This is a genomic window from Microbaculum marinum (assembly GCF_037855135.1).
Taxonomy (GTDB): Bacteria; Pseudomonadota; Alphaproteobacteria; order Rhizobiales; family Tepidamorphaceae; genus Microbaculum; species Microbaculum marinum.
The window spans coordinates 523579-636293 of sequence record NZ_JAZHOF010000002.1 but is presented as its reverse complement, the minus strand read 5'-3'; the positions used below and the strand labels follow the sequence as shown (position 1 = coordinate 636293).

Here is a 112715-nt window from a genome sequence, read left to right as displayed (position 1 = left end):
CCCCCCCCCCCCCCCCCCGCCCCCCCTCCCCGACCCTCCCCCGCAAGGGGGGAGGGGGCGGATGCGGAAAGGTCCGGCCTTCCGCAACGGCGCGACGGCGGGCAGGCGCTCCGCCTCCCGGCAATAGCTCGGACAACCGACACCCGCCCCAAAGTCCCCCTCCCCCCTTGCGGGGGAGGGTCGGGGAGGGGGGTTGCGAGCCGCAGTCGAGCCGCCAAGAACTGCTGATTCGACACAACATCCCGGACTCGCCGACCACCGCGAAAGCCGGTGCCGCAATCGAACGGCCGCTGTCGCCACGCCGCTCATCGTTCCCGCGCCTGCGCATCCGTCATCAGCCGGATGAAGACATCCTCGAGGCTGGTCTCGCCAGGCGCGGCCTTGAGACCCCGCTCCTTCGCGGTCCCGACGACCTCCCTCATCAACGCCGCCGACACATCCCGACTCCGAGAAAAGCGCCCGGACCTCGCCGCGAACTCCCCCTCCCCCCTTGCGGGGGAGGGTCGGGGAGGGGGGTTGCGAGCCGTAGGCGAGCCGGCGATCGGCCGGCGCTCCGCCCGCCTGCCTTGGAACGGACAACCGACACTCGCCACAAGAGCTCCCTCCCCCCTTGCGGGGGTGGGTCGGGGAGGGGGGTTGCGAGCCGCAGGCGAGCCGCAACAAGCTGCTGCCTCCACACGACGATCCGCCCCCGCGGACCGCCGCGAAGGCCGGTGCCGCACACGCACCTCCGCTGTCGGCACACCCCTCATCGCCGACTGCTCTCCGCCCGCCCACCAGCCCTGGCTCGCACAACAGACAGTCGCCACTAAAGCCCCCTCCCCCCTTGCGGGGGAGGGTCGGGGAGGGGGGTTGCGAGCCGCAGGCGAGCCGGCGACAACTACGGCAAGGGCCGCTGGCCTACGCGCGACAACACCGCTGCCGACCGGGCCGCCGCTCATCGTTCGCGCGCCTGCGCGTCGGTCATCAGCCGGATGAAGACGTCCTCCAGGCTGGTCTCGCCGGGCTCGGCCTTGAGGCCGCGCTCCTTGGCGATCGCGCCGACGCACGACTCGAGCGCCGCGGCGTCCTCGCCGACGACGTGGATGTCGGTGCCGAACGGGGCGACCTGCTCGACGCTCGGCAGGCCGCGCAGCTCCTTCATCAGCCGGCCGGAGCCGTCGCCATGGACGATCCAGGTCTTCAGCCCGGAACCGGCCACGACCTCGGCGACGCTGCCGCGCGCCACGACGGTGCCGTAGGCGATGTAGACGATGCGGTGGCAGCGCTCGGCCTCGTCCATGTAGTGGGTCGAGACCAGCACCGTCAGGCCCTCGTCGGCGAGCGCGTGGATCTCGTCCCAGAACTCGCGGCGCGCCTTCGGGTCGACGCCGGCGGTCGGCTCGTCGAGCAGCAGCAGCTCGGGCTGGTGCATCACGCAGGCGGCCAGCGCCAGCCGCTGCTTCCAGCCGCCCGACAGGGTGCCGGCGAGCTGGTTGCGCCGGTCCGTCAGCCCGAGCCGGGCGAGCGTCTCGTCGACGACCCTGCGGCGCGGCCGGAGGTCGTAGAGGCGGGCGACGAAGTCGAGGTTCTCGCGGATCGTCAGGTCTTCGTAGAAGGAGAAGCGCTGGGTCATGTAGCCGGTCCGCGCCTTGATCTCGGCCGACTGCGAGCGGATGTCGAAGCCGAGCGCGGTGCCCTCCCCCTCGTCCGGCCTGAGCAGGCCGCAGATCAGCCGGATCGTCGTCGTCTTGCCCGATCCGTTCGGCCCGAGGAAGCCGACGATCTCGCCGCGCCCGACCTGCAGGTCGACATTGTCGACGACCGTCTTGTCGCCGAAGCGCTTGGTCAGGCCGCGCACCTCGATGACGTTGTCGCGGCGCGCCGACGGCATGCTCACGGCACACTCCTGGGGCACCGACGACACACTCCCGGCACTCTCATGGCACGAGCCTGACATCGACCGGCTGGCCGACCTTCAGCCCCGTCACGTCGTCCGGATGCGCCTCCACCATGTAGACGAGCTTCCGGCGGGCATGCACCGAATAGATCACCGGCGGGGTGAATTCGGCAGCCTGCGAGATGAAGGTGACGCGGGCGGTCCGGGTGCCGGCGCAGCCGTCGCAGTTCACGGAGACGGCATCGCCGATACTGATCCCGGCCAGCCGCTCCTCCGGCACGAAGAAGCGGATCTTCAGGTTTTCCGGGGGCAACAGCGAGACGACGGGCCGTCCGGCCGGCACGACCTCGCCCGGTTCGAAAAAGGTGTCCTGGACGCTGCCGGCCGCCGGTGCGGTGCCCGTCAGCCGCGAGATCCGCGCCTCGATGCGCATCACCGACGCGCTTGCGGCATCGACGGCGTCTTCGGCGGCCCGGATGGTGTCTGCTCTCGCTGGCAGACGGGCCACCTCGATCTGCGCCTCGATCGAATCGATTCGGGCCTGAATCACCTTGAATCGCTCCTCGGCGTCCTCGATGCGTGCGTCCGAAACGATGTTGGAGGCATGCAGGCTCTGGTTTCGCTGAAAGTCGTTGCGGGCGGTGGTGAGGCTTGCAAGCAGTTCGTCGCGCTGCGCCTGCAGCACGTCGATCTCCTCCTCGCGCTTGCCGGTACGCAGGTCGGCCAGTTGGGCCCTGGCCTGGGAGAGCCGCGCCGCGGCCTCCGTCCGTGCGGCCCGGGCGTCGGAATCGTCGATCCGGAATAGCACGGCGTCGGCATCGATCCGATCGCCGCGCACGACCTCCAGCGCGACGAGGCGGCCGGTTTCCTCGGCGCCCACGTCGAGGAAGTCGCCTTCCACGTAGCCCTGCAGCGCGTCGTCTCCCGCCTCCCAGAAGCATCCCGATGCCGTGAAGGCCGCAAGCAGCAGCACACCGATGCGGGGTGACATCAGGAGGGCTCCCCCTCCGCCATGATCGCCGTGACGGTATCCTGCAGGATGGACTTGACCGTCTCGATCTCGGTGGGCCCGTAGCCCGTCCAGCCGAGCCGTCGTTCTATGATTGCCCTCCCCATCCGGAAGATGACCAGTTGACCGAGCAGGGCGAAGGCCCGGGCGATCGTCTCGGGATCTTCTTCGGAGCGGCCGGTGGCGCGGGCGAGCAGCCCGGTGACGAGTATGTGGGCGCGGCCCATGAACCCGTCGTAGATGACGTCGAAGGTCGGCGAGGGATCCATCTGCTCGCGCAGGATGAACGGCGCCCAGCGTTGCGCTTCGGGATGGCCGAGCAACACCTCGGCGGCCTGACCGACCATCGCGTGCAGCATGACGCGGGCCTTCTCCGCATCCACCTCGCCGGACTGCAGCGCGGCCGAGATCGTGTCGACGAGGGGGCCGAGACGCCCTTTCACTTCGTCGACGATGTGCTGTGCGACCGCCCTGTGCAGGCCGTCCTTGCCGCCGAAATGATAGGGAATGGCCGCAAGATTGACGCCCGCTTCGCTGGCGATCCTCCGGGTGCTGGCGCCGTCGAAGCCATAGCGGCCGAAAGCATCCAGCGCCGCCCCGATCAACCTCCGGCGGGTTTCCTCGGAAGAAGCGCGCGGCGAACCCGTCTCCGCCGCGATTTCGCGGCCGCCGTGCCCGCCTGTCGTCTTCTTTGGCCTGTTCCCCTCGTCCGTCATGGGGCCGTCCATCCTCCAGCCGTTCGAATTCCTGCCTTCGTGATTATTCATTCAATCGAATGAATTAGTCAATCGAATGGATTCGATGAGATTGCTTGCGGGTCGAACCGCTTTCCCGACCGCCCCAGACGAGCTACGCGTTGCGTTGCCGCCGGCGAGTGCGGCACGGCAGCGGAGAAGGGAGCGAAGATGGCAGGACGGCTGGAAGGCAAGGTCGCGGTGATCACCGGCGCGGCGTCGGGCTTCGGCGAAGGCATTGCGCGGCGGTTTGCCGAAGAGGGCGCGAAGGTCGTCGTTGCCGACCTCAACGGCGAGCGGGCAGCTCAGGTGGCAACCGACATCGGCGCGCGGGCGAAGGCGATCGAGGTGGATGTCACCGACCGCTCCGACGTCAAGTCGATGATCGCGGCGGCGACGGACGACCTTGGCGGGCTCGACATCCTCGTCAACAATGCAGGCTTTACACATCGCAACCGCCCGTTGACGGACGTCGGAGAGGACGAGTTCGACAGGATCCTCGCCGTCAACGCCAAGGCGATCTATCTCGCGGCGCTGGAAGCCGTACCGCTGATGAGTGCCGATGGCCTCGGCGGCAAGGGGGGCGTGATCATCAACACGGCATCGACAGCGGGGCTGCGGCCGCGGCCGGGACTCACCTGGTACAACGCCTCGAAGGGCTGGGCGATCACCGCCACGAAGTCGATGGCGGTGGAACTCGCGCCGCAGAAGATCCGCGTGAACTGCCTCTGTCCCGTCGCCGGCGAGACCGGCATGCTGCACCTGTTCATGGGCGAAGACACTCCGGAAATGCGGGAGAAGTTCATCGCGAGCGTTCCGCTCGGCCGGCTCTCGACGCCGCTTGACATCGCCAACGCAGCCTTGTGGCTGGCGTCTGACGAAGCCGCACTCGTTACCGGCGTCGCGCTGGAAGTCGACGGCGGCCGCTGCATCTGATGGAATAGCGGGGATGCTGGGGATTCAGCGCCAATAGTCACTACGGGAATGTCGACGTCGTCCGCGCCACAGCCGCGGGCCGGACAAGTTTGAATGAGGTTCCATCCATGCAGATGCGCCGTTCGCTGTTTGCCGCAATCGCACTTGCCGGCCTTGTCGTCCTTCAGACCAGCCACGCCGAGGCGGCATGTTCGAACATAAGGCCGACGCGTCCCGGCGAGGTCTATCTATTCCGTGGGCTGGCGAACGTCTTCTCGCGCGGCATGGACCAGATGGCGCAGCACTTCACCGAACTGGGGATGGAGAACTGCGTCTACAACCACTCGACCTGGTCGGGTTTCGCCAACGACGTCCTCGAACGAAGCTATCAGAACGCTGTGTCATACCCGATCATCATCGTGGGCCACTCGCTCGGTGCCGGCGCCTCGCCGCTGATGGCGAACTACCTGGGAAAGAACGGCATCCCCGTCGCCTATGTCACGCTCTTCGATCCGGTGGAGCCGACCAGGGTCGGCGAGAACATCGCCGAGGTGGTGAACTACTATATCAAGGCGCCGCTCAAGAATAAGCTCGTCCAGCCGATGGCGGGCTTCACCGGAACCATCGCCAACATCGACATGTCCGGCCGCCGCGGCATCGACCATTTCACGATCGACAAGAACCCCGAGCTGCAGAACAACGTCTATACGCGCGCGCTTGCCCTGTCGGACACGGCCGCGGCCGAAACGAAGAAGAAGTAGTCCCCGCACCGAACAGAAGTCGCCGTCGCGGCAGTGCAGCCGTCCCGCCACGGCTCTGTCAGACGTCTCCCGCTTTACAAGCCACGGCGCGGGGTCTACCTAACCCGTCAAATGTCTCGGACAACGGGGCGCCGTTTCGATAGGGAGAACCACAATATGGCGGGTAAGCTCGACGGGATGGTCGCGATCGTCACCGGCGCCTCTTCGGGTGTCGGCACGGCGACCGCACGCAAACTGGCCGACGCCGGCGCGACCGTGGCGCTCGTTGCCCGCCGGATCGATCGCCTGGAGGCGCTCGCGGCCGAGATCCCCGGCAAGACCAGCGTCCACGGCACCGATCTCTACGACCCCGCCGCCGTGCAGGGGCTGATCGACGACGTCGTCGCTGCGCACGGCAGGATCGACATCCTGGTCAACAATGCAGGCTCGATGCTGTCGGGACCTCTCGCAGACGCCGACCCCGACGATCTGATCAGGATGACCGATCTCAATTTCGTGTCGCCGGTGCTGGCCACGCATGCGGTCGTCCCGGCCATGCGCAAGGCCGGAGCGGGTCATCTGGTCTATGTCAGTTCCCTTGGAATCCGGCTCAACACCCCCGGCAACGCCGTCTATGCCGCGACGAAATCGGCGCTGAAAACCTTCGCCGAGGTCGTGCGGAAGGAACTGATCCCGGACAACATCCGCGTGACCACCATAGTGCCCGGTTTCATCGAGACGGAGATCGTCGAGCATGTGCGCGACGCAACGATGAAGAAGAATTTCGAGGCCTTCATGGGTTCCATGACGCCCCTGAAGCCGGAAGACGTGGCGGAATCCATACTCTACGCGCTGGTTCAGCCACCGCATGTCAGCGCCAACGACATCGTCCTGCGGCCGACGAACCAGCCGAGCTAGGGCCAGCACCTCGGCTCAGGCGGCACCTCGGGTCAGGCGAGCCCGCCCTTCAGCACCTCAATGTGCCCCGGACCGATGCCGCAGCAGCCGCCGACGATCGTCGCGCCGCGGGCGACCCAGTCGCGGGCGAAGACGAGGTACAGCGGCGGTTCGAGCTCCGGCCGGACGGCCGAATCGTCGGTGTTCGACTCCGTGTCCTCGGCCATGGGCGGGTAGGCGTTGGCGTAGACCCCGACCGGGATGTCGGCTCCCGCAGCGCGTACCGTCCGGCAGGCAATCGACACCGCCTCGCCCATGACTTCCGGCTGGCTGCAGTTGAACAGCACCGCCGCCGCGCCGAGCCCGACCGCCGCGCCGACCGCGTCGGACACCTTCTCGTGGGACCGCAGCCGCGGATCGGCGAGATCAGGATCGTCGTCCCTGAGCGTGTACGAGACCCACAGCGGTCGCTCATCGTCTCGCAGGGCAGTCCGAACGGCTTCGACCTCGGCGATGGAGCCCATCGTCTCCGCCAGCCACAGATCGACAAACGGGGACTGGGCGCCGACCAGTACGTCCAGCAGGTGCGGGGCCCGGGCCGGATCGAACAGGTCCGGCCGATACGACCCGAACAGGGGTGGCAGGCAGCCGGCAACCCGTACCGCCCCCTCCCCCGCCGCCTCGGCTGCCTCGCGCGCCAACCGTCCGGCCAATGCCGCCAGCCGGCCGCCGTCGGTCTCGAACCGCTCCTCGCCGATGTGATAGGGGACAACCGCATAGGCGTTCGTCGTCACAACGCTCGCGCCGGCCGCAATGAAGGCATCATGCGCACGGCGCACATGGTCGGGGCCTTCCATAAGGGCCAGCGCCGACCACTCGGGGCGCCGAAATGGCGCGCCGCGCGCTTCGAGTTGCTGTCCCATGCCTCCGTCGAGAATGGTTATCTGCGCGGACATCTCTTTTCTCACAGCCGGTCTCGAAGGGCGAACCAGGTCATGGCGGCGGCGAGCGTCGGCGCGCGCAGCCACTTGCCCCCCGGAAACGGCGGACAGGGCAGATCGGCGAAGGCGTCAAGCCGTGCCGGTGCGTTTGTAATGGCGTCGGCGAGAACCTTGCCGGCCAGCGGCGCGATCGTCACGCCCTGCCCCGAGAACCCGGCGCCGACATAGACGCCGGTGCGCAGCTTGCGGATGTAGGGCAGCCGGTTGACGGTCACGGCGAGGGTGCCGCCCCAGGCGTGGTCGATGCGGACATCGCCGAGATCCGGATAGATGTTCAGCATGTGCCTTCGCACGAACGCCCGCACGTCGGAGGGCAGCTTGCGCGAATAGGTCTCGCCGCCGCCAAACAGCAGCCGGCCATCGGGCGTCGGCCGCCAGTAGTAGATCACGAAGCGCGAATCCGATGCCGCCTCGCCGCCCTTCAATATCCCGCCTGCCACGCCCGCGCCGATCGGCTCTGTGGTCAGGATGTAGTTGTTCATCGGCATCACGCGGGTCTCGGTGTCCGGTTCGATGCCATCCAGATAACCGTTGCCGGCAAGGATCACCGTGTCGGCGCTGACACGCCCGCGCGGGGTGACGAGCACCCGGGTATCGCTACCCTCCAGCGCGGTGACTTCGGTGCCCTCGTGGATCCGCGCCCCGGCGGCCGCCGCCGCGCGGGCGATGCCGAGCGCGTAGTTCAGAGGGTGCAGATGCCCGGCGCCGCCGTCGCGCATGCCGCCGAAATAGACATCGGTGCCAAGCGCGTCGGCGAGAGCGTCGCGCTCGATCCACTCGATCTCCTGGTAGCCGTAGTCGCGGCGCAGCTTCTCGACATACTTCTTCTCGTCAGCCACGTAGCGCGGCTTGTGGGCGACGCTGAAGATGCCGTGGCGCAGGTCGCAGTCGATGCCGTGCCGCTCTACGAGGTCGCGGAGAAGCTGCTTGGATTCCTCTGCGAGCGACCAGAGCTCCTTCGCCCGCGTGACGCCCAGATGCGCCTCGAGCCATTCGACGTCGCGGCGCTGGCCTGAATGGACCTGGCCGCCGTTGCGGCCGGATGCGCCCCAGCCGACCCTGTTCGCCTCGAGCAGCACGACGTCGACGCCGCGCTCGGCGAGATGCAGTGCCGCCGACAGTCCGGTGAAGCCCCCACCGACGACGGCGACGTCGGCCCTGATGTCACCGTCGAGCGGCGGAAACGGATCGAGCGTGTGGGCGGTCGCCGTGTACCAGGAGTCAGCTGGATAGGGTGCGCCCTGTCCCGCCATGTATCACTCGCGGATCAGGCGATCCGTCCCTGCTTCCGGAGTTCCGCGAGGGTGTCGTCCAGGGTCTTCTCGACGAGCTTGGCGAGCTGGTCGATCTCCTCGCGCGTGATCACCAGCGGCGGCGAGATCACAAGGGCGTCGCGCACCGCGCGCATGATCAGGCCGTTGGCGAAGGAGAAGTCGCGGGCGATGGTGCCGACGGCCCCGACAGGATCGAAGCGCTCGGTCCGGCCGGGCTTGGCGGGGACCAGTTCCAGAGCACCGAACAGTCCAACCATGCGGGCTTCCCCGACCAGCGGGTGATCGGCGAAGGAACGCCACTTCTCCTGCAGGTACGGGGCCGCCTCTTCGGCGCAGTGCTCGACCACGCGCTCCTCGCGCATGATGCGCAGATTCTCGAGCGCGGCCGCACAGGCGGCCGGGTGACCGGAATAGGTGTAGCCGTGGTAGAACTCGCCGCCCTTGTCGATCAGCACGTCGGCGACGCGGTCGGCGACCATGACGCCGCCGATCGGCAGATAGCCCGAGGACAGGCCCTTGGCGATCGGCATCAGGTCCGGCTTCAGACCGTACGTATCGGAGCCGAACCATTTGCCGGTGCGCCCGAAGCCGCAGATCACCTCGTCGACGACGAGCAGGATCTCGCGCTCGGAGCAGATGCGGGAGATCTCCGGCCAGTAGCTGTCCGGCGGGATCAGCACGCCGCCGGCGCCCATGATCGGTTCGGCGATGAAGGCCGCGACGTTCTCCTCGCCGAGTTCGTCGATCGCCCGTTCCAGCTCCTTGGCTGCCCAGACGCCGAAGTCCTCGCGGCTCATGTCGCCGCCGAAATCGAACCAGTGCGGCGGCGTGATGTGGTGGACGCCGGGCACCATCCCGGCCTGCTTGTGCATCCCGTCCATGCCGCCCAGCGCGGAAGCGGCCACGGTGGAGCCGTGATAGCCGTACTTGCGGCCGATGATGATCTGTTTCGCGGGCTTGTCCTGGAGCTGCCAGTAGTAGCGGACCATCCGGAAGACGGTATCGTTCGCCTCGGATCCGGAGTTGGTGAAGAAGACGTGGTTGAGCCCGTCCGGCGTGACCTCTGCAACCACCTCCGAGAGCCGCGCGGCCGGCGGGTGCGTCGTCTTGAAGAAGGTGTTGGAGTATTCGAGCTCCATCATCTGCGCATGCACGGCATCGGCCACCTCGCGCCGGCCGTGGCCGATCTGGGTGCACCAGAGCCCGGCCATGCCGTCGAGATAGCGGTTGCCGTCGGTGTCCCACAGCCAGACGCCGTGCGCCTTCGACATCACCCGGCTCTTTTCCGCGTTCAGCTGCCTGGTGTCGGTGAACGGATGCAGGTGGTGGGCGGCATCGAGACGCTGGAAATCGGCTGTCGAAACGTTGCGTGCGAGGTTCATCGAGGAATCTCCGGGTAAGGGCAGCTAGACGTTCAGCAGGAGGTATTCGCGTTCCCACGGGCTGATCACCCGCATGAACGTCTCGAACTCCTCCTGCTTGATGGCGGAATAGACGGAAACGAAGGTCTCGCCGAAGACCTCGCGCAGCGGCTCGCATTCCTGAAAGGCGGCGACCGCCTCAAGCAGCCCGCGCGGCAGGTCGTATGGGAGTTCACGGGCGCTGCCGGTTATCGCTTCGGTCGGCTGCAGGTTGTCCCTGATTCCCAGAAGCCCGGCGGCGAGCGACGCCGCGATCGCCAGATAGGGGTTGGCGTCCGACGAGGGGACGCGGTTCTCGACGCGGCGCGCCTGGGGCTTGGAGTGCGGGATCCGCAGGCCGACGGTGCGATTGTCGTAGCCCCACTGGATGTTGATTGGTGCGGCGGTGTAGCGGGCTAGCCGGCGGTAGGAGTTCACGTAAGGCGCCATCATGCACATGACGGCAGGCAGATACTCCTGCTGGCCGGCGATGAAGGAATAGAACTCCGGCGAAGGTTCGCCGTCCTTGTTCGAGAACACGTTCTCACCGGTCTTCGCGTCGACGATCGACTGATGGATGTGCATGGCGCTGCCGGGTTCCTGGGCGATCGGCTTGGCCATGAAGGTTGCGTAGATGTTGTGCTTCAGCGCCGCCTCGCGGATCGTGCGCTTGAACAGGAACACCTGGTCGGCCAGTTCGAGCGGCGCACCGTGGCGCAGGTTGATCTCTAGCTGGGCCGCGCCCTCCTCGTGGATCAGCGTGTCGATCTCGAGACCCTGCGCTTCCGAATAGTCGTAGATGTCGTCGAACAGCGGGTCGAACTCGTTGACGGCTGAGATCGAATAGGACTTGCGGCCCTTTTCGGCGCGGCCGGACCTTCCGATCGGCGGCTCCAGCGGATAGTCCGAATCGGTGTTCGGACGCACGAGATAGAACTCGATCTCGGGTGCGACGACCGGCACCCAGCCGCGATCCTCGTAAAGCTTCAGGACGCGTCGAAGGACCTGGCGCGGTGCCAGTTCGACCACGTCGCCGTCGCGGGTATATGCGTCGTGTACGACCTGCGCGGTCGGCTCGTCCTCCCACGGAACGATGCACAGCGTCGAGAAATCCGGGACGAAATGCAGGTCGCCGTCGGAGGGGTCGAGCTCCGTGATCTCCCGGAGATCGGGATAGTCGCCGCTGATGGTCTGGTAGAAGATCGATTCCGGCAGATTGAGCACGCGCCCCTCGAAGAACTTCGAGGCAGGCATCAGCTTGCCGCGCGCAACTCCGGACTGGTCCGGCACGATGCACTCGATGTCGTCGATCCGCCGCGTGGCCATCCACGCCTTCGCCTCGTCATAGGAGGCGACGCCGCGCGGCGCTTCCAGAGTGGTCTGTGCGACTTTCTTTCTCGGCATGATGCCCCGTCATGTCGACCGGCCCGCGACCGGGGGTGCCGCGCCGTGCCGTATCAATGCTTCGGATACGCGAGGATTTTGTGATCACAAATGCTCAAAGTCAATCCGCCGGCATGTTCTGCGGCAGGAAATTCACATCCCCGAGGCGGCCGGTCGGCCCGGCGACAGCCGGGAGTCGAAGACGCTGTTTCCGATGTGCCGCATCCCATCGAGGATATCGGCGCGAATGGCGTCGGCCAACGCGGCGTCGTCGCGGGCCAGGATCGCCGCCATCGCCTGCTCGTGGTAGTCGACCAGCCAGGTCGTTCCGACCCGACCGTAGACGATGCGCATGAACGGTCCGAACTGCAGCCACAGGCTCTCGATAAGGGGAACCAGTATTTCGGACGGTGACCCCCGGTAGATCGAGAAATGGAAGGCATGGTTGGCTGCGACGTAGCCTTCCACGTTGCCGGTGCGCAAATGCTCTTCGAGCTCGGCATCGATCTTGCCGAGGCGGCCGACATCGGCGCGCGTCAGGTGGGGCAGGGCCCGCCGGGCGGCCTCCGGCTCGAGTCGCTCGCGTGCGGTGATGAGTTCGTCGAACCGCTCGGGAGTCATCTCGGGCACGGAAATGCGCCGACTGGGGGTCATGACCAGGGCCCGCTCGGCCACCAGACGATTGACCGCTTCGCGGACCGGCATGGGGCTGACGCCGAGCTCGGCGGCGAGCCCCCTCAACGTGACCGCCCTCCCCGGCACGACGCGACCGCCGATCAAACGCGACCGCAGCTCCCGGTAGACGCGCTCGTGCATCGTTTCCCGAGCGCCCGCCCCGGACACCTCAGAGCTCAAGTTGACAGCTCTCCCAAAGCGTGATCACATTTGAACGGATCATTTCAGAAATGCCCCGCCGAAGCAACCGACTGCACCTCTTCAGCCGCAATGGCGCGTTCCATGGCAAATTGGCCTCCAACGGCAGAGCACTCGATCGTTGCAAACGATGACGAGGCCGCCGAATTTGCCGCGAAGAACCCGGACATCGAGATCGTCGAACTGCTGTTGCCGGACACCAACGGCGTGTTCCGCGGCAAATGGATGCCTACGAACCATCTCGAGGGGCTGTTCCGCAACGGCCTGGCGCTTGCGAAGTCGGTCTTCGCGCTCGACGCATGGGGCAGTGACGTCATCTCGACGGGGCTCTACCACGAGGTCGGCGATCGCGACGGGATCTGCCGGGCGGTGCCGGGCACCTTGCGCCGGGTGCCGTGGGCCGAGCGGCCAACCGCTCAGGTCCTGCTCAGGATGGAAGACGAGGACGGCACGCCGTACTTCGCCGATCCGAGAACGCTGCTGGGCAATTCGGTTGCAAGGCTTGCGGCGCGCGGCCTGAGGCCGGTCGTCGCGTTCGAGCTTGAGTTCTTCCTGTTCGAACTCGCCCAGGGCGGCGACCAGCCGTCTCCTGTGATCGAGGGCATCGGGCCGGATCGCACCAACATCTATTCGATGTCGGATCTCAGGGCGTACGGCGACCTGTTCGCCGAGATCGAGACCGCGGCGGAATCCCTCGGCGTCGAGACCGACACGATCATCTCCGAGGCCGCGCCCGGGCAGTTCGAAATCAATCTCATCCACGTCGGCGATCCGTTCGCCGCCGCCGACCAGGCGCTGATGCTGCGGCGGATCATCCGTCAGGTCGCGCGCAGGCACGGGCTGAACGCCTCGTTCATGGCAAAGCCGTTTCCGGCCCGGTCGGGCAACGGCATGCACGCCCACGTGAGCCTGGTCGACCAGGACGGCCGCAACGTCTTCGGCACCGGTCCCGACGGCGAAGCCCTGCTTCGTCGCTGCGTCGCCGGCCTGTTGTCAACGATGCACGCGGCGACGCTTCCCTTCGTCTCGACCTTCAACGGATTCCGCCGCCTCAGCGGCGCCTATTCGCCGTCGAAGGCGCTGTGGGCCGAAAACAACCGCTACGTCGCCGTCCGGCTTCCGCGCGGCGACGGGCCGGCGCGGCGTTTCGAACACCGCGTCGCCGGTGCCGACGCCAATCCGCATCTCGTCCTCGCTGCGATCCTGGCCGGCGCCGAACGCGGGCTCGCCGGAGACGTGCCGTTGCCGCTGCCCGTCGAGGGCGATGTCGGCCAGGTCCCGGGTCAGTCGCTGCCGCCGACGATGCGCCATGCCCTGGAAGCGTTCGAGGCCTCCGAATGGATCGCCGATACCTTCGGTGCGAAATGGCGCGACCTCTACGCGAAAGTCAAACGGCAGGAGCTCGAGGGCTTCGAGGCCTATGTCTCGCCGCTCGAATACGAGACCTACCTGTGACGGCCCCCGGATTGCCGGCGCGGCATACGGTTGCACAAGTTCCAAATCGGCGTTTTGATGCAGCGACGAAACCGCTCGAACCAGCCCGCGCGACCTACCAGCACTCAACGGGAGAACAGCATGATCCTGAAACCCCTCGCCTCCGCCCTGGTCCTGAGCGCCGCGATGTGCGTGGCAGCCTCTGCCCAGGACAACGTGGTGCACGTCTATAACTGGTCCGACTACATCGGCGAGGATGTCCTCAAGCAGTTCACGGACGAGACCGGCATCAAGGTCGTCTATGACGTTTTCGATTCAAACGACATCCTGGAAACGAAGCTGCTGGCGGGCGGAACCGGATACGACGTGGTGGTGCCGTCGGGGACCTTCCTGGCCCGGCAGATCCAGGCCGGCGTGTTCCAGCCGCTCGACAAGTCGAAGCTCCCGAACATCGAACACCAATGGAAGGATATCTCGGACCGGATCGCCAAGTTCGATCCCGGCAACGAGCATGCGGTGAACTACATGTGGGGCACCACCGGCATCGGCTACAATGTCGGCAAGATCGAGGAGCGCATGCCCGACGCCCCCGTCAATTCATGGGCGATGATCTTCGATCCGGATGTTGTGTCCAAGTTCAAGGACTGCGGCATCCACATGCTGGACGCTGCAGACGAAATGATCCCGGCGGCGCTGAACTATCTGGGCAAGGATCCCGATTCCCACGATACGGCCGACATCGAGGAGGCAGCCAAGCTGATCGAATCGATCCGCCCGAACATCCAGAAGTTCCATTCGTCGGAGTACATTGAAGCGCTCGCCAACGGAAACATCTGCCTGGCGGTCGGCTGGTCGGGCGACGTCCTGCAGGCCCGGGACCGGGCTGCCGAAGCCGACACCGGCGTCGAAATCGCCTATTCGATCCCGAAGGAAGGCGCGCTGATGTGGTTCGACAATCTCGCGATCCCGGCCGATGCTCCGCATCCCGATGCGGCCCATGCCTTCATCAACTTCATGATGAAGCCGGAGGTCGCCGCGGAGAACTCCAACTACATCTACTACGCCAACGGCAACAAGGACTCCCAGCCGCTGCTGGAGGAGGACGTGATCGGCGATACCGCGATCTATCCCGACGAGGAGACCGTCGGGCGCCTCTACACCACGACCCCGTTCGATCCAAGGACGCAGCGCGTCGTCACCCGCGCCTGGACGAGGATCAAGTCGGGCACCTGAACACACTCACGGGCCGGGCACACCCCGGCCCGTTTCATATCCGCACTGGAACGGAACTGCAGTCTTCGATCGTTCGGGACGGCGTGGCCTACCGGGATGGCATCGAAGGGGGGATTTGATGGCGTCAAAGGCAACCGGGCCAATCAAACGGAAGTTTGCGCCGTGGGAAGATCCATCGGCGCAGGCATTCATCCGGTTCGAGAATGTCACCAAGCGGTTCGGCGACTTCACGGCGGTCGACGATCTCAGTCTCGACATCTACGAGCGGGAATTCTTTTCGCTTCTGGGTCCCTCCGGCTGCGGCAAGACCACGCTCCTGAGGATGCTGGCCGGGTTCGAGACCCCGACCGAGGGGCGCATCCTGCTGGAAGGCCAGGACATTTCCGGCATTCCCCCGCATCGCCGTCCGGTCAACATGATGTTCCAGTCCTACGCCCTGTTTCCGCACATGAATGTCGAGGCGAACATCGCCTTCGGACTGAAACAGGACAGGATGCCGGCCGCCGACATCGCCTCGCGCGTCCAGGAAATGCTCAAGCTGACCAAGCTTGAAAGCTTCGCCAAACGCAAGCCGCACCAGTTGTCCGGCGGTCAGCGGCAGCGCGTCGCGCTGGCACGCTCGATCGCAAAGCGCCCGAAGGTGCTGCTGCTCGACGAGCCGCTCGGCGCGCTCGACAAGAAGCTCAGGGAGGAGACGCAGTTCGAGCTCATGGACCTGCAGCAGGACCTGGGGCTGACCTTCGTGATCGTCACCCACGATCAGGAGGAGGCGATGACGGTGTCGGACCGCATCGCCGTGATGGACCAGGGAAAGCTGGTTCAGGTGGCGACACCGGCGGTGATCTACGAATCTCCGAACTCGCGCTACGTCGCCGACTTCATTGGCGACGTGAATTTCCTGTCCGGCAAGATCAGCCAGCTCGGCGACAACGAGGTTACGCTTGCCAGCGGCGACGTCGCCTGCGCGATCGTGGCCGAGCGCGAGACGGACACCGGCGGAGAGATCGGCCGTGTCGGGGACGATGCCTGGCTGGCAATTCGTCCGGAGAAGATGCGCATCTCCCTCGACGCGCCCGACGAGAGTTCGATCAACTGCGCCTCCGGCGAGGTCTGGGACATCGGTTATCTCGGCGACCTGTCGGTCTACCACGTGCGGCTCGACAACGGGCACGTCATCAAGTCGACGGTCACCAACCAGACCCGCCTGGTCGAACGGCCGATCGGCTATGACGACAGGGTATGGCTGTCGTGGCCGCGCGATGCCGGCGTCGTTCTGACGAAGTAGGACGACAGGACCATGGCCGCTTCCGACAGAAAGTCGCCGATCGCCTCCAGAGGCCTTGTTGTCCTCGTTCCTTACCTGTGGCTCCTGTTCTTCTTCCTGGCGCCCTTCCTGATCGTGCTGAAAATCTCGCTGTCGACGACGGCGATCGCCATGCCGCCCTACCTGCCTGTCTTCGACCTGTCGGAGGGCCTGGCCGGGCTGTGGGCGGCCGTCAGGGAACTGTCGCTGGAGAACTATGCGTTCCTGTTCTCCGACTCGCTCTACATCAAGTCGTACCTGTCGAGCCTGCAGATCGCCGGCATATCGACCGTGCTGCTGCTGCTTATCGGCTACCCGATCGCCTACGGCATGGCCCGCACGCCCAAGGCCTGGCGTCCGACGCTCGTCATGCTGGTGATCCTGCCGTTCTGGACGAGCTTCCTGATCCGCGTCTATGCCTGGATCGGCATCCTGAGCCGCGAGGGGTTGCTCAACACGTTCCTGATCTCCACCGGAATGATCGACACGCCGCTGACCATCCTGTCGACCAACATCGCGGTCTATATAGGCATCGTCTATTCCTACCTGCCGTTCATGGTGCTGCCGCTGTACGCGTCGCTGGAGAAGATGGACGAGACGCTGCTGGAAGCCGCGTCAGATCTCGGCTGCCCGCCGCTGAAGACCTTCTGGGTGGTGACCGTCCCGCTGTCGATTCCCGGCATCGTCGCCGGCTGCTTCCTGGTGTTCATCCCCGCCGTCGGCGAGTTCGTCATCCCCGACCTGCTCGGCGGCTCGCAGACGCTGATGATCGGCAAGACGCTGTGGGCGGAGTTCTTCTCCAACCGCGACTGGCCGCTCGCCTCCTCGGTCGCCGTGGTGCTGCTGCTGATCCTGGTAATCCCGATCGTGTTCTTCCAGAACCTCCAGCAACGGCAGCAGGAGCGCGACACATGACAGCGATCCTGCAGTTTCTGTCGGGGGCATTCTCCGTCCCCGAAACGGTGAAGCAACCCGTCAAGACAGCGGAACCGCAAGCCGACCGGTGGCTCGACCACAGCGAGGATCTGCCCGCGGCGCGCGACGCGGACGCCTGGATCCGCGCCGACCTGATCCGCGCGGGGAGGCCCGCATGAGAAAGGGCCCAAGCCTCTTCAACATCGTCTCGGTGACGCTCGGCTTCGCGTTCCTCTACCTGCCGATCGTGCTGCTGGTGATCTACTCCTTCAACGCCGGCCGCAACGTCGCGATCTGGGCGGGCTGGTCGACCAAGTGGTACGCCGCCATGATCCAGAACCAGCAGCTGCTGGACGCGGCCTGGGTAACGCTTCGCGTCGGCCTACTGTCTGCGACCGTGGCCACGGTCCTTGGAACGCTGGCGGCGCTGGCGCTGGTGCGGCACGGCCGCTTCAAGGGCCGCACGCTGTTTTCGGGCATGGTCTACGCCCCGCTGGTCATGCCTGAGGTGATCACCGGCCTGTCGCTGCTGCTCCTGTTCGTCGCGATCAACTTCAGCCGCGGATTCTGGACGGTGACGATCGCCCACATCACCTTCTCGCTGTGCTTCGTCGCGGTGGTCGTGCAGTCCCGGCTGGTCACCTTCGACCGGTCGCTGGAGGAAGCGGCGATGGATCTCGGCTGCCCACCCTTCAAGACCTTCTTCCTCGTGACGCTGCCGCTGATCCTGCCCGCGATCGTTGCGGGCTGGATGCTTGCCTTCACGCTGTCGCTCGACGATCTGGTGATCGCGAGCTTCACCACCGGGCCCGGGGCGACGACCTTGCCGATGCGGATCTACTCCGCGGTCAGGCTCGGCGTGACGCCCGAGATCAACGCCGTGTCGACGGTGCTGATCGGCATCGTCACCGTCGGGGTCATCGCCGCTTCGCTGGTGACGAAGCGCCAGGAGGTCGAGCGCCAGAGAGCCGAACGGCTGGCGGCCGCCGCCCCATGAGGAGGTACGAGATCGCCGTCGTCGGTGCCGGGATGATCGGCTCGTCGGCCGCACTGGCACTCGCCGAAGCGGGCATGACCGTCGCGCTGATCGGGCCGGGCGAACCGGCGGACAAGTCGCGGCACACCGGCGCCTACGCCAGTCACTACGACGAGGGCAGGATTACCCGCGTCCTCGACACCGATCCGATCTGGGCGGACTGGGCGGCCAAGTCCATCGCCCGGTACGCGGAGATCGAGGAACGCTCGGGCATCGGGTTCCACACGCCCTGCGGAGCCGTCCGCATCGCGCCGACCGGTGCGGCGTCGCTCGCCAGGGCGCGGAAGACCTCCGAACGTTTCGATCTCGAACTACAGGAAATGAGCGGCGAGGATCTGACCCGGCGCTGCCCGGCGATCCGCCTGCCCGAGAACTTCACCGTCCTGTGGGAGCCAGCGCCGGCGGGATACGTCAATCCGCGGCGGATGGTCGCCGCGCTCAAGACGGTGGCCCGGCAGAGCGGCGCGGTGTTGATCGAGCAGGAAGCGACGTCGGTGCGGACGACCGGCGAGGGCGTTGAAGTTCTCACATCCGACGGCGAGGCGATCGGTTGTGACCGCGCTCTCGTGGCGGTCGGGCCGCACGCCCGCGACGCGCGCCTCCTGCCCCTGCTGCCGGACCTGAAGCCGTTCGGCCGGACCGTGGTCCAGATCGAGGTCGCGGCCGGCGATCCGGCGTTCCACGGGATGCCGAGCTTCATCGTCGCATTCGATTCCGATACCGCCAATTACGGCTTCTACGGCGTCCCGCCGGTGCCCTACCCGGGCGGGGGCTACTGGATAAAGGCCGGCACCGGCGGCATCGGCGACCAGCTCGATGGGTCAGACACGGTGCGGGACTGGTTCCATGCCGGCGGCTCCGCGGAAGAAGCCCGGCAGATCCGCGACACCATGTTCAGGATGTTTCCGAGCCTCGCCGATGCTCGCTGGCGCACAGAGCCCTGCGCCCTCGTCGAGACGGACACCGACCGACCGCTGATCGGCCGCGTCCCCGGCCACGAGGCGATCGGCATCGCCCTGGGGTGTTGCGGATTTGCGGCGAAGTCCTGCATCGCCGTCGGCAAGACGGCCGCCGACATGATTGCATCGGAAGACTGGGCGCAGAGCGCCGAGGCCGGGCCGCTGGCGCCGCGCTGGCGGGACTGAGCCTACGATCCGCAGGTACAGGTACTGGCGTGTGCCTTGCGGATTGCGTCCAGCGTACCGGCGAAGCCGTCCGATACGGCGCGCGCATTGGCGAGCGCGTGGTCCACGTACCACAGCCGTTCGAGCCCCGCGAAAGTTTCCGTCAGCGCCGCGCGACGCTCCTCGGTCAGAGCGTCGCCTGCCGCATCCAGTTTGTCATGGGCGGAAACGAAGATCTCCCGACCGTCCCCGGGAAGCCTGTCCGGGTCGAGCCTGTCGAGCAGCGCCGCGGCCGTGCTCCAGGCGTCGATTTCTCCACTTCCCTGCTCCATGTCCGGCTCGCCGTTCTGCGCGACCAGATGCTGGACTGACGGTTCCAGACCAGCGCGGATTTCGGTGATCTGGTCGACACGCTTCGTGAAACGGCCAAGGTATTCCTGCAGGATGCCGGTCCATTCGATGGCGCCGGTGCACAGGCCCGGATAGCGGTCCTGACCAAGATACACTGCGATGTCGTTGATCAGCCGCCCGGATACCCAGCGGACGTCCTGGGTATCGAAGTAGCTGTCCACGCCCTTCGAGCGGGCGATCTGCTCCGAGAACCGGACGGCCGATTCCTCGTCCCGACCGCCGCTCGGCCGATAGGTGAATACAGTGCGGCCCGAGAAGGTCGGATCGGAGTCCCGGGATGCGTCGACCGCCGCTCGCAGGGCGGCGAACTCGTTGTAGCGCACCTGACGCAGGGCGGCGTGATAGGCATCCGCGCAGCTTGCGATGGGCCAGAACGCCTCCGCGACCAGCGTCTCGCCGCTCGCTGGAACGCTGGCCCGGATACGTGCCTCGCCGCCCGTTCCGCGCGCACCCCGCTCGGTGCCGTCGGCAAGCTCGACGACCAGCGGCAGTTCGACGGTTTCGCCGGGTGTCAGCTCGTCTATGGTTGCCCGTATCGTGTTGCCATCCCGCTTCCAGGCGGTGGCCCCCTCCACGACGGGAACCGCACCCACCAGCTTGACCTCGACGCGGACCTTCGTGAGAGTGGCATCGCCCCTGTTCTCGAACAGGAGCGTGGTGGAGGCCCGGGTGCCCGGCGAGTAGGACGCCTGACCGGTGCCGGAGCCGGCCGGATCGGCCTGAACGAAAAGCGTCAGCCCCCAGTCTGCCGCATCGGCGGGTGCGGACAGGGCCAAACTCGACAGTGACGCGAAGATCGCAATGGCGGCGAAGCGGACGGCGGCGCGCGACATCACGCGCAAGCAGTTCAATGAAATACCCCGCATGGAGCCAACAAACCCGGACAACAGCAGACGCAAACGAATCGGCATCAGGATACACAACAGCTGCCATCGTAGCGACGGCGCGCTTGCTGCGCGTCCTATTGCTGCGGCGTCGTGGGCTGGCCGTCTCTCGGCCGCATTCCCGGCGATCTTCCGACGCCGCGCGTCAGCAGATCGTCGATGATCTGCTCCGGCGATTTCTGCTTGAGATCGTCTCTGGCCCGCTCGATCTCCTCGGCCGATGCCGATGCGCGGTTCAGCAGCCAGACCGGATCGGGATAGATCCGGGGTCGCGCTATCGGACCTTCGATGACGAACGGCACCGACAGCTGGTCGATGTCCCCGGTGTCGTTCCTGCCCGGCGCCGGCATCAGGTCGGCCGTACCGTGTCCGGCGACGGAGGCGGAGATCAGCCGGATCTCGCCGTCTGCGGCGACGTCGATGTTCGGGCCCTTCATGTTGAAATCGTCCGTCGCGGCGCTCCCGCCGGTGACGACGAACGAGGCATTCATCTGCCTGAATCGTGTTTCGGCGGCCGTCGAGGGCCAGCCTTCCACCTGTCCTGCCTTCAGCATCTCCAGCAGCGCCACGACGTCGATACCCTCGAAGGCACCGTCGGCAATCGACACGCGAGCGTCCCCCGAAAGGTCGGCGACAATTTCGCCGACCGTAGAGCCATTGCCGCTCAGGTTGATGCGGGCGGTCATGTCGCCGTCGATAGGATCGCCGCCGCTCAGCGCCTCGAGCAACGGACCGATATCCGTCTTGTCGAACTTGAGGGTGGATTTCACCCGCGCGCCTTGCGGCGAAGGCCGTGCCGTGACGGTGCCCTGCGCCGTGCCGCCGTACAGCATCGCTTCGCCGACCCCGATATCGAGGGTCCCGTTGCGCACGGTGATCGTCCCTGCGGTCCTCCCCAGCATCAGATCGCCGAATGCGACGCTTGCGGCCGAAATGCGCAGGTCCACCGCGAACGTCTCCAGGGCGGACAGATCGACGGGCTTCGTCAGGAACGCAGCCGGCCGCGATGCGGCGGCATCGTCGCCGGGGGGCGCCGCACGGTATTTGCCGAGGTCGAGCGCCTCGAAGGCGAGCGTCCCCTGAAAGGCCGTGGCCCTCTCCCCGAATCCGATGTTGATGCCGCCTTCGGCTTCGTTGTCGTCGAGATCCAGGACCATGTCGGTGAGTGCGATCGAGCCGGGCAGGAAATTCAGGGAACCCGACAGGTCCAGCCTGCCGAGGCCCGGGCCCGACCCGATATCCGAACCGATCCACCGCAACACGGCCCGCGCCGATGGCGCGCTCAAGAGGATTCGGCCCTCCAGTTGCGGATCCGAGATGTAGTGGGCATTGCCGTCGAAGCTTGCGGTCACCACGCCGGACTGCAGCCGCAATCTGGCGCGGGTGGTGCCGCGACGCAGGAAGTCGAGCGGCTTGTCGGCCTCAACGGCCAGGCCGGCGACCTCTCCGTTCCAGACGAGCGATCCGCTGGCTTCGAGCCTCGCGGCCAGTCGCGGCCAGTCGACGTTTGCGTTGATCGCGGAGATTTCCTCACGCGCGCCCCCGCGCCTGTCGACATAGGTGATCGCTCCGTCCTCGATCCTGAAGCTGCCGATGCGGACGTCCGCAATCGCCGGCGCGCCATCGGCGCGTTCCCCGACATTGGCGCCCACCTCCCCCTGACGCGACATCGTCCAGTTCGGGCGACCGCGCCGGTCCTCCGTCAGCGTGAGCCGCGGCCGTACCAGCGTGAAATCGCTGACTTCCAGCCGGCCGAGGAGCAAGGGCAGCACGTCCACCGAGCCGCGCAACACATCGATAACCGCGACGTCGGGCGGCTCCTCGTCCGCTGCTTGTCCCCCAGCCGAGGGCGCCGAAGCGGCCTCGCCTTCCAGGATACCGGGCGGCGGCCGCAGCACGACGTTGCGGATCTCGAACGCCGGCGTCGGCAGGAGGGAGATGGACGTCCGGCCCCGGATGTCGACCACGTACCCCGTCAGGGCCTGAAGCCGGCCGGTCACGGCGCTGCGAACGTCGTCTGGGGACACCGACCAGACCAGATAGGCGAACAGAATGCCTGCGCCGGCCGCGAAGGCCAGCAGAAGCAAGGCGAGCCGTCTCATGGCGCCGTCATGTGCCGAGCCACCTGCACCCCATCCTCGAGCGGTATCTCCCCAGGCCGTCACTATATTTCTGCTGCTTGACCGGTCAAACCGGTGCCTTTCGGTTGGCGAGGCCGGGGTCGCTGTGGCAATAAGCCGTCTGCCGTGCCCGTTTTCAGGGCCCGGTCAAAACGGAACCGCCAGGAGTCACCATGTCCGATCAGCCGTTGTGGTCCCCCACGGCCGAAACCGTCGCCAACTCGAACATGACCCGGTTCGCGCGTTTTGTCGAGGAACGTCATGGGCTTACGCTCGAAGGTTACGAGGCTCTCCACAACTTTTCGGTAGATCGGCGCGCCGATTTCTGGGCGGCGATCTGGGACTTCTGCGAAATCGTCGGCGAGAAGGGCGAGCGGGCGCTCACGGACGACGGGATGCCGGGGGCCAGGTTCTTTCCCGATGCCAGGCTGAACTTCGCCGAGAACCTTCTGAGGCGCTCCGACGAGGGCGAGGCGCTGGTGTTCCGGGGCGAGGACAAGGTGGCGCGGCGCATGAGCTGGAAGGAGCTCAACGAGCTCGTTTCTCGGCTGCAACAGGCTCTCAGGGACTACGGCGTGGTGGCCGGCGACCGGGTCGCCGCGATGATGCCCAACCTGCCGGAATCGATCGCCGCGATGCTGGCCACCGCCTCGCTTGGCGCAATCTGGTCGTCCTGCTCGCCCGACTTCGGCGAACGCGGGGTGCTCGACCGGTTCGGCCAGATCGAGCCCAAGGTGCTGATCGCCTGCGACGGATACTGGTATGCCGGCAAGCGCATCGAAGTGGCGGACAAGCTGGCTTCCGTGGTCGAGAAACTGCCGTCCCTGAACGCCGTGATCGTCGTGCCCTACCTCGAGATCGCCGAAGACGTCGCTGCGCGCGTGGACAAGGCGAAATCGCTGCCGGAGGTCATCGGCGGATACTCGACCGCGCCGGTGACGTTCGAGCGCATGCCGTTCGCCCACCCGCTCTACATCCTGTTCTCGTCAGGCACCACCGGCGTTCCCAAATGCATCGTCCACTCCGCCGGGGGCACCCTTCTCCAACACGTCAAGGAGCACGAGCTCCAGTCGGACGTGAAGCCGGGGGACCGCGTGTTCTATTTCACGACGCTCGGCTGGATGATGTGGAACTGGCTGGTCAGCGGACTGGCCGCGGAAGCGACGCTGCTGCTCTACGACGGCTCGCCGTTCCACCCGGACGGCAACGTCATCTTCGACTACGCCCAGGAGGAGCGCATGACCCTCTTCGGCACATCGGCGAAGTACATCGACGCGGTAAAGAAGGCCGGACTGCGTCCGCGCGATACCCATGACCTGTCCGCCGTTCGACTGATTGCATCGACCGGCTCTCCGCTTGCCGCGGAAAGTTTCGACTTCGTCTATGACGCGATCAAGCCGGACGTGCACCTGGCGTCGATCTCCGGCGGCACCGACATCGTGTCCTGCTTTGTCCTCGGCAATCCGCTGTCGCCGGTCTATCGAGGCGAGATCCAGGGCCCCGGTCTCGGAATGGCGGTCGACGTGTGGGACGACGATGGACGGACATGTCCCCCCGGCACCAAGGGAGAACTGGTCTGCACGGAGGCCTTCCCGTCGATGCCGATCATGTTCTGGAACGATCCGGACGGCGCGAAGTATCGGTCGGCCTACTTCGAGCGCTTTCCCGGCGTCTGGTGCCACGGCGATTTCGCCGAGTGGACCACGCACCAGGGCATCGTCATCCACGGACGCTCGGATGCGACCCTCAATCCGGGTGGCGTGCGAATCGGCACAGCGGAGATTTACGCTCAGGTCGAGCAGCTGCCTGAAATTGTCGAGGCGATTGCGATCGGCCAGGACCACGAAGGCGACGTTCGCGTCGTTCTCTTCGTGCGTCTCGCCGGCGGAGTCACCCTCGACGACGACCTGACCGCGCGCATCCGCAAGCAGATCCGAGAGGGCGCAAGTCCGCGCCATGTGCCCGCCCGGATTGTCGCCGTCGCCGACATCCCGCGCACCAAGTCGGGCAAGATCACCGAGCTGGCAGTGCGCGACGTGGTGCATGGCCGGGAGGTGAAGAACAAGGAAGCGCTGGCCAATCCGGAGGCACTCGAGTTCTTCAAGGATCTCGAGGAGTTGAAGCAATAGTCCTTCGCGATGTCGATGCATGGCGAATAGCCGGCGCCCCGGAGCAGGAAAACCGCCGGGGCCGATAGTGATCGCGGCATCATCTGCCCCGATGGCCCGATCTGCAAAAGATGATAAGGTTCGACGAGCTGCGTCGTGGTTTTTCCACAACAGCGGCAGACGGGCGGTTCGAATCGCTTGTAACTGTTCGAATTGACCGATTTGCTACGGCGGCTGATTGGGTATCGGTCGGCGGTTCGTTTTCATTTTCGCGGGGGTGTCGTGTCCCGCCTGGATGGAGGATAGAGGAGACCACGCGCAGGATTGCGTCGGTCAGCAAGCCCGGTAGCCGGCTTCAATCTCCACGTTCGGAGGCCGGTTGGCGGAGGGGGTAGGAAATGTACAGGAAAATCATGGTGCCGATCGACCTGGCGCATGTCGATCGCCTCGCAAAGGCAATCGATACGGCGACGGATCTCGCCAGGCACTACCAGATACCGGTCTGCTTCGTCGGTGTGACCGCGGAAACGGCGACCTCGGTGGCGCATACGCCCGACGAGTTTGCCAGAAAGCTCGAAGAATTCGGCTCCCGCCAGTCCGCGGCGCGAGGTCTGCAGATAGAAACTGCGGCGTATCCGAGCCACGATCCAACCGTCGACCTCGACAAGATACTGATACGCGCGGCCGACGAGAACGGCGCCGACCTGATCGTCATGGCGTCTCACGTGCCCGGCATCGCGGAGCACTTCTTCTCGTCCCATGCCGGCGATGTGGCGTCGCACGCCAGAATCTCGGTCTTCGTCGTCCGGTAGCGGTCCTGCGGCGTGCCGCCAGACACAGGTTGCGCCCGTGCCGGACCTGCGCAGCGCAAAGCGCGAAGGTCGGCAATTGGGGCCGGACACAAAAATGAGGTAGCGCTATGAGCGAACAATCTTATGCGAGCCCCGAAGGGGCCGCGAACGTAATCGAAACCGACTATACGATCGGCCAGGACAACATCCAGCCGAATATCGGGCCGTTCGGCCTCGACATCCACAATCCTGTGTTCCTGATCTCAGGCCTGACCATCGTCGCCTTCGTCTTCCTCGCGCTGGCGCTTCCCGATCAGGCGGAAACCCTGTTCGGATGGCTGCGTCCCGCGATCACCTCCACCTTCGACTGGTTCTTCCTGCTGGCCGGCGACATCTTCGTCCTCCTCGCCCTGGCACTGGTCGTTTCTCCGCTCGGCCGCATCAGGATCGGCGGCGCCGAAGCGACGCCGGACTACTCGTATTCCGGCTGGTTCGCGATGCTGTTTGCCGCCGGCATGGGCATCGGACTGATGTTCTTCGGCGTCTCGGAGCCGATCTCCCACTACCTGTCCTCGATCGGGGAAGGTGCCGGCTCGCCCGACAGCTGGGCGCCGCTGGCCGGCGCCGCGGACAACGAGTCGGAAGCCCATCGGCTCGGCATGGCCGCCACCATATTCCACTGGGGCCTGCACCCCTGGGCCATATACGCCATCGTCGGCCTGTCGCTGGCAATCTTCGCCTACAACAAGGGGCTGCCGCTGAGCATACGGTCGATGTTCTATCCCGTGTTCGGCGAGCGCGTCTGGGGCTGGACCGGCCACATCATCGACACGCTGGCGGTCTTCGCAACGCTGTTCGGGCTTGCCACGTCGCTGGGTATCGGCGCGGAACAGGCCAATGCGGGACTGGAATTCCTGTTCGGTATTCCGGTAACCGACCTCTCGAAGGTGATCCTGATCCTGTGCATCACCGCCGTCGCCCTAGTGTCGGTCGTCGCCGGCCTCGATGCAGGGGTGAAACGTCTCTCCGAGATCAACATGGTCCTGGCGGCCCTGCTCCTTCTGTTCGTCATCTTCGTCGGGCCGACGGTCGCAATACTGACCGGATTCATCGACAATCTGATCGCCTACGGGGAATATCTGCCGGCGCTCTCCAATCCCTTCGGGCGCGACGACACGAATTTCAGCCAGGGCTGGACCGCCTTCTACTGGGCGTGGTGGATCTCTTGGTCGCCGTTCGTGGGCATGTTCATCGCCCGTGTCAGCCGCGGCCGGACCGTGCGCGAGTTCATCATCTGCGTACTGCTCATCCCCTCGCTGGTCTCCGTCCTCTGGATGACGGCCTTCGGCGGCACGGCGATCGACTTCGTGCAGGGCGGCTATCAGGCGCTTGCCGACGCGCCGCTGGAGCTGAAGCTGTTCACCATGCTGGACCAGCTGCCCCTGGCGGCGATCACATCGTTCATCGCGATCGTCCTGGTCATTGTGTTCTTCGTGACCTCGTCGGATTCGGGATCGCTGGTGATCGACACGATCACGGCAGGCGGAAAGATCGACGCACCACTGCCGCAGCGCGTCTTCTGGGCGACATTCGAAGGACTTGTTGCGATCGCGCTGCTGCTGGGCGGCGGGCTCGGCGCGCTGCAGGCGGCATCCGTCTCGACGGGGCTGCCCTTCGCCGTCGTCCTGCTGATCGGCGCCTACGCGCTGGTCAAGGGACTGTTGTCCGAGCCGCGCGGGAAGCAGGACACGCCGGGGCAGACCTGACGGCAATCGGCGGGCGCCGCACGTGCGGCGGCGCCCGCAGCCCGGCCGAGGAATTCCCGCCTACGAAGACGTCGGCGGGGCGACCAGTGAGAAATAGGCTCCCTGCGGATCCGTGCAATTGATGATCCAGGCTCCCCCGGGCACCTCCATCGGCCCGTTGAGAACCGCTCCTCCGCCTGACTTCACCAGATCCACGGCTGCTTCGATCTTGGGAACGGTGAAGTAGTATCCCCAGTGCGGCGGCGCCGCCAACTCCGCCGGCTTCGTCATCATGCCGCCGATGGAGAGGCCGTCCACATCGAAGAGCTGGTAGGTCCCCATCGCCCCCATGTCGATGGCTTGGCCCTTCTCCCAGCCGAACAGGCCGGAATAGAAGGCGAATTCCGTACCGAGGTCGCCGGCCATGAGCTCTCGCCAGCCGACATGGCCGGCCGTCATGGGCGAGATGCCGGCACCGGATCCGCCGCCTTCGCTGCCGGACATTGTCAACAGGCAGAACACGGCGCCGTGCGGATCGGCCACGACGGCGAACCGGCCGATGTCGGGAATGTCTTCGGGAGCCCGATGGATGGCGCCCCCGGCGGCCGCGACCTTCTGCGCCATCGCGTCGACGTCGTCGACGCCGACATAGCCGACCCAGAACGGACCGGCGCCGGCCTCCTTCGGCGCATCGGGCATTTCCATCAGCCCCGCGACCATTTCGCCGTTCGCCGAGAGCACCGTGTAGTCGATGCCGGGGATCCCGGCATGTTCCATGTCCTTCGCAGTCCATCCGACGACATCGCCGTAGAAGGACTTCGCTGCCGCGGGATCGGATGTCATGAGTTCGTACCAGACGAATTTGTTCGCCATTGCCTTTGGTCCTTTCAGGGAAAGCAGCCGGTGGTCAGGTCGGCGAGACGCGGCGATACCGCGCTGTCATGAATTCGTTCCAGGTGCCGTCCGGCATCTTGACGCGGCCGGTCAGCGTCCGGGTGTTCTCATCCTCGATGGTAATGACGTCCTGATAGTGACCAAGCTCGCCATCCTTGAGGCCGAGCGACCCTTCCGGTGAGAAATCCGGGCCCTCGCAATCTAGGGGGAGGACGCGGCCGGAGGCATCGAGTTCCCCCTCGTAGACCCACATGTGGCTCATCATCGAGCCAATCCAGTTGCCGACATACTTCCCGCGGCGCGGATCGTAGCCAAGCGTCATGAGGGTCCTGACGGATGTCCCGTCGGGCATCTCGCCTTTGCCCTCGGCGACGATCCAGAGCCCGTTCAGAGTGCGCACAGACTCAGTCCAGCGATGTTCGGCCATGTCCGACTCAGCTGAGCCGGCCTCGATTTCCCACTCGCCCACGAGCTGCTCGAGCCAGCGATGTTCGGCACTCGGTTCTTCCATCATGTGTGTCCGTCCCGATCTCAGGTTGATTGCTGTTTCCGTTTCCTGCGCCCTAGTCGCGTTCGGTCGCCTTGCGCAGGTTGTCCAGCCCGGTCTCGAAATCCTTCCCCACCATCGTATCGAAGTCGATGAACACGGACATGACCTTGGCAAGGTATGGCTGAGGCCCCGCCATGGCCCACGTCACGAGGGTGGCGTCCTCCCCGGGCACCAGATCGAACTCGGCGGTGTTGTGGGCTTCGAACGGCCGGACGAAATCGAGCTTGATCCGTATCGACCTGCCGGTAACGGCATCGACGATCTCCATCCGTCCGGCACCAACGTCCTCGCTGCCGGACCACTCGTAGATGGCTCCCACGCCCTGCGCCGCGCCGCCGTAGCTGCGTTCGAGATCCGGGTCCAGGTCTTCGTAGGGGGACCAGGTCCGCCAGTTCCTGAAGTTCTCGATCTGGGAGTAGATGACGTCCGGCGACGCCTTGATCGTCGCCGAACGCTCCAGGCGAAACGTATCCGGCTTCGTCGCGGCGAAAACGAGAACCCCGGCGATTGCGGCCGCGACGACGACCGCCGCCACACCCAGAATCTTCAGCATGCGTTTTCCTGCTATTCCTGCGGAAACTCTCGGGCCGCGGCTTACTCCGCCGCCGTTCCGTGACACGGGGCGGCGCGAGTTGCGCTCTCGTACTCGTCGTGTCGCCGGACCCAATCTGTGAGATTCCCGTTGGGACCGGTCTCGTTGCGCCCTTTCGGGGTGGCATCGAGCAGCATGTAGGCCGAGATCACTTCCTCGCCGCCTCGACCGAAGCTCGAATACGTGTGGAAGATCCCGCCGGCCTCATCCTTGTAGAACACGCTTGCCCCCGGAAGGTCGGCGATTGAGGCCTCGTTGGTTTCCATCTCCTCGAAATTGTAGATGACCCTGCCGCTGGCGAGGGCTTCCGGTCTGTAGGAGACGTTGAAGTCGTAATTGAAGTCGCTGTCGCCGGAGGATGCGACCGGAATGTCCCACCCCATCCGCCTCCGATATGCTTCGAGCTTGTCGACCGGGGCGCGAGCTATCGCCACATAGGAAACGTCATGATGCCGGATATGCGGATAGGCGGCATTGATGTGATCGATCGCGAAGGAACAGCCGACACATCCCTCCTCCCACTCCGGCGCGTACATGAAGTGCTGGACGATGAGCTGGCTGTTGTCGCCGAACAGTTCGGCGAGCGTCCTCCGGCCCGCGGCCGTTTCGAAGACATACGTCTTGTCGATCCTGACCCAGGGCAGCTCGCGAAGCTCGGCGCTCAACCTGTCGCGCAGCCGTGTGAGCTCCTTTTCCTTTTTCAGGAACGACTTGCGGGCAGCGACCCAGTCCTCCCGGGATACGATCCGATGCTGCATTTCCGTCACCTCCTCCTGAAGGATCAGCCGCGCCGGGCCGCCTCGATCGCGGCCACGTCGATCTTTCCCATCTCCATCATCGCCTCGAAGGCACGCTTCGCCTCCGCACCGCCGGCTGCCAACGCCTCCAGCAGCACGCGCGGCGTGATCTGCCAGGAGATGCCCCACCTGTCCCTGCACCAGCCGCACACGTTCTCCTCGCCACCATTGCCGACGATGGCATTCCAGTACCGGTCGGTCTCCTCCTGGTCCTCCGTGGCGATCTGAAACGAGAACGCCTCGCTGTGCTTCTGGTAGGGCCCGCCGTTGAGCCCGACGCAGGGAATTCCGAGGACGGTAAAATTGACGACCAGTACGTCACCGGCCTTGCCGGATGGGTAGTCGGCGGGGGCGCGATGGACGCCGTCCACCGAGCTGTCGGGAAACGTCTCGGCATAGAAGCGTGCCGCTTCTTCGGCCTCCTTGTCGTACCAGACGCAGATCGTGTTCTTGGCAATCGCCATTTCCTGTCCTCCCGGTTGCAAGGCCCGGTCCGCCGCGGTTGCCCCGCGCCCGGTCCGGCCTGCCGCTTGACATTTTACGTTGATATCAACATAATTATGGCATGACAAGGGCGAACGGAATTCCTCTAGAGACGACGCTTGAGATACGCGACACCTGTCTGTGTCTGCGCGCCCAGCGGGCGGCGCGTGCGCTGGCGCGGCGCTTCGACGAGGCACTGCGGCCACTCGGCCTGACCAACGGCCAGTTCTCGCTGCTCGTCTCGCTCAATCGCCCGGCGCCGCCGACGATGGGCGCGACGGCCGAACTGCTTGCAATGGACCGGACGACCCTCACGGCGGCGCTGAAGCCTCTCCAGCGGCGCGGCCTCGTCCGGATCGAGCCGGCCGCAAGCGACAAGCGGAGCCGTCTGATGCTACTGACCGACGACGGCCGCCAGCTGCTCGCCAGGGCCGTACCGATCTGGCGGCGCGAGCACGCCGAGGTCGATCGCGACCTCGGCGGCATCGACATCGGCACGCTGAAGACCGGGCTCGGCCGGCTGAGCGAAAGGTCCGTCGAACAGGCGGTCGCGCCCGCCGGCTGACCGCACCTCCTGCAATTCAGCCGCCGAAGCCGCCGACCTCGATCTGCTCGACCTCTTCGATGAGTTCCGAGACCAGAGTGTCGTCGGCCGTGAGATGCGGTGTCTCGGCCCGGAGGATTTCACGAAACAGCGCCTTCTTGACGCTGAGCGCATCTATCTCCCGGGCCGCCGCGCCCGCCGCCGTCATCACCACGGTGACCAGCCGCTCTGCCGCCACGAGGCGGCCCCACAGGTAGTCGTTTTCCCGCCAGGAGCGGTTGAAGAACGCTGCGAAGCGGCGCAGGCGGATCCCCTTCAGCTTCTCCTTCGCCAGCCCCTTGCGGATGGCCTGGGCGTCGGAGGGAGAGATCCGGAAGACACGGATGATGTCGAGTTCGTCGAGGTCTTCCCATTGCGTCATCGGAAGGGTGAGCACGTCGAAGAAGGGGAAGCCGACATAGGCCACGGTCAGCTCGGTCCTCGCCCACTCCGGCAGACAGTTCAGCACCTCGCCCGCGAAGACCTCGTCGAGGCGATCGTCGACGCCGGCCAGGTCGAGCGCCGCGCCCAGCGCGTCGATCGCCACCAGCCTCTGCTCCGCCGTCGTCGCGGGATCCGCGAGCGTTCCGGCGGCCGCTGCCGCATCCGGCCCGTTCGGCGGCGCGGCGAGCCGCGCCTTGATGCCGTCGAGAAGTTCGTAGAATGCCGCCTTGATGACGTCGAGCTTGGTGCGCTCGACGGGGTCCGCCAGGGCCTCGGGCCGCTCCGAATAATAGAACTCGTTGAGGTGGCGGATCACGAATCTGAGGCGGCGCACCCGGAAATCGGCATCGAAGGCACGCAGGAACGCGATCGCCTCGGCGGAGACCTGCCCGCTTTCGTCGCGCGGTTCGATCAGCAGGGGACGGGCGATCGTGCCGCCGAGCCCGACCAGGTCCTTCGCGGAGATCGCCTCCACGATCGTCCGCACGCGGCGGGCGACGGTCAGGATCTTCAGGTGCAGGTAGCTTTCGAAGGCGAAGCCTGCCTCCACCGCCGCGGCGCGGTTGGCCGTGTCTCGCCAGGCAGCGAACACCCGGGCGGACGGGGCGGGATCCTGATCCTGCTCGAGGATCGACTGGACCAGCGTCCCAATGCGCGGCCGAGCCGAATCGACCACCTCTGCAACCACCGAGATCTGCTGGTTGAGCGCGGCGACGCGCTCGAGTTCGTGATGAATGGGTTCGTTGCGCGGGATCTCCGTCATCGAGGCGAAAATCGCCCTGAAGAAGCCGGGCAATTCCTCGGTATCGGCGAACTCGATATCCGGGTTCGGGTCGACGAAGATGATTCTGCGGACGACCTCGCGATTCGCCGGCCGACCCGACAGCGCCGATACGGCCGCCGCGAACGGCTTGTTCGTCACGACCGCGCCGTCGACGAAGGGGATGGTCATCGGGTCGCGACCGTCGCGGGTGACGGCAGCGAGCTTGTCGTGAATGAAGGCGTCCAGGTCCGGCCACTCGCCGCCGCGTTCGCGCAGGACGGTCTCGACCTCCTCGATCGTCGCCGGTGGAAAGGCACCGGGGAAGGACGACGTCGCCCGCGCCGCGAATACGAGACCCGGTACAGATCGTGCGTCGAATTCGCTTTCGACGAGGCCGGAGGCCCGTCGCCTGTACCGGAAGCCGAGGTCGAACTGATGATCGAGTTCGACGGCATAGGGCGGATCGTCGAGCGGCACGCGGCGCGGATGGCCGTTGTAGTCGGTGATCGAGACGAACAGGTCGAGAGCGTGGTCCTCCGGCATCAGCGAACCGCCCTGCGCGCCCTGCCCCATGGCGTCGGCGGCATCGAACATCCAGCCGGTGAACCGTTTGCCCGAGAATGGCGGCCTGAACCAGCGCGACCGCACGAAACGATCGAACTTCGAGCGCGCCTCCTCGTCGTTTGCCAGCACCGGATCGTAGCGGAGCATACGGCTGACCAGCGGCGTCATGAACCGCTTGGACAGCGGACCCGCCAGGGCTTCCTTCTCGATCAGTTCGGTGATGTCGGCATTCTTGAGCCAGAGATCGCGCAAGGGGGCGAGCGGCAGGTCGTGCGCCAGCGAACGGGCCAGGAAGACGCCATTGATGCCACCTGCCGACGCCCCGGCGATCACATCGACGATCACCCTGAGTTCGGTGTGCCCGGCAAGCGTCTTGAGAAGGTCGAAATAGACGGCTTCCGTATCGGTTTCCCGATTGTCGGAATCTTCGCGTGGCAGCCGCGCCGTCGCCCTGTCCGCGGCCGGCACCTCGTAGAACTGCTTGGAGGCACGCACCAGCTTGGCGATCTCGCGGCAGACGCCGAACATGTAGACGGCCAGCGAGACGCCGCCATACAGCACCAGCGCGAGACGCAGCTCCTTCTCGCGCATCCCGGCACCACCCTCCGTGATCTCTCCCGACCGGCCCGGCGATCCGAACCGTTTTCCCCACTCTTGGCGAATTGGCCTGCGGCGACAAGAGGCAGCGGCAGGCGCCCTGCCATGCGTCAGATCGACGGCACCGTGCCGCGCACCGCACCGGACAGGACCCGCCGCGGGACCCGCGAGGTGCGCGAGAGAAGGGCAACCGGCAGCAGACCGGCAACGACAATCGTCAGGGCGGCGATGGCGCCCTGCTCCACCATCTCCATCGAGGCGTAGGTGTAGACATGCGTCGCCAGCGTCTCGAAGTTGAACGGCCGCAACAGCATGGTCGCCGGCAGTTCCTTCATCGAATCGACGAAGACGAGCAGCGCCGCCGTCGCGATGGCCGGTCGCAGCAGCGGCATGTGGATCTCGCGCAGCGCTCCAGCCGGCGTGCGGCCGAGGGATCGTGCGGCAAGATCGATGTTCGGCGTGACGCGCTGCAGACCTGCCTCGACCGTGCCGTGGGAGACTGCGAGGAAGCGCACGGCGTAGGCATAGACGAGGGCCGCCGTGGAGCCGGTCAGCAATAGTCCGGTCGAGACGCCTGCGATCGTTCGGGCGAGTCCGTCGATTGCGTTGTCGAGCGAGGCCAGCGGGATCAGGATGCCGACGGCGAGGACCGTGCCGGGCACCGCATAGCCGACGCTTGCCAGCCGAGACAGCGCGGCGACGAGCTTCGAGCCGGTCAGGCGTGTCGCGTAGGCCAGGATGATGGCCGCCAGAACGGCGACCGCCGATGCCGTCAGCGACAGCCCGACGCTGTTGGCCGTCAAGGTGAAATAGGCGGGCCCGAAATCCAGTCCGAAACGGCGCCAGGCCGCGGACAGCAGGTACCAGGCGGGGGCGACGAAGCCGAGCAGCACCGGCAAGCTGCAGACGGTGATCGCCGCCGCGGCGCGCCAGCCTCCGAGCGGATAGTCGGGCAATGCCTGGACGCGTTGCGAAGTGTGATGGAAGCGCTGCAACCGGCGGCCGCGGCGCTCGAGCCAGACCAGCAGCAGCACCACGATCAGCATGACGCAGGCGATCTGCGCGGCTCCGGCGAGGTCGCCCCGGTTCGTCCAGGTCGCATAGACCGACAGGGTCAGGGTCTGCACGCCGAGGAACTGCACCGCTCCGATGTCGTTGAGGCATTCCATGAGCGCCAGCGTCACGCCAACCACGACGGCCGGCCGCGCGAGCGGCAGGGCGATGCGGAAGAACGAGCCGATGGCGCCCTGCCCCAGCGTCCGGCTGACGTCGAGCACGCACATCGACTGCATCAGGAATGTCGCCCGGACGGTCAGGTAGACATAGGGATAGAGGACGAAGCTCATCACGAAGATCGCGCCGCCCAGCGAGCGGATTTCCGGGAACCAGTAGTCGCGAACGGTTTCGAACCCGAAGATCGACCGGATCAGGGTCTGGACCGGGCCAACGGAGTCGAGGATCTCGACATAACAGTAGGCAACGACATAGGTCGGCACGGCGAGCGGGAGGAGCAGCATCCATTCCAGCATGCCGCGGCCGGGAAACCGGCACATGGTGACCAGCCAGGCCCCCGCCACGCCCAGGATCGAGGTCAGGACGCCGACTCCGAGCATCAGCAGCACCGTGGTCAGGGTGGAGGCCGGCAGGATCGTGCCGATCAGATGCGGCCACACCGACGCATCACCACCCAGTGCGATCACCACCAGCGCGACGATCGGCGCGACCGCAAGTGCCGCAATCAGGAAGGAGCCGGCAACGATAAGAGGATAGCGGCCGGGACGGACCGAACGCCGTGCGCGCTCCGCATGGCCCCGCGTGGCCGCCGCCGGTTGCACCAAGGGTCCGCGGTTCAGCTCAGACCCGACGGCGCCGGACGCTCGGTCATGGCGGCGAGGATCTCGTCGGCGATCGGTTCCAGCTCGAGGCCGGCCTCCGCGAGCTCGCCGGCGAGGCATTCGGCCGCCTTCACCAGTTCCTCGATGCTGCTGCCGCCGACGAGCTGGCAGGCGGATTCGCAGGCGACCGGCTTAAGGCCCTTCTGGCATCCCCCGACGAGCCGCAACGCCAGGCATTCGTCCCGGCACATGTATCGGCACGGACGCGGGTAGCAGTCGATCGACCGGCGGGATTCCGTTCTCAGGACGCGGATCCAGCCGGCTAGTTCGGACACGACGCGCTTGGCGCGCGCCGGCCCGAGTTCACGGCAATAGTCGTTCCAGACCGTTTCCCAGCACTCGATGTCGCCGGTCTCGTAGCCCGCCATCCAGCCGCGCAGACCCTGCACGACCAGACGCTCTGCCCGGCGATCGAGCGATAGGCCCGAAGGATTTGTCCCGGAATATTGCATGACCTGGGCCCCCAAAGTGCCGAATGCTCTGATCCGCTAGGAGCTCGGGCCGGCGTCGAAGTTCACTTCGTCCACCATCTCGCTTGCCTCGGCGCGCTTCTCGGCGACGTCGGACAGCGGCAGCGTGTCGGCTTTCAGCTCGCCCCACGAGGAGACGATCTCGGACGGCTCGACGCCGGGCTTCAGCGGATACTCGAAGTTCGCCTCGGCGTAGAGGTGCTGGGCCTCGTCGGAGGTCAGGAACTCGAGAAGCTGAATAGCCTCTTCCTTGTTCGGCGCATTCTTGGCGAGCACCGCGCCGGAGATGTTGACATGCGTGCCGGCGCCATCCGAATCCGGGAACAGGACCTTCAGCGACTTCGCCCACTCCTGCTGTTCCGGCTCCTGCTCGTTGGTCTGCATCAGACCCATGTAGTACGTGTTGCCGAGCGCTAGGTCGCATTCGCCGGCGTAGATGGCCTTGGCCTGGGCACGGTCGTTGCCGGTCGGCTTGGTGGCGAGGTTGTCGCGCACGCCGGCAAGCCATTCCTTGGCCTTTTCCGATCCCTGGTGCACGATCTGCGAAGCGAACAGGCCGATATTGTAGGGATGCTGACCGGTCCGCGTGCAGATCTTTCCGCGCCACTTCGGGTCCGCGAGTTCCGCGTAGGTGATCGTATCCTGCTCGACCCGGTCCTTCGAGGCGTAGACGATGCGGGCTCGCTGCGACAGGCCTATCCAGTTGCCGTCGGCGTCGCGGTACTGCTCGGGAATGTTGGCTTCGATCGTCTCGGATTCGACCGGCTGGGTGATGCCGAGGTCCTTGGCGCGCTTCAGCGTGCCGACGTCGACCGTGACCAGCAGGTCGGCCGGGCTGTTTGCGCCTTCGGCCTGAATGCGTTCAACCAGTTCGTCCTTGCCGAACAGCACGTTGACCTTGATTCCGGTCTCCTCGGTGAAGACGTCGAACAGCGGCTGGATCAGCCCGGGCTCGCGCGTCGTGTAGACGTTCACCTCGTCAGCGGCCGCCGGCGAGGCGGACGCCCACATTGCGCAGGCGGCGATCGCTGCGGATGTCCCGGCCCAAGCGTGACGAACGGAAATCGACTTCATCATCTCCTCCAATCAACAGGGGTTAAGGCCCTGTCATCAAAGGCCCCGGCACCGGCTGCTGCCGGCGCGCACCTGAGCTGGACCTTCATCGAAGTCGAAATGGAAGTCAACTTAAACTGACAATTAAAGTCGGATTTCAATTGAATTAGAATAATTCCACTCTATGGGACCGCGTAGTATGCAGACACGAACAAGAAACCAGCCGAAAATAAATTTCAAAATCGATATTTAGTCATTCTGTAAATTCCAATGTAAACGGCTGAATACGCTTGCGTCCCGCGTTGTATTTCACCGCTTTAATTCGGGACACAAGTCGCCATATCCGCGCATCAGGCATCGAAGACCTGCCCTCAACCATTCTGACAACGGATCCCGCCGCTACTCGGCCAGCACCCGGCTCTGCGGAAAGCAGATCTCGACGAGCGTGCCGTCACCGACCTTGCTCTGCAGCGAGAAGCTCGCGCGGTTGGCTTCCACCAGCGCCTTCGAGAGCGGCAGCCCAAGGCCGGTCCCGCGCTGGCTGCCGGTCGGCGTGACCGGAAGCTGGCGGAACGGTTCCAGCGCCACCGCGACATCGCTTCCGGACATGCCGGGCCCGGTATCGCGCACCCGGACGAAGACGTCGCCGCCCTCGCCCAGCACCGTCGAGACGATCACCTGGCCGCCCGGCGGGGTGAACTTGATGGCGTTCGAGAGCAGGTTCAGGAGCACCTGCCGCACCGAGCGGATGTCGGCGACGACCGCCGGCAGGGTCGGCCAGAGGTTCGTCCGGACGATCACCCTGGCCTTGCTCGCCTGCGGCTGCATGATCGCCACCGACTGCTCGGCGAGATCGTTGAGCTTCACGCCGGTGAACGACAGATCGAGCTTGCCGGCCTCCACCTTGGAGAGATCCAGCAGGTCGTTCACCAGGCTCATCAGGTGCTCGCCGCTTTCGCGGATATCGCGGATGTAGTCGCGGTAGCGATCGTTGCCGAACGGCCCGAAGCGCTCCTCCAGGATGATTTCCGAGAAGCCTATGATGCCGTTCAGCGGCGTGCGGATCTCGTGGCTCATCTTGGCCAGGAAGTCCGACTTCTGGGAGCTCGCGTCCTCGGCCCGCTTGCGGGCGGCGACGAGGTCTGCCTCGGCCTCCTTCCAGTCGGTCATGTCGCGCAGCACGGCGCAGAACCGGGCCGGGTATCGGGTGCCGAGACGCGCCATGGAGAGCGTCACGTCGACCGGGTCGTCCGCGCCCAGGAGCGTCACGTCGAGGCCTTTCTCCACCAGGGTCGGCACGGCCGCCACAAGGTTCGACAGCAACTCGGCGGCTGCTTCGCGACCGTCCTCGGCGATCAGTTCCAGCATCGACCCGCCGGCAAGCTCCGCGGCGTCGATGCCCAGCAGGCGCTCGGCACTGCCGTTCGCGGTGACGATCGTGGCATCGGCCTCGACCACGAGGACCCCGTCCACTGCGGCGTCCACGACCGCCCGCAGTTCGGCAGCCGACAGCCCCGGCTCGCCAGCGGCATCTTCGGCATCCGACTGCGCCTCGCGCACGCTCACCAGCATCGCCGGGCCGTCGATCCACGGCGTGCGTCCAAGCCGCGCCCTGACGGAGACCGGGCTGCCATCGCGCCGCCGCGCAACCACGGCGGTATGTGCCGCCATCGTCGTGTCGCTGCGATCGTCGATCACCGCTCGGAACCCGCCGGCATCCTCCAGAGTGCGGAGGTCCGGATAGTCGAACAGGTCCAGAAAGGCTCGATTGGCCATCAGCAGGCGTTGTTCGCGCAGGACGGCCAGGCCGAGGGGGATCCGGTCGAGAACGTCCTGGATGAGCGTATCGGGCGATTCGCTGTCCGGAAGGACTTCCCCGGACAACGCCGACGACGGCCCCGGTCGGCTGTCGGAGCCCTGTCCGGCCTGGTCAGCGGACGTTTGCGGAGCGCTCTCGGCGGTTCCTTCCCGATCGGCGGGCGTGCCGTTCGGGAGCGGGCGATCACCCGCCCCCTTGGCAGCCGGCGCACGCACGGTTTCCGTTGCCGTTGCCGTTTCCGCTTCCGGCGCTGCGGCCTGGTCCTCCGGCAATTCGTCATGCCATCGCGCCCCGAGCGCCGCCGCGATCGCCTTGAAGGCGGACCGCTCCTGATCGTTCAGCGACCCGCGCTGCTCCGGTTGCGGCTGTCCGGCCTGGCCGGTTCTCAGCCGGTGGATCTTGGAGTTGTTGCGATCCGTCTCGTGAGCGGTTTCGGCTCCGTCCCCATCGTGATCCGTGGAGCGCTTGCCGGGCTTCTTCGCCTTCTTCGGCCGCTCCGTTGCCGCCTGACCGGAGTCTGCGTCGTCGCCTGCGGCCGGGCGGTCCGCTTCGTCCCCGGACGGAACCACATCGAGCACATCGGCAAATCCGCGATAGCCGGCAAAGGCCCGGCCCTCGGCGAACCGCGGCAATGCCGACAGGCGCAGCCCGACGCGCCCGCCGTCGTCGGTCGGCCAGTCGACACGCACGTCGCTCCAGGTATCCCGCGTTTCGATGGCTCCGGCGAGTGCGCCGTGCGGATCCAGCGCCATCTCGCTGTCGAGTTCGCTCCACGATCGGCCGATCACATCGGCCGATCGCGGCCCGACCAGTGCCGCGAAGCCGGCGCCGATCTCGACGAACCGGCCGTCCGGGTCGAGCAGGAACGTGAACCGCCGTGTCTTCGGCAGGCCGGGCCCGCGCCGGTCCGTTGCGGCGGTCCGCCCGGCAGCCGGGACATCCGGAGAGACTTCGGAGGGCGCTTCGCCGGTTTCGGCTTCTGCAGACGCCGGATCAGGATCTGCGTCACCTGCCCCGTGGGTGCCGTCGCCTGCATCCGTCGAAATCGGTGCAGGGTCGCATGCCGATGGCTCGGCGTTCCCGCCCGTCTCGCCGGCGTCCTGTCCGGCCTGTCCCTGCCCGGTATCGAGCACCAGCAGGTCGTACGTTCCCTCCGGAAGCTGGACGGTCACCGGCGAGCCGCCGTGCAGCGGCGCGCCACCGGGCGGGCCGGCTGCGGCATCGTTGCGGTGGATCTCGTCCGATCCCGCCTTGAGTATCGTCGGCACGGAGAGCCCGCCGAGCACGGTCGTCGCGCGGGCAGCGATGTCGTCCCGGGTTCCGCCGGCGCCCGCCACGACGAGCACCAGCCCATCCCCCCGCTCACCGACCATCCGGCACTGGCAGGGCAACGGAATGTCGCGAAAGCCGACGAAGACCCGCAGCATCGAAAGTCGGGACGTCCCGTCGCGCGGCAGGGTACGGCCGATACGGGCGATCTGCGCCGCTTCCGGACGGCCTGCACCGAATTCGCGCTGCCGCAGCGCGTCGAGTGTCGTTTCGCCGAAGAACGCGATGCCGGCGGCGCTGGCCAGCAGGATGCGCCCGTCCTCGATATCCCAAAGCCAGGCCGGGGCGGTGCCTAGCAGCGCGGCGGCGACGCCCGGGGCGCGCAGCAGCGCGGAACTGTCAGTCCGGCCGGTCATGCTGGCGTCTCGTCCAATTCCCGCATTGATCACGCGGGCCGCCCGGTTCCAGGCCCAAAGGACACTCCCGGGCTGGGGAACCGCAGTCGACTTGCCGCCGCACAAGTCTGCGTACCCGTCACATGGCAATGTTATAGTCGGCTGCCGCAACGGCCGTCCAGCGGAGCCGACCCATATGGCGCCGGTATGCGTCGATTTGGTTAAATCGAAGTGTGCCGCACGAGAGATGCAGAACGGAGGCGAGTATGACCGACAGGTTCGAGATTCCCGAATCGATGCGCGATTTCGCGGAGAAGAGCGTGGACCACGCCCGCAAGGCTTTCGACGATTACATCGCCTCCGCCCAGAAGGCCGTGGGAACGCTGGAAAGCTCCGCGGCCGACGCCCAGGGCACCGCCAGGTCGTTCGGCGAGAAGACCATTGCTTTCGCCGAGGAGAACATGGCCTCGAGCTTCGAGTACGCCAGGAACATGGTCAACGCGCAGTCGGTCGATGACATGATGCGAATCCAGAATGACTTCATCGAGCGGCAGATGGCGATCCTTGCGCGACAGAGCCAGGACCTGTCCGAGGCAGCGTCGGCGTCGCCGAGAAGTCGCGGACGCGATACGCGGGGCGGGACATGAGGCGCACCTGCCCGGGCTGAGCCGAGAAAGTTTTTTTGTGCACTGCAACATTGCCACTGTTGCAACGCACAATAGGCTGTCCTATATTGCGGTTTACTCCAGCGTGGAGGAGTGCGGGTCGTGTTCTCGCGCTCTGGCCAGGCTGGACAGCGGATTTAACCCGATTTCACGGCAGAGGCAGTGCTGAGGCATTGGCTGCCGGCTTATGAGAAGGAACACACAGATGACCGATACTCCCTCAAAGGAGAAGGCGACTCCGAAGACTGCCGCCAGGAAGGCTGCGCCGGCATTCGCATCGCTCGAGATGCCGGCCGCATTCCGTGAGATCGCCGAGAAGGGCGTCATCCAGGCCAAGGAAGCCTACGACTCCTACAAGTCGATGGCCGAGGACGCGACCGACGCGATGGAAGACACCTTCGCCACCATTAACAAGGGCACGACCGACCTGCAGTCGAAGGCGCTCGGTGCCGCCAAGACGCAGTTCAACGTCGGCTTCGACTACATCGAGAAGATGCTCGGCGTGAAGACGCTTTCCGAGGCGATCGAGATCCAGTCGGAGTTCGCCCGCAAGCAGTTCGACACGCTCAACTCGCACGCCAAGGAATTCCAGGACTTGGCCAGCAAGGTCCAAGCGGAAACCGCCAAGCCGTTTCAGGACGGCATGACCAAGGCGATGAACCAGTGGAAGCTTGCCGTCTGAGGCTGCTGCCATCTGAATACCGCTTGCCCGCAAGCCCGGCCTCCAGGCCGGGCTTTTTCCTTGCCCGACGGCCAATGCCACCCTTGCACGCCATCGCCTTAGACCGTATTTACGGGCGCGAACCTGTGCAGCTGTAGCTCAGTTGGTTAGAGCGCCTGATTGTGGATCAGGAGGTCCCCCGTTCGAGCCGGGGCAGCTGTACCATTTCAAACGATCAATCTTCCGCAAGTTTTAGCCTGCAGGCTCTTCGCGTCTCGGCATGAGCGGCGCAGACGCGCGCGCTCCATCCAGGCGCGACAGGAACTCCAGCACTGCGGTTGCCGCCTGCTCGCGTTGACCTGCATCGAACTCGAGCGTCGAGAACGGGGATTTCTCGCGCTGATCGAATCCGTGGTCGGCCCCGGCGATGAGTGCGACCTCGACTGACGCTCCATCCGCATCCAGCGCGTCCGCCAGCGCGATGCAGTCCGGCGAACTGACGACCGAATCCTTCTCCGCCAGGACAAGCAGTGCCGGCGGGGCGCCCGACCAGCGCTCCGCGGTCGCGCTGTTCAGCGCGCCGCAGTAGGGATAGAGCAGGACCAGTGCCGAGACTGTTCCGAGCAGCGCGTCGGGATCCTCGGGCCAGCCCGCCAGTCCCGGAATGGGCTCGTGCGCCACGGCGTGTGCGATGAACTCCATTGCGGACCAGCCGCCGTGGGACGCGCCGAATATCACCACATCGTCGCTGAAATCGCCCAACTGCGGCAGGGCCTGCAATGCCACGGCGATGTCGCCTGCACGCTCGGCTCCCGACAGCGTCTGGCCGGCGCATACGAGCCGCCACGACTCGAGCCTGTTCAGGCCGCGCGGCGTGTGGCTGTCGACGATCAGCGCCGCCCGGCCGGTTTCGACGAGGACGCCGGCCCAGTAGTCCATGTTGTCGCGAACGCCATCGCACCCCGACAGCAGTATCGCGGCGGGATGCGGACCTGGCCCTTCCGGGCGCACCAGGCGCCAGTGGCCCGCCAGCCGCTCGGCCCGCTCCGCAGGAGTCTCGTCGAAGGGCGACCATTCCAGATACTGGCGCCCCGTATTGAGCGCCACGACGAGCAGTACAGCGCCGACCGCAAACAGACCCCATAGGATCAGTTTCGGCATCCAAGGCCCCATTCGAGGCCACACCATTCCTTCAGCCGGGCCGTATCGGCACTGGTCCACCCCCGGGGCCCGATCACCCCGGTCCATGCGTCTATGTAGTCCCTGGCGATATAGCTGTGGCCGTAGCCGGGCGGCACCGCCAGCGCGAGAACCATGTCGACCACCAGCTGGAACTGGGTGACGACGGGCATGAAACTCATGTCGGGCGAGACGTCGGGCGCCGGCGGCTCGCGCATCCATTCCGGCGCACGCCACACCGAGGACGGCTCGTAGAACACGATCGGGTCGGAGGCGTACTGCATGTAGGCGATGCGCAGGCGACCCCATTTCCCCGCGCCGCGGTCGAGAGCGCCGAATTGCGACATGAACCGGACGAGGGCGCCCCGTCCCACCACCGGCAGCACGTACGGCGAGGACGGGTTGCGCGCCGCCACCGCCTTGTTCCACAAGGCCGACGGGAACGGCGGCCCCGTCCACAGCGCGCCGTCGATGGGATCGTTGACGACCTCGAAGATGTCGAACGAATACATCGACGACCACGCCCCGAGGCTGATGCCGTGGGCGTAGAATTCGGGCCGGTCGTCGGCCGGCAGAGACTTCCAGTACCGGTACACCGTCTGCATCGTCGCGGTGGCCTGCTCCAGACCGGATTGCGTCTCGAAGATCAGGGCGAACGGCGACTGCAGGAAGGAGTACTGCACCGCGACCGTGGCGACGTCGCCGTCGAGCATGTATTCGAGCGGATCGTGGCTGCCGGGATCGAGCCAGCCCGTACCGGTCGGGCTGGCGACGATCAGCACCTTGCGCTCGAAGGCGCCCAGACGCTTCAGTTCCTCCAGGGCGACCCGGGCACGTATCTCCGGATCGTCGTCCTGCGCCCGCCCGACATAGACGCGGATCGGATCCATTGCCGGCCGGCCGCTGAAGTTCGTTATGTCCTCGGCATCCGGTCCGTCGAGGACGAAGTTCCGTCCCGGCTGCCCCATTGCGCCCCAGTTGACGAGCGACCCTGGTCCGCCGGCGACGCGCGGGTTCGTCGGCGCAGGCGGCGCCGACATGAACAGGTCCTGCGCCGTCTCGTAGGACTCATCCAGCGCCTCGAATGTCCAGCGCACCACCCCGTCCCGGGTGAGGAAGAAGACGAGGGCCGCCGCCAGGACCAGGCCCAGCGCATTGGCGGTGCGCTGCGGCATCACCCGGTAGAGCTGGCGGCGCATCACGTCGAACACCCACTGGACCGCCAGGCCTATGGCATAGCAGACCACGAACACGACGATGGCGACCCCCAGCATACTCGCCAGATGGAACTCCTCGGTCGGCTCCATCCCCACTCTCACGCGGATCGAATCCTGCCAGTCCGTCCAATGGGCGAGCGCATAGGCCCACATGACCAGGACCGGCACCGCGACGACGACATGCCCGATGATCGCCGCCCGGCCGGTGAGACGGGGCAGCTCGATCGCCCGCCAGCCGGCCAGGACGAGCTGTCCGATCATGTAGCCGATAGCCGTGACGAGGCCCGCGAGCGCACCCTGCACGATCCATGGTCGGGGAATCAGCGACGGGGTCAGGGATGCCGTGAAGAACTCCAGCCCGAGGAGGAGCGGCAGCACGGCAAAGCCGAGAATACGGAAACTGCGATGGGTCATGGAACGTTCTTGGCCTGTGAATGAAGCAGGGCGCCGGGCGCGCCAGTCGGAATAGGGAAGCACGATGCCGCTGTAATGAGTATCTGGCCGCACTGTCACTGCCAAATCCGGGGAAGTCACACCTTATTTGCAGATGTCTGCGCTGGCCGCAGCCTTGATCCCGCTGCCCGTCCGGAGCTGACGGGTACGGTTGCAAGAGAGTTATTGCAAATAGTTCGCATTAGCGATAACTCTTGCGAATGCCTCGCATATCCATTAAAGAATTGTGCCTGGGAGTGATCCGATGACACGAACTGTGTCCTTTAGTCTCGCGCTGATGGCGCTTGCCTGGCTCGCCGCAGCGGCGGGCCATGCGCAAGACAGGCCCTTCAAGGTCGTCACGACGTTCACGATTATCGCCGACATGGCGCAGAACGTCGCCGGCGACGATGCAGTCGTCGTCTCGATCACCAAGCCGGGAGCGGAGATACACGGCTACCAGCCGACCCCGCAGGACATCGTCCGCGCCAGCGATGCCGACCTTGTTCTGTGGAACGGGCTCAATCTCGAACGCTGGTTCGAGCAGTTCATCGACAATCTCGGCGACATGCCTTCGGCGGTTCTGACCGAGGGGATAGAACCGATCTCGATCGCCGAGGGGGAATACCAGGGCCTGCCCAACCCGCATGGCTGGATGGGTCTCGACAATGCGTTGATCTATATCGACAACATTCGGGACGCCCTGTCCGAGCATGACCCGGATCGCGCCGCCGCCTATGCGGCCAACGCCGAAGCCTACAAGAAGCGGATCCGCGATACGATCGCGCCCTTGCGCGACCGGATCGCCGCGCTTCCGGAGAAGCGCCGCTGGCTCGTGACCTGCGAGGGCGCATTCAGCTACCTGACCCGCGATTTCGGCCTGAAGGAAGCCTATCTGTGGCCGATCAACGCCGATCAGACCGGCACGCCGCAGCAGGTGCGCGGCGTCATCGACACCGTACGGGAGAACGACATCCCGGCGGTATTCTGCGAAAGTACGGTGAACCAGGCGCCGGCCAGGCAGGTGGCAGGCGAGACCGGCGCGACGTATGGCGGAATGCTCTATGTCGACAGCCTCAGCGAGGCCGACGGACCCGTACCGACCTATCTCGACATGCTGCGGGTCGACGCCGAGACGATTGCCAATGCTTTGGCGCCGGACAACTGAGCAGCGGCGCGACGATTACGGGCCCTCGCGGATCCTTGTCGGCCGGGCCTGAAAAACAGCGGGGCGCTACCCTGAAACGAGAAGGAACCTCGATGCTCGACCGAGCGGCCCCCGTTCTTGACGCGGGCGAAGATGGAGGACCCGCGGCCGGTATTCTCGCCCGTGGCGTCACGGTGGTCTACCGCAACGGCCACACCGCCCTGTACGACGCGAGTTTCGAGATCCCGCGAGGCACGATCACGGGGCTGGTGGGCGTCAACGGCTCGGGCAAGTCCACCCTTTTCAAGGCGATAATGGGCTTCGTCCCCACGGCACGCGGCGAGATCAGGCTGCTCGGCAGGAGCGTCGGGGAGGCGCTGCGGGAAAACCTCGTCGCCTACGTGCCCCAGTCGGAGGAGGTCGACTGGGCCTTTCCGGTGCTGGTCGAGGACGTGGTCATGATGGGCCGCTACGGCCGCATGGGCTTCCTGCGCCGCCCTCGCCGCGCCGATCGCGAGGCAGTGGACGAGGCATTGCGTCGGGTGAACATGCAGGACTATCGGCATCGCCAGATCGGGGAGTTGTCCGGCGGACAGCGAAAGCGGGTGTTCTTGGCCCGGTCGCTGGCGCAGGACGGTCGCGTGATCCTTCTTGACGAGCCGTTCACGGGCGTCGACGTCAAGACCGAGGAGCAGATCGTGGCTCTGCTGCGCGAACTGCGCGCCGAAGGGCGCGTCATGCTCGTGTCGACGCACAATCTGGGATCCGTCCCCGAGTTCTGCGACCGCACCGTACTGATCAAAGGGACCGTGCTCGCCCACGGGCCGACCGAGGAGGTCTTTACCCGCGACAACCTCGAACGCGCATTCGGCGGCGTGCTTCGCCACGTCACCCTCAGCGGCACCACCCTGCACGACGACGACGACCCGCGCGAGGTCAGGATCATCACCGACGACGAGCGTGCCTTCGTCCAGTACGGCGAGAGCGGCGAGGCCGACAGTGCTCGCCAACAGGACGGCGAAGCCGCCGGTGACGCGGGCCGGCCATGATCGACACGCTGCTGGAGCCGTTCGGCTACGGATACATGTTCAACGCCATGTGGGTCTCCGCCCTGGTCGGCGGGGTCTGCGCGTTCCTGTCCTCCTACCTGATGCTGAAGGGCTGGTCGCTGATCGGAGATGCGCTCTCCCACTCCGTCGTGCCGGGGGTGGCGGGCGCCTACATCCTGGGTCTGCCATTCGCGCTCGGGGCGTTTCTCGCCGGCGGCCTCGCCGCGGGCGCGATGCTGTTCCTGTCGGGACGATCCGGACTGAAGATCGACGTCATCATCGGCATCATCTTCACCTCCTTCTTCGGCCTGGGGCTTTTCATGGTCTCGCTGTCGCCGATGTCAGTCAGCATCCAGACGATCGTCATGGGCAACATCCTTGCCATCACGCCCGCCGACACCTTGCAGCTGGCGCTCATCGGGTTCGTGTCGCTGGCGGTCCTGCTGGCCAAGTGGAAGGACCTGATGGTGGTCTTCTTCGACGAGAACCACGCCAGGACCATCGGGTTGCGGCCGGAATTGCTGCGCGCGGTGTTCTTCGTCCTCCTGTCCGCTGCGATCGTCGCTGCCATGATGACCGTCGGCGCGTTCCTCGTCATCGCCATGGTCGTGACCCCGGGCGCCACCGCCTACCTGCTGTGCGACCGGTTCCCGCGTCTGATCGCGCTTTCCGTGCTCATCGGAACGCTGACCAGCTTCGCCGGCGCGTATGCGAGCTTTTTTCTCGACGGCGCGACGGGCGGCCTCATCGTCGCGCTGCAGACGCTCCTCTTCCTGCTCGCCTTCGTGTTTGCGCCGAAGCACGGGCTGCTGGCGGCCCGGCGCAAGGCAAGCGAGGCGCTGGCCCGGTCGCCGGCGACGGTGCGGCAATGATCCGGGAGGCGGTTCGGCCGTGATCGACACCCTGCTCCTGCCGTTCCAGTTCCCGTTCATGCAGAACGCCTTCTGGATCGTCCTTCTGGTCGCGCCGCCGACGGCGCTGCTGTCATGCTTTCTGGTGCTGAAGGGCTGGGCGCTGATGGGTGATGCGGTCAGCCACGCGACGCTGCCCGGCATCGTGCTCGCCTGGATCCTCGGGCTGCCGCTGATCGCCGGCGCCTTTGCCGCGGGGATGATCTGCGCGCTGGCGACGGGATACCTGTCGGACAACAGCCGGGTGAAGCAGGACACGGTGATGGGCGTGGTGTTTTCCGGCATGTTCGGCGTCGGGATCGTCCTCTACACCTCGATCCGCACCAACGAGCATCTGGACCACGTCCTGTTCGGCAACATGCTGGGCGTGGGAAGCGCGGATCTGTGGACGTCGGGCGTCATCGCCCTGGTGGTGTCGGTGCTGCTGATCCTGAAGTGGAAGGACCTGCTGCTGCACGCCTTCGATCCCGCCCAGGCGTGGGCCTCCGGGCTCCGCACGAACGTGCTGCACTACGGGCTGCTGTCAGGGCTGTCGCTGACCATCGTCGCAACTCTGAGCTCGGTCGGTCTTATCCTCGCCGTCGCACTGCTCGTCACGCCGGGGGCGATCGCCTTCCTCACGGTCCGCAGCTTCGGCAGGATGCTGATCGTCTCGGTGGCGGTCTGCCTCGCCGCGATGTTCGGCGGGACCTACGCCAGCTTCTACCTCGACAGCGCCCCGGCGGCGACGATCGTGCTGATCCTGACGGCGATCTTCATCGTCGCCTTCCTGCGGCGGCTGCAGGTGACCCGCGCGACATCGCGCCGGGCGACCGGCGCGCGCTCCTGAGCTTCACCCCCTGGCAGCAACGCAGCGGTCAACCGGAATTCGGTGCGCCAGAGCCGCCTCTCGCATCTACGCGGCGGCGGCCCGGCGCTTCTGAAGCCACGTTTCCGCATGGCCGCCGACCAGTTCCGCGAGGCGCTCGTATTCGCCTTCGAGGAGCACTTCCGCGTGCCGCCTCATCTCCTCGGGCATCTTCGGCTTGGGCGCCGGCGCATGCTCCCGCTCGGTATCGACCGGATGGTGCTCGACGCCGATGATCTCATGGACCCGGGCATAGAAGGCCTGGGAATCCGCCACGAGATCATCGAAGAACAGAACGTGGAACCGTGTCCCGAAACTTGCCGACCAGCGCTCGAATACGTCGGACTGCAACGAACGGAGCCGCACGGCCGGATCCTCGCAGAATGCCTTGAAGGAGTCGGCATCGGCCAACGGGGTGCCCTTCTTCTTGCTTTGCACCATTCGGGCATGTGACCAGAGCCGGGACATCGGCTCGCGGATGATGAAAAGCACGGCGGTATTCGGAAGCCGCCTGGCCAGTTTCGCCACGGTCTCGCTGGGCAAGGTCCCGTAGCCGGGGGTGATGTCGCCGGTGACCTTCTCCTCGCTGGGACCAAACAGCGATCGGTAGCGCTTCACGCTCTGGTCGCCGTCCTCGATGGCTTGCGTCAGGCGTTTGAGGAAGCGCTTGTCGCGACGCTTGGTTCGTCCCTCGAGTTCCGCGAGTTCCCTGCGACGTCGCGGCCGATCCAGCGGCAGATCGAAGAAATGCAGCTCCTTGATCGGAGGCAGCCAGATATCGGGATGGAGACGCAGCATGCGATACAGATTCGAGGTCCCGCCACGCTGCGCGCCTATGCAGATGAAATGCGGCCGTTTCGCCAATTTCGGCTCCAAATGTCCCTCTCCAGAAAAATCCAGCGTGAATATCGCGCACCCGTCGACAGGTCGCCGATGCGCAAGACGTGCCAATGTAGCCGCCGAAATGCCGCAACATGGCCGAGCAGGTCAATATACGAGGCGATCGATTCGGATGCCGGACACACCTTTTCCCACACCGCAGTTGATGGTGCGACCGAGTGGTGTCCGGCCGGGATCCTGGTCTAACTGCAGGCGAGCGCCCCGGTCAGCAGCCTGGCGTACAGACGTTCCGTCCACGTCGTCGGCGCGCCGAGCCCCATCCGTTCAAGACAGGCAGCCCGTTCCGGGGAGTCGGATGCTGCGAGGCCGGCCAGCAACAGCCGCGCCAGATCGACGTAGGAATTCTGCGCGTTGCGCAGCCGGTCCAGCGCCGGCAGCAGCCGTTGCTCGGTCTCGTCGAAATCGGTCCCGAAGGGAAACGCGGGCAACAGGCCCGCAGCGCGTGCCGGCGCCAGGGCCGCGTCGATACGCTCCGGCGTGTTGCCGCGCCGTTCGGCGGGAAGTTCGTAGTCGCGCCCGATCTTGCCCGCCGACTTCGCTTTCTCAAGCAGGTCCTCCTGAAACCGCGAGTCGGTTATGGCCAGCAATCTGGCGATCGCCTCCGCGTCGGTCGTGCCCCGCAGGTCGGCAACCCCGTATTCGGTGACAACGATGTCGCGCAGGTGGCGCGGCACGGTGCTGTTGGCGTAGGACCAGAGAATGTTGGAGACCGGTTTGCCCTTCGTCCGGCGCGTCGCCGGGAGCGTGATGATCGAGCGCGCGTCCGGCAGGGCGAAGGCCTGGGCGACGAAGTTGTACTGGCCGCCGACTCCGCTCACCACCTGTCCGGTGTCGAGACCGTCGGAAACGACGCTGCCGAGCAGCGTGACCATCATCGCGTTGTTGACGAAGCGGGCCCCGGCGCGGGCGCGCAGCTTCGCCGCCTCGTCGCCGTAGAACTCGTTGACGTAGGAGACGCCCCTCATGCGGAACTTCGCGCGCCGGTCGGGCGGCATGTCGCGCAGTTCCTCGTAGAAGGAGCGAGGACCCAGGAAGAACGCGGCGTCCAGCAGCGCCCCGTCCACCTCCCGCTTCAGGATGCCGGCACGCGCCAGTTCGAGGAAGCCGGGAACGAACATCTCGCTTAAGCCGTACAGGCCAGTCTCGAAGCGCTCGGTCCGGTCGAGCGGCGTCGCCGGCCCTAGCTTGCTGGCGAGGTCGACGAAGGCCCCGTTGTCCCGGTGTCGCAAAACCAGCGAGTTCGTCAGGCCGTCGCCGATCGAGCCGATGCCGATCTGCAGCGTGCCGCCATCCGGCACCAGCCGCGCCGCGTTGATCCCGGCCGCGTGCTCGGCGAGCCCGACCGGCCGGTTGGGCGGCGCGAACAGGGGAAAATCCGTGTCGGGCCCGTCGAGCATGTGGGCGAACCGGTCCGCCATGATCTCCGCTTCGCCCTGCATGTAGGGCAGCGCGCTGTTCGTCTGGCCGACCATCGTGAAGTCGACGCGGCCGGCGTCGCGCTCGGCGAGCAGGTCCAGTGTGACATCGGTGTTGCAGGACAGGCTGTAGCGGCTTGTCTGGCCCGGGTCGGTCGCGACGAGTTGTGCAACGACGTTGATGCCGCGCTCGATGGCGTAGCGCGCGGCGTGGGTATAGTTCGCCGGTATGTAGTTCTGCTGCATCCGGTCGATGCCGAGCCACTGCCCCGCCATCAGGAAGAACTCGATGACCTGGATGTTGTCCGGGATCGAGCCGTCGCGGAGGCCCTTCACGTAGGCGAGGTCGGGATAGCCGCCGAACAGCCGTTCGATGATCGGGTCCATGAAGCGGCGCGCCAGCAGGTTGCCGCCGAACGGCTTCTCGAGCGAAAGCGCCGTGATGATGGTGAGCGAGATGCCCGGATCGGCCTTAGCCCGTGCGTAGAGCGCGTTGGCGATGTGGTTCGCCTTGCCGAGACCCAGCGGCAGCGCCAGCACGATCGTCCGGCCGACCTCGGCGAGGATCGCATCGGCCACCGATTCCGCCGATGGATGATATTGCGGGGACACGGTCAGACCGCTTCGCGCAGGTCCGAATCCGCTTGCTGCCGGCTCTCGACGGACTGCCAGCCCTCGTCCGGTTTGAAGCGTGCCCCGTGCGCCTGCTCCAGCGAGCGCAGCGTCGAGACGATGTCATCGACGCCGCGAGTCCGGGCGTAGTGCATGGGCCCGCCGCGGAACGGCGCGAAGCCGGTGCCGAAGATCATGGCGCCGTCGAGCGTGTCGGCGTCCGCCACCACGCCCTCGCGCAGGCAGGCGGCGCAGGCATTGAGCATCGGCAGGATCAGCCGGTCGGTCATCTCCCGGCTCGGCTCGGCGCCCTTCTCCGGCTTCACCGGCTCGTCGCCCTTCCAGCGATACAGGCCCTCGCCGGTCTTGCGCCCGAGCTTGCCCTGCTCGACCTTGTCCTTCAGCCACTCCGGGATCTCCGGCATCGAGGGATCGAGGTCGGCGCGCAGCATCGCCGCAACCTCGACGCAGATGTCGAGGCCGACCTGGTCGGCGAGTTCGATCGGTCCCATCGGCATGCCGAAGTCCTCGGCCGCCCGGTCGATCGTCTCCTTGGCGATGCCCTCGTCGACCATGGCGATCGCCTCGACGAGATACGGCGTCAGCGCGCGGTTGACGAGGAAACCCGGCGAGCTCTTCACCGGCACCGGCAGGCGGTCGATCTGACCGGCGAACGCGGTCGCCCTGGCCAGCACGTCCTGATCGAGCTCCGGATGCCGGACGACCTCGATCAACTGCATGCGCGAGACGGGATTGAAGAAATGCAGGCCGACGAAGCGCTCCGGGCGTTTCAGGCCCTTGGCGAGGTCCTCGAGGCGGATGCTCGATGTATTGGTCGCCAGGATCGCGCCGGGTTTCATCTTCGCCTCGAGGCCGGCATAGACCTTCTGCTTCAGGTCGGTCCGCTCCGGCACCGCCTCGATGACGATGTCTGCGCGTGCCGCGCCCGCACCGGCGAGATCGGGAATCAGCCGGTCGAGGGCGTCCCGCACCTTGGCGCCGTCCTTGAGGATCTTGCCGTACAGCGTATTCGCCCGGCCGACCGCCTTGCCGAGCGCTTCGGCGTCCAGGTCGGCGAGCGTGACGCGTATGCCCTGCAGGGCGCACCAGGCGGCGATGTCGCCGCCCATCGCGCCGGCGCCGACGACATGGACATGACGCACCTCCGACTCGTCGCCTGCCTTCGCCTTCAGGCCGCTGCGCAGGAAGAATACGCGAATGAGGTTCTGCGCCGTCTCGCTGACGACGAGCCTGGCGAACGAGGCCTGCTCGGCGCACTTCATGTCCGCAAGCGAGCCGCCGTGCTCCTCCCACAGGGCGATGAGCGCGTTCGGGGCGGGATAGTGTTTCGGCGGCGCCTTGTCGGCGGCCTGATGGCGCATCTGCCGGGCCGCGATGACGCGCGCGGGATAGCTCGACATGGCCGCGGCCTTGATGCCGCGGTCCCTGGTCTTGAGGTCGCCGGACATCGTCGCGCGAACCGCGTTGCGGACGTGCCGCTCCTCGGTCACCGCGTCGACCAGGCCCAGCGACTTCGCCTTGCGGGCGTCGACCGACTTGCCCGTCAGCATCATCTTCATCGCCTCGGTCGGGTCGATGAGATGGGTCGACCGCGCGGTGCCGCCGAGGCCCGGGTGCAGGCCGAGCAGGATCTCGGGAAAACCGAGCTTGGCGCCGGCGATCGCGATGCGATGGTCGCAGGCGAGAGCGATCTCTAGGCCACCGCCGACACAGTTGCCGTGCGCGATGGTGAGCGTGGTGAACGGCAGCGCTTCAAGCCGGTCGACGACGGAATGCGCCTCCTTCACCTTCTCTTCGACCGCGGCGGCATCCTGCATGCCCTGGAACATCTTCACGTCGGCGCCGACGATGAAGTTGTCCGGTTTGCCGGAGCGGATGACCAGGCCTTTCGGCTTCGTGGTTTCGAGGTCGGCGAGGATCTCGTCGAACTCGCGCAGCACCTCCTCCGACAGCGTGTTGGCGCTCGAACCCGCCTTGTCGATCACCAGCCAGGCGATGCCGCCCTCGTCGAGCGCCATGCGCCAGTTCTTCCAGCGGTCGCTCTCGATGTCCTTTGCAGGGCCGAGTTCCAGATTGCGCGGCTCGAGGACCTTCCAGACGCTTCCCTTCATCTGCGCTCTCCCTACGCCGCCTCGACCAGCATCGCGCCGCCCTGCCCGCCGCCGATGCACTCGGTGGCGATGCCGACCTTGTGGCCGAGCCGGTGCATGGCGTTGACGAGATGCAGCACGATCCGGTTGCCGCTGGCGCCGACCGGATGGCCGAGACTGACCGCGCCGCCGTCGACGTTCAGCCGGTCCCTGTCTATCCGTCCCATCGCCTTGTCCTTGCCCAGCACCCGCCTGCAGAAATCGGCGTCGTCGAAGGCGCGCAGGCAGCCGAGCACCTGCGCGGCGAAGGCCTCGTTCAGCTCCCACAATTCGATGTCGTCGAGGTTCATGCCGTTGCGGTCGAGGATCTTCGTGGCGCAGAGCACCGGTCCGAGCCCCATGATCGAGGGATCGAGTGCCGACCACGCGCTGTCGCGGATCACCGCCTTCGGCGTCAGGCCGTGATCCCGGACCGCCTTCTCGGAGGCGAGGATCACCCACGACGCTCCGTCGGTGATCTGCGAGGAGTTGCCCGCCGTCACCTGGCCCCAGGGACGCTCGAAGGCGGGCTTCAGCTTGGCGAGCCGGTCGACGGAGGAATCGCGGCGCACGCCGTCGTCCAGCGGATGCACCTTGCCGGACCTGTCGAACATCGGCTCGACCTCGCCGTCGAGCCAGCCTTCGTCCTGCGCGCGCGCCAGGCGGTGATGGCTCTCGACGGCATAGGCGTCGGCTTCCTCGCGGGTCACGTCGAACAGGTGCGCGACGACCTCCGCCGTCTGGCCCATGTTCAGTTCGACGATCGGATCGGTCAGGCCGCGCTCCAGGCCGATGATCGGCTTGAAGTATCCGGGCCGCACGTCGGCGGCGGCCTGCAGCTTGGCGACCGGCGACTTGGCGCCGTTCAGTTCGGCGAACCACTCGACCGCATCGCGGCTGAACACCAGCGGCGAATGGCTGAGCGATTCCGCGCCGCCCGCAAGGACCAGTTCCGACTTGCCTTCCCGGATGTTGCGGTAGCCGCTGTCGATCGACTGCATGCCGGAGCCGCAGTTGATCTGCACGGTATAGGCGGTCATCTGCATGCCCATTCCGAGCCGCAGCGCCGCCACCCGGGCCGGGTTCATCTCGTCGGCCACCACGTTGACGCAGCCGAGGATGACCTCGTCGAACGCATCGGGCTCGAAGGGCTGGCGCAGCAGCAGCGGACGGCCGCACTGCACGGCGAGGTCCACCGGCGAGAAGGGACCTGGCTCGCCGCGGGCCTTGATGAACGGCGTGCGCGCGCCGTCGACGATGTAGACGGGATCGTTGTCCATTATTCCGCAGCCACCTTGGAGCCCGGCGTCGCGCGCGACGACTTCGGTTTCGATTTCGAGGAGCCGGTGCTGCCGGCGGTCTTGCGGGGGGCCGTCTTGCGGCGGGCTGGCGCCTTGCCGGCCTGCGGCTTGGCCGACTTGGGCTGCGCGCCCGACAGTTCATCCGCCGGGAAGTCGTCGACCTCGATCACCTCGTCGACGGCCGCCTTGGCTTCGGCGAGCCGGCGGGTCTCGTCGGCAGTGATCAGGGTCTTGGCCTTCGGGTCGGCCGGATCGATGCGCGCGTCGCGCAGCTTGCGGCGGATCGGCTCGGTCTCGACGACCAGCGCGAAGGCGCGCTCCAGCGCGTGGATGCTGTCGCCCTCGCCGCCGAGATAGAGGCCCGCGGTCAGCCGGTCGCGCGTCGCCGACGGTTCCATCAGGATGTCGGCGCAGGCCTGCGTCAGCGCATCGGAGGGACCGCGCCGGCGCCCCATCGGCATGAACAGCCGCAGGAACCACGCCGTGACGCGGCTCGGGAAGTTGGCGAGCACCTGATCGAAGCTGGTCTCGATCGTCGCCATCCCCTCCTCCATGCACCACGCCACCAGCGGCAGGTCCTCGTCCTTGCGGCCTTCGTCCTGCCAGCGCTTCAGGACCGCGGAGAGCAGGTAGAGTTCCGAGAGTATATCGCCGAGCCGCGCCGAGATCGTCTCCTTGCGCTTCAGCGCACCGCCCAGAGTCAACAGCGCCATGTCCGAGGTCAGCGCGAAGCAGGCGGCATAGCGCGACAGCTGCCGGTAGTATTTCGTCACCGCCCCGGCGTCCGCCGGCGCCGGCGCCAGCAGGCCGCCCGTCAGGCTGCGGCCCCAGGCCCGGAAGAACGTCGCGGTGGCGTGCCCGACATGGCCCCAGAAGGCCTTGTCGAAATCCTTCAGGGCCTTGTCCTTGTCGGTCTCCTCGAGCGCCGTCATCTCCTTCAGCAAGTAGGGATGGCAGCGGATCGAGCCCTGTCCGAAGATGATCAGGTTGCGCGTGAGGATGTTGGCGCCTTCCACCGTGATCCCGATCGGGATCGCCCGCCACAGGCTGCCGAGGTAGTTGCGCGGCCCGTCGATGACGGTCTTGCCGGAATGGACGTCCATCGCCTCGATCACGGAGTCGCGCATCCGGTAGGTCGCGTGCGCCTTCATGATCGCGGAGACGACGGCCGGCGCCCTTCCCTCGTCGATGCCCGCGCAGGTCAGGCGGCGGGCGGCGTCGAGCAGGTAGGCGTTGCCGGCGAGCCGGCCCATCCGGTCCTTGACCCCCTCGAACCTGCCGACCGGCAGGCCGAACTGGGTGCGCACCCGTGCGTAGGCGCCGGTCGTGCGCGCGCAGAACGCAGCGCCGGCCGCCGATAGCGACGGCAGCGAAATGCCGCGGCCCGCGGCGAGCGCCGACATCAGCATGGGCCAGCCCTTGCCGACCTGCTCCTGCCCGCCGATGACGTTGTCGAGCGGGATGAAGACGTCCTCGCCCTCGATCGGACCGTTCTGGAAGAACTGCAGGCCGGGCAGGTGCCGACACCCGCGCTTGACGCCCGGCAGGTCGGTCGGCACCAGCGCAACGGTGATGCCGCGATCCTTGTCGCCGCCCAGCAGCCCATCGGGATCGTGCAGCTTGAAGGCGAGGCCCAGCACGGTGGCGACCGGCGACAGGGTGATGTAGCGCTTGCGGAAGTTCAGGCGGATGCCGAGCGTTTCCTTACCTTCGAACTCTCCCCGACAGACGACGCCGGTGTCGATCATCGCGGCGGCGTCGGAGCCCGCCTCGCGGCTGGTCAGGCCGAAGCACGGGATCTCGCGCCCGTCGGCAAGCCGCGGCAGCCAGTGGTCGCGCTGCTCCTGGGTTCCGAACATCATCAACAGCTCGCCCGGGCCCAGCGAATTCGGCACCATCACTGTCACCGCCGCGGTGATCGACCGGGTCGACAGCATCCGGATGACTTCGGACTGCGCATAGGAGGAAAAGTCGAGACCGCCATACCCCTGGGGGATGATCATCCCGAAGAACTTCTGCTTCCGCATCATCTCCCAGGCTTCGGGCGGCAGGTCGCCGTCCTCCCAGGTCACCTTCCAGTCGTCGACGATGGCGCAGAGGTCCCGCACCGGTCCGTCCAGGAATGCCTGTTCCCTGTCGCTGAGCCTGGCGGGGGGCGTGCCGAGAAGCTTCTTCCAGTCGGGATTGCCGGTGAACAGTTCCGCGTCCCACCAGACCTCGCCTGCCTCGATGGCGGCCTTTTCGGTTGCGGACATGGACGGCAACGCGCCGCGCGCCCAGCCGAAGATCGGACGGGTTAGCCAGCGCATACGCAAGGATTCTGAGCTCATGAGGAACCTCCCGGTTGTAACGCCTGCCGCGTCTTTCGGTTCCAGCGCAATTATGTGGGGTAGCGGCCGGGGGAGTAAATCTTTTCCCGGTCGGAGGTCCGGAATTCAGCAATCGGGGGCAAGTGCGTGGAACCGGTCCGGCCCCGGCCGGCGGCTCTCAGTCGCGCCGGTTGCCGCGCAGTTCTTGCGCTAGTGTTACCCAGCGCCGCCCGAGTTCCAGGCCGAGCCGGTCGGCGGGCCCGGCGTTCTTCTCCAGGGCCAGCGGCAGCATGTCCGGCCATTCAGGCGCATGCTCGAGGATGTGATCGCGGGCCTGCACGCTCCAGTCGCCGACCACCGCGGCGGAGGCCTCGAAATGAAACTGGCTGGCATAGACGTTGTTGCCGATGCGCCAGGCCTGGTTCGCCGTCATCTCGCTTTCGGCCAGCCGCACCGCGCCCGGCGGCAGGGTCACCGTGTCCTTGTGCCAGTGGAAGGTCGGCGAGGGGCCGGTGAGCACCGACAGCACCGGGTCTTCGGCCGCCTCCGGCAGCGGGAACACCGGCCGGTAGCCGAACTCCAGCGGCCGGTCGAGCACGTTGCCGCCATTGTAGGCGCGGGCGATGATCTGCGAGCCCAGGCAGATGCCGAGCACCGCCCGGCCGGAATCGCCGAAGGCGCGCGTCAGCCGTGCCAGCGCCGGCAGGAAGGGATAGTCGTCGTCGTCGAGCGCGCTCTGCGCCCCGCCGAGCATGATCAGTCCGTCGTAGCCGTTCGGGCCGTCGGGTATCGGTTGGCCGCCGTGGGCGATGACGGTGTCCAGCTGGACGTCGCGTTCGGCCAGCGCCTCGCCGACATTGCCGAGCGGCGAGTTCGGATAGTTCTCGACGACCAGGATCTTCATGGGGCATTGCTCAGGATGCGAATTTCGGAGTCGCCGTAGGTCCGGCGTTCGCGCTCCATATAGCCCGGCGGCAGCTTGAGTTCGACCCCCGCGCGCTCCTCCACCACGGCCAGCGCGCCCTCGGCGAGCCAGCCGCCCCTCGACAGCCCCGCCAGCGCCTTGTCGGCGAGCCCCTTCTCGTAGGGTGGGTCGAGGAAGGCGAGCGTGAAGCCGCCCTGTTGGCCGGCGGGCCCGAGATGGGCGACGTCGCGCTTCGATATCCGGGCAAGCCCCATGATGCCGGCGGCTTCCAGGTTGCGCCGGATCAGCGCCCGCGCCTCCGCCGACATGTCGACGAACACGGCCGACCGCGCCCCTCGCGACAGCGCCTCGATGCCGAGGGCCCCGGTCCCCGCGCACAGATCCAGCACCCGCGCGCCGGACACCGGATCGTCGTAGGAATGCTCGAGGATGTTGAACACCGCCTCGCGCAGCCGGTCCGACGTCGGCCGGATCGCGTGCCCCTTCGGGGTCGCGAGCGTCAGCCCCTTAAACCGGCCGCCGACGACGCGCACGGGGGTCTCCGGGAACGGGTGTCCAATACTGTTCGATGTCGCGACGGCTCTTGTCAGGCCGCGGCCAGCGGGTCCATGCGAAAGCACCTGCGTCGGCCGCCGCCTGACGGCATCCGGCGCTCGGCGCGCGTCTAGCGGAAGGCACGCGCAGCGCTATCCGTCTCGTCCGCTGGCACGGACCGTGCTCCCGGCGCTCGACTTCGGGTCTCGCGCGTAAGGCACTCGAAACGCTCACGCGTTTCGTCCGCTGATGCGGACCGTGCCTTACCCCCCTCTCCAACTCTCCCCCGCAAGGGGGGAGAGGGGAACAAGACGCCATCTCGGGAATACCCAGGACCCTCCGGTCGTGCAGCCGGGACCGACATTTCGACACAAGACGGGCAGTGCTCCAGGGAACCCTCTCCCCCCTTGCGGGGGAGAGTTGGAGAGGGGGGTAAGCCCCGGTGCCGCGCAGCGGCAGCGAAAGCGCAGCCTTCGCAGGGGCGAACGCCCGAGGCTCGCAGCCGAGGGCCGGGAGCACGGTACGCCCCGGCGTCCGGCCGACGGTGCGGCAGAGCGCCGACGGCCAACCGCGGGTCGTTGCATTGCCGCGCCGAATTGCCAGCATTCCTATCTCCGGGACAGTCGCCATCCTCATCGCTGCCCGTCGCACCTCGGTACCGGCTGCACGGCGGAACGGTGGAGGGATCTCCCCGAACTGCGCCTTGCGCCCCTCTCCCCCCTTGTGGGGGAGAGTTGGAGAGGGGGGTAAGCCCCGGTGCCGCGCAGCGGCAGCGAAAGCGCAGCTTTCGCAGGGGCGAACGCCCGAGGCTCGCAGCCGAGGGCCGGGAGCACGGTACTCTCCGGCGTCCGGCCGACGGTGCGGCGGGGCACCGGCAGCAGACCGCGGGCCCTCGCATTGCCGGGCCGAACCGACAGCAATCGTTCGGCCGCGCCGGTCGCCATCCTCATCGCTGCCTGCCACGCGGTGTCCTGGCGGGCCGCCCGCCGGGACGGTCGGCCTTGCCGGAACGACCCGTCGCGGCCGCCTTCCCGGGCTTGCCCGGGCGGCCCCGCCGGTCGTCCGCCGGGGGGCGCTTCGACGCGCTCGCGACGTGGGCTCCCTTCCGCCTTACCGGCTTCCCCTGGCCAGGTTTCCCTTGGCCCGCCTTTCCCGAACCGCCGGGCTTGCCTTCGCCTGCCGCGGCGGATCCCGAGCCGCGCGGCGCGGCGGCGGTCCTGGTCGGCTCCGGCAGCCTGATCCCCGCCTCGCGGATCATCCGCGCACCGAGCTGGTCGCGCAGCACCCGCGGCTTCACCTCCTCGACGCCGCCCACGGCGAGTTCGCGCAGCATGAACGGACCGAACGAGACGCGGATCAGCCGGTTGACCCGGAGCCCCAGCGACTCGAGGACGTTCTTGATCTCGCGGTTCTTGCCTTCGCGCAGCGCCATCGTCAGCCAGACGTTGCCGCCCTGCGCCCGGTCCAGCGCTGCCTCGATCGGACCGTAGCGCACGCCGTCGATGGCGACGCCGGTCTTCAGCGCGTCGAGCTGGGTCTGCGTCACGGTGCCGTGCGCACGCACCCGGTAGCGCCTGAGCCAGCCGGTCGACGGCAGTTCCAGCGCGCGGGCGAGGCCGCCGTCGTTGGTCAGCAGCAGCAGGCCCTCGGTATTGATGTCGAGCCGGCCGACGCTGACGACGCGCGGCAGGTCCCTGGGCAGCTTCTCGAAGACGGTCGGCCGCCGCTGCGGGTCGCGGTTGGTGGTCACCAGTCCGGCCGGCTTGTGGTAGAGCCACAGCCGCGTCGGCTCGGTCTCCGCCAGCGGCTTGCCGTTGACGGTGATCGCGTCGCCGGGCCCGACGCTCACCGCCGGCGTGTCGAGCACCTTGCCGTTCAGCGCGACCCGGCCCTCGGCGATCAGCCGCTCGGCGTCGCGCCGCGAGCACAGGCCAGAACGGGCGATCCGCTTGGCGATCCGTTCGGAGGAGGGAAGAGTCGTGGTGTCGGCCTTGTCGGACATGGCGCCCTGATAGCAGAGTGCGGGCCAAAGGATAAGGATTTGATGGCCACCAGGAGCTTCATGGACGAAGCGCTCGCCGAGGCGCGCGCGGCGGCGGCACGCGGCGAAGTGCCGGTCGGCGCGGTGATCGTCAGGGACGGCACGATCCTGGCGGCGGCCGGCAACCGGACGCTGGAGCTGAAGGACCCGACCGCCCATGCCGAGCTGCTGGCGATCCGTCAGGCCGCGGCGGCGATCGGCTCGGAACGGCTGACCGGCTGCGACCTTTGGGTGACGCTGGAGCCCTGCGCCATGTGCGCGGCGGCGATCTCGTTCGCCCGCATCCGCCGGCTCTACTACGGCGCAGCCGACCTCAAGACGGGTGCCGTCGAGCATGGGCCGCGCTTCTACGCGCAGCCGACCTGCCACCATGCCCCCGAGGTCTATTCCGGCATCGCCGAACGCGAGGCCGGCGCAATGCTCAAGCGCTTCTTCGAGGCGCGGCGGGGCTAGCCCTATCCCACCCCTTGCATCGTCATCCCGGCCGGAGCGCAGCGCAGAGCCGGGATCGGAGAGCCACCGCCCCGTCCGTGGCTCTCCGGTCCTGGACATCGCTCCACGCGATTTCCGGGACGACGACGGAGAGGATGATTTTGATCGGGGAGGCCGACCTTCACGGATGTCCCCTCAGCCCACCATCCCGTATGCCAGCCCGGCGATCAGCGCGCCCGTAACCGCGAAGCCGACATAGGCGAGGAACACCGGCAGGCGGGCGAGCGCGAAGACGGCGATCGCGGCGGGGATCGACGTGACGCCGCCGGCGACCAGGAACGCCATGCCGACGCCGGGCGCCATGCCCTGCGAGATCAGGCCGCCGACCAGCGGCAGCGCCGCGTAGCCGTTCAGGTAGGCCGGTATGCCGACCAGCGTCGCCAGCGCCACGGTGCCGACGCCGTCGTGGCCGAGCACCCGGGCGATCATGTCTCCCGGCACGTAGGCGAGCATCAGCGATTCGAGCAGGAAGGCGAGCGTCAGCCACTTGCCGAGGAACAGTGTGTTGTTCAGCCCGTTGCGGGCAAACCTCTCGCGCCGGTCCCCGTCGTGCCAGAATGCCCAGACGACCTGCTTCGGGGCGCGCACCTTCGCCCCGCCGCAGCCGCCGTCGCCGATGCCGGGCCTGAGCGGGCTCTCGAACGCGCCGAAGCGCATCAGCGCCCACATGCCGTAGCCACCCAGCAATCCGACCCCGATTGCAGCCACCGTCTTGGCGACGGCGAATTCCATCCCCAGGGTGCCTGCCGTCAGCGCGAACATCGACGGGTCCATGATCGGCGAGGCCAGCCAGAAGGCCATCACCGGGGCGAGCGGCACGCCCATCGCCAGCAGCGCGGCGATCAGCGGGATCACCCCGCACGAGCAGAACGGCGACAGCGCCCCGATCAGCGCCGCCATCGCCACCATGGTGACGGTGCGCCCCTGGAACGCCCGGGCGATCAGGTTGTCGGCGCCCGACGCCGCCGCATAGGCGGCAATTCCGATCGACGCGGCCAGATAGGGCAGGATCGAGAGCAGGCTTTCGACGGTGAAGGCCGCCGAGTCGCGAGCCTGCCCCGGCGCGACGATCGCAAGCGCCGCCAGGACGATGAGGATCGCGGCAAACGCCGGATCGATATGGCCGGCGCGGCTGCGGATGAGGGCGATGGCTGTTGACATTGTCCAATCCCGTATTTCCGGAAATATCGAATAATTGGCCAAAAAAAAATCAGGCGGCCGTTTTCCCGGCGGCCTTCTCCCCCTCGGCACCCGAGTTGCAGCAGTCGGGGCCGCAGCAGCCGTCCTCGCAGCATGGATCGGTCCGGGTTCCGGCATCGATCTCCGCCTTCTCCTCGGCGCAGCACTCCGAAATCAGGTAGTCTGCCGTTTCCTGCATGGTCTTGAGCTCCGCTCTGCAGATCAGGGTGGTGGCCTGCCGCTCCTGGCTGATGAGCCCGACTGTGACGAGCTTGGCCAGGTGGTGCGACAGGGTCGAGGCCGCGATGCCGATCCGCCTGCGCAGGTCGCCCACCGGCAGCCCGCGGCTTCCGGTCCGCACCAGGATGCGGACGATCTCCAGCCGGGTCGGATTGCCCAGCGCCTCCAGCCGTGCGGCGACGTCGTGACTGTTCATGTCCGGACTATGGAACGGCTTCGGAGCGTAGTCAATCGGTAATTCTAGAATTATCGAATTAATGGGCGAAACGATCCCCGCACACCCCGTAGCCCGGATGGAGCGCAGCGCAATCCGGGGACCCCAGGGGACCCCGGCGGCGGGCCGCGATCCATCTTGATCCTTCGCCGCCCGCCCCCGACACCCGGCCATCCGGCCGTGCCGGTCCGCCCCGCTGTTGCCACACCGTTCGTGCTAAGGTGGCGTCCAATCGGCGCTTGGCCGAAGTGCAACAGGGATCATTGCGATGTTCGACATTCGTAAACTGCGTCGTTCGGCCGTGCTGGCGCTGGCGGCGATGACCGTCGCGACCGGTCTGTCCGCCGTCCCGACCGGCTCCGCCGATGCCGGCTGGCGGGGCGGCTACTACTATGGCGGCGGCTATCGCGGCTACTATCCGGGCTATTCCGGCTACTACGGCTACCGCAACAACACCGGCGCGGCGGTGGCCGCGGGAGTGGTCGGCCTCGCCGCCGGCGCGCTGATCGGCAGTGCCCTGGCGCAGCCGCGCTATTACGCCCCCGCCCCTTACGCTTACGGCACCGCCCCCTACGTCGCCCCGGCACCGGCTCCCGTCTACGTCGCCCCCGGCTACGTGGCACCGACGCAGCCCTACGATCCGTCGCTGCCCGTGCAGAGCGGGCCGGGCTATTCGGGAACCTATGTCGCCACCGGCTACGCCCCGGCGCGCGGCACGGCCGAATGGAACGCCTACTGCGCCTCGAAGTACAGGTCCTTCGACCCGGCCACAGGCACCTTCCTCGGCTACGACGGCAAGCGCCACTACTGCCAGTGACGCGCCCGGGCGAACCGTAAGCGCCGGCTTCGCCGAGCCTTCACGCTGGATTCCCTGATTTCGCGGGGATGAGCGGACTAGGAATTTAACGGCACGGACAACCGGATAGGTGGAACAGGCGGGGAACCCCCACCCTATCCTCCCTGACACCCGACGATCCGCCCCGCCCCTCCCCCGCTCGTCCCCGCGAAAGCGGGGACCCAGCGCAAGGACCCGGCGAAGCCGCCGCTCCTTCGAACCCGAGGACCCAGCCCGACCACCCGCCGCCTGCCGCTTCAGAACTGCCGCAGCGCCTTTTCCAGCGCCCGCTTCAGCTCGTCCTTGGCGGGTTCCGCCGAGCGGATAATCGCGCGCGCCTTCAGGAAGTCGAGCACCCGGAACACGTTGATGTTGGGCCGGATCAGGATGTTCGGCCCGTTCAGGTGGGCGAGCCGCTCGGCCACCACCCCCTGCATCAGGATCTGGGTGGCGCCGAAGATCGCCTCGTAGGGCGAGGGGATCTTGCTGGTGTCGCCCTTCGGCTTGTTGACCACGTCGATCGCCACGACGAGGTCCATCCCCCGGTCGATGAAGCTGAACGGCAGCGGGTCGGTGACGCCGCCGTCGATCATCACCGCACCGTCGACGACGACCGGCCGGAACATCATCGGAATCGCCATCGAGGCGGCGACCGCGACCCGCAGGTTGCCGCTCGACAGCGCCACCGGGGTCGCCGAGTAGAAGTCGGTCGCGACCGTCGTCAGCGGGATCTGCAGCCCCTCGAACGTCCGCGCCACACCGTCCGGCAGAAAGGCGTCGAGCACCTTTTCGGGATTGAGCTGCACCGGATTGCCGAGGCTTGGCGTCAGCAGGTCGGCGAACCGCTCGTGGCGCAGCTTCCAGAGCCGGTTCAGCACCTCGCCGCGATGGCGGAAGGCGGAAATCGCGTAGTGGCGCAGGTCGTTGGCGGCGATGCCGGAGCAATAGGCCGCGCCGATGATGGCCCCGATCGAGGTGCCGACCACCTGCGTCGGCCGGATGCCGAGGTCGTCGAAGGCCTCCAGGGCGGGAATGTGGGCGAGTCCACGTGCGCCGCCGCCGCCCAGCGCGAGGCCGATGCGTGGCCCGGATTGCGGCGCGGGCTTCGGCGCGCGCGCCACGTCAGCCGAGCGCCCCGGCGCGCGCGGCAAAGCCCCAGGCGGTCTCGGCCAGCGGCCTGACCTGCGTTTCCATGCCGGCCGCGTTCTCGTTGGTCGCCGTGCCGTCGCGCACCCGCCCGACGATGCCCTGCAGGATCGCGGCGAGACGGAAGAAGTTGTAGGCGAAGTAGAAGTCGAGGTTGGCGATGCCGTCGCGGCCGGTCCGCTCGCAGTACTTCGCGACGTACTCCTCCATCGTCGGAATGCCGAGCGCCGGCAGGTCGAGGCCAACCAGGCTGCCGGTCCCCGAACCGAAGCGCGAGGGCGGCATGTGCCACTGCATCAGGTGGTAGGTGAAGTCGCCGACCGGGTCGCCGAGGGTGGCGAGTTCCCAGTCCAGCACGGCCAGCACGTCCGGTTTGTCCGGGGCCAGGATCATGTTGTCGAGCCGGAAGTCGCCGTGCACGATCGAGGCGCCTGAATCGGGCGGCGTCGCCCCGGGCAGCCAGTCGATCAGGCGCTCCATCTCGACGATGTCCTGCGTCTGCGAGGCGCGATACTGCTGCGACCAGCGCCTGATCTGCCGCTCCACGTAGCCGGCCGGCCGGCCGAACGCGCTCAGGCCGACGGCCTCGTAGTCGATCGTGTGCAGGCGGGCGATCGTCTCGTTCATCGCGTCGTAGATCGCGCCGCGCTCGGCCTTGTCGCACTCGGGCAGGTCCGGGGTCCAGTAGACCCGGCCCTCGACGCAGTCCATCAGGTAGAACATCGTGCCGACGACGCTGTCGTCCTCGCACAGCACGTACGGCCGGGCGACCGGGAAGCCGGCGCCGTGCAGCGCCGAGATCACCTTGAACTCCCGGTCGACGGCATGGGCGGACGGCAGCAGCTTGCCCGGCGGCTTGCGGCGCAGGACGTACTTCCCGGACGCCGCCTCGATCATGTAGGTCGGGTTCGACTGGCCGCCCTTGAACTGTTTGACCGTCAGCGGCCCGCGGAACTCGGGCACGTGCGCCTCCAGCCACCTGGCCAGCCGCGTCTCGTCGAAGGCGAGCGCCGCGGCGACGTCCTTGGTGCCGGAGTAGGCGGCCTGCCGGTCGAGAGGCGCCTCTGCCATCGCTCAGCCTCCGAAGAAGTCGAGCAGCGCGGCCGCCGTGGCGTCCGGATTCTCCTCGCAGACGAAATGGCCGGAATCGACGGCCATGCCGGTCACGTCGCCGGCCCATGCCCGCCACGTCTCGAGGGGGCTTTCGGTCTCGCTGGGAATGCCGGCGGCGCCCCACAGCGCCAGCAGCGGCGCGGCGATCCGGTTTCCCGCCTCCGCATCCACGGTATCGGCCCGGTAGTCGTAGTCCTGCCCGGCCCTGTAGTCCTCGCAGCAGGCGTGGATCCGTTCCGGCTGGGAGAAGAAGGCGCGGTAGTGCACCAGCGCGCGGTCGTCGAACGCGGCGAGCGACTTCGCCTTCGTCCAGCTCGCGATGGTGTAGTCGAGATACTCCACCGGCGCCCGCGAGATCAGCATTTCCGGCAGCGGGTTCGGCTGGGCGAGGAAGATCCAGTGATAGACCTTCATCGCGAAATCGATGTCGAAGCCCTGCCACATCGCGTAGGTCGGGACGATGTCGAGCACCGCGATCTTCTGCACCCGGTCGGGATGGTCCAGTGCCAGCCGGTAGGCGACGCGGCCGCCGCGGTCGTGGCCGGCGACATGGAACCTGTCATGGCCCAGCGCGGCCATCACCTCGACGAAGTCGCCGGCCATCGCCCGCTTGGAATAGGCGTAGTGATCGGCGTCCGACGCCGGCACCGAGCTCTGCCCGTAGCCCCTGAGATCCGGGATCACCAGCGTGAACCGCTCCGCCAGCGCCGGCGCCACCCTGTGCCACATGACGTGGGTCTGCGGATAGCCATGGATCAGCAGCAGCGGCGGCCCTTCGCCGCCGGTGCGCAGGAAGATGCCCGCCCCGCCCTGTTCACCCGCGCCGGTCTCCACCGTCCGCGCCGCAAATCCCGGAAACAGGTCGGCGAGCGGCGCGCTCATGCGGTTCGCGCCTCCCGGTCGCGGTCGCGCGCGCCGTCCTGCGCCCCCTCCCGCTCGACCGCCCGCCAGCCGATGTCGCGCCGGCAGAAGCCCTCCGGCCAGTCGATGGCGTCGACGGCGGCGTAGGCGCGCGCCTGCGCCTCGCGGACGGTCGCGCCGAGCGCCGTCACGTTGAGGACGCGACCGCCGGTCGCCTTCAGCGCGTCGCCGTCCCGGACGGTGCCGGCGTGGAAGATCTCGACGTCGTCGAGAGACGATGCCGCCTCGACGCCGCTGATGATGGACCCCTTCTCGTAGGCGCCCGGATAGCCCTTGCTCGCCATCACCACGCTGAGCGCCGGCTCGCTGCGCCAGCGGATCGAGACCGTATCGAGCATCTGGTCGAGCGCGGCCTGGACCAGCAGCAGCAGGTCGTCGCGCAGGCGCATCATCAGGACCTGCGCCTCCGGATCGCCGAAGCGCACGTTGTACTCGATCAGTTTCGGCCCCTCCGCGGTGATCATCAGGCCGGCATAGAGGATACCGGTGAACGGGGTGCCCTCCGCCCGCATCGCCTTTAGCGTCGGCGCGATGATCTTCTCCATCGTCTGCCGGCACAGCTCCTCGGACATCACCGGGGCCGGCGAATAGGCGCCCATGCCGCCGGTGTTGGGACCGGTGTCGCCGTCGCCGACCCGCTTGTGGTCCTGCGCGGTCGCCAGCGCCAGCCCCATGCGGCCGTCGCAGATCGCGAAGAAGCTCGCCTCCTCGCCTTCGAGGAATTCCTCGATGACGATCTCGCTGCCGGCCTCGCCGAAGGCGCCGCCCAGCATGTCGTCGATCGCGGCTTCCGCCTCCTCCACCGTCTGGGCGATGACGACGCCCTTGCCGGCGGCGAGCCCGTCCGCCTTGATGACGATCGGCGCGCCCTCGGTCTGGACGAAGGACTTCGCGGACTTCGCGTCAGTGAAGGTGCCGTAGGCGGCGGTCGGGATGCCGTAGCGTCGGCACAGGTCCTTGGTGAAGGACTTGGAGCCTTCCAGGCGCGCTGCCGCCGCCGTCGGGCCGAACGTGCGGATGCCGGCCCTGTTCAGGTCGTCGACGATTCCGGCGACCAGCGGCGCCTCCGGGCCGACCACGACCAGCTTGACGTCGTTCGACGTGCAGAACTCGGCAACCGCTGCATGGTCGCCGATGTCGAGCGGCACGCAGGTCGCAACCTCGGCTATCCCGGCATTGCCGGGCGCGGCGTAGAGGGTTGTGAGCATCGGGCTCGCGGAAAGAGCCCAAGCCAAGGCGTGCTCGCGGCCGCCTGATCCGATGAGAAGGACGTTCATTGCACCTTTTCGTGCTGCCTGCCGTCGCGTTTCCGACTAGCACGCGGTGCGGCTGTCGTCACGCCTGCAAATCGGATTCGGCCCTCGTCCTCGCGGCGACCTCCTCGTAGGCGGCCTGCAGGTCGGCGAGAACCGAGCGTGGCGGCGCCGGCGCGTCCAGGTGCAGGCTCCTGAGCTCGTCCATGAAGCGGTCCCACAGCGGCGGCCCGCCTTCCTCCAGCAGCTGCGCGCGAATCGCCAGTTCCGCCGAGACGGGCGTGTGGCGGCGGCCCCAGGCGCCCATCTGGACGAGCAGCGGGACCAGCTGGATCGCCGGCTCCGTCAGGCTGTAGATCGCCTTCTGCTTGTGGGAGGGGTCGTCTCGCTTCCACAACAGCCCGGCTTCGAGCAGCCGCTTCAGCCGGTCGGCCAGGATGTTGGAGGCGATCCGCTCCTCCGAATGGGCGAGGAGTTCGCGGAAATGCCGGCGGTTGCCGAACATGATGTCGCGGATGACGATCAGGCTCCAGCGGTCGCCCAGCGTCTCGAGTGTCAGGTTTATTGGGCAACCCGACCTGTGGCCCTGGGCAATCCTGTTCATGGTAGTTACTGCTTGCAAAACGCGATCGGTTTGTCTACAGCCAATCCAGTTGCATAGTGAAATCGGTCTGGGAGGGCCTGATGAAGCCTGAGCTCTACGCGCACCCGTTCTCGTCCTACTGCCAGAAGGTCCTCACCGCGCTCTACGAGAACGCTACCCCGTTCGACTTCCGGCTCATCCAGTTCCAGGACAGGGCCGACGAAGAGGCGCTCGAAGCGGCGTGGCCAATGAAGCGCTTTCCGGTTCTACTCGACGACGGACGGACGATCGTGGAATCGACCGTCATCATCGAGTACCTGCAGCACTATCATCCCGGAGCGGTCCGCCTCATCCCCGACGATTTCGACGCCGCGCTCGAGGTGCGGATGCTTGACCGCGTTTTCGACAACTACGTGATGACTCCGCTGCAGAAGATCGTCTTCGACCGCATGCAGCCGGATCCAGACCGGGACGCGGCCGGCGTTGCGTCGGCGCGGCGGATCCTCGACATGGCCTACCGCTGGCTCGACGGCAAGCTGGCGGGTCGCGCCTGGGCGGCGGGCGAGGACTTCAGCATGGCCGATTGCGCCGCGGCCCCGTCGCTGTTCTACGCCGATTGGGTTCACGAGATCGGAACCGGCCTGACGCATCTGCGGCGCTACCGCGACGCACTCCTGTCGCGTCCGTCCTTCGCCTGCGCCGTCGAAGAAGCGCGGCCCTACCGGGAGCTCTTTCCAGGGGGCGCGCCCGATCGCGACTGACGCCACCTCGCCGGCACGCCGGCGATTTGCCGCCCTCGCGAGTCGCGGCGCAATCGCGTAAGACTTGGCGCCATGGTCGACTCGCCACAAGGCAACATCCCCGAGCTCAGCGTCTCGGAACTCTCGTTCGCCGTGAAGCGCACGGTGGAGGACGCGTTTCCCTACGTGCGGCTGCGCGGCGAGGTCTCGGGCTACCGCGGCCCGCATTCCTCCGGCCACTGCTACTTCGCGCTGAAGGACGACAAGGCGCGCATCGACGCGATCATCTGGAAGGGCACCTTCGGCCGCCTGCGGTTCAAGCCGGAGGAAGGCATGGAGGTCATCGCCACCGGCAAGGTGACCACCTATCCCGGCCGCTCCAGCTACCAGATCGTCATCGAATCGATCGAACCGGCGGGCGTCGGCGCGCTGATGGCGCTGCTCGAGGAGCGCCGCAGGAAGCTCGCAGCAGAGGGCCTGTTCGACCAGGAGCGCAAGCGGCCGCTGCCCTATCTGCCCCGCGTCATCGGGGTGGTGACCTCGCCGACCGGGGCGGTCATCCGCGACATTCTGCACCGCATCTCGGACCGTTTCCCGATCCATGTCCTCGTCTGGCCGGCGCGAGTGCAGGGCCAGGGGGCCGAGAACGACATCGCCGCCGGCATCCGCGGCTTCAACGCGCTGCAGCCGGGCGGCGCGATCCCGCGCCCCGACGTGATCATCGCCGCACGCGGCGGCGGCAGCCTGGAGGACCTGTGGTGCTTCAACGAGGAGATCGTCGTACGGGCGGCTGCCGATAGCGCGATCCCGATTATCTCCGCCGTCGGCCACGAGACCGACTGGACACTGATCGACCACGCCTCCGACATGCGCGCGCCGACGCCGACCGCGGCGGCGGAGATCGCGGTGCCGGTCCGCAGTGAACTGATCGCCTACGTGTCGGACCGCGGACAGCGGCTGAAGGGCGGGTTGATCCGCCTCGTCCAGGAGCGCAAGTCCCATCTGCGCGCAGCGGCGCGCGGACTGCCGCGTCTGACAGACATGCTGGCACTGCCGCGCCAGCGCTTCGACGAGGCCTCGGGCCGGCTCGGCCGCGCCCTGATCGCCAACACCCGCGCCCACGGCACGCGGCTCGCGAAGGCATCGGCCCGGCTGTCGCCCACGCGCATCCGCGACCGCATCGACAGGTGCGGGGACCGGCTTGAGGTGCTGCAGGCCAGGGCAAGGAAGGCGGTGGACCGCAGGCGGGAACGCTCCAGGGACAGGCTGGAGACGCTCTACCAGCTTCTCCGCACCCTGAGTTATCAGAAGACGCTCCAGCGCGGCTACGCCCTGGTGCGCGATTCCGCCGGCAACATGGTGCGAAGCGCCCGAGGCCACGTCACCGGGGACCGGCTCGAGATCCAGTTCTCCGACGGGATGCTTCCGGCGGCTGTCGATTCCGGCGAACCAAGGCCGGCGCGGTCAGCGACGAAGAAGACACCGTCTCCGGCCACCCGACAGGCAAGCCTGTTCGACGAGTAGGCCCTCGGCGTCCTGCACGGATGAGCCGACCTTCAGGCGAAGGCCTGGCCGGACTTCAGGCCGATTCTCTTGAGGATCATCGCCAGCGGACAGAAGCCGGTGAATGCCGCCTGGAGCAGGTTGAGGCCGACGAAGCCGGTCAGCAGGAACCACCACTGGCTTGCCCAGATCCCCAGCCCAAGGGAAACCAGGACCACGAGACCGGCGAAGGCGAGGACGAAGCGATCGATGTTCATTTTGGCCACCCATACATATTCTATTTATTGAATATATATATGGACCGCCCGCTGCTTCGCAAGGCGGAAGGCCCGCAGGCTGCCGATGCGCTGCCCTTCGAATCAAAACGGCCGCGGCGAGTATCTCTGCCGCGGCCGTCTGTCTTCCGGACCCGTGTGTCGGACGGGCCGCCTTGTCCGATTCAACGGCGACGCCGGTTGCGCGAGGACGCGAGCTTGACCGAGGGGTCGACCCAGAACGGCGAGTTGAGCGCCGAGGTGAGCTGCGACCGGGTCAGGCCGATGTCTTCCAGGATGTGGTCGCTGGCGTTGCGCAGCGCGTCGAAATCGCGACGGGCGCGATGCGCGCGGGCGAGACGCGAGATCGTGTGGGCGATCCTGTCGCGCAGCGCGTGCGGTGGCTCTATGGCACCGGCGGCATGGCCGGCATAGGTGATCATGTCCATGACATTCCTTTCATTCAAAAACCGACCTAAAGACCACAAACGCCGCGCAGGCGGGGCCGGCGCGACGTCTGTGTTGCACTGCGACAGCTATATGTGGATTGCGGCGGAATCGAGAAATGCCAAGCCGGAAATCCAGATATGCTACAATCGCTTAGCTCCTACGGGCGATGTCGGTTTTGCGACTGCGAATAAGGCGATTGCGACACCGGTTCGCACGTCACGCTCCGAGCCGTTGCCAGGCCCGCGCCCGCAGCCGCTCGGCACGCGCCCGGATCAGGTGATGGGAGGGGTCCATGTCGGCCGGACCCGACAGGGCCCCGACCACGTCGCCGCGGGTCAGGCCGATATCCCGCAGCATGTGGTCGTCTGCCTCGAGCAGCACGGCGACCTGGCGGCGGTTGCTCCAGGCGCGCCAGAGCCGGAACACTGCGCGGAGCACGGCATGTCCCGCATGGATGAGACCCTCACCGATGCGGGCAGTCTGTATCGAGGTATGCATCTTCGTCTCCAGTGCGGACAGCGGCTCACTGCGTGATTGCCGGTGGAACGTCCCCGGATGATCGCGCGGGTGATCGCAGCTTCGAACGACCTGAAGATGATGCTTTGGCGTTGATTTATCCAACGAATGTTTCTAATCATCGACATAAGCGACGCTGATGGAGATGCAGATGCCGAACCTCCTCGACATAGAGCTGCTCAGGACCTTCCTGACCATTACCGAGACGGGCAGCTTCACCCGCGCCGCCGAAGAGGTGCACCGCACCCAGTCCGCGGTCTCGATGCAGATGAAGAAGCTCGAGGAGATGATCGGACGGCCATTGTTCGAACGCGGCGCGCGGTCGGTCACGCTGACGCCCGACGGCTTCCGGCTGCTCGACTACGCGCAGCGCATCGTCAGCCTCAGCGAGGAGGCGGCCGCCGTGTTCTCGGAGCCGGAGCTTCAGGGCCAGGTGACGCTGGGGGTCCCCGACGACTACGCCGACCGGCTGCTGCCGCGCGTCCTGCAGGCGTTCGCCAGGAGCCACCCCCATGTCGAACTGGTCGTGCGCTGCGAGGGCTCGTCGAGCCTTGGCGAACGGATCGAGAAGGGTGAGCTCGACCTGGCGATCGTCACCAAGTGCGATGTCGGCGAGGGGGAGGTGATCCGGCGCGAGGCGCTGAACTTCGTCGGCGCCCGCGAGCATGCGACGCATCTGGCCGACCCGCTGCCGCTGGCCGCCGGACCGCAGACCTGCTCGTGGCGGCGCTCCGCCCAGCACGCGCTCGAGTCGGTCGGCCGAAAGTATCGCGTCGCCTACACGAGTTCCTCGGCAGCGCCGCTCATCAGTGCGGTGCTGGCGGGACTGGCGATCACCATCCTGCCGGAAAGCGCGGTGCGTCCGGAAATGCGCGTCCTCACCGAGCGCGACGGATATCCGGCACTGCCGCCGTGCGACATCGGCTTCCTGCGGGCCAGGCACGCCCGTTCGGCGATCCACGACGCCCTCGCCCACCATATCGTGACGCGGATCGGCAACCTGTCGCCGGCGGTTCTGGCCGACGCCGCCGAATAGCGGCGGCCCTAGTCGCAGTAGCGCTCGACGGTGGTCAGCGCCGCCTCGGAGCGGACCAGTCCGAACGTGATCGCCTTGGGATCGAGGTGCTCCACTGCGGCGCCGGCGAGGCGGGCCTGGCTGCCCGACTTGAGCGCCGCGATCAGGTCGGCGGAAATGTCGAGATGCCCGCCCGCGGTCTGCACGTCGGAGAAGACGATCTTGTCGGCGTGCGGGTACTGGTGCAGCGTGAAGGACCGCCCGTCGACGACCAGGTCCAGTTCCTCGCCGTGCTCGAATTCCCAGTGGATGTTGTAGATCCCCAGCACCAGCCCGTCGTGCAGGCACTCGGCGGCGATCGTCGCATTGCCCGCTCGCGCCTCGCCGACCGCGATCCCCGGGCCGACCACCCGCCAGACCGCCTGCGCCGGCCCGCAGGCCGCAAGCCCCGCCACTGCGGCAGCGGCGGCCGCCAGCACGGTGGTGCGCATCTTCGTCACCTCAGCCCTCCTTCGGCCGCGGCTTGCCGAGCACGAACAGGTTGCCGGCAAGGGCGAGCGCCAGTCCCGCGATCGCGATGCCGGTCCACTCGTATCCCTCGAAAAGCCACGAGATGGCAAGGGCGCCGATGGGGAACATGACCGTCGCGTAGCCGGCCCGGCCGGGCCCGATCCGACGCATCAGGGTGAGGTAGGTCGCCATCGGCAGCACCGTGGAGACCGTCCCGAGGATTGCCAGCACCCCGGCGTAGACGGCGGTCGGTTCGAACTGCAGCGGCTCCCCGAGGGCTGCGACCAGCAGTCCGAGCACCACCGTCCCGTAGGCCATGCCCCAGGCGTTCGTGGAAATCACCGGGATGCCCTGCCTGTGCACGCCGAAGGCGACGATGTTGCCGAGCGAGAAGGTCAGCGTGCCGCCGACCGCTGCCGCCAGCCCCAGCACCGCCGCCGCGCCGGTCTCCGGCCGCGCCACCTCCGGCCAGTAGATCATCGCGATGCCGGTGATCCCGATCAGCGCGCCCAGCAGCGCCTTCGGCGACATCCGCTCGCGCAGGAACAGCGCCGCGTTGATCGGATTGAAGACCGTGACCAGCGAGAACACCACCGCCAGCAGGCCGGAGGTGACGAACTGGGCGGCGTAGTAGAACAGCGCGAAATTCGTCGAGAACATCAGCGCGCCCAGCGCCGCGAAGCGCAGGTGCAGCGACCACGGGAAGGCGATCCGCCGTCTCGACAGCACCACCCAGGCGAACATCACCGCGGTCGCGATCGCGAACCGGTAGAACGCCGACTGCCACACCGGCACGACGCCGACCTGCAGCTTGATGCCGATCCAGCCCGACGACCACAGCGCCACCGTGGCGACGTAGAGCGCGAGTTCAGCCCTGCCGAACGACCCCCCTCCATTCGCCGCCGCGACCGGCGGCGACAGGGCGTTCGTCAATAACTGCACTCCTCGAAGACCCTGTCGATGTCGCCGCCCCAGGCGCCGTTGTACCGGTCGAGCAGGAATTCGGCCGGCGTGACGCCGGTCTCGGCGATCTCGGAGAGTTCCTCGATGAACCGGGTCTCGTCTGCCTCGCCGCCGTAGCCACGGGCGCGCCGCTTCAGTCCCTCCTGGGCGATCGCCACCGTCTGCCGGGCGATCTCCTGGACCGTGGTGTCGCGGAAGGGCGTCTTCAGCGCCGTGCGCGGCACCTCGTCGCGGAGGCGCTGGCGTTCCTCGGCGGTCCAGTCCTTGACCAGGTCCCAGGCCGCATCGAGGGCCGTGGTGTCGTAGAGCAGTCCGACCCACAGCGCCGGCAGCGCGCACAGCCGCCGCCACGGCCCGCCGTCGGCGCCGCGCATCTCGATGAACTTCTTGAGCCGCACCTCGGGAAAGATCGTCGTCAGGTGGTTGACCCAGTCCGACCGCGTCGCCCTGACCCCCGGCAGCTTGGCGAGCCTTCCCTCCATCAGGTCGCGGAACGAGTCGCCGGACACGTCGTGATAGGTGTCGCCGCGCTTGACGAAGTACATCGGCACGTCGAGCGCGTAGTCGACATAGCGCTCGAAGCCGAAACCGTCCTCGAACACGAAGGGCAGCATGCCGGCGCGGTCGTTGTCGGTGTCCTTCCAGACCTCGCTGCGCAGCGACAGCAGCCCGTTCGGCTTGCCTTCCCTGAACGGCGAATTGGCGAACAGGGCGGTTGCGATCGGCTGCAGGGCCAGCCCGACCCGCATCTTCTTCACCATGTCGGCTTCGCTGGAGAAGTCGAGGTTCACCTGGACCGTGCAGGTCCGGTACATCATGTCGAGGCCCATTGTGCCGACCTTCTGCATGTAGGCCGTCATGATGTCGTAGCGCTGCTTGGGCATGCGCGGCGTCTCGGCAAGCGTCCATTTCGGCGAGAAGCCGAGGCCCAGGAAGCCGATCCCGAGCGGCTCGGCGACCTCGCGCAGCTGCGCCAGGTGGGAGTGCACCTCGCGGCAGGTCAGGTGGATCGATTCGAGCGGCGCCCCCGACAGCTCGAACTGCCCGCCCGGCTCCAGCGAGATCGCCCCGCCCTGGGTCGGGTCGACGAGGCCGATGATCTTGTCGCCGTCCATCACCGGTTCCCAGCCGAGCAGCGCCTGCATGTTGTTGAGGAGCGCCTGGATGCCGCGGCGGCCCTCGTAGGGAACCGGCGAGCAATCGGCTTCGTAGAAGCCGAACTTCTCGTGCTCGGTGCCGATCCGGAATGCCGACGGCTGCTTGCTGCCGGCTTCGAGATAGGCGACCAGTTCGTCGCGGGTCTCTAGCGGCGTGGTGTCGGTCAGATCGCGGGCCATTGGGGAAACTCGAAAGCCGGGTGGGATGCGCACAATACATAGGGTGACGCGTCAGGCAATCATCACTTCCTTATGACTGCCATTCCTGACGCGGATGGGTCGCGCGGCTCGCCCACCCTGTTCCGCCGCGCGGCGTTCAGGTCCAGTCGCCGAGGACCGCCTGAATCAGGGTCAGTGCCGCGATGCCGGCGGTATCGGCGCGCATGACGCGCGGTCCCAGCGAAATCGCCACGACATTGACCGAGGCGCGCAGCGCCTGGGCCTCCTCCTCGGAAAATCCGCCCTCCGGGCCGATCAGCACGGCCAGGGGCCCCGGCTGCACGGCCTTCAGCGCCGCGATGGGATCCTGCACCGGCGCCGCCTCGTCGCAGAAGACGAGCGTGCGAAGCGGGTCGCGGTCGGCGAGGAACCCCTCCAGCGAGACGGGCTCGGCGACGTCCGGCACCCACAGGACCCCGCACTGCTCGGCGGCCTCGACGGCGTTGGCGCGCAGGCGGTCGGTCTTCACCCGCTCGGTGATCGTATGGCGGGTGATCACCGGATGCAGTTCTGATGCACCCAGTTCCGTCGCCTTCTGAGCGATGAAATCGAGCCGCGCCTTCTTGATCGGCGCGAAGCAGTAATGGAGGTCGACCGGCGAAGACTGCTCCCGGGTCCGGGCGCTGACCTCGACCAGCGCGTCCCGCTTGCCGCGGCGCCGGACTTCTCCGAGCCACTCGCCGTCGCGGCCGTTGAACAACAGGACGGCATCGCCGTCCGACCGGCGCATGACGGTCAGCAGATAGTGGGCCTGCTCCTGCGCCAGCGGAACCGGTCCCGCCCCGCTCAGCGGTGCATCGACATACAGGCGCGGGGGTTTGCTCAAGGCGCGATCCGTCCCTCGATTTTCGCTTTGTCCTCATCTAACGTCCGCCGCGATCGACTTAAACCCCGGGTCTCACCGAATGACCGTCCCCGACATCGCACTTGCAGACTGCCGCGAGCAGGACTGGGACACGCTGGCCGCCTTCATGCACGCCTTCTGCGAGGAGGACGGCCACGCGCACGGCCCGGACAACGAAGCCGCGCTGCGGACGCTGATCGACAACCCGCTGTATGGCCGCGCGCTGCTCGTCTGGCACGGCGACGAACCGGTCGGCTACGCGGTCCTGTGCTACGGCTTCTCGCTGGAATTCTGCGGCCGCGACGGATTTCTCGACGATATCTACGTGGCGCCGGCCCATCGTGGCCTGGGGATCGGCAGGCTCGTGCTGGAGCGCCTGCAGGCGGTCGCCCGCGACGACGGCATCAGGACGCTGCACCTGGAGGTGATGGACGGCAACGACGGCGCCGCCCGGCTCTACCGGCGCCTCGGCTGGCACACCCGCAAGTCGCGGATGATGACCAAGTCCCTCGTCGCCGACGCCGCGACATGACGCAGGGGACCGACACGACGGCAACGATCGACGCGGTGCGCGACCATTGGGTCGCCCGCCTCGCGCCGGCCTGGGCGAAGCCCTACCTGCGCATGGCCCGCATCGACCGTCCGATCGGCTGGTGGCTGCTGCTGTGGCCGTGCTGGTGGTCGACGGCGCTGGCCGCGGTCGCCGCCGGCGCGCCATGGCCGAACCCCTGGCATATCGTCCTGTTCCTGGTCGGCGCGATCTCGATGCGCGGCGCCGGCTGCGTCTGGAACGACATCGTCGACCGCGACATCGACGCGAAGGTCGAGCGCACCCGCAAGCGGCCGATTCCCTCCGGCCAGGTGAGCGTCCTGCAGGCAGCGGTTTTCATGGCCTCGCTCTGCCTGATCGGGCTCCTGGTGCTGCTCCAGTTCAATTGGTTCGCGGTCGGCGTCGGCTTCGCCTCGGTGCTGATCGTCGTCGTCTACCCGCTGATGAAGCGGGTGACGTGGTGGCCGCAGTTCGTGCTGGGTCTGGCCTTCAACTGGGGCGCACTGATGGGCTGGGCGGCGGCATTCGGATCGCTGTCCTGGGCGCCGCTGTTGCTCTATGTCGGCGGCATCGCCTGGACGATCGGCTACGACACGATCTACGCCCATCAGGACATCGCCGACGACGAGCTCATCGGCGTCCATTCGACCGCCCGCCTGTTCGGCGGCCGCACGCGCGAGATGGTCGCCCTGTTCTTCGCGCTGGCCACCCTGCTGTTCGGTCTTGCCTTCCATGCGGCCGGCGCCGGCTGGCCGGCCTGGCTCGGTCTCTTCGCCGCGGCCGCCCAGATGGTCTGGCAGGTGGCGACCTTCCGCTACGACGATCCCGCCCGCTGCCTCAGGCTGTTCCGCTCCAATCGCGACTACGGCTGGATCCTGTTCGCCGGCCTGGTGGCGGATGCGGCGATTTCGGCCCTTTAGCCGCGAATGGGCGCCAGGTCCGGCACTTTCAACTTTACTTTTCGCCGTTTCGCCGTCAAAACCCGCCACATGAGCACGCAGCGGCACATCATGATGACCATGGACGTGATCGACCCCCGGTCGGTCGCGGTGGGCCATCCTGCGCTGACTTAAGCGTCTCGCCCACCAACGCCCCCGCCGGGAACGGCAGGGGCATGGCGACGCATCCTCTCCGTTCCGGCAGACCAACGGAGAGCAAGATGAGCCTCGAAAACCGCCCCGAACATCCCCCGGAACATCACTGCATCTTCTGCGCGATAGTCGCCGGCAGGGCGCCCGCGCACATCGTGCTGGAAAACGACCTCGTCGCCGCCTTTCTCGACATCAACCCGGTGACGCCCGGCCACGTCCTGATCGTGCCGAAACGCCATGCGGCGAGCCTTGCCGATCTGACCTTCATCGAGAATGCGTCCGTGTTCCAGGCCGGCAAGGACATTGCCTCCGCCCTGCGGTCGTCCGGCCTGCAATGCGAGGGCATCAACTATTTCGTGGCGGACGGCGCGGCGGCGTTCCAGGAAGTCTTCCACTTCCACCTGCACGTCTTTCCGCGCTATCGCGGCGACAGCTTCCGCATCGACGCCGACTGGTCGAATCCGCCGGAATTCGCCGCGCTGTCCGAGCCCGCCGACCGCATCCGCAGGACGCTGGGTGCGCGTTCGGCGCCCATGATGCCGGTGTGACGATGCCGCTAGTCGAGCTGCGGCTTGCCGCGCGCCTTCTTCACCTTGGCGCGGGCCGTCTTGGCGTCGAGACGGCGCTTCTTGGAGGCGAGCGTCGGCCGCGTGGCGATGCGCCGCGTCGGCCGCTGCGCCGCTGCGCGGATCAGCTCCACCAGGCGCTCGCGGGCGTCCTCCCGGTTGCGCTCCTGGGTGCGGTGGCGCCGGGCGTCGATCACCAGGATCCCGTCGCTCGTCAGCCGGCGCCCGGCGAGCGTCTTGAGCCGTGCGCGGACATATCCCGGCAGCGACGAGGACCGGGCGACGTCGAACCGCAACTGCACGGCCGTGGCGACCTTGTTGACGTTCTGCCCGCCCGGGCCGGAGGCCTGGACGAACCTCTCCTCGATTTCGCTCTCTTCTATCGAGATGTCGGGTGTGATGGGGATGCTGGCCATCTGTCGCCGCCGTCGCGCCCGCAGTCCAAACCTTTCGAGCCGGCGGCGATAATAGGCCTTGCCGCGCCGGAGTGAACACCCGGCGCGGCATGTGGTCGGAAATCCGTCAGGACTTGAGCATTTCCAGGCACTTGGCCGCCGCTTCGGCGGAGCTCTTGGCGCTGGCGCGGCTGACCTTGCCGGACATTGCCAGCGACTTCGTCGTGTCGGTGAGGACGCTGCGCAGGTCCGTGGAGGCGCTGACCTGGGGGGCGGTGGCGTCGTAGATCGTCTTCGATTCGGCGCTGAGGCCGGCGGCGCAGGAATCGGCCTCCTGCTGGCCGGCGTAGGCTGCCGTCGCAGTGAGCAATACGGTTGCGGTCAGAAACAAGCGAAGCATGGATTTCCTTTCTCCTGTTGCTAGAATCGGGTGGGCGCCGTGGAAGCCACGGCGTCCGGTTCGCGGTGGCGGACGGATGTGCCCCGGTCAGCGCCGACCGGCGCGGTTGACCGGCCCGCCGAGATTGACGGGCGCGGCGCCGGGTGCGCCGACGCCCACGCCGGGAGCAAGCCCGACACCGGCCGCGCCGGCGCCCGCGCCGGGCAGTACGCCGATGCCCGAGCCGACGCCGCCGGGCTGCACGACCGGTGCGGCGCGGACGACGGGCCTGGCCACGCAGCCGACGGGCAGGCCCGGCGACGTGCAGTAGACGACGGCCGCCTCGGCGGGCGCGGCCGTCAGCGAGGCGAGAGCCGCGCAGATGCCGGCGAGGAAAGGTTTGGTCATGGTCGGTCTTCCGGTTTTCCAGCAAGCGAGCGACAGGCCGCTGCTGTATAGGCTATTGCCTCGCCGGAGAGTGCAGGGTGAGAACGCCGAGGCCAATGTCAAAGATTGATCGCATCAGCCTGCGCGGCGGCCCATACCGGAACGAATGATGACCGTGTCCGGAACATCGGCCAGTCCGGCGGGACGGTCGTTCGGGGCTCCGACTCCCGATCAGGTCGCCGCGCTGTGCGCGGACCCGCGTTTCCCCGCCGCGCGCCGGCGCATCGTCACGGGGCTGGTCGGCCATTTCCGCGGCAACCGGATCGTCAACCGCGTGCTGAACGATCGCGGCCGGATCCTGATGGGGCTGCTCATTCTCGACCTGCATTTCAACGGCGAAGCGGATGGCGGTCTCACGGCGACGCGCCTGAAGCAGGTCTGCGCCGAAACCGGCGTGTGCAGTCCGGGACGGGTCACGGCGATGCTCGGCATCATGCGGCTGTTCGACTTCATTACCGATCGGCCGGGGCCGGATCGCCGCGTACGCCGGCTGGTGCCGACCGGGCGTCTGCTCGCGGTTCATCGCGAGCGCTGGCGCCATTTCTTCGAGGCCTTGAGCTTGCTCGGGCACGACGGCGCGGCGGCGCAGGACCGGCTCGACGATCCGGCTTTCGTCGCCCCCCTGCTCGGCGCCATGGCCGGCATGTTCCGGGGCGGAATGCGCGTCACCGACTACGTTCCCGAGCTCGCGCCGATCGTCCGGCGCGACGGCGGGTTGATGATCGTGCTGTCGATTGCGCTTGCCGGCGAGGCGGGCCGCGCGGACGCTGCCGGCCCTGTCGACCTGACGATCAGCGCCATGGCGAAACGCTTCGCCGTCTCGCGCGGCCATGTCCTGTCGGTGCTCCGGGACGCCGAGCAGCAGGGCCTGATCACCCGGACCGGGCCCCGCGGCGAGGGCATTTCGGCGACGCCGGCCCTGCGCGACACCGTCGACCGATTCGCCGCAGCGGCGCTGCTCATTCATGTGGCATCGGTCCGCGCGGCGCTGTCGGGATTTGCCGCGCCGAACCGGGCCTACGGCTAGATCGGTTCAGTCCGACGGGGTCCGGGCGATGATCTCGTCCTCCCGGTGGACGATCCCGGGCAGCGCCCCGCCCATCTTGCGCCCGCACAGGAAACGCGGCCGGCGTTCCTCGAAGAACCGGTTGGCCCGCCGGGCCCGCGGCGGCTTCACCGCCACCGCGCCGATGCGGGCATCGGGTTCGTATATCTCGCCCAGCGCCGTCTCGATCAGCAGCGGCCGGGCGAGTGCCCGCCCCCAGGCCTGCCATTCGGCGATCACGTCGTCGGTGTCGTCGGCCTCGAACAGCGGCACGCCCAGTTCGCAGTTGGCGTGATGCAGGCGGAGGCCGACCCGAACTGTGCCGCGCCGGTCGCGGACGCTGAGAAGCACGCCGCGGTAGGATCCGATCGGTACCGTCACGTACAGCGGCGCCCCCGCATTGGTCTCGCGCCGGATCATCACCCCGTCGCGCCCGACGACCGCGGTCTGCGGCACGCCTCCGGCGCGGGACCACCCGTGGAAGGTGACCCGCGCCGGCAACTGGAAGGGATCGAGCCGCAGCAGGCAGCTCTCTCCCTCGGACATCCTGGCGATGTCCGTGGTCTGACGCCTCATCGAATTCTCCCCGTGAATTCTCTGTGTCCGGCCGTTTGTTTTCTGGTGGCCGCGAACGCCGTGGACTCTGGCCGGGAAAGATTGGAAACGACTTAAGGGGTTCGGTTAAAACTCGGTCACCGGAACCGTCCGACTTGAACGCGGCAGCCCCGATCACTACACAAGCCCTGCGGGCTGCTTTCGCACCTGCGAAAACGGTCCGCGACGGTGCCCTGTCGAAACTGCGGCTTGTCGAGCCGGCGCCGCGGACCCAGGCCCTCACAGAAGGCGAACCCGTGCCGACAGCGTCCGAAACCGATCGCATCGACCTCGACCTGATATCCGAAGCCGCCCGGGAGGCCGGCGCCCTGGCGCTCGACTTCTTCAGGAAGGCCCCGCGGCGCTGGAACAAGGCGGACGACACGGTGGTCACCGAGGCCGACATCGCGGTCGATCGCCTGCTGATGGAGAAACTGCGGACGGCCCGGCCCGCCTATGGCTGGCTGTCGGAGGAGCATCCCGACGACGGCTCGCGCCTGAAGGCGGTGCGCGCCTTCATCGTCGATCCGATCGACGGGACCCGCGCCTTCGTCGACGGCGGCGACGAATGGGTCGTCTCCATCGGTATCGCGGCGGGCGAGCATCCGGTCGCCGGCGTCCTCTGCAATCCGGTGCGCGACGAACTGTGGACCGCCCGGGCCGGCGGCGGCGCGTGGCGCAACGGCGAGCGTCTCGCCGTCTCCGATACGGCGGGGCTGGCCAGCGCCCGGATCGCCGCCTCCCGCAAGGCGGCGGCGGAGGCCGGCCTCGACGATGCCGCGTTCGTGCCCGACCGGCGCTTCCTGAAGTCGCTTGCCCACCGGCTCGCGCGGGTCGCCGCCGGCGAGACCGACGCGGCGCTGGCGACGTCCGACAGCGCCGACTGGGACCTCGCCGCCGCGCTGCTGCTGGTGCGCGAGGCCGGCGGCGTCGTCACCGACATGTACGGCGAGCCCGTTCGCCTGAACCAGCTCAGCACCAAGCATCCCGCCTTCGTCGCCGCGGGGCCGCGCCTGCACGCGGCGATCCTCGAGGCGGCGGTCCGTAGCGAAGCCATCGTGAAAGCGGAGGATTGAGCCATATGCCCGGAACCCAGCCCGAAAGGCAGCTCCTGCACCTCGTCTTCGGCGGGAAGCTGAACGATATCGAGTCGGTGGAATTCGAGGATCTCGAGACGCTGGACATCGTCGGCGTCTATCCGAACTATGCGAAGGCCTACGACGCCTGGAAGGCCGCCGCCCAGCGCACTGTCGACGACGCCGAGACGCGGTATTTCATCGTGCATCTGCACCGCCTCCTCGATCCGGAGGTGTCGGCGCCGCCGAAGCCCGGCGCATCCTGACCCCCGCACCGGGGCAACTTCCCCGGGTGCGACTTTTCGGCGACAGGCGCCGCACAAACGCAACGTGTCACAGGTGACGGCGGCGACAAGACGGGATAGAACGCGCCGGCAACCATCGCGACCGTGAGCGCGCCGGCGCCGAAGGAAAGAACGCGTGGCCTCGAACGTATTCAGCGACTCGATTTCGGTCGAAAGATCCGACGACAGCCTGCAGACGTCGAACCTGTCGACGTGGCAGGTCGTCGGCCGGCTCGTCCGCGATCACCTGCTGCCGCGCAAGAAGCTGCTCGGCGGCTGTTTCGCGGCGATGGCGCTGTCGGCCGCCGCCACCGGCTCGCTGCCGTTCCTGATGCAGCAGGCCGCCGACGAGGTGTTCCTCGGCAAGAACGAGACGATGCTCTACGTGCTGCCGGTGCTGGTGGTGATCCTGGTCGGCCTGAAGGCCGTCTCGGAGTACTTCTCCACCGTCGGCCAGGCCTATGTCGGCAACCGCATCGTCGCCGACCTGCGCGTCGAGATGTTCGAGCGGCTGACCCAGGCCGATCTCGGCTGGCTGCAGCGCACCCATTCCGGCCGCTTCCTGTCGAGCTTCATGAACGACGTCATGGCGATCCGCGAGGCCGCCGGCCTGACCATCGTCGCGCTCGGCCAGAACATCCTCAAGGTGATCATGCTGACCGTGGCCATGTTCTACATGGACTGGACGCTGTCGATCTTCGCGGTGATCGCCATCCCGTTCGCGCTCAGGGTGCTCGGCCGCCAGCGCAAGCGCGTCCATGTCTCCGCCACCAAGACGTTCCAGGAGACCGGCGACCTGTCCTCGCTGGTGTCGCAGACGCTGACCGGCATCCGCGTCGTCAAGGCCTATGACCGCGAGGCGCACGAGACCGAGCGGGCGCGGCGGATCATCGACCGCACGCTCGAATTCATCATGCGCTCGGTGCGCACCAAGGCCTCGTCCGGTCCGATCGTCGAGGCGCTGACCGGCGTGGGCTTCGCGCTGGCGATCTTCTATGGCGGCTACCAAGGCATCCACGGCGGCCTGACCGCCGGCGAGTTCATGGGCTTCGTCACCGCCGCCATGCTGATGTACCAGCCGATGAAGGCGGTGGCTGCGCTGCAGACGATGCTGCAGGAAGGAGTCGCCGCGGCAAACCGCGTGTTCGGCATCATCGACCAGGACAGCCGGGTCGCCGAGAAGCCGGGCGCTGCCCCCCTCAAGGTCACAGAAGGCGAGATCCGGCTCGAGAACGTCAACTTCTCCTACCGCGACGGCGAGGCGGTGTTGCGCGACCTGTCGCTGACGGTCCCCGCCGGCAAGCGCATCGCTCTGGTCGGGTCCAGCGGCGCCGGCAAGAGCACCGTCCTCAACCTGCTGCTGCGCTTCTATGATCCGCAGTCCGGCCGGATCCTGATCGACGGCCAGTGCATAGAGGACGCCACCATCTCCAGTGTCCGGCTCGCGAGCGCCCTGGTCACCCAGGACCCGGTGCTGTTCGACGACACCATCCGCCACAACATCATGTACGGCTCGGAAGGGGCAAGCGAGGAGCAGGTCATCGCCGCCGCCAGGGCCGCCGTCGCGCACGACTTCATCATGAGCTTCCCGAAGGGGTACGATACGCCGGTCGGCGAGGCTGGCGGCATGCTGTCGGGCGGTCAGCGCCAGCGCATCGCGTTCGCCCGCGCCATGCTGCGCGACGCGCCGATCCTGCTGCTCGACGAGCCGACCAGCTCGCTCGACTCCGAATCCGAGGCGCTCATCCAGGAGGGCCTCAACGTCCTGCTCAAGGGGCGCACGGTGGTGATGATCGCCCACCGCCTGTCGACGGTGAAGAAGGCCGACATGATCCATGTCATGGAGAAGGGCCGGATCGTCGAGAGCGGCACCCACGACGAGCTCGTGGCAAAGGACGGCGCCTATGCGCGGTTGCACCGCACCCAGTTCGGCGATGTCGCCGGGACCGCACCGGCCGCCGTCAAGCCGCGCCGGCGCACGGCGGCGAAGCCCGCCGGAGCCGAACGCGCGCCGGCCAAGGCGACCAACGCCTGAGGCAATGCGAAAACGACTGTTTGATGCCCGTTGGGTGCAGGTCTCGCTCGGCGCCTTCGGTGCCGCCTACCTGCGCTTCGTCTACCGCACCAGCCGCTTCACGGTCGAGCCGCCGGACGTCTACGAGCGCCTCGACGGCAACCTGCCGGTGATCCTCGCCTTCTGGCACGGGCAGCACTTCCTGATGCCGTTCATCAAGAAGCCCTATCACCGCGCCAGGGTGCTGATTTCCCGCCACCGCGACGGCGAGATCAACGCCCAGACCGCGCAGCGCCTCGGGATCGGCACGATCCGGGGCTCCGGCGACATCAACAAGGGCAAGTTCCACGTCAAGGGCGGCCCCGTCGCGTTCCGCGAGATGCTGTCCACTCTCGAGGAGGGGATCAACGTGGCGCTGACGGCCGACGTTCCGAAGATCTCGCGGCGCGCGGGTCTCGGCATCGTCAAGCTCGCGCAGCAGTCCGGACGGCCGATCATTCCCGTCGCCATCGCCACGCGCCGGCGCATCGAGATGAAGAGCTGGGACAAGGCGGCGATCAACCTGCCCTTCAGCCGCGGCGCCGCCGTCGCCGGCGACCCGATTTTCGTCGCCGCCGACACCGACCGGGACGGCCTCGAGGCCTACCGCAGGCGGGTCGAGGAATCGCTCGAAACCTGCACGCGGCGCGCCTACGAGATGGCCGACGGCAAGGCCGATGCCTGAGGCGCCGCGGTCGATCCTGCTCGGCGCCTATCGCGGCCTGACCTCGATCGGCCATCCTCTCGTCGGACCGCTGTTGGCCTGGCGGCTGCGCCGCGGCAAGGAGGATCCCGAACGCGTTGCCGAGCGCCGCGGCATCGCAAGCCGTGACCGCCCCGACGGTCCCCTGGTCTGGATACACGCGGCAAGCGTCGGCGAGACGATATCCGTGGTGCCGCTGATCGACCGGATCGCCTGCGGATGCGGTCTGTCGGTGCTGCTGACGACGGGCACGGTGACATCGGCGCAGATCGCCGAGGCGCGGCTGCGCGAACTGTCCGGCCGCGGCGCCTCGGTGGTCCACCAGTACGTTCCCCTCGACGGCCCGCGTTTCGTGCGCCGGTTCCTGGACCACTGGCGGCCGGGCCTGGCGATATTCGTCGAGTCGGAGATCTGGCCGAACATTCTCCTCCAGGCCTCCGAAAGCGGCTGCCGGCTGGCGCAGGTCAACGCGCGCATGTCGGACCGCTCCTTTGCCCGCTGGCAGAAGCGCCCCGCGATGATCAGGGCGATGCTCGGCCGCTTCGACATCTGCCTTGCCCAGTCCGGCACTGATGCCGACCGGCTGCGGCAGCTCGGCGCCGCAAACGTCGTCGACACCGGCAACCTGAAATACGATGTTCCCGCGCCCGAGGCGGACGAAGCCGACCTCCGCGACCTGTCAGCCGCGGTCGGCGACCGGCCGAGATGGGCCGCCGCGAGCCTGCACGCGGGGGAGGACGAGCCGGTGCTGGAGACCCATTTGCATCTGTCGCCGCGCCACCGCGACCTGCTGACGGTGCTTGCGCCGCGCCATCCCGAGCGCGGCGCGGAGATCGCCGCGGCCGCGGCGGCGCGCGGCCTGACTCCGGTCCTGCGCTCCCGGGGTCGGATGCCGGACGAGCGGACCGATGTCTACATCGTCGACACGATCGGCGAGATGGGCCTCGTCTACCGGCTCGCCCCGGTCGTCTTCGTCGGCGGATCGCTGGTCGCCAGCGGCGGCCACAATCCGATCGAGGCGGCCAAGCTGTCGACGGCGATCCTGCACGGCCCGCACATCAGGAACACCACCGACATCTTCGCCGCACTGCATGCTGCCGGCGCAGCCGACGAGGTGTCCGGCGCGGAGGCGCTGGCGGAGCGTGTCGGCCACTTCCTCGCCTCTCCCGAAGACGTCTCCCGCCGCGCCAGGGCGGCCAGCGCGGCGGTTCTGGGCCTCTCCGGTGCGCTGGACCGGTCGATGGAGGCGCTGGCGCCGCTGCTCGATGCGGCGCGGAGGTCGTGAGATGCGCGCCCCGGCGTTCTGGCAGGAGACGCGCCCGAGCTGGCAGGCGATGTGCCTCTGGCCGCTGTCGCTGCTCTACGGCGCCGTGGCGCGTGTCCGGTTCGCGAAGGCGCCCACCAGCCGTGCCGCCGTCCCTGTCGTCTGCATCGGCAATCCGACCCTGGGCGGCTCCGGCAAGACGCCGACGGCCATCCTGACGGCACGCTGCCTGCAGGCGCTCGGCCGCCGGCCGGTTTTCCTGAGCCGCGGCTACGGCGCACGGGTCGCCGGGGCGCTCACCGTCGACCCGGCCGTCCACACGGCCGCCGATGTCGGCGACGAGCCGCTGCTGCTGGCGCGGACCGCACCGACGGTGGTATCCCCGGACAGGGTCGCCGGCGCCGCCCGTGCCGCGACGCTGGGCGACGTCATCGTCATGGACGACGGCTTCCAGAACCCCGCGCTCCACAAGGACCTGTCGCTGCTGGTCTTCGACGCCGGCTACGGCGTCGGCAACGGCTACGTGTTTCCCGCCGGGCCGTTGCGGCTGCCGCTCGGGCCGCAACTGGCGCGTGCGCAGGCGGTGGTGCTGATCGGAACGGGCGACCGGTCGGAGTCGGCGCTCGCCGGGGCAGGCGTCGCGGCCCCAGATATCCTGAAGGGGGAACTCCGGCCCGATCCGGCCATGACGGCCGCGCTCACGGGCCGGCCGGTACTGGCGTTCGCCGGAATCGGACGACCGGAGAAGTTCTTCGGCTCGCTCGAGGATATCGGCGCGCAGGTGGTGGAGCGGCGTCCCTTCGCCGACCATCACCGCTATTCGGAGGCCGACGCGCGCGGCCTGATGGCGATGCAGCGGCGCAGCGGCGCCATTCCCGTCACCACCGAGAAGGATCTGGTGCGGATCGGATCGCCTCGCGGCGGAGCGCTGAAGTCGCTGTCGGAGGCGCTCGTCGCCCTGCCGGTGTCGCTGGCGCTCGACGAGGCCAGCGCCGTCAGGTTCCAGGCCCTGCTGGAGCGCCTGCTGGCGCCGCAGTGATTACCGGTCCTGCTGGGTCTCTTCGTAACGCTGCGCGGCAATCTCCGGCCCGGCATAGGCTTCCTGCCGCTCGACGCTCCAGTAGCGGAGCTCCGTCAGCGGAATCTGCTGCCCCGTCACCGCGCAGAGCACGTAGCCGCCGGGCTTGAGGACGCGATAGTCGCCATCCAGGTACTGGATGCCCGCCTCGCCCTGCGCTGATGGTCGTTCGTAGCGGTTCATGTCGCCCACGCGGTTTCGTTGGATTGCCCGGGAATAGATAGCCGCTGGCGTCGCCGATTTCCACACCCGGCGGGGGGCCGGAGCACATTTGCCGGTGCCGGTCCCGCCGGTCGTCACGGATTGTCAGTAATCGCAGGGGCATTATCCTGGGACTGCTCAACTGGAGGATCCGAGAATGTTCAAACGAGTTGCAGCCGCCGGCGCGATGCTGGCGGTCCTGTGTCCCGGCATCGCCGCGGCGCAGGGCGACGCGCCTGCGGCGTCCGGCACGCAAATGGCGGCCGCGATGCAGCAGCAGGCTCCCGCCGCCCAGGGGATGCCCATGCAGCCGGGCATGCCGATGATGTATCCCGGCATGCAGCAGAATCCCGGCATGTACCCGTCCATGCCGATGGCCCCCGGCATGGCCGCCGATCCGGCCGGCGCCGGCGCCCAGGGCGCCTCGCAGCCGACCTACGAGTACATCCAGCAGGCAGCGTCGATGTCCTACGACGGCCAGACGCTGACGCTCGAAGGTCTCGCCCCGGCCACCATCTTCTTCAGCGACCGCCCCTACCGGCTGATCGGCCAGGTCGACACCGGGACCTTCGCCTCGCTGTGGGACGAACCGGACGGCACCTTCCGGACCGACCCGCCCAACGCCGCCGTCACGGTGCTCGGCTCGGCGGACACGGAGCCGGCGATCGTGGAACTCACCACGGCCACCGTCGAGGGCTCGACGGTCCGCTACGGCGTGAAGGTGCTGTCGGGCGAGTTGCCGGACGGCGGCCAGGACGTCGCCGTCTTCATCGACCACGGTCCCGGCTTCGCCCATTTCGGCGGCGGCGGCTACCGGCCGGCCTACCATCCCGGCTACCATCCCTATCACCCCTACTATCCGCCCTATCATCCGGGCTACCACCCGTACCATCCCTACTATCCGCCCTATCACCCCTACTACCCGCCGCCCTACTACCCGCACTACAACAGCGGCGCGGCGGTCGCGGCCGGCGTCGGCGCGCTGGCGGGTGCGGCGATCGGGGCGGCGGCGGCGAGCCAGCCCACGCAGGTCTACACCTACCCGGTGCCGACCGGCAGCGTGCCGGCGAACTGCTATCTCAACTCCAGCCACACGCGGATGATCTGCTCGGTGCCGCTCAGCCAGCCGCCGCAGTAGTCGGCCTTCGCCGGGCCCGTGTCGTCGCACGGACCCGGCTTTACACCTGCCGGCAAATGGAAAATCCTGTCGGCCATGCGTACGATCGCGCGTTGCGTCCTTGCCGCCTGGCTTTCGATGACCTCGGCCGCCCAGGCCGAGGAGTCGCCGCCCGACGGCGTCGAAACCGCCGCCCCTGCCCCGCCCAGCCGCGCCGACATCTGCGCCTATATCGAGCAGGCGGCCGGCGACCACGGCCTGCCGGTGTCGTTCCTGACCAGGCTGATCTGGCGCGAGAGCAGCTTCCGTCCCTGGGTGGTGAGCCCGAAGGGTGCCCAGGGCATCGCCCAGTTCATGCCGGCGACGGCGGCCGAACGCGGCCTGGCGGATCCGTTCGATCCCGAGCCGGCGATCGCCGCCGCCGCGTCCTTCCTGACCGACCTGCGGGAGCTGTTCGGCAATCTCGGCCTGGCCGCGGCCGCCTATAACGGCGGCCCGAACCGGATATCCGGCTGGCTCGCGGGAACCGATGTCCTGCCGGCCGAAACCCACCAGTTCGTGCGGATCATCACCGGCCGGATGGCGACCGACTGGCGGGCGCCCGACGGCGGCCCCGTCCCCGCCGACCCGCCGGAGAGCGCCCGGCCGACGCGCTGCCTCGACGTCGTCGCTTCGATCGCCCGCCCGTCGCGCACCATCATGACTGCCGGCCCGGATGCCACCGCGCCCTGGGGCGCCCAGGTCGCCGGGCACTTCTCGCGCGACCGCGCCCTGTCGATCTATTCGAACCTGCAGCAGCGCTACGACGCGGTGCTGGCCGACCGCGCGCCGATGGTCGTGGGCACGCGAAACCGCAGCCGCGGCGCCGCCGTGTTCTTCGACGTCAGGGTGCCGGCGGAGACGAAGCAGGAGGCAGCCGACCTGTGCGCCCTGCTGCGGGCCCGCGGCGCAGCCTGCATCGTCCGCAAGAGCTGACCTCCGCCCCGTCCAGCGAAAGGCGGCGGTAATCAAACCGTGGCTGCATCGACCCGGCGTCGCGGCTATAGATGTCCGCGTTCGCAGCGGCACGCCTGCCGGCCAATGGGGAGGAAGGATCATGAAGGACGCCTATGGCAGCCCGCATCCGCAGTCGCGGATCACCGTCGCCGGCGCCGATATCGCCTATGTCGACACCGGCGTGCCGGACGGACGGCCGGTCGTCTTCCTGCACGGCAACCCGACCTCGTCCTACCTGTGGCGCAACATCATCCCCTACGCGGCGAAGACCCACCGCTGCCTGGCCCCGGATCTCGCCGGAATGGGCAATTCCGGGCCGTTGCCGGCAGGCGGCTATACGCTCGCCGACCACCTCGCGGTCACCGACGCCTGGTTCGAGGCGATGGACCTCACCGGCGTCACCCTGGTGATCCACGACTGGGGCTCCTCGATCGGCATGGACTGGGCCCGCCGCAATCCCGATCGCGTCGCCGGGATCGTCCACATGGAGGCGATCGTCGCGCCGCGGATGTGGGCGGACTTCCCCGAGGGCCGCGACACGCTGTTCCGGCGCCTGCGCAGCGAGGAAGGCGAGAAACTGGTGCTGGAGGAGAACTTCTTCGTCGAGACCGTGCTGCCGCGCAGCATCCTGCGCGAGCTGACCGGCGAGGAGATGGACACCTACCGGGCCCCCTTCCCGACACCGGAGTCGCGCCTGCCGACGCTGGTCTGGCCGCGCCAGATCCCGATCGAGGGCGAACCGGCCGACGTCGTCGCGCTGGTCGAGCGCTACGGCGCCTTCATGAAGGACAGCCCGATCCCGAAGCTGTTCCTCAACGCCACCCCCGGCGCCATCGTCTCGACCGAGAAGGTGCGCGACATATGCCGCTCCTGGGCAAACCAGCGCGAGGTGCAGATCAAGGGCATCCACTTCGTCCAGGAGGACTGCCCCGACGAGATCGGCCAGGCGCTGGCGGCATTCTTGTCGGAAAACTAGCCGGGAGCGCCGCAGCGAATGGCCCAGAATATTTATGACGACGGGGTTTTTTTCGCGGCATACTCGCGTCTGCATCGGTCCGTTCGCGGGCTTGAGGGCGCGCCGGAATGGCCGGCGCTCCGGGACCTGCTGCCGCCGCTCGCGGGCCGCAGCGTTGTCGACCTGGGGTGTGGATTCGGCTGGTTTGTACGCTGGGCGCGGCTGCAGGGGGCGGCCTACGTCCTCGGTGTCGACCTGTCGGAGAACATGCTGTCACGGGCGCGGCAAGCGACCGACGATCCTGCCGTCGATTATCGTCGGGCGGATCTCGAAACACTCGAACTGCCCGCCGCGTCCTTCGACCTCGCCTACAGTTCCCTGGCCTTCCACTACATACCGGATCTTGCCCGGCTGGCGCGCACGATCCGAGGCTCGCTGCGGCCCGGCGGCGTGCTGGTGTTCAGCATCGAGCATCCGATCTTCATGGCGCCGACGTCGCCGGACTGGATGACCGGACCCGGCGGTCGCAGGATCTGGCCGCTCGCTACCTATTCAGCGGAAGGGGCGCGCCGAACGAACTGGCTGGCGGAGGGGGTGGTGAAGTACCATCGCACCCTTGCGACGACGGTCAACACTCTGGTCGACCAGGGTTTCACGTTCCGGCGCTTGGTGGAATGGGCGCCGACCCCGGAGCAACTGGCGGCCGCGCCGGAACTGGCCGAGGAAGTCGACCGGCCGATGATCGCGATCCTGAAATTCTCGTTGTAGGGGGTCCTCACAAGGCGTCGAGCTGGACGACCCGGCGGGTGTAGGCGAGCGGGTGGCCGAGCGGTGCCGCGGCCAGCACCTCGAAGGGGGCACCCGGTTCGCGCTCGACGGCGATCGCGACGCGGTCGACGGTCAGCGCGCGGCCGATCACCGGCTCGAAGACATCGGTGAGGATCGCCTCGACGCGCTGCGTCTCGTCGGCCTCCACGCGCCCCGTCAGCGTCATGTGGAAGCTCGCCTCCTCGAGCACGTAGGGATAGCCCCAGCGGTCGAGAAGCTCGTTCTGGCGCGGGCTCAGGCCGGCGGACCGGCGTCGCGCGATGTCGCCCTCGCCGAGGGGCGCGCGGAAGCGCTCGAAGGCCCGCACCGCGCCCGCCGAGAGATCCTCGACCTGCCCGTCGCGGATCGCCGGCATCAGCGCGAAGAAGCCGCGCATGTTGATCAGCGACAGGACCGGCAGCCGCACCGGCGTCACCGACCTGGCGAAGCCGCGCAACGCGTCCACCAGTTCCGCCTCGTCGGTCCCTTCGGCGAGCCGGAACGGCGCCTTCAGCGTCGCGTGCAGCCCGTAGCGCGCCGGCTCGCCGACGAGGCGCGACCATGCGGCAGCCTCGAGCCCGGCGATGACCGGCGCCGAGAAGGTGGTCCCGGTCTCGATATCGTAGCCGAGCCAGCGCGTGCCGGTATCGAACAGCTCGCTGTCGGGATCGGGCACGAAATAGATCGCGTATCGCAAACGGCAGTCTCCTGGATGTCGCGCCCCGGTCGGGCGGAATGGGACGCAAGCCAACGTTCACCGTTAGTGCGATGGCATGACGGCGCAATGACACCGGCCCGGTCGTAGTCGGCTTGACCTGCAGGTAAATCTGGCGCCCGATTGCGCGGGAAAAAGGGCCATGCGCGTGATCGACACGACCTCCGATCCGCAGCAGCTCGCCCGCGCGGCCTCCGCGGCGCTGACGGCCGGCGACTGGACCGCCGCCGAAGCCGCCCTGACCGGCCTGCTCGCCCATGCCCCTGCCGATGTCTCGCTGGCCTACAACCTCGCCCTCGTGGAAAAGCGGCTGGGCAAGGATCAGGCCGCCGAGCAACGCCTCGCCGCGCTCCTGTCGCTTGCCCCGGGCCACGACAATGCCCGCTTCGAATATGCCGCAAGCCTGATGAACCGCGGCGCCGAGGCCGATGCGCTCGACCAGTTCGAGGCCTACCTGCGCCGGCGCCCCGCCGACGGCGACGCACGGCTCAACGCGGCCCGGCTCTGCCTGCGCCTCGGCCATGCCGACGCGGCGGCACGGCATCTCGACTTCGCAGAACGTGAACGGCCGGACGATCCGGCGATCCGCCTCGCCCGCGCCGAAGCGCTTCGCGATCTCGGCCGGCCGGGAGAAGCCGACGAGACGTTCCGCGCGCTGTTTCGCCAGGCCCCGTCGCTGCGGCCGGCGATCCTCAAGGCGATGAGCCAGGGCCGGCGCGGCCGCGTGCCGCTCGACGCGGCCGTCCTGACGGGCTCCGCCGACAAGCACTAACCCGCCGGCCGGTCCTCGCGCTTGCGGACGGTGCCGAGCGCCGTCGCGCAGAGCGTCTCCGCCCCGCCGGCGCGCACGTAGACGTCGCAGCGCACCACCGCCTGGGTGCGGCCGGCATGGATCGCCGAGGCGCGCGCAAGCAGTTCGCCGCCGACCGCCGGGCGCAGATAGTTGACCTTGATCTCCGCGGTCACGACCCCGCTTTCCATCGCCGCCGCGCCGGCAAAGGTCAGCGCGTTGTCGGCCGCATAGCAGATGACGCCGCCATGCGTGATGCCGAGATGCTGGCCGGTGTGCTCGCTCAGCGGCACGCGCAGCTCGGTCAGATCCTTCGACCAGCGCACGAGGTCCGCGCCCAGCAGCCGGCTGAACGGCTGTGCGGCGAGGATCTCGCGGCCGCGTTCCAGCATCTCGTCCATCGCGTTCCTGCCCGTTCCTGCTGCCGGGCAGCCTACCCGGGCCCGATCCGGAAGGCCTTCCGGTACAGGCCCGGATCGTCGGACAGACCATCCTCGATCTCGCGATGGGCGTCGAGATGCGTCTCGTCCATCGTCGAGGTGACGATCTCGATCGCCTCGCGGCGGACGGGAATGGCCTGCGCCACCGGCGTGCCCGCGGGCAGGACGCCCTCGAAGCCGGGGTCGGTCCACAGCGCCGGAAAATGGACGAAACCGTCCTTGAACCTGTCGCAGTCGACCACGCCCGACAGGGTGCGGAACGGCAGGTCCTCGCGGTTCAGCGGATGGGTGAACAGCACCGACCAGCCGTCCGGAACCTCGAGCGCCCAGAAATTGGTGAACTTCACGACGAACTGCGTGTCGGCCACCGCGAACGGGGTGCCTGCGGCCTGTTCGGGCACGTGCAGCCCGATCGGCGAGCGCGTATGGCGCAGCCCCGGCACCCGCGGCGCCTCCCAGTCCCACGACAGGGTGCCGCCGGCGACCGTCACGTCTGCGGCAAGCGGCATCAGCACGCCGGCGGACAGCGCATCGATCAGCGGCGGGCAGTGCTTCAGCGTGCGCACCTGCGCCCCGCCCAGCGTCTCGCTCGCGGCCGACCCCGGCATCGCCTTCAGCCACTCCGGCAGCCCCGCCCTGGCCGGCGCCGGCTTCGGCAGGATCTCCTCGAATCCCGGCAGGCAGCGAAACGTCAGGCGCATGTGGCTCGCTTCAATGCACGTCATCCGGGCCGGACGCCCCCTCTCCACGGCATCCCGGCCGGACGGATCTTCTACACGTCATCCCGGCCGAAACGCAGCGGAGAGCCGGGATCGCCAGGAGCCGAAGCGCTGCGGCCCCGGGCGGTCCCGGATAGCCGCTTCGCGGCTTCCGGGATGACGAGTGTAGGCATTGCTGCGAGCCGCTTCCAGCCGTCCGGGACGATTGGGGAGCGATGCGGCAGATCCAGACGCAACTGCCGCCGGCTCCGGCACGGCACGCGACAGCAGACGGGTCGGCGCCCTCGCTATCCCCCACGTCATCCCGGCCGGACGCCCCCTCTCCACGTCACCCCGGCCGCACATCGCAACCCGCCTCTGCCTACGTCATCCCGGCCAAGCGCAGCGCGAGCCGGGATCGCCGGGAGCCGAAGCGCTGCGGCCCCGGGCGGTCCCGGATAGCCGCTTCGCGGCTTCCGGGATGACGAGTGTTGGGGGCCGGCATGGGCAATTCCAGACGCCCGTGCCTCCAACCACCCCAAGGGCAGGCAGCGGATGACAGGGCAATACGGCTCCCCTCTCCACGTCATCGAGGCTGCACATCGCGACCCGCCTCTGCCTACGTCATCCCGGCCAAGCGCAGCGCGAGCCGGGATCGCCGGGAGCCGAAGCGCTGCGGCCGCGGGCGGTCCCGGATAGCCGCTTCGCGGCTTCCGGGATGACGGAGAGGTTGAGGCTCTCCGATCCCGGTTGGCCTACCGCGCCATGCGCGCCTTGCGGTCGCGCTCCTTCAGGATCACGTAGACCGTCGCGGCGATGATCGTCAGGACCACGAAGATGACGCCGATCACGTTGATCACCGGCGACAGCCCGAAGCGGAAGCGCGAGCCGATCTCGGTGACCAGCGTCCAGTTGCCGCCGATGGCGAACACCGTCGTGTTGTAGTTCTCGATCGACTGGAGGAAGGCGATCACCGCGGCGGTGAAGATCGTTGGCGCCAGGAACGGTAGGGTGATGCGGCGGAAGACGTGGACGCTGGAGGCGCCGAGGTCGAGGGCGGCCTCCTCCAGGCTGCGGTCCTGCCGCTGCAGGCGGGCCAGGAACATCAGCATCGAATAGGAGGCGATGAAGGTCGCCTGCGCCATCATCGCCAGGAACAGCCCGCCCGGCACCTGGAAATTGCGCCAGAAGATCAGCGTCGAGATGCCCAGGATGATGCCCGGGGTCAGGATCGGCGAGACCAGCACGCCGTAGAGCACGCCGTTCCAGCGCGACTGCAGCCGCGTCAGGATAAAGGCGCCGGACAGGCCGAGCGGGATCGACACGGCGATCACGCCGATGCCGACCAGGATCGAGTTCCGCAGTCCCTGCAGGATGCGGGTGTCGCCCGCCAGCGCGTCGAACCATTTCAGCGTCCAGCCGCGCCATTGCGTCACGGACGGATAGTCGTAGGCGTTGAACGCCGCCAGCGTCATCACCAGCAGCGGCGCGAACAGGTAGATGAAGAAGATCACCATGTAGACGTTCAGCACCACGTTCGCCCAGCGGCCCTCGCGGGTGCGGCGGACGGGAGTGGCGGGCGCGGCGAGCGTCGCGGCGGTCATTGCAGCCTCCGGGTGCGGTCAAGACCGGGGCCTCGCCCGCAGCCTGTCCTCGGGCCGCGCCAGGCGCGGACCCGGGGGAGACGGCCGCTCCGCGGCCTCCTCAGGATGAGGAGCAAAGGTTGGGAGTTTGTTGCAGCAACCACCCCTCCCCTCATGGTGAGGAGCGGCGCAGCCGCGTCTCGAACCATGCAGGCCCCGGCGGTGCGATGGTCCTCCACCCCGCCCCCCTATCGCGCGATGTCGCGGACGCCGACGCGGAAGATCAGCATCATCAGGAAGATGAAGACGATGCAGACCACCAGCAGCGTGAAGGCGTAGGCGGCGCCGACGTTCCAGTTGTTGGATTCGAAGAACTGCCGGTAGATCGTCTGGCTGAACCAGTCGCCCGAGGTGCCGCGCGTCATGATCTGCGGCACCGCGTAGGAGCCCGCCGACAGCATGAAGGTCATGATGCAGCCGACCGCGATGCCCGGCTTGGCATGCGGGATCGCGACGCGCAGGTGGATGCGCCAGGTCGGCGCGCCGAGGTCGCGGGCAGCCTCCAGCTGGTTGCGGTCGAGCGTCTCCAGCGTGTTGTAGATCGGGAAGACCATGAACAGGATGTAGGCGTAGACCATCGCCACGAAGACGGAGACCGGCGATTCCAGGAACGGGATCCACTGCTTGGCCGCGAGGTTGGTGATGCCGACCCAGTCGAGGAACGTGTTGAGGACGCCCTGGTAGTCGAGGATCATCAGCCAGGCATAGACGCGCAGCAGCTCGTTGATGGCGTAGGGCACGATCAGCCCGAGCATCAGGAAGGCCGCCGCCCGCGGCGTCGCCACCTGGGCGACCGCGAAGGCGATCGGGTAGCAGACCACCAGCGCCAGCACCGTCACCAGGGCGGCATAGAAGATCGTGCGCACGAAGATGCGCAGGTGCAGGCCCGACATGCGGGTGTAGTTCGACAGCGTGTAGACCCTCTGCGGCGCCTTCTCCTGCGCCTCGAGTTCCGCGATCTCCTCCTCGATATCGGAGATCCTGTCCTCGATGGCCGGCTTGTCGGCGTCGGCGGCGGCCTGCGCGTCGAACTGCAGGGTGGAGATCTCGTTGTAGAGCCGGTCGATCTGCAGGGTGATCTGGCTCGTTTCCTGGCGCGTCCACAAGGAACGCTCCACCATGAACAGCTGCGGCACGATGATCATGCCGAGCATCCACAGAACCGTCAGGGCGACGAACACCGTCGTCAGCCCGCGTCCGTAGGTGCGGACCAGCGCGCCCATCAGTCTCTGGCCAGCTCGCCGGCCGGCAGCACCAGCGCGTCGGAGGCGGCGAAGCCGACCCGCTGCTCGCCGCCGAGGTCGCGGCCGGCGGCGCCGGAATTGGTCAGGTGCACCATGATCTCGTTGCCGTCCCGCTTCAGGAACAGGTTGACGAACGGGCCCTCCAGGTCGCGGCGGTCGATGCTGGCGGAGACGACGTTGTCGAGGGCGGCCCCGTTCAGGAACTGCATGCGCTCCGGCCTGACGAAGACCATCGCCTCGTCGCCCGGTGCCAGCTTCTGCCGGTTGCGGCCGCGCAGCCGTCCGTCCGGCCCCTCGATCACCGCGAAGCCGTCGGCGACCTCGGCGACCCTGCCGCGGAACACGTTCTGCTCGCCGACGAACGTCGCCACGAACGGCGTCGCCGGATCGTCGTAGAGCACGTCGGTGGTGTCGACCTGCTCGACGCGGCCCTGGTTCATCACGGCGATGCGGTCCGACATGGTCAGCGCCTCGCCCTGGTCGTGGGTGATGTAGATGAAGGTGACGCCGGTGCGGCGCTGGATGTCCTTGAGCTCGGCGCGCATGTGCTGGCGCAGCTTCAGGTCGAGCGCCGACAGCGGCTCGTCGAGCAGCAGCACGGCGGGCTCCACCGCCAGCGCCCGGGCGATCGCGACGCGCTGGCGCTGGCCGCCCGACAGGTCGCCGGGCAGCTTGTTCTCGTGGCCGCGCAGGGCGACCATATCGATCAGTTCCATGGCCCGCTCGCGGCGCTGCTTCCTGCCGACGCCGCGCGCCTCCAGGCCGAAGGCGACGTTCTCCCAGACCGGCATCAGCGGAAACAGCGCCAGGTTCTGGAAGATCAGCGCGGTCGGGCGCCGGTTCGGCCCGATCCCGCGCATCTCGGCACCGCCGATGCGCACCGAGCCGGTGGTCGGATCGAGAAACCCGGAGATCATCCGGAGGATCGTCGTCTTGCCGCAGCCCGACGGCCCGAGGATCGAGAAGAACTCGCCGGCGCGGATCTCCAGGTCCGTCCGGTGGACCGCGGTGAAGTCGCCGAACACCATCGAGACGGCGTCGAGCACGACGTCCTGGCCCCGCATCGTGGTATCGGCCGGCATTGCCGTCGCAGCGCCCATGGCGATGCTCCCCTGTTCCGCGCGCGCCACTGGAAAGGAAAGGGCCGCTCCCTTGCGGAGAGCGGCCCTTCGGTATCAGGCGTTGGTGAGCTGCTCCGAATACAGCGAGCGCAGCGACGCGAAGAAGTCGGTCTGCGCCGGCCACCACCACAGATTGTCGATCGCGGCGGGGTCCGGGTAGGCCATCTGGAAGGCCGCCTTCTGCTCGTCGTTGAGATGCTTGTCGGCATCCACGGCGGCCGAGTTGTAGCCGGTGTTGTTGGCGAACATGCCGCCGGCCTCGGGCGTCAGCATGAAGTTGATGAAGGCGTAGGCCTGGTCGACGTTCTCGGCGCCCGACGGGATGCCCATGGTGTCGATCCAGCCCAGTCCGCCTTCCTTCGGCATCGTGTAGCGCCACTTCGGATTGGTGTCGCGGTGCAGCAGGATGCCCGTGGTGTCCCAGGTCTGGCCGATGGTGCAGCCGGCATCGGTGAACGCGGCGGTCGCCTCGGTGGCGTTGTTCCAGAAGGCGCCGATGTTCTGGCGGTGCTCGATCGCGTACTTGGTCACCGCCTCGAAGACGCGCTTGCACTCTTCCTCGGACTTGTAGAGGTCCATGGCGCGGTTCGACTTCACCTCGCCGGTGGCGTCGAGGTAGATCGCCAGGCTGACCAGCACCGACTTCTGGCGCACGGCGACCTGGCCGTTCATGTCCGGCTTCCACATGTCGCCGTAGGAGATGACGCCGTACTTGAGGTCGGGCATCGTCTCGGAATCCCAGGTCATGCCCTCGGTGCCCCAGTCGCACGGGATCAGGTAGCGCTTGCCGCGGTTGGTGGCGCCCAGGTTGATCGAGGCGCGGTAGATCGACGGGATCACCTCGTCGACCTTGAACTTCGACTCGTCGATCTCGGCGAGCAGGTTGTCCTTGTAGTAGTTCGGGCCCGTGTCGACGGAGGGGAACACCACGTCGAAGCCCTTGCCGCCGGCGGCGCGCAGCTTGTTCTCGGCCTCGTCGTTGGAGCCGTAGGTCGACAGGTTGACCGTGATGCCGGTCTCCTTCTCGAAGGCGTCCTTGATGTTGTCCTGGACGTAGTCGCCCCAGGCGAACACGTTGACGGTGCCGGACGAGGCGAGGGCATCGCCGGCCTTCAGGATTGCCGGGGCGGCGAGCGCGACGCCGGTCGCGGCGGTCCCCTTCAATACGGTGCGTCTGTTGATCGATTTCATGTTTGTGCCTCCCGATGGATGCGGCCGATAGGATTACCTGAGATCGCGGCGGGAGACGCCGACATGAAGCGCCATTCGCCCGGTCGTCAGTCGGCTAGCAGCCGGCATTGACAACTGTATGACAGATGTCGTGGCCCTGTCATCTTGTGTGGATAACGAGAACCAGACCCGGGAGGCCGGACCGTGAACGTACTTCTGATTACCGCCGACCAGTGGCGGGGCGACAGCTTCGGGGCGGCCGGGCATCCGGTGGTGAAGACGCCCAACATCGACCGCCTCGCCGGGCAGTCGGTGATGTTCTCGCGCCACTTCGCCCAGGCCGTGCCCTGCTCGCCGGCGCGCGCCTGCCTCTATACCGGCCTCTACCAGATGACCAACCGCGTCTGCCGCAACGGCACGCCGCTCGACCGGCGCCACGACACGCTGGCGCTCGCCGCCCGCCGGGCCGGCTACGACCCGACCCAGTTCGGCTATACCGACGTCGCCCAGGACCCGCGCCTGCACGAGGGCCGCGACCCGTGGCTGACCACCTACGAGGGCGTCCTCCCCGGCATGAGCGTGCGGGTCAGGCTGCCGGAGGACGGCAAGCCGTGGCTGTCCTGGCTGAAGGCGCGCGGCGTCGACGTCTCGAAGGGCCTCGACATCTACCTGCCGGAGCACGGCCCCGCCGACCCGCCCCGCGGCGCCCCGCCCGCCTACTCCGCCGACGACACCGAGACGGCGTACCTGGCCGGCGAGTTCCTGCGCTGGCTCGGCGAGCAGGACCGCCCCTGGTTCGCCCATGTCAGCTTCCTGCGCCCGCACCCCCCGTTCATCGTCCCCGAACCTTACGCCAGCATGTATTCGCCCGACCAGGGCCCCGACTTCGTGCGCGCCGCCACGCCGCAGGCCGAGGCGGCCCAGCACCCCTACATCGCCTACAGTCTCGCGACCGTGCAGAAGACCAACTTCGTCCACGGCGCCTCGGGATCGATCGGCGACTGGGACGACGCCGCCCGCCGCCAGATCCGCGCCACCTACTGGGGCATGATCTCCGAGGTCGACGCCCAGATCGGCCGCATCATGGAGGGGCTCGAGGCCGTCGACATGACCGATGACACCCTCGTCGTGCTGACCAGCGACCACGGCGAGATGCTCGGCGACAGGCACCTCTACGGCAAGCTCGGCTGGTTCGACCAGAGCTTCCACGTGCCGCTGATCGTCCGCGATCCCGGGGGCCGCCGCGGCGCCAGGATCGACCGGTTCACCGAGTCCGTCGACATCGTGCCGACCATCCTGGAGCGCATCGGCGCGCCCGTCCCCGACCATCTCGACGGCCGCTCGCTGGTGCCGCTGCTTGAAGGCGCCGAACCATCGACCTGGCGCCGGGAGGCGCACTGGGAGTTCGATTTCCGCGAGGTCGCCACCGGCGCCACGGAGCAGGCCTTCGGCCTGCCGCTCGACGCGCTGAACCTCGCGGTCGTGCGCGGCGACCGCTTCAAGTACGTCCACTTTGGCGGGCAATCGGGAGGCTTGCCGCCGCTGCTGTTCGACATGGAGACCGATCCGGGCGAACTTACAAACCTCGCCGACGACCCGGCCTGGCGCGACGTCCGCCTGGAGATGGCCGAAAAGCTCCTGTCCTGGCGCGCCCGCCACCTCGACCGCCGCCTGACCGGCATCGAACTCACCGACGCCGGCCCCGTCGCCGCAGGCCTGGAGCGTCGAAAACCCTAGTTCGCGCCTTCGGCGGGTCGGTACGCTGGATCCCCGCTTGCGTGGGGACGGGCGGGCGATACCGGCGAACACGCCGCCGCCCTGCCGTGCCGCTCCTGGGTCCGGATCAAATCCGGGACATATGCTGTGCCTTGGGCATGGTATCTGCCCCTACCGCAGCCTACGCCCCGGACTTGATCCGGGGCCCAGCGCGGCGGCTGCTGGTGCCCGTGACACTGATCCCGCCCATCCCCGCGCAAGCGGGGACCCAGCGCAACGACCCGCCGAAGGCTCCGCTGTCCCCGGGGCGCCTCTACATCGCGAAGAACCACCATTCCCGCCCCGGCTTGCGGCACCGCCTCACCCCACGCCGCAGCCTACGCCCCGGACTTGATCCGGGGCCCAGCGCGGCGGCTGCTGGTGCCCGTGACACTGATCCCGCTCACCCCGCGCAAGCGGGGACCCAGCGCAACGACCCGCCGAAGGCGCCGCTGCCCCCGGGGCGGCTCTACATCGCGAAGAACCACCATTCCCGCAGGGCGGTGCAGACGAGCGGATCCGAACCGGTCGCAAAGGTCAGGTGGAAGACGCCGTCGAGGCGGGCCTGCTTGCCGGCCGAGGCCAGCGTCAGCTCGGCCGCCCAGTGCGCGATCGCCACCGTGTCCGAGACGCTCCACAGGGTGCTGCGGAAGGTGATGTCCCTCTGGTCGGCCGTGACCGTTTGCCAGTAGTCGCGGATCGCGTCCTGCCCGGTCATGACGGGCTCGAAGGCTTTCTCGTGATAGGTCGCGTCCTTCGAGAACAGGGCCGCCGCCTTGTCGGCGTCGCGCTCGACCCAGGCCGTGCCATAGGCGGCGAGCCAGGCTTCGACCTGCGCCCGGTCCAGCTGCGGACCGCCCTGCCCGTCGTTCTCCCCGGCGCCCTGCGCTGCGGTGGCGCCGGACAGCACCAGCGGCGCGGTGACACCAGCCGCCGCGATCATTGCGAATTCCCGTCTCGTGGTCATGAGTCTCCACCTTTTTCGCCACACGAAAATTCGTTCGATGATCGAAATTAAAAGATCCGGCTTGACGCTAAGTCAATCACGCTCGGCCAATCCCGTCTCCCCGCCTCGCCCGCATGGCCATTTTCCCCGCCCAAACCGGCCCCCGGCCGCTGCCCGATTCCCGCGACAGCGGCCCCTGCGACAAGTTGACATAGGGGAAGGTTTGGTCCTACGCTCGTAATCCGAAATAGTTTTCGAATAACGAAAAGTATTTTCGTCCTCATGCAGACCACCCGGGCACGCGCAGCGCGACGGGGGCGGGCGGGGGGAGAGCCAGATGCAGATCACGTGACACTGGAAGGCCCGCGCGGCCGGGCATCATCCTGCGCCCGTCGGCGGCCGCGGCCTCGCGGATACACCGGCGGCCGGCACTGGCGGCCGGAGGACTGGTCATTGAACGGATGAATTCTTCGGCGCGGCGGCGGGCTGCGGCGGAAACCCGAGGGGAAACTCAAGGGCCGAAACTCAAGGGCAACAACTCAAGGGAAGGAAACGACAATGAGAACTGGCAGCAGCATTGCCGCGCTCATGCTGGCGTCGGCCTTGGCCGCGGGGTCGACCGGCGCGACGATGGCGCAATCGCGCCCGGCATCCGGCGAAACGGCCGAACTTGCCAGGAGCGCCGACGACTGGCCGGATTGCAGGGGCCGGGCGATCGGCATGTACCCGCTGTGCCGGGTGGTGCCGAAGGCGTTCCCCGACATCACCGACGTCTCGCATTCGAGCCTGCGGACGGCCAACACCATCACCGGCTTCTTCGAAGCCAAGAGCCGCCACAAGGCGGCGCAGATGGTCGCGTTCTTCGCGCCCAGGCCCGACCCGGTCGTCTATCTGGAGGCCGGGCTCGGATTTGCCTGGGAGTCGCAGGACGCCCTGCTCGAGGTCTGGTCCGGCGACGCCTTTGCCAACGGGCCGCCCGAGGCGCTGTCCTACCCGCTGCGCATCGTCGGCGGCGACGGCAGCGCCATCGTCGAGTTCGTCAACACGCCGGAGCTCCTCGGCCGCGAGTACCGCTTCATCGCCTCGATCACCTTCGACGACGACGGCAACATCATCCGCTGGGCCGACTACTGGGACGGCCGTGCCTCGAAGTCCAACGTGCCCTACGGCGCGCTTGGCCCCTATCCCGCCGATTTTCGCGACGACGTGGAGAATTCGTCGAAGCTGATCAGGCGCATCACCGGCAAGCTGCACAGGGCGCTGCGCAAGGGCGACGCCGCGGCGGCCGCGGCGATGTTCAGCCCGGACGGCGTGCTGGAGGACGTTCCGCTGCACGCGCGCATTGTCGGCAGGATCCAGATCGGCCGCTACTTCGAGCGGGCGCTGCCGCTGCTTCCCTACGCCCGGCGGGCCGCCATGGGCCATGTGTCAGGCGGCGACTTCGGCGGCGGTTACGAGTGGATCCCGCGCGCGACGGCCAACAATCCGCTGAAGCGGGGCATCACCCTGGTCGAGCTCGACGACCAGCACCGGATCACCCGCATGACGACGATGTACGACGCCTACAAGCTGAGCGAGGCGCGCTATCACAACCTCTTCCTCGCGGCAGCCGAGGACCCGGCCCAGAACTGAAGTGCGATATCGGCAAGGGGGACATGTCCCCCTTGCCGCCCTGCCGCGGAATGAGTCAGCCCGCTCCGGCCCTACCCCATTCCGGGAAGGGATCCGGCAGCGCGGCCAGCGCTGCCATGTCAAACTTTTCGGGGTCCTCTGGACCGACCAGGCAGTCGTCGAGCGCGGTGCGGATCGCCGCCTCGTCCATCGCGTGGCCGATGAACACCAGCTCCTGGCGCCGATCGCCCCAGCCCCCCACCCAGTGATCCTCCAGTCGGGTCCGCCAGTCGGGATGGTCGGGCCAGCGGTCGCGCGGTACCGCCGCCCACCAGTAGCCTGCCGCCTCGGTGCGGCAGATCGCACCGGCGAGGCTGAAATCGCCAACCCAGGCGGGGCGGGTGGCAAGCCAGAACAGGCCCTTGGCACGGATCAGGCCCGGCCAGGTCCGGGCGGTAAAGGCGGCAAAGCGATCGGGAAGGAACGGCCGCCGCGCCCGGTAGACAAAACTCGAGACCCCGTATTCCTCCGTTTCCGGAACGTGGCAATCGAAGCCATATAGTTCCTTGTACCAAAGCGGATGCTGGTGTGCCCGCTCGAAGTCGAAACGCTTCGTGTCGAGCACCTCGCCCAGGGGCACGCGGCCGAAATCCGTCTCGATCACACGAGCCTCGGGATTGAGCGCCTTGACGACGGTGCGGACGGCGGTCCGCCTGTCGCCGGACACCGCCGAAATCTTGTTGAGAACGATCGTGTCGGCAAACTCGATCTGGTCGACCAGCAGGTCGACCAGCGTTCGATCGTCGCCCTCCCCTGCAGTCTCTCCGCGATCCTTCAGGAAATCCTGGCTGGCATAGTCCGCAAGCAGGTTCGCGGCGTCGACGACGGTGACCATCGTATCGAGGCGGGCGATGTCGCACAGCGCGTTGCCTGCCTCGTCACGGAACTCGAACGTCGCCGCCACCGGGAGCGGCTCGGCGATCCCGGTTCCCTCGATGAGCAGGTAGTCGAAACGCCCCTCGCCGGAAAGCCGCCGGACCTCGTCGAGCAGGTCGCCGCGCAGGGTGCAGCAGATGCAGCCGTTGGTCATTTCGACGAGGCTTTCATCGGTGCGCGACAGATCGGCACCACCGCTGCGCACGAGTTCTGCGTCGATGTTAACCTCGCTCATGTCATTGACGATCACCGCAACCCGGCGACCCTCACGATTGTTGAGGACGTGATTGAGAAGCGTCGTCTTGCCGGCCCCGAGAAAACCGGACAGGACGGTTACTGGAAGTCGTCGATCCATTGTCATACCCGTATTGGCCCGGTTCGCTCGGACCCGCCTGTTCGAGAAAGATGAAATGTTATAACGTTACAATTGATAATCGCGATACGCCTGCGATTGCAAGCCCCGGATGCCGGATGCATCGGTGTGGTGCGCAGGACTATCGGGGACAATGCAGGGCGTCCGGCCGATATGAGGTCGGCTCCTCCCGGCCCGCTCGTTCGATGCGTCCCAACGCGAAGATCCGCCGCTCTGGAGGGTCCGCCGGGCAGGGAAGTCGCCTAATGCCGCTCACCCCGGAGTAGCCGTCCCTCGAACTCGTCGACTATCGGCAGCAGGTCCTCCCCGGACGCAACGAAGAAATGCCCGCCCGCCCGCAGCAGCCGCGATTCGCGCTGGCATACCACTCCGGGTAGCCCTCGTCGTCGAGCGCCTCCAGGTCCTCGCGCGACAGGCCCGATGCATCGCCGGAGACGGCGACGCCGACCGTCCAGATGCCGGTGGCGACCTCCTCGGCGATGACGGGATCGAATTCGCCTCCATCCCCCGGTGATGAGGCCTTCCTCAACTTCGTCCGCGATACCGATTGGGCGATACCAATCAGCTGCCGGCTGATCCCTCCTACTTCCCCGTGCCGATCGAGACGATCCGCGAGGTGGCGTGCTCGGTGAACCACATCGCCCCGTCCGGGCCGGCCGCGATGCCCTGCGGGGCGGCGCCGGCGGTCGGAACCGGGTACTCGGTGATCTCGCCGGCCATGGTGATCCGCCCGATCCTGTTGCCGCCCCATTCGGTGAACCACATCGCCCCGTCCGGGCCCGCGGCGATCCCCCGCGGGGCGGCGTCGGCGGTCGGCACGGGGAATTCAATGATCTCGCCGGCCATGGTGATGCGGCCGATCCGGTTGCCGCCCCATTCGGCGAACCACATCGCCCCGTCCGGGCCGGCGACGATCCCCTGGGGCACTGCGTCGGCGGTCGGGAGCGGGTGCTCGGTGATCTCGCCGGACATGGTGATCCGGCCGATCCGGTTGCCGTGCCATTCGGTGAACCACATGGCTCCGTCGGGGCCCGGCGCGATTCCCCATGGAAAGGCACCGGAAGTCGGGAGCGAATACTCGGTGATCTCGCCCGCCATGGTGATCCGGCCGATCTTGTTGCCCTCGGCCTCGGTGAACCACATCGCACCGTCCGGGCCGGCCGCGATCCGCGCCGGTGCGGCGTCGGCGGTCGGAACCCTGTGCTCGCTGATCTCGCCCGCCATCGTGATCCGCCCGATCGCGTTGGCCTCGAACAACGTGAACCACATCGCCCCGTCCGGGCCCGCCGCAATCCCCACCGGAACGGCGCCGACGCTCGTCAGCGGGTAGTCGCTGACCTCGCCGGCCACCGTGATGCGCCCGATCTTGTTGCCGACATACTCGGTGAACCACATCGCCCCGTCGGGACCCTCTGCGAGGTTCAGCGGGACGCCGCCGGCGGTGGGCAGAGTGTGCTCGGCGACCTCGCCGCCAAGGCTGATCCGGCCGATCTTGTTGGTGCTCCGCTCGATGAACCACATCGCCCCGTCCGCGCCGGCTGCGATCCCCTCCAGGATGGCATCGGCGGTCGGGACCGGATACTCGGTGATCTCGCCGGTCACGGTGATCCGGCCGATCCTGTTGCCGTCGTATTCGGTGAACCACAGCGCTCCGTCCGGCCCGGCCGCGATGCCCTCCGGGGCGGCGCCGGCGGTCGGCACCGCGTATTCGGTAATCTCGCCGGCCATGCTGATCCGGCCGATCTTGTCGCCCCTGCCTTCGGTGAACCACATCGCCCCGTCGGGGCCCGCCACGATCCCCTCCGGCGCAGCGATCGGGGTCGGGATCGGATACTCGGTGACCTCGCCGGTCATCGTGATCCGCCCGATCATGTCGCCCTTCACCTCGGTGAACCACATCGCCCCGTCGGGGCCTGCCGCGATCGCCCGAGGCGCCACGCCGGCGGTCGGCACCGCATGTTCGGTCACCTCGCCGGTCATCGTGATCCGCCCGATCTTGTTGCCGGTCATCTCGGTGAACCACATCGCGCCATCCGGCCCCGCGGCGATTCCCCGCGGCCCCGCCCCGGCGGTCGGAACCGCGTACTCGGTGACCTCGCCCGACATGGTGATGCGGCCGATCCTGTTGCCCCACAGTTCGGTGAACCACATCGCTCCGTCCGGGCCGGCGGCGATCCCCCAGGGCACCGAAACGGCGGAGGGGACCGGGTACTGCGTGATCTCCCCGGCGGGGGTGATCCTCCCGATCCTGTTGGCGCTGCGATCGGTGAACCACATCGCCCCGTCGGGTCCGAGCGCGATCCCCTGCGGGCCGGCGGCGCCCTTCAACTCCGGGAATGTCTGAAACGACCCGAGCGGCCGCTCCGCCCGGGCCGGCAGCGCGCTGACGAGCAGGACCAGCAGCAGCGCGGCGATCGCCCGATGACCGCCACCAAAACCATTCGCAATGCGCATACCGACCCCCTCGTTGAATGAACAGGAGGAATATACGCAGAAATCCGCGACGGTGCCGATAGCCAACCGACAGGGAGCGGGACCGCCGGCGGCCTTGCGGCTAGGGCCGCTCGCCGCGCAGCAGCCGCCCCTCGATCTCGTCGATGACGGGCAGCAGGTCCTCGACCGAGCCGACGACGAAATGCGCGCCGGCCCGCAGCAGGGTCGATTCGGCGGCGGCGAAGCGTTCCAGGTAGGTGTCGTCGTCGAGCGCCTCGTATTCCTCCCGCGACAGGCCCATGGCGTTGCCGGAGGCGGCGACGCCGACCGTCCAGGTGCCCGCGGCGAGCCCCTCGGCGATGCCCGGATCGGTGTCGTCGACCTTGACCACGCTCCACGCCGGCCAGACGTCGAGGTCGAGGAAGGTCCTGTACATCATCAGCGCCCCGGGCCGCCCCGACGACAGGTCGCCGGCGCAGACCAGGTTGTCCGGCGCGAAGCCCTGTTCGGCGGCAAGCGGCGCCAGCCGCTCCATGATCTCGCGGGTGTAGCCGGTGGTGGAGCCGATCTTCAGGCCGCGCTCGCGCAGCGCGGCGACCGTCTCGACGGCGCCGGGGATGAGGTCGGCGTAGTCGACCACCACCTCCGCGTTGAGCGGCACGAACACCTCGTAGATCGCGTCGACGTCGGCATCGGTGAACGGGGCCCCCTTCGCCGCCTTCCACGCCTCGGCGATCCGGGGGTTCCGGCCGAGCGCCTGGATGTGGTCCCATTTCGGCAGGCCCATCGGCCCGCGCGCCTCCTCGATCGAGATGTCGACGCCGAAGCGCCCGAACACCTCGACGAAGGCGCCCATCGGCGCGCGCGAACCGAAGTCGACGACGGTCCCTGCCCAGTCGAACACAACTGCCTTGAGGCGCGATTCCGTCATGGTCTTCAGGTCCCGTACATGTCTGCGATCACCTCCTCGGCGATTGCGAAGGCCGTCGATGCCCCGGTGCCGCTGGTCACGATGACGATCCGGACCCTCTCCTCGGGCTGGTCGACCAGCATCAGCCGGTCGGAGGCCGAGGCATAGGTCCCCGTCCAGCGTTCGGCAACCGAATAGGGACCGATGTCGAGCACGTTGTCGAATTCCTCGAGAATGGTCCGGTCGACGGAGTCGGGCGCGAAGGGATCGGGCGTGTCCGCGTAGTGGTGGCTGTCACCGACGACCAGGCTGCCGTCGGCCGAGCGCACCACGATCAGGTGGACGCCGTCGTCGAGCGCCGCCGACCGCTCGTCCCGGAGCCGCCGCCTCAGGGCCTCGGCCTGCGGCAGTTCCGCGTAGCCGAGGTAGCGGACCAGGCCGAGATCCGACATCACCGCCGCCTCGAGGCGGACCTCGCGCTGCGGCCGCAGCCGCATCATGTGCAGCTTGCAGCGGGTCAGTCCGTATGCGGCGATCCGGTCCGCATAGAGGCCGAGCAGGTCGTCGCCGGGGCAGACGATCGCCGCCTCGACGCGGATCGGCCCAGCGCTCGTCTCGATGAGCGGCAGTGACACCTCCCTGGCAGAGGTTTGGCGCCGTATCGACACACCCATGGCACTCTCAAGCCACCGCGAGAGCAGCGGGATGGCATCCCTGGACTCGACCCGCAGGTCGTGCGGGCTCCACAGCACCGCCTGCACGTCGTCCCGCAGTCCGGGCACCCGCTCCCGCGCCCTGTCGCGCGTCAGAATCTCGCACCCCTCGCCCATCTCGGTCTCCAGGAACGCCTCCAGCATCGGGACCGACTCCGGATACCGGGCGGCGACCGCAAGCCCTTGATGGATAACGTCTATTCCCGCCTGCGGGGCGATCGCCGCCCAGACGTCGCGCGACCGCATCGCCCGGCGCCAGCAGGCGCCGGCCTGCTGGCCGGTGACGGTGACGAAGCCGAAGTTGCGAACCGACGCCCCGTTCGCCTGGGCGTCCCGGTCGATGACGACGACCTTCAGCCCCCGCCGCGCCGCCGCCAGGGCGTGCGCGAGGCCGACGATGCCGGCGCCGACGATGGCGAGATCAAAGGAATCGGCTGTCACTGACCAGTTCGCCGGTTGGGTGCCCGCGCGGAATTAGAAGGGTCGAACATGACATTCCGATAACGCGAGGAATTGACGCAGCCCGCTCGGTTGCGAATTGGAATAATTCCTGTTTCATAGCGTATATCAATCGGAAACGGGCCGCCAGTTTGCGCGAGCGCATGGCCGGCAGGCCCCGGATCTGCGACATCCGGACAGCGATACCGGAAGGCGATACCCATGAGCTTCGACTACAGGCGAGTGTTCCGCTCGGCGATCCGTGAAGTGGCCGCCGAAAAGCGCTACCGGGTCTTTGCCGAGCTCGAGCGCATGGCCGGACAGTTCCCCAAGGCGCGCCATCACGCCGAAGCCGGCCCGCGCGAGATCACCATCTGGTGCTCCAACGACTACCTCGGTATGGGCCAGCATCCGAAGGTCATGGAGGCGTTCCAGGAGACGGCCGCGCGCATGGGCGTCGGCGCCGGCGGCACCCGCAACATCTCCGGCACCAGCCACCCGCTGGTCGGCCTGGAGGCGGAACTCGCCGACCTGCACGGCAAGGACGCCGCGCTGGTCTTCACCTCCGGCTTCATCTCCAACGAGGCCTCGATCTCGACCATCGCCCGGCTGATACCGGACTGCCTGATCCTGTCCGACGCGCTCAACCACTCCTCGATGATCGAGGGGGTGCGGCGCTCAGGCTGCGAGAAGAAGATCTTCCGCCACAACGACGTCGGCCATCTCGAGGACCTGCTGAAGGCGGCCGGCAAGGAGCGCCCGAAGCTGATCGTGTTCGAGTCCGTCTATTCGATGGACGGCGACATCGGGCCCGTCGGCCGCATCTGCGACCTCGCCGAGCGCTACGGCGCGATGACCTATATCGACGAGGTGCACGCGGTCGGCATGTACGGACCGCGCGGCGGCGGCATCGCCGAACGCGATGGCGAGATGGGCCGCATCGACGTGATCGAGGGAACGCTGGCGAAAGCCTTCGGCTGCCTCGGCGGCTACATCGCCGCAAGCACGGACATCGTCGACGCGGTGCGTTCCTTCGCGCCCGGCTTCATCTTCACGACCGCGCTGCCGCCTGCCGTGGCGGCCGCGGCGACCGCCTCGATCCGCCACCTCAAGGCCTCCACCGCCGAACGCGAATCCCAGCAGCGCCAGGCGACGCGCACCAAGGACGTGCTGTCGCGTCGCGGCCTGCCGGTGATGCCGTCCGTCACCCACATCGTACCGGTGCTGGTCGGCGACGCCGAACTGTGCAAGGCGGCGAGCGACCGGCTGATGGACAGGCACCACATCTACATCCAGCCGATCAACTACCCGACCGTGCCCCGGGGCACCGAGCGCCTGCGCATCACGCCGACGCCGTTTCACGGGGATCAGCTGATAGACACCCTCGCCGGTGCGCTGTGCGAGACCTGGGACGCGCTCGGCATCCCCTACGCCGATACGGGCCGCGCCGCCGCGGCCGAGTGATGTCGGAGCGCCTGCTAGTCCGGCTCTCCGTGACGCCCCTGCAGATCGTCATCCTGCAACACCCGCCAGGCGGCGCCGTCGAGATCCTCGTACTGGCCGGACTTCATCGACCACAGGAATGCCCCGAGGCCGAGTAGGCCGAGCGCCAGTGCGGCCGGAATGAGGATGAACAGGACGTCCATCAGTCCGCGCCGCTCCCGATACCGAGCCGGCGGGCTTCGGTCCGCACCCTGAGCGCATTGAGCGTCACGATGACGGATGAACTCGACATCGCCAGTGCGGCGATCAGCGGCGTTACGAAGCCGAACACGGCAACGGGAACCGCACACAGATTGTAGAGCGCTGCAAACCAGAGGTTCTGGTCCATGGCCCGCCGGGCGCGGCGGGATATGTCGATTGCCGCAACAACCGGCGCCAGCCGGTCGCCCAGGAATACCGCGTCGGCGGCTGCCTGCGACAGATGGACGGCGGTGATCGGCGACATGGAGACGTGGGCGGCGGCAAGCGCTGGCGCATCATTGAGGCCGTCTCCGACCATCAGCACCTTGTGGCCGCTTGCCTTCAGGTCTTCCAGCACGGCGATCTTGTCGGCCGGCTTCAGGCCTCCGCGGCGGTCGGCGATGCCGAGCGCCTCGGCCGCCACGTCGACGGCTGAGGCCCGGTCGCCGGACAGGATCATCGTCCGCAGGCCGCGTTCGGCGAGCTGGGCGACGACGTCCCGTGCATCGGGGCGAAGGGCCTGGGTCACGGCAATCGCAACCGGCGTACCGCTACCCTCGCGGTACCAGACAAGCGAATCGGTGCCGGTTTCCGCTGCGCCGGCCACGTCGGCCGGAACATCGCAGAACGCGGCCGATCCGAGCCGCAGCTCGGCATCGTCGACCTCGACCCTGAC

107 protein-coding genes and 1 tRNA gene (1 of these 108 running past the window's edge) are annotated in these 112715 nt (G+C 67.6%); 44 read left to right on the top strand and 64 right to left on the bottom strand.

All coding sequences use genetic code 11. From position 1 onward, the window contains the following. Positions 1–937: 937 nt before the first annotated feature. From V3328_RS06520 to V3328_RS06510, 3 genes are read right to left on the bottom strand one after another with little or no spacing between them, the layout of a single operon-like run. Positions 938–1873: an ABC transporter ATP-binding protein gene (locus tag V3328_RS06520; protein WP_340328897.1), complete on the bottom strand. Its 936-nt coding sequence runs from the start codon at positions 1871–1873 to the stop codon at positions 938–940. Positions 1874–1919: 46 nt separating this feature from the next. Continuing rightward, positions 1920–2870, bottom strand: a complete 951-nt coding sequence (locus V3328_RS06515; protein ID WP_340328802.1) for an HlyD family secretion protein — start codon at positions 2868–2870, stop codon at positions 1920–1922. Further along, a complete protein-coding gene (locus V3328_RS06510) occupies positions 2870–3604 on the bottom strand; it encodes a CerR family C-terminal domain-containing protein (RefSeq protein WP_340328801.1) in 735 nt (244 codons plus the stop codon). The genes V3328_RS06515 and V3328_RS06510 overlap by 1 nt, the downstream gene beginning before the upstream one ends. A gap of 189 nt (positions 3605–3793) precedes the next feature. Between V3328_RS06510 and V3328_RS06505 the strand changes: the two genes are divergently transcribed. The 3 genes from V3328_RS06505 (at position 3794) to V3328_RS06495 (ending at position 6195) form a co-directional block, all read left to right on the top strand. Beyond that, on the top strand, positions 3794–4558 hold the full coding sequence (locus V3328_RS06505; RefSeq protein ID WP_340328800.1) for an SDR family oxidoreductase: 765 nt from the start codon (positions 3794–3796) through the stop codon (positions 4556–4558). Between the two features lie 107 nt (positions 4559–4665). After that, complete coding sequence (locus V3328_RS06500) at positions 4666–5298, top strand: lipase family protein (protein WP_340328799.1); 633 nt, start codon at positions 4666–4668, stop codon at positions 5296–5298. A 156-nt stretch (positions 5299–5454) separates the two neighbouring features. Then, complete coding sequence (locus V3328_RS06495; RefSeq protein ID WP_340328798.1) at positions 5455–6195, top strand: SDR family oxidoreductase; 741 nt, start codon at positions 5455–5457, stop codon at positions 6193–6195. Between the two features lie 32 nt (positions 6196–6227). On the opposite strand, the gene V3328_RS06490 is transcribed toward V3328_RS06495, so the two are convergent. The 5 genes from V3328_RS06490 to V3328_RS06470 all read right to left on the bottom strand — a co-directional run bounded on the left by V3328_RS06490 (position 6228) and on the right by V3328_RS06470 (position 12087). Next, on the bottom strand, positions 6228–7130 hold the full coding sequence (locus V3328_RS06490; protein WP_340328797.1) for a homocysteine S-methyltransferase family protein: 903 nt from the start codon (positions 7128–7130) through the stop codon (positions 6228–6230). A gap of 8 nt (positions 7131–7138) precedes the next feature. Further along, the gene (locus V3328_RS06485) at positions 7139–8428 is read right to left on the bottom strand and encodes an NAD(P)/FAD-dependent oxidoreductase (RefSeq protein WP_340328796.1); all 1290 of its coding nucleotides are present in this window, start codon (positions 8426–8428) and stop codon (positions 7139–7141) included. Between the two features lie 14 nt (positions 8429–8442). After that, entirely contained in the window at positions 8443–9831 is a 1389-nt protein-coding gene (locus tag V3328_RS06480; RefSeq protein WP_340328795.1) for an aspartate aminotransferase family protein, read from the bottom strand. A 24-nt stretch (positions 9832–9855) separates the two neighbouring features. Beyond that, entirely contained in the window at positions 9856–11253 is a 1398-nt protein-coding gene (locus V3328_RS06475; RefSeq protein ID WP_340328794.1) for a glutamine synthetase family protein, read from the bottom strand. A gap of 132 nt (positions 11254–11385) precedes the next feature. Continuing rightward, the gene (locus V3328_RS06470) at positions 11386–12087 is read right to left on the bottom strand and encodes a GntR family transcriptional regulator (protein WP_340328793.1); all 702 of its coding nucleotides are present in this window, start codon (positions 12085–12087) and stop codon (positions 11386–11388) included. A 102-nt stretch (positions 12088–12189) separates the two neighbouring features. Here V3328_RS06470 and V3328_RS06465 point away from each other — a divergent pair, with 102 nt between their 5' ends. The 7 genes from V3328_RS06465 (at position 12190) to V3328_RS06435 (ending at position 19171) form a co-directional block, all read left to right on the top strand. Next, positions 12190–13560: a glutamine synthetase family protein gene (locus V3328_RS06465; protein WP_340328792.1), complete on the top strand. Its 1371-nt coding sequence runs from the start codon at positions 12190–12192 to the stop codon at positions 13558–13560. A gap of 120 nt (positions 13561–13680) precedes the next feature. Next, the gene (locus tag V3328_RS06460; protein WP_340328791.1) at positions 13681–14772 is read left to right on the top strand and encodes a polyamine ABC transporter substrate-binding protein; all 1092 of its coding nucleotides are present in this window, start codon (positions 13681–13683) and stop codon (positions 14770–14772) included. Positions 14773–14890: 118 nt separating this feature from the next. Then, a complete protein-coding gene (locus V3328_RS06455; protein ID WP_340328790.1) occupies positions 14891–16057 on the top strand; it encodes an ABC transporter ATP-binding protein in 1167 nt (388 codons plus the stop codon). Positions 16058–16069: 12 nt separating this feature from the next. Beyond that, positions 16070–16990 carry an ABC transporter permease subunit gene (locus tag V3328_RS06450; protein ID WP_340328789.1) on the top strand — a complete coding sequence of 307 codons (921 nt, stop codon included), beginning with the start codon at positions 16070–16072 and terminating at the stop codon, positions 16988–16990. Beyond that, a complete protein-coding gene (locus tag V3328_RS06445; RefSeq protein WP_340328788.1) occupies positions 16987–17169 on the top strand; it encodes a hypothetical protein in 183 nt (60 codons plus the stop codon). The genes V3328_RS06450 and V3328_RS06445 overlap by 4 nt, the downstream gene beginning before the upstream one ends. Beyond that, positions 17166–17987, top strand: a complete 822-nt coding sequence (locus V3328_RS06440; RefSeq protein ID WP_340328787.1) for an ABC transporter permease — start codon at positions 17166–17168, stop codon at positions 17985–17987. The genes V3328_RS06445 and V3328_RS06440 overlap by 4 nt, the downstream gene beginning before the upstream one ends. After that, entirely contained in the window at positions 17984–19171 is a 1188-nt protein-coding gene (locus tag V3328_RS06435; protein ID WP_340328786.1) for an NAD(P)/FAD-dependent oxidoreductase, read from the top strand. The genes V3328_RS06440 and V3328_RS06435 overlap by 4 nt, the downstream gene beginning before the upstream one ends. A gap of 2 nt (positions 19172–19173) precedes the next feature. On the opposite strand, the gene V3328_RS06430 is transcribed toward V3328_RS06435, so the two are convergent. Beyond that, positions 19174–20412 carry a hypothetical protein gene (locus V3328_RS06430; protein WP_340328785.1) on the bottom strand — a complete coding sequence of 413 codons (1239 nt, stop codon included), beginning with the start codon at positions 20410–20412 and terminating at the stop codon, positions 19174–19176. A 110-nt stretch (positions 20413–20522) separates the two neighbouring features. Further along, complete coding sequence (locus V3328_RS06425) at positions 20523–22547, bottom strand: AsmA family protein (protein WP_340328784.1); 2025 nt, start codon at positions 22545–22547, stop codon at positions 20523–20525. A gap of 191 nt (positions 22548–22738) precedes the next feature. Between V3328_RS06425 and V3328_RS06420 the strand changes: the two genes are divergently transcribed. The 3 genes from V3328_RS06420 (at position 22739) to V3328_RS06410 (ending at position 27230) form a co-directional block, all read left to right on the top strand. Then, positions 22739–24694 carry an acetoacetate--CoA ligase gene (locus V3328_RS06420; RefSeq protein ID WP_340328783.1) on the top strand — a complete coding sequence of 652 codons (1956 nt, stop codon included), beginning with the start codon at positions 22739–22741 and terminating at the stop codon, positions 24692–24694. A 377-nt stretch (positions 24695–25071) separates the two neighbouring features. Continuing rightward, on the top strand, positions 25072–25485 hold the full coding sequence (locus V3328_RS06415; protein ID WP_340328782.1) for a universal stress protein: 414 nt from the start codon (positions 25072–25074) through the stop codon (positions 25483–25485). 107 nt (positions 25486–25592) lie between these two features. After that, positions 25593–27230 carry a BCCT family transporter gene (locus V3328_RS06410; RefSeq protein ID WP_340328781.1) on the top strand — a complete coding sequence of 546 codons (1638 nt, stop codon included), beginning with the start codon at positions 25593–25595 and terminating at the stop codon, positions 27228–27230. A 60-nt stretch (positions 27231–27290) separates the two neighbouring features. Here the strand turns inward: V3328_RS06410 and V3328_RS06405 are convergent, their stop codons facing one another. The 5 genes from V3328_RS06405 to V3328_RS06385 are packed head-to-tail and all read right to left on the bottom strand — an operon-like array spanning position 27291 to position 30500. Further along, positions 27291–28082 (bottom strand): VOC family protein, encoded by a 792-nt coding sequence (locus V3328_RS06405; protein WP_340328780.1) that lies wholly within the window; start codon positions 28080–28082, stop codon positions 27291–27293. Positions 28083–28116: 34 nt separating this feature from the next. Beyond that, positions 28117–28617, bottom strand: a complete 501-nt coding sequence (locus V3328_RS06400; RefSeq protein WP_340328779.1) for a DUF1579 domain-containing protein — start codon at positions 28615–28617, stop codon at positions 28117–28119. Positions 28618–28666: 49 nt separating this feature from the next. Then, positions 28667–29206 (bottom strand): SRPBCC family protein, encoded by a 540-nt coding sequence (locus tag V3328_RS06395; protein ID WP_340328778.1) that lies wholly within the window; start codon positions 29204–29206, stop codon positions 28667–28669. A gap of 41 nt (positions 29207–29247) precedes the next feature. Next, positions 29248–30003, bottom strand: a complete 756-nt coding sequence (locus V3328_RS06390; RefSeq protein ID WP_340328777.1) for a DUF899 domain-containing protein — start codon at positions 30001–30003, stop codon at positions 29248–29250. A gap of 23 nt (positions 30004–30026) precedes the next feature. Next, a complete protein-coding gene (locus V3328_RS06385; protein ID WP_340328896.1) occupies positions 30027–30500 on the bottom strand; it encodes a VOC family protein in 474 nt (157 codons plus the stop codon). A gap of 107 nt (positions 30501–30607) precedes the next feature. Between V3328_RS06385 and V3328_RS06380 the strand changes: the two genes are divergently transcribed. Continuing rightward, a complete protein-coding gene (locus tag V3328_RS06380; RefSeq protein ID WP_340328776.1) occupies positions 30608–31090 on the top strand; it encodes a MarR family winged helix-turn-helix transcriptional regulator in 483 nt (160 codons plus the stop codon). A 16-nt stretch (positions 31091–31106) separates the two neighbouring features. Here the strand turns inward: V3328_RS06380 and V3328_RS06375 are convergent, their stop codons facing one another. The 5 genes from V3328_RS06375 to V3328_RS06355 all read right to left on the bottom strand — a co-directional run bounded on the left by V3328_RS06375 (position 31107) and on the right by V3328_RS06355 (position 40398). Beyond that, positions 31107–33470 (bottom strand): patatin-like protein, encoded by a 2364-nt coding sequence (locus V3328_RS06375; protein WP_340328775.1) that lies wholly within the window; start codon positions 33468–33470, stop codon positions 31107–31109. 116 nt (positions 33471–33586) lie between these two features. After that, the gene (locus V3328_RS06370) at positions 33587–35311 is read right to left on the bottom strand and encodes an ABC transporter permease (protein ID WP_340328774.1); all 1725 of its coding nucleotides are present in this window, start codon (positions 35309–35311) and stop codon (positions 33587–33589) included. Positions 35312–35325: 14 nt separating this feature from the next. Beyond that, positions 35326–35760, bottom strand: coding sequence for a hypothetical protein (locus tag V3328_RS06365; protein WP_340328773.1), 435 nt, complete (start codon positions 35758–35760; stop codon positions 35326–35328). 99 nt (positions 35761–35859) lie between these two features. Then, positions 35860–36906, bottom strand: a complete 1047-nt coding sequence (locus V3328_RS06360; protein ID WP_378758947.1) for a Fe(3+) ABC transporter substrate-binding protein — start codon at positions 36904–36906, stop codon at positions 35860–35862. Positions 36907–37293: 387 nt separating this feature from the next. After that, a complete protein-coding gene (locus tag V3328_RS06355) occupies positions 37294–40398 on the bottom strand; it encodes a PAS domain-containing sensor histidine kinase (protein WP_340328772.1) in 3105 nt (1034 codons plus the stop codon). A gap of 245 nt (positions 40399–40643) precedes the next feature. On the opposite strand from V3328_RS06355, the gene V3328_RS06350 reads away from it, so the two are divergent. From V3328_RS06350 to V3328_RS06340, 3 genes are all read left to right on the top strand, one after another. Then, positions 40644–41024, top strand: coding sequence for a phasin family protein (locus tag V3328_RS06350; protein ID WP_340328771.1), 381 nt, complete (start codon positions 40644–40646; stop codon positions 41022–41024). A 223-nt stretch (positions 41025–41247) separates the two neighbouring features. Continuing rightward, positions 41248–41724 (top strand): phasin, encoded by a 477-nt coding sequence (locus V3328_RS06345; RefSeq protein WP_340328770.1) that lies wholly within the window; start codon positions 41248–41250, stop codon positions 41722–41724. Between the two features lie 127 nt (positions 41725–41851). After that, a tRNA-His gene (locus V3328_RS06340) sits at positions 41852–41928 on the top strand. Between the two features lie 27 nt (positions 41929–41955). On the opposite strand, the gene V3328_RS06335 is transcribed toward V3328_RS06340, so the two are convergent. After that, entirely contained in the window at positions 41956–42864 is a 909-nt protein-coding gene (locus V3328_RS06335; RefSeq protein ID WP_340328769.1) for a dienelactone hydrolase family protein, read from the bottom strand. Continuing rightward, positions 42852–44513, bottom strand: coding sequence for an alpha/beta hydrolase (locus V3328_RS06330; RefSeq protein WP_340328768.1), 1662 nt, complete (start codon positions 44511–44513; stop codon positions 42852–42854). Before V3328_RS06330 ends, V3328_RS06335 begins: the two co-directional genes overlap by 13 nt. Positions 44514–44829: 316 nt before the next feature. Between V3328_RS06330 and V3328_RS06325 the strand changes: the two genes are divergently transcribed. The 4 genes from V3328_RS06325 to V3328_RS06310 all read left to right on the top strand — a co-directional run bounded on the left by V3328_RS06325 (position 44830) and on the right by V3328_RS06310 (position 48467). After that, on the top strand, positions 44830–45699 hold the full coding sequence (locus tag V3328_RS06325; protein WP_340328894.1) for a metal ABC transporter substrate-binding protein: 870 nt from the start codon (positions 44830–44832) through the stop codon (positions 45697–45699). Between the two features lie 92 nt (positions 45700–45791). After that, the gene (locus V3328_RS06320; RefSeq protein WP_340328767.1) at positions 45792–46727 is read left to right on the top strand and encodes a manganese/iron ABC transporter ATP-binding protein; all 936 of its coding nucleotides are present in this window, start codon (positions 45792–45794) and stop codon (positions 46725–46727) included. Beyond that, positions 46724–47599: a metal ABC transporter permease gene (locus V3328_RS06315; RefSeq protein ID WP_340328766.1), complete on the top strand. Its 876-nt coding sequence runs from the start codon at positions 46724–46726 to the stop codon at positions 47597–47599. Before V3328_RS06320 ends, V3328_RS06315 begins: the two co-directional genes overlap by 4 nt. Before the next feature lie 58 nt (positions 47600–47657). Further along, a complete protein-coding gene (locus tag V3328_RS06310; protein ID WP_340328893.1) occupies positions 47658–48467 on the top strand; it encodes a metal ABC transporter permease in 810 nt (269 codons plus the stop codon). Between the two features lie 66 nt (positions 48468–48533). On the opposite strand, the gene V3328_RS06305 is transcribed toward V3328_RS06310, so the two are convergent. The 8 genes from V3328_RS06305 to V3328_RS06270 all read right to left on the bottom strand — a co-directional run bounded on the left by V3328_RS06305 (position 48534) and on the right by V3328_RS06270 (position 60633). After that, the gene (locus V3328_RS06305) at positions 48534–49349 is read right to left on the bottom strand and encodes a sulfotransferase (RefSeq protein ID WP_340328765.1); all 816 of its coding nucleotides are present in this window, start codon (positions 49347–49349) and stop codon (positions 48534–48536) included. A 218-nt stretch (positions 49350–49567) separates the two neighbouring features. Then, positions 49568–51379 carry an acetyl-CoA hydrolase/transferase C-terminal domain-containing protein gene (locus V3328_RS06300; RefSeq protein WP_340328764.1) on the bottom strand — a complete coding sequence of 604 codons (1812 nt, stop codon included), beginning with the start codon at positions 51377–51379 and terminating at the stop codon, positions 49568–49570. 35 nt (positions 51380–51414) lie between these two features. Next, positions 51415–53544, bottom strand: coding sequence for a 3-hydroxyacyl-CoA dehydrogenase NAD-binding domain-containing protein (locus tag V3328_RS06295; RefSeq protein WP_340328763.1), 2130 nt, complete (start codon positions 53542–53544; stop codon positions 51415–51417). 11 nt (positions 53545–53555) lie between these two features. After that, positions 53556–54842: an acetyl-CoA C-acetyltransferase gene (locus tag V3328_RS06290; protein ID WP_340328762.1), complete on the bottom strand. Its 1287-nt coding sequence runs from the start codon at positions 54840–54842 to the stop codon at positions 53556–53558. Continuing rightward, entirely contained in the window at positions 54842–57193 is a 2352-nt protein-coding gene (locus V3328_RS06285) for an acyl-CoA dehydrogenase (RefSeq protein ID WP_340328761.1), read from the bottom strand. The genes V3328_RS06290 and V3328_RS06285 overlap by 1 nt, the downstream gene beginning before the upstream one ends. A 157-nt stretch (positions 57194–57350) precedes the next feature. Then, positions 57351–58076, bottom strand: a complete 726-nt coding sequence (locus V3328_RS06280) for a type 1 glutamine amidotransferase (protein ID WP_340328760.1) — start codon at positions 58074–58076, stop codon at positions 57351–57353. Further along, entirely contained in the window at positions 58073–58630 is a 558-nt protein-coding gene (gene rsmD, locus V3328_RS06275; RefSeq protein ID WP_340328759.1) for a 16S rRNA (guanine(966)-N(2))-methyltransferase RsmD, read from the bottom strand. The genes V3328_RS06280 and rsmD overlap by 4 nt, the downstream gene beginning before the upstream one ends. A 947-nt stretch (positions 58631–59577) precedes the next feature. Next, positions 59578–60633 carry a pseudouridine synthase gene (locus tag V3328_RS06270; RefSeq protein WP_340328758.1) on the bottom strand — a complete coding sequence of 352 codons (1056 nt, stop codon included), beginning with the start codon at positions 60631–60633 and terminating at the stop codon, positions 59578–59580. 42 nt (positions 60634–60675) lie between these two features. Here V3328_RS06270 and V3328_RS06265 point away from each other — a divergent pair, with 42 nt between their 5' ends. Then, positions 60676–61125 carry a nucleoside deaminase gene (locus V3328_RS06265; RefSeq protein ID WP_340328757.1) on the top strand — a complete coding sequence of 150 codons (450 nt, stop codon included), beginning with the start codon at positions 60676–60678 and terminating at the stop codon, positions 61123–61125. Between the two features lie 174 nt (positions 61126–61299). Here V3328_RS06265 and V3328_RS06260 read toward each other — a convergent pair whose 3' ends face one another. After that, positions 61300–62325 carry a permease gene (locus V3328_RS06260; RefSeq protein ID WP_340328756.1) on the bottom strand — a complete coding sequence of 342 codons (1026 nt, stop codon included), beginning with the start codon at positions 62323–62325 and terminating at the stop codon, positions 61300–61302. Positions 62326–62374: 49 nt separating this feature from the next. Next, positions 62375–62779 (bottom strand): ArsR/SmtB family transcription factor, encoded by a 405-nt coding sequence (locus V3328_RS06255; protein WP_340328755.1) that lies wholly within the window; start codon positions 62777–62779, stop codon positions 62375–62377. 286 nt (positions 62780–63065) lie between these two features. Here V3328_RS06255 and V3328_RS06250 point away from each other — a divergent pair, with 286 nt between their 5' ends. Continuing rightward, entirely contained in the window at positions 63066–63614 is a 549-nt protein-coding gene (locus V3328_RS06250; RefSeq protein ID WP_340328754.1) for a BA14K family protein, read from the top strand. Positions 63615–63889: 275 nt separating this feature from the next. Here V3328_RS06250 and V3328_RS06245 read toward each other — a convergent pair whose 3' ends face one another. Genes V3328_RS06245 through V3328_RS06225 form a run of 5 tightly spaced genes read right to left on the bottom strand, consistent with a single transcriptional unit; the run spans position 63890 to position 68669 of the window. Further along, positions 63890–64753: a patatin-like phospholipase family protein gene (locus tag V3328_RS06245; RefSeq protein ID WP_340328753.1), complete on the bottom strand. Its 864-nt coding sequence runs from the start codon at positions 64751–64753 to the stop codon at positions 63890–63892. 1 nt (position 64754) lies between these two features. Continuing rightward, the gene (locus V3328_RS06240; RefSeq protein ID WP_340328752.1) at positions 64755–65849 is read right to left on the bottom strand and encodes a phosphotransferase family protein; all 1095 of its coding nucleotides are present in this window, start codon (positions 65847–65849) and stop codon (positions 64755–64757) included. Positions 65850–65852: 3 nt separating this feature from the next. Next, on the bottom strand, positions 65853–66773 hold the full coding sequence (locus V3328_RS06235) for an alpha/beta fold hydrolase (RefSeq protein ID WP_340328751.1): 921 nt from the start codon (positions 66771–66773) through the stop codon (positions 65853–65855). Continuing rightward, positions 66770–68089, bottom strand: coding sequence for a phosphoribosylamine--glycine ligase (gene purD, locus V3328_RS06230; protein WP_340328750.1), 1320 nt, complete (start codon positions 68087–68089; stop codon positions 66770–66772). Before purD ends, V3328_RS06235 begins: the two co-directional genes overlap by 4 nt. 58 nt (positions 68090–68147) lie before the next feature. Next, positions 68148–68669 (bottom strand): winged helix-turn-helix transcriptional regulator, encoded by a 522-nt coding sequence (locus V3328_RS06225; protein ID WP_378758941.1) that lies wholly within the window; start codon positions 68667–68669, stop codon positions 68148–68150. 80 nt (positions 68670–68749) lie between these two features. On the opposite strand from V3328_RS06225, the gene V3328_RS06220 reads away from it, so the two are divergent. Continuing rightward, positions 68750–69409, top strand: a complete 660-nt coding sequence (locus tag V3328_RS06220) for a glutathione S-transferase family protein (RefSeq protein ID WP_340328749.1) — start codon at positions 68750–68752, stop codon at positions 69407–69409. A 72-nt stretch (positions 69410–69481) separates the two neighbouring features. After that, positions 69482–70912 carry an exodeoxyribonuclease VII large subunit gene (gene xseA / locus V3328_RS06215; RefSeq protein WP_340328748.1) on the top strand — a complete coding sequence of 477 codons (1431 nt, stop codon included), beginning with the start codon at positions 69482–69484 and terminating at the stop codon, positions 70910–70912. A gap of 32 nt (positions 70913–70944) precedes the next feature. On the opposite strand, the gene V3328_RS06210 is transcribed toward xseA, so the two are convergent. The 3 genes from V3328_RS06210 to V3328_RS06200 form a co-directional block, all read right to left on the bottom strand. Then, positions 70945–71148: a YgaP family membrane protein gene (locus tag V3328_RS06210; RefSeq protein ID WP_340328747.1), complete on the bottom strand. Its 204-nt coding sequence runs from the start codon at positions 71146–71148 to the stop codon at positions 70945–70947. A 182-nt stretch (positions 71149–71330) separates the two neighbouring features. Then, on the bottom strand, positions 71331–71594 hold the full coding sequence (locus tag V3328_RS06205; protein WP_340328746.1) for a YjiS-like domain-containing protein: 264 nt from the start codon (positions 71592–71594) through the stop codon (positions 71331–71333). A 217-nt stretch (positions 71595–71811) separates the two neighbouring features. Continuing rightward, on the bottom strand, positions 71812–72093 hold the full coding sequence (locus V3328_RS06200; RefSeq protein WP_340328745.1) for a DUF1127 domain-containing protein: 282 nt from the start codon (positions 72091–72093) through the stop codon (positions 71812–71814). A gap of 169 nt (positions 72094–72262) precedes the next feature. Here V3328_RS06200 and V3328_RS06195 point away from each other — a divergent pair, with 169 nt between their 5' ends. Beyond that, positions 72263–73147, top strand: a complete 885-nt coding sequence (locus tag V3328_RS06195) for a LysR substrate-binding domain-containing protein (RefSeq protein ID WP_340328744.1) — start codon at positions 72263–72265, stop codon at positions 73145–73147. Positions 73148–73155: 8 nt separating this feature from the next. Here V3328_RS06195 and V3328_RS06190 read toward each other — a convergent pair whose 3' ends face one another. The 4 genes from V3328_RS06190 to V3328_RS06175 form a co-directional block, all read right to left on the bottom strand. Further along, entirely contained in the window at positions 73156–73626 is a 471-nt protein-coding gene (locus tag V3328_RS06190) for a hypothetical protein (protein ID WP_340328743.1), read from the bottom strand. A 1-nt stretch (position 73627) separates the two neighbouring features. Further along, the gene (locus V3328_RS06185; RefSeq protein ID WP_340328742.1) at positions 73628–74569 is read right to left on the bottom strand and encodes a DMT family transporter; all 942 of its coding nucleotides are present in this window, start codon (positions 74567–74569) and stop codon (positions 73628–73630) included. Continuing rightward, on the bottom strand, positions 74566–75936 hold the full coding sequence (locus V3328_RS06180) for a glutamate--cysteine ligase (RefSeq protein ID WP_340328741.1): 1371 nt from the start codon (positions 75934–75936) through the stop codon (positions 74566–74568). The genes V3328_RS06185 and V3328_RS06180 overlap by 4 nt, the downstream gene beginning before the upstream one ends. A gap of 136 nt (positions 75937–76072) precedes the next feature. After that, positions 76073–76801, bottom strand: coding sequence for a 16S rRNA (uracil(1498)-N(3))-methyltransferase (locus V3328_RS06175; protein ID WP_340328740.1), 729 nt, complete (start codon positions 76799–76801; stop codon positions 76073–76075). 79 nt (positions 76802–76880) lie between these two features. Between V3328_RS06175 and V3328_RS06170 the strand changes: the two genes are divergently transcribed. From V3328_RS06170 to V3328_RS06160, 3 genes are all read left to right on the top strand, one after another. After that, positions 76881–77351, top strand: a complete 471-nt coding sequence (locus V3328_RS06170; RefSeq protein WP_340328739.1) for a GNAT family N-acetyltransferase — start codon at positions 76881–76883, stop codon at positions 77349–77351. Continuing rightward, on the top strand, positions 77348–78289 hold the full coding sequence (gene ubiA, locus V3328_RS06165) for a 4-hydroxybenzoate octaprenyltransferase (RefSeq protein ID WP_340328738.1): 942 nt from the start codon (positions 77348–77350) through the stop codon (positions 78287–78289). Before V3328_RS06170 ends, ubiA begins: the two co-directional genes overlap by 4 nt. A 239-nt stretch (positions 78290–78528) precedes the next feature. Then, positions 78529–79008, top strand: coding sequence for an HIT family protein (locus V3328_RS06160; RefSeq protein WP_340328737.1), 480 nt, complete (start codon positions 78529–78531; stop codon positions 79006–79008). Positions 79009–79016: 8 nt separating this feature from the next. On the opposite strand, the gene arfB is transcribed toward V3328_RS06160, so the two are convergent. The 3 genes from arfB to V3328_RS06145 form a co-directional block, all read right to left on the bottom strand. Continuing rightward, complete coding sequence (arfB, locus tag V3328_RS06155) at positions 79017–79442, bottom strand: alternative ribosome rescue aminoacyl-tRNA hydrolase ArfB (protein ID WP_340328736.1); 426 nt, start codon at positions 79440–79442, stop codon at positions 79017–79019. A 106-nt stretch (positions 79443–79548) separates the two neighbouring features. Continuing rightward, positions 79549–79821, bottom strand: a complete 273-nt coding sequence (locus V3328_RS06150; protein WP_340328735.1) for a hypothetical protein — start codon at positions 79819–79821, stop codon at positions 79549–79551. A gap of 87 nt (positions 79822–79908) precedes the next feature. Continuing rightward, complete coding sequence (locus V3328_RS06145) at positions 79909–80208, bottom strand: hypothetical protein (protein WP_340328734.1); 300 nt, start codon at positions 80206–80208, stop codon at positions 79909–79911. Positions 80209–80356: 148 nt separating this feature from the next. On the opposite strand from V3328_RS06145, the gene V3328_RS06140 reads away from it, so the two are divergent. After that, positions 80357–81274: a hypothetical protein gene (locus tag V3328_RS06140; RefSeq protein WP_340328733.1), complete on the top strand. Its 918-nt coding sequence runs from the start codon at positions 80357–80359 to the stop codon at positions 81272–81274. A 6-nt stretch (positions 81275–81280) separates the two neighbouring features. Here V3328_RS06140 and V3328_RS06135 read toward each other — a convergent pair whose 3' ends face one another. Then, entirely contained in the window at positions 81281–81868 is a 588-nt protein-coding gene (locus V3328_RS06135) for a DUF6101 family protein (RefSeq protein WP_340328732.1), read from the bottom strand. Positions 81869–82143: 275 nt separating this feature from the next. Here V3328_RS06135 and V3328_RS06130 point away from each other — a divergent pair, with 275 nt between their 5' ends. From V3328_RS06130 to lpxK, 6 genes are all read left to right on the top strand, one after another. Further along, positions 82144–82962, top strand: coding sequence for an inositol monophosphatase family protein (locus V3328_RS06130; protein ID WP_340328731.1), 819 nt, complete (start codon positions 82144–82146; stop codon positions 82960–82962). A 5-nt stretch (positions 82963–82967) separates the two neighbouring features. Beyond that, positions 82968–83228, top strand: a complete 261-nt coding sequence (locus tag V3328_RS06125; protein ID WP_340328730.1) for a DUF4170 domain-containing protein — start codon at positions 82968–82970, stop codon at positions 83226–83228. Between the two features lie 154 nt (positions 83229–83382). Beyond that, positions 83383–85281, top strand: a complete 1899-nt coding sequence (locus tag V3328_RS06120; protein WP_340328729.1) for an ABC transporter ATP-binding protein — start codon at positions 83383–83385, stop codon at positions 85279–85281. Between the two features lie 4 nt (positions 85282–85285). Next, entirely contained in the window at positions 85286–85984 is a 699-nt protein-coding gene (locus tag V3328_RS06115) for a lysophospholipid acyltransferase family protein (protein WP_340328728.1), read from the top strand. Further along, positions 85977–87287, top strand: a complete 1311-nt coding sequence (locus V3328_RS06110) for a 3-deoxy-D-manno-octulosonic acid transferase (protein WP_340328727.1) — start codon at positions 85977–85979, stop codon at positions 87285–87287. The genes V3328_RS06115 and V3328_RS06110 overlap by 8 nt, the downstream gene beginning before the upstream one ends. A gap of 1 nt (position 87288) precedes the next feature. Next, on the top strand, positions 87289–88305 hold the full coding sequence (lpxK, locus tag V3328_RS06105) for a tetraacyldisaccharide 4'-kinase (protein WP_340328726.1): 1017 nt from the start codon (positions 87289–87291) through the stop codon (positions 88303–88305). On the opposite strand, the gene V3328_RS06100 is transcribed toward lpxK, so the two are convergent. After that, positions 88306–88527 (bottom strand): DUF2093 domain-containing protein, encoded by a 222-nt coding sequence (locus V3328_RS06100; protein ID WP_340328725.1) that lies wholly within the window; start codon positions 88525–88527, stop codon positions 88306–88308. A 175-nt stretch (positions 88528–88702) separates the two neighbouring features. Here V3328_RS06100 and V3328_RS06095 point away from each other — a divergent pair, with 175 nt between their 5' ends. The 4 genes from V3328_RS06095 to V3328_RS06080 all read left to right on the top strand — a co-directional run bounded on the left by V3328_RS06095 (position 88703) and on the right by V3328_RS06080 (position 92381). Then, positions 88703–89683 (top strand): hypothetical protein, encoded by a 981-nt coding sequence (locus V3328_RS06095; RefSeq protein ID WP_340328724.1) that lies wholly within the window; start codon positions 88703–88705, stop codon positions 89681–89683. A gap of 75 nt (positions 89684–89758) precedes the next feature. Next, positions 89759–90637: a lytic transglycosylase domain-containing protein gene (locus tag V3328_RS06090; protein ID WP_340328723.1), complete on the top strand. Its 879-nt coding sequence runs from the start codon at positions 89759–89761 to the stop codon at positions 90635–90637. Positions 90638–90758: 121 nt separating this feature from the next. Beyond that, positions 90759–91634 carry a haloalkane dehalogenase gene (locus V3328_RS06085; RefSeq protein WP_340328722.1) on the top strand — a complete coding sequence of 292 codons (876 nt, stop codon included), beginning with the start codon at positions 90759–90761 and terminating at the stop codon, positions 91632–91634. An 18-nt stretch (positions 91635–91652) separates the two neighbouring features. Continuing rightward, positions 91653–92381 carry a class I SAM-dependent methyltransferase gene (locus V3328_RS06080; RefSeq protein WP_340328721.1) on the top strand — a complete coding sequence of 243 codons (729 nt, stop codon included), beginning with the start codon at positions 91653–91655 and terminating at the stop codon, positions 92379–92381. 7 nt (positions 92382–92388) lie between these two features. Here the strand turns inward: V3328_RS06080 and V3328_RS06075 are convergent, their stop codons facing one another. Then, on the bottom strand, positions 92389–93117 hold the full coding sequence (locus V3328_RS06075) for a DUF1045 domain-containing protein (protein ID WP_340328720.1): 729 nt from the start codon (positions 93115–93117) through the stop codon (positions 92389–92391). 160 nt (positions 93118–93277) lie between these two features. Between V3328_RS06075 and V3328_RS06070 the strand changes: the two genes are divergently transcribed. Beyond that, entirely contained in the window at positions 93278–93907 is a 630-nt protein-coding gene (locus tag V3328_RS06070) for a tetratricopeptide repeat protein (protein ID WP_340328719.1), read from the top strand. Here V3328_RS06070 and V3328_RS06065 read toward each other — a convergent pair. From V3328_RS06065 to V3328_RS06040, 6 genes are all read right to left on the bottom strand, one after another. Further along, positions 93904–94326, bottom strand: coding sequence for a PaaI family thioesterase (locus V3328_RS06065; protein ID WP_340328718.1), 423 nt, complete (start codon positions 94324–94326; stop codon positions 93904–93906). The two genes, V3328_RS06070 and V3328_RS06065, sit on opposite strands and share 4 nt — an antisense overlap. Positions 94327–94358: 32 nt before the next feature. Beyond that, complete coding sequence (locus tag V3328_RS06060) at positions 94359–95090, bottom strand: hypothetical protein (RefSeq protein ID WP_340328717.1); 732 nt, start codon at positions 95088–95090, stop codon at positions 94359–94361. A 728-nt stretch (positions 95091–95818) separates the two neighbouring features. Continuing rightward, entirely contained in the window at positions 95819–96667 is an 849-nt protein-coding gene (locus tag V3328_RS06055; protein ID WP_340328716.1) for an ABC transporter permease, read from the bottom strand. Positions 96668–96894: 227 nt separating this feature from the next. Then, positions 96895–97929 carry an ABC transporter permease gene (locus V3328_RS06050; protein ID WP_340328715.1) on the bottom strand — a complete coding sequence of 345 codons (1035 nt, stop codon included), beginning with the start codon at positions 97927–97929 and terminating at the stop codon, positions 96895–96897. Further along, on the bottom strand, positions 97929–99050 hold the full coding sequence (locus tag V3328_RS06045) for an ABC transporter ATP-binding protein (protein ID WP_340328714.1): 1122 nt from the start codon (positions 99048–99050) through the stop codon (positions 97929–97931). The genes V3328_RS06050 and V3328_RS06045 overlap by 1 nt, the downstream gene beginning before the upstream one ends. A gap of 75 nt (positions 99051–99125) precedes the next feature. After that, positions 99126–100262 carry an extracellular solute-binding protein gene (locus V3328_RS06040; RefSeq protein ID WP_340328713.1) on the bottom strand — a complete coding sequence of 379 codons (1137 nt, stop codon included), beginning with the start codon at positions 100260–100262 and terminating at the stop codon, positions 99126–99128. Between the two features lie 183 nt (positions 100263–100445). Here V3328_RS06040 and V3328_RS06035 point away from each other — a divergent pair, with 183 nt between their 5' ends. Continuing rightward, on the top strand, positions 100446–101978 hold the full coding sequence (locus V3328_RS06035; RefSeq protein WP_340328712.1) for an alkaline phosphatase family protein: 1533 nt from the start codon (positions 100446–100448) through the stop codon (positions 101976–101978). Between the two features lie 487 nt (positions 101979–102465). Here the strand turns inward: V3328_RS06035 and V3328_RS06030 are convergent, their stop codons facing one another. Continuing rightward, complete coding sequence (locus tag V3328_RS06030; RefSeq protein WP_340328711.1) at positions 102466–102963, bottom strand: nuclear transport factor 2 family protein; 498 nt, start codon at positions 102961–102963, stop codon at positions 102466–102468. 537 nt (positions 102964–103500) lie between these two features. On the opposite strand from V3328_RS06030, the gene V3328_RS06025 reads away from it, so the two are divergent. After that, positions 103501–104574, top strand: coding sequence for a nuclear transport factor 2 family protein (locus tag V3328_RS06025; RefSeq protein WP_340328710.1), 1074 nt, complete (start codon positions 103501–103503; stop codon positions 104572–104574). Between the two features lie 55 nt (positions 104575–104629). On the opposite strand, the gene zigA is transcribed toward V3328_RS06025, so the two are convergent. From zigA to V3328_RS06000, 5 genes are all read right to left on the bottom strand, one after another. After that, positions 104630–105850, bottom strand: coding sequence for a zinc metallochaperone GTPase ZigA (gene zigA / locus V3328_RS06020; protein WP_340328709.1), 1221 nt, complete (start codon positions 105848–105850; stop codon positions 104630–104632). A gap of 298 nt (positions 105851–106148) precedes the next feature. Next, positions 106149–106391 carry a hypothetical protein gene (locus V3328_RS06015; RefSeq protein WP_340328708.1) on the bottom strand — a complete coding sequence of 81 codons (243 nt, stop codon included), beginning with the start codon at positions 106389–106391 and terminating at the stop codon, positions 106149–106151. A gap of 53 nt (positions 106392–106444) precedes the next feature. Further along, positions 106445–108316 (bottom strand): Vgb family protein, encoded by a 1872-nt coding sequence (locus V3328_RS06010; RefSeq protein WP_340328707.1) that lies wholly within the window; start codon positions 108314–108316, stop codon positions 106445–106447. Positions 108317–108416: 100 nt separating this feature from the next. Next, positions 108417–109226 (bottom strand): phosphonoacetaldehyde hydrolase, encoded by an 810-nt coding sequence (phnX, locus tag V3328_RS06005; RefSeq protein ID WP_340328706.1) that lies wholly within the window; start codon positions 109224–109226, stop codon positions 108417–108419. A gap of 5 nt (positions 109227–109231) precedes the next feature. Then, entirely contained in the window at positions 109232–110359 is a 1128-nt protein-coding gene (locus tag V3328_RS06000; RefSeq protein ID WP_340328705.1) for a TIGR03364 family FAD-dependent oxidoreductase, read from the bottom strand. 219 nt (positions 110360–110578) lie between these two features. Here V3328_RS06000 and hemA point away from each other — a divergent pair, with 219 nt between their 5' ends. Then, complete coding sequence (hemA, locus tag V3328_RS05995) at positions 110579–111820, top strand: 5-aminolevulinate synthase (RefSeq protein WP_340328704.1); 1242 nt, start codon at positions 110579–110581, stop codon at positions 111818–111820. A gap of 14 nt (positions 111821–111834) precedes the next feature. On the opposite strand, the gene ccoS is transcribed toward hemA, so the two are convergent. Both ccoS and V3328_RS05985 read right to left on the bottom strand, forming a co-directional pair. After that, positions 111835–112002 carry a cbb3-type cytochrome oxidase assembly protein CcoS gene (gene ccoS, locus V3328_RS05990; RefSeq protein ID WP_340328703.1) on the bottom strand — a complete coding sequence of 56 codons (168 nt, stop codon included), beginning with the start codon at positions 112000–112002 and terminating at the stop codon, positions 111835–111837. Beyond that, positions 112002–112715: the 3' portion of a heavy metal translocating P-type ATPase gene (locus V3328_RS05985; RefSeq protein WP_340328702.1), read on the bottom strand. Its footprint extends 1500 nt past the window's final position; the window shows 714 of its 2214 coding nt (coding positions 1501–2214); the start codon falls outside the window, past its right edge; its stop codon occupies positions 112002–112004. The genes ccoS and V3328_RS05985 overlap by 1 nt, the downstream gene beginning before the upstream one ends.

What these genes read in the sequence shown, in the direction of transcription:
- V3328_RS06520 (WP_340328897.1), bottom strand. Translation starts at nt 1,873, where the DNA reads ATGCCGTCGGCGCGCCGCGACAACGTCATCGAGGTGCGCGGCCTGACC.
- V3328_RS06515 (WP_340328802.1), bottom strand. Translation starts at nt 2,870, where the DNA reads ATGTCACCCCGCATCGGTGTGCTGCTGCTTGCGGCCTTCACGGCATCG.
- V3328_RS06510 (WP_340328801.1), bottom strand. Translation starts at nt 3,604, where the DNA reads ATGACGGACGAGGGGAACAGGCCAAAGAAGACGACAGGCGGGCACGGC.
- V3328_RS06505 (WP_340328800.1), top strand. Translation starts at nt 3,794, where the DNA reads ATGGCAGGACGGCTGGAAGGCAAGGTCGCGGTGATCACCGGCGCGGCG.
- V3328_RS06500 (WP_340328799.1), top strand. Translation starts at nt 4,666, where the DNA reads ATGCAGATGCGCCGTTCGCTGTTTGCCGCAATCGCACTTGCCGGCCTT.
- V3328_RS06495 (WP_340328798.1), top strand. Translation starts at nt 5,455, where the DNA reads ATGGCGGGTAAGCTCGACGGGATGGTCGCGATCGTCACCGGCGCCTCT.
- V3328_RS06490 (WP_340328797.1), bottom strand. Translation starts at nt 7,130, where the DNA reads ATGTCCGCGCAGATAACCATTCTCGACGGAGGCATGGGACAGCAACTC.
- V3328_RS06485 (WP_340328796.1), bottom strand. Translation starts at nt 8,428, where the DNA reads ATGGCGGGACAGGGCGCACCCTATCCAGCTGACTCCTGGTACACGGCG.
- V3328_RS06480 (WP_340328795.1), bottom strand. Translation starts at nt 9,831, where the DNA reads ATGAACCTCGCACGCAACGTTTCGACAGCCGATTTCCAGCGTCTCGAT.
- V3328_RS06475 (WP_340328794.1), bottom strand. Translation starts at nt 11,253, where the DNA reads ATGCCGAGAAAGAAAGTCGCACAGACCACTCTGGAAGCGCCGCGCGGC.
- V3328_RS06465 (WP_340328792.1), top strand. Translation starts at nt 12,190, where the DNA reads ATGGCAAATTGGCCTCCAACGGCAGAGCACTCGATCGTTGCAAACGAT.
- V3328_RS06460 (WP_340328791.1), top strand. Translation starts at nt 13,681, where the DNA reads ATGATCCTGAAACCCCTCGCCTCCGCCCTGGTCCTGAGCGCCGCGATG.
- V3328_RS06455 (WP_340328790.1), top strand. Translation starts at nt 14,891, where the DNA reads ATGGCGTCAAAGGCAACCGGGCCAATCAAACGGAAGTTTGCGCCGTGG.
- V3328_RS06450 (WP_340328789.1), top strand. Translation starts at nt 16,070, where the DNA reads ATGGCCGCTTCCGACAGAAAGTCGCCGATCGCCTCCAGAGGCCTTGTT.
- V3328_RS06445 (WP_340328788.1), top strand. Translation starts at nt 16,987, where the DNA reads ATGACAGCGATCCTGCAGTTTCTGTCGGGGGCATTCTCCGTCCCCGAA.
- V3328_RS06440 (WP_340328787.1), top strand. Translation starts at nt 17,166, where the DNA reads ATGAGAAAGGGCCCAAGCCTCTTCAACATCGTCTCGGTGACGCTCGGC.
- V3328_RS06435 (WP_340328786.1), top strand. Translation starts at nt 17,984, where the DNA reads ATGAGGAGGTACGAGATCGCCGTCGTCGGTGCCGGGATGATCGGCTCG.
- V3328_RS06425 (WP_340328784.1), bottom strand. Translation starts at nt 22,547, where the DNA reads ATGAGACGGCTCGCCTTGCTTCTGCTGGCCTTCGCGGCCGGCGCAGGC.
- V3328_RS06420 (WP_340328783.1), top strand. Translation starts at nt 22,739, where the DNA reads ATGTCCGATCAGCCGTTGTGGTCCCCCACGGCCGAAACCGTCGCCAAC.
- V3328_RS06415 (WP_340328782.1), top strand. Translation starts at nt 25,072, where the DNA reads ATGTACAGGAAAATCATGGTGCCGATCGACCTGGCGCATGTCGATCGC.
- V3328_RS06410 (WP_340328781.1), top strand. Translation starts at nt 25,593, where the DNA reads ATGAGCGAACAATCTTATGCGAGCCCCGAAGGGGCCGCGAACGTAATC.
- V3328_RS06405 (WP_340328780.1), bottom strand. Translation starts at nt 28,082, where the DNA reads ATGGCGAACAAATTCGTCTGGTACGAACTCATGACATCCGATCCCGCG.
- V3328_RS06400 (WP_340328779.1), bottom strand. Translation starts at nt 28,617, where the DNA reads ATGATGGAAGAACCGAGTGCCGAACATCGCTGGCTCGAGCAGCTCGTG.
- V3328_RS06395 (WP_340328778.1), bottom strand. Translation starts at nt 29,206, where the DNA reads ATGCTGAAGATTCTGGGTGTGGCGGCGGTCGTCGTCGCGGCCGCAATC.
- V3328_RS06390 (WP_340328777.1), bottom strand. Translation starts at nt 30,003, where the DNA reads ATGCAGCATCGGATCGTATCCCGGGAGGACTGGGTCGCTGCCCGCAAG.
- V3328_RS06380 (WP_340328776.1), top strand. Translation starts at nt 30,608, where the DNA reads ATGACAAGGGCGAACGGAATTCCTCTAGAGACGACGCTTGAGATACGC.
- V3328_RS06375 (WP_340328775.1), bottom strand. Translation starts at nt 33,470, where the DNA reads ATGCGCGAGAAGGAGCTGCGTCTCGCGCTGGTGCTGTATGGCGGCGTC.
- V3328_RS06355 (WP_340328772.1), bottom strand. Translation starts at nt 40,398, where the DNA reads ATGACCGGCCGGACTGACAGTTCCGCGCTGCTGCGCGCCCCGGGCGTC.
- V3328_RS06350 (WP_340328771.1), top strand. Translation starts at nt 40,644, where the DNA reads ATGACCGACAGGTTCGAGATTCCCGAATCGATGCGCGATTTCGCGGAG.
- V3328_RS06345 (WP_340328770.1), top strand. Translation starts at nt 41,248, where the DNA reads ATGACCGATACTCCCTCAAAGGAGAAGGCGACTCCGAAGACTGCCGCC.
- V3328_RS06335 (WP_340328769.1), bottom strand. Translation starts at nt 42,864, where the DNA reads ATGCCGAAACTGATCCTATGGGGTCTGTTTGCGGTCGGCGCTGTACTG.
- V3328_RS06330 (WP_340328768.1), bottom strand. Translation starts at nt 44,513, where the DNA reads ATGACCCATCGCAGTTTCCGTATTCTCGGCTTTGCCGTGCTGCCGCTC.
- V3328_RS06325 (WP_340328894.1), top strand. Translation starts at nt 44,830, where the DNA reads ATGGCGCTTGCCTGGCTCGCCGCAGCGGCGGGCCATGCGCAAGACAGG.
- V3328_RS06320 (WP_340328767.1), top strand. Translation starts at nt 45,792, where the DNA reads ATGCTCGACCGAGCGGCCCCCGTTCTTGACGCGGGCGAAGATGGAGGA.
- V3328_RS06315 (WP_340328766.1), top strand. Translation starts at nt 46,724, where the DNA reads ATGATCGACACGCTGCTGGAGCCGTTCGGCTACGGATACATGTTCAAC.
- V3328_RS06310 (WP_340328893.1), top strand. Translation starts at nt 47,658, where the DNA reads ATGCAGAACGCCTTCTGGATCGTCCTTCTGGTCGCGCCGCCGACGGCG.
- V3328_RS06295 (WP_340328763.1), bottom strand. Translation starts at nt 53,544, where the DNA reads ATGAAGGGAAGCGTCTGGAAGGTCCTCGAGCCGCGCAATCTGGAACTC.
- V3328_RS06290 (WP_340328762.1), bottom strand. Translation starts at nt 54,842, where the DNA reads ATGGACAACGATCCCGTCTACATCGTCGACGGCGCGCGCACGCCGTTC.
- V3328_RS06285 (WP_340328761.1), bottom strand. Translation starts at nt 57,193, where the DNA reads ATGAGCTCAGAATCCTTGCGTATGCGCTGGCTAACCCGTCCGATCTTC.
- V3328_RS06280 (WP_340328760.1), bottom strand. Translation starts at nt 58,076, where the DNA reads ATGAAGATCCTGGTCGTCGAGAACTATCCGAACTCGCCGCTCGGCAAT.
- V3328_RS06270 (WP_340328758.1), bottom strand. Translation starts at nt 60,633, where the DNA reads ATGTCCGACAAGGCCGACACCACGACTCTTCCCTCCTCCGAACGGATC.
- V3328_RS06265 (WP_340328757.1), top strand. Translation starts at nt 60,676, where the DNA reads ATGGCCACCAGGAGCTTCATGGACGAAGCGCTCGCCGAGGCGCGCGCG.
- V3328_RS06260 (WP_340328756.1), bottom strand. Translation starts at nt 62,325, where the DNA reads ATGTCAACAGCCATCGCCCTCATCCGCAGCCGCGCCGGCCATATCGAT.
- V3328_RS06255 (WP_340328755.1), bottom strand. Translation starts at nt 62,779, where the DNA reads ATGAACAGTCACGACGTCGCCGCACGGCTGGAGGCGCTGGGCAATCCG.
- V3328_RS06250 (WP_340328754.1), top strand. Translation starts at nt 63,066, where the DNA reads ATGTTCGACATTCGTAAACTGCGTCGTTCGGCCGTGCTGGCGCTGGCG.
- V3328_RS06240 (WP_340328752.1), bottom strand. Translation starts at nt 65,849, where the DNA reads ATGGCAGAGGCGCCTCTCGACCGGCAGGCCGCCTACTCCGGCACCAAG.
- V3328_RS06235 (WP_340328751.1), bottom strand. Translation starts at nt 66,773, where the DNA reads ATGAGCGCGCCGCTCGCCGACCTGTTTCCGGGATTTGCGGCGCGGACG.
- purD (WP_340328750.1), bottom strand. Translation starts at nt 68,089, where the DNA reads ATGAACGTCCTTCTCATCGGATCAGGCGGCCGCGAGCACGCCTTGGCT.
- V3328_RS06225 (WP_378758941.1), bottom strand. Translation starts at nt 68,669, where the DNA reads ATGAACAGGATTGCCCAGGGCCACAGGTCGGGTTGCCCAATAAACCTG.
- V3328_RS06220 (WP_340328749.1), top strand. Translation starts at nt 68,750, where the DNA reads ATGAAGCCTGAGCTCTACGCGCACCCGTTCTCGTCCTACTGCCAGAAG.
- xseA (WP_340328748.1), top strand. Translation starts at nt 69,482, where the DNA reads ATGGTCGACTCGCCACAAGGCAACATCCCCGAGCTCAGCGTCTCGGAA.
- V3328_RS06210 (WP_340328747.1), bottom strand. Translation starts at nt 71,148, where the DNA reads ATGAACATCGATCGCTTCGTCCTCGCCTTCGCCGGTCTCGTGGTCCTG.
- V3328_RS06205 (WP_340328746.1), bottom strand. Translation starts at nt 71,594, where the DNA reads ATGGACATGATCACCTATGCCGGCCATGCCGCCGGTGCCATAGAGCCA.
- V3328_RS06200 (WP_340328745.1), bottom strand. Translation starts at nt 72,093, where the DNA reads ATGCATACCTCGATACAGACTGCCCGCATCGGTGAGGGTCTCATCCAT.
- V3328_RS06195 (WP_340328744.1), top strand. Translation starts at nt 72,263, where the DNA reads ATGCCGAACCTCCTCGACATAGAGCTGCTCAGGACCTTCCTGACCATT.
- V3328_RS06180 (WP_340328741.1), bottom strand. Translation starts at nt 75,936, where the DNA reads ATGGCCCGCGATCTGACCGACACCACGCCGCTAGAGACCCGCGACGAA.
- V3328_RS06170 (WP_340328739.1), top strand. Translation starts at nt 76,881, where the DNA reads ATGACCGTCCCCGACATCGCACTTGCAGACTGCCGCGAGCAGGACTGG.
- ubiA (WP_340328738.1), top strand. Translation starts at nt 77,348, where the DNA reads ATGACGCAGGGGACCGACACGACGGCAACGATCGACGCGGTGCGCGAC.
- V3328_RS06160 (WP_340328737.1), top strand. Translation starts at nt 78,529, where the DNA reads ATGAGCCTCGAAAACCGCCCCGAACATCCCCCGGAACATCACTGCATC.
- arfB (WP_340328736.1), bottom strand. Translation starts at nt 79,442, where the DNA reads ATGGCCAGCATCCCCATCACACCCGACATCTCGATAGAAGAGAGCGAA.
- V3328_RS06150 (WP_340328735.1), bottom strand. Translation starts at nt 79,821, where the DNA reads ATGCTTCGCTTGTTTCTGACCGCAACCGTATTGCTCACTGCGACGGCA.
- V3328_RS06145 (WP_340328734.1), bottom strand. Translation starts at nt 80,208, where the DNA reads ATGACCAAACCTTTCCTCGCCGGCATCTGCGCGGCTCTCGCCTCGCTG.
- V3328_RS06140 (WP_340328733.1), top strand. Translation starts at nt 80,357, where the DNA reads ATGACCGTGTCCGGAACATCGGCCAGTCCGGCGGGACGGTCGTTCGGG.
- V3328_RS06135 (WP_340328732.1), bottom strand. Translation starts at nt 81,868, where the DNA reads ATGAGGCGTCAGACCACGGACATCGCCAGGATGTCCGAGGGAGAGAGC.
- V3328_RS06125 (WP_340328730.1), top strand. Translation starts at nt 82,968, where the DNA reads ATGCCCGGAACCCAGCCCGAAAGGCAGCTCCTGCACCTCGTCTTCGGC.
- V3328_RS06115 (WP_340328728.1), top strand. Translation starts at nt 85,286, where the DNA reads ATGCGAAAACGACTGTTTGATGCCCGTTGGGTGCAGGTCTCGCTCGGC.
- V3328_RS06110 (WP_340328727.1), top strand. Translation starts at nt 85,977, where the DNA reads ATGCCTGAGGCGCCGCGGTCGATCCTGCTCGGCGCCTATCGCGGCCTG.
- lpxK (WP_340328726.1), top strand. Translation starts at nt 87,289, where the DNA reads ATGCGCGCCCCGGCGTTCTGGCAGGAGACGCGCCCGAGCTGGCAGGCG.
- V3328_RS06100 (WP_340328725.1), bottom strand. Translation starts at nt 88,527, where the DNA reads ATGAACCGCTACGAACGACCATCAGCGCAGGGCGAGGCGGGCATCCAG.
- V3328_RS06095 (WP_340328724.1), top strand. Translation starts at nt 88,703, where the DNA reads ATGTTCAAACGAGTTGCAGCCGCCGGCGCGATGCTGGCGGTCCTGTGT.
- V3328_RS06090 (WP_340328723.1), top strand. Translation starts at nt 89,759, where the DNA reads ATGCGTACGATCGCGCGTTGCGTCCTTGCCGCCTGGCTTTCGATGACC.
- V3328_RS06085 (WP_340328722.1), top strand. Translation starts at nt 90,759, where the DNA reads ATGAAGGACGCCTATGGCAGCCCGCATCCGCAGTCGCGGATCACCGTC.
- V3328_RS06080 (WP_340328721.1), top strand. Translation starts at nt 91,653, where the DNA reads ATGGCCCAGAATATTTATGACGACGGGGTTTTTTTCGCGGCATACTCG.
- V3328_RS06070 (WP_340328719.1), top strand. Translation starts at nt 93,278, where the DNA reads ATGCGCGTGATCGACACGACCTCCGATCCGCAGCAGCTCGCCCGCGCG.
- V3328_RS06065 (WP_340328718.1), bottom strand. Translation starts at nt 94,326, where the DNA reads ATGGACGAGATGCTGGAACGCGGCCGCGAGATCCTCGCCGCACAGCCG.
- V3328_RS06060 (WP_340328717.1), bottom strand. Translation starts at nt 95,090, where the DNA reads ATGACGTGCATTGAAGCGAGCCACATGCGCCTGACGTTTCGCTGCCTG.
- V3328_RS06055 (WP_340328716.1), bottom strand. Translation starts at nt 96,667, where the DNA reads ATGACCGCCGCGACGCTCGCCGCGCCCGCCACTCCCGTCCGCCGCACC.
- V3328_RS06050 (WP_340328715.1), bottom strand. Translation starts at nt 97,929, where the DNA reads ATGGGCGCGCTGGTCCGCACCTACGGACGCGGGCTGACGACGGTGTTC.
- V3328_RS06045 (WP_340328714.1), bottom strand. Translation starts at nt 99,050, where the DNA reads ATGGGCGCTGCGACGGCAATGCCGGCCGATACCACGATGCGGGGCCAG.
- V3328_RS06040 (WP_340328713.1), bottom strand. Translation starts at nt 100,262, where the DNA reads ATGAAATCGATCAACAGACGCACCGTATTGAAGGGGACCGCCGCGACC.
- V3328_RS06030 (WP_340328711.1), bottom strand. Translation starts at nt 102,963, where the DNA reads ATGACCACGAGACGGGAATTCGCAATGATCGCGGCGGCTGGTGTCACC.
- V3328_RS06025 (WP_340328710.1), top strand. Translation starts at nt 103,501, where the DNA reads ATGAGAACTGGCAGCAGCATTGCCGCGCTCATGCTGGCGTCGGCCTTG.
- zigA (WP_340328709.1), bottom strand. Translation starts at nt 105,850, where the DNA reads ATGACAATGGATCGACGACTTCCAGTAACCGTCCTGTCCGGTTTTCTC.
- V3328_RS06010 (WP_340328707.1), bottom strand. Translation starts at nt 108,316, where the DNA reads ATGCGCATTGCGAATGGTTTTGGTGGCGGTCATCGGGCGATCGCCGCG.
- phnX (WP_340328706.1), bottom strand. Translation starts at nt 109,226, where the DNA reads ATGACGGAATCGCGCCTCAAGGCAGTTGTGTTCGACTGGGCAGGGACC.
- hemA (WP_340328704.1), top strand. Translation starts at nt 110,579, where the DNA reads ATGAGCTTCGACTACAGGCGAGTGTTCCGCTCGGCGATCCGTGAAGTG.
- ccoS (WP_340328703.1), bottom strand. Translation starts at nt 112,002, where the DNA reads ATGGACGTCCTGTTCATCCTCATTCCGGCCGCACTGGCGCTCGGCCTA.